Source organism: Streptomyces lavendulae subsp. lavendulae, assembly GCF_002803845.1.
Lineage (GTDB): Bacteria > Actinomycetota > Actinomycetes > Streptomycetales > Streptomycetaceae > Streptomyces > Streptomyces lavendulae.
Map to the genome: position 1 here is coordinate 7,996,822 of NZ_CP024985.1, position 110,823 is coordinate 8,107,644.

General features: G+C 72.8%; 105 protein-coding genes, 1 tRNA gene and 11 pseudogenes (2 of these 117 cut by a window edge). 57 read left to right on the top strand and 60 right to left on the bottom strand.

What is annotated here, in order from left to right:
- Positions 1-2,706, bottom strand: partial view of a HEAT repeat domain-containing protein gene (locus SLAV_RS35875; protein WP_030242071.1) — the 5' portion only. It extends 2,016 nt beyond the left edge of the window; only the first 2,706 of its 4,722 coding nucleotides appear in the window; it begins with the start codon at positions 2,704-2,706; the stop codon falls past the left edge of the window.
- Positions 2,707-2,715: 9 nt separating this feature from the next.
- Complete coding sequence (locus tag SLAV_RS41230) at positions 2,716-3,336, bottom strand: hypothetical protein (RefSeq protein ID WP_030242074.1); 621 nt, start codon at positions 3,334-3,336, stop codon at positions 2,716-2,718.
- A gap of 165 nt (positions 3,337-3,501) precedes the next feature.
- Here SLAV_RS41230 and SLAV_RS41235 point away from each other — a divergent pair, with 165 nt between their 5' ends.
- Entirely contained in the window at positions 3,502-4,002 is a 501-nt protein-coding gene (locus tag SLAV_RS41235) for a peptidase inhibitor family I36 protein (RefSeq protein WP_030242076.1), read from the top strand.
- A gap of 42 nt (positions 4,003-4,044) precedes the next feature.
- Here SLAV_RS41235 and SLAV_RS35890 read toward each other — a convergent pair whose 3' ends face one another.
- Positions 4,045-4,479, bottom strand: a complete 435-nt coding sequence (locus tag SLAV_RS35890) for a hypothetical protein (RefSeq protein WP_030242077.1) — start codon at positions 4,477-4,479, stop codon at positions 4,045-4,047.
- Between the two features lie 205 nt (positions 4,480-4,684).
- On the bottom strand, positions 4,685-5,584 hold the full coding sequence (locus SLAV_RS35895) for an NAD-dependent protein deacetylase (RefSeq protein ID WP_030242079.1): 900 nt from the start codon (positions 5,582-5,584) through the stop codon (positions 4,685-4,687).
- Positions 5,585-6,026: 442 nt separating this feature from the next.
- Between SLAV_RS35895 and SLAV_RS35900 the strand changes: the two genes are divergently transcribed.
- The 3 genes from SLAV_RS35900 (at position 6,027) to SLAV_RS35910 (ending at position 8,170) form a co-directional block, all read left to right on the top strand.
- Positions 6,027-6,431, top strand: coding sequence for an aggregation-promoting factor C-terminal-like domain-containing protein (locus SLAV_RS35900; RefSeq protein ID WP_100661137.1), 405 nt, complete (start codon positions 6,027-6,029; stop codon positions 6,429-6,431).
- Between the two features lie 174 nt (positions 6,432-6,605).
- Positions 6,606-7,673 carry a helix-turn-helix transcriptional regulator gene (locus SLAV_RS35905; RefSeq protein ID WP_030237080.1) on the top strand — a complete coding sequence of 356 codons (1,068 nt, stop codon included), beginning with the start codon at positions 6,606-6,608 and terminating at the stop codon, positions 7,671-7,673.
- Between the two features lie 107 nt (positions 7,674-7,780).
- Entirely contained in the window at positions 7,781-8,170 is a 390-nt protein-coding gene (locus SLAV_RS35910) for a hypothetical protein (protein WP_100661138.1), read from the top strand.
- A 103-nt stretch (positions 8,171-8,273) separates the two neighbouring features.
- Here the strand turns inward: SLAV_RS35910 and SLAV_RS35915 are convergent, their stop codons facing one another.
- From SLAV_RS35915 to SLAV_RS35935, 5 genes are all read right to left on the bottom strand, one after another.
- Positions 8,274-9,314, bottom strand: a complete 1,041-nt coding sequence (locus SLAV_RS35915; RefSeq protein WP_100661139.1) for a vWA domain-containing protein — start codon at positions 9,312-9,314, stop codon at positions 8,274-8,276.
- A 96-nt stretch (positions 9,315-9,410) separates the two neighbouring features.
- A complete protein-coding gene (locus SLAV_RS35920; RefSeq protein WP_335341812.1) occupies positions 9,411-10,790 on the bottom strand; it encodes an enoyl-[acyl-carrier-protein] reductase FabV in 1,380 nt (459 codons plus the stop codon).
- Between the two features lie 84 nt (positions 10,791-10,874).
- A complete protein-coding gene (locus tag SLAV_RS35925) occupies positions 10,875-12,128 on the bottom strand; it encodes an NAD(P)/FAD-dependent oxidoreductase (RefSeq protein ID WP_030237087.1) in 1,254 nt (417 codons plus the stop codon).
- A 49-nt stretch (positions 12,129-12,177) separates the two neighbouring features.
- A complete protein-coding gene (locus tag SLAV_RS35930) occupies positions 12,178-12,630 on the bottom strand; it encodes a UBP-type zinc finger domain-containing protein (RefSeq protein WP_063760351.1) in 453 nt (150 codons plus the stop codon).
- Positions 12,627-14,744: an MMPL family transporter gene (locus tag SLAV_RS35935; RefSeq protein ID WP_199922216.1), complete on the bottom strand. Its 2,118-nt coding sequence runs from the start codon at positions 14,742-14,744 to the stop codon at positions 12,627-12,629. Before SLAV_RS35935 ends, SLAV_RS35930 begins: the two co-directional genes overlap by 4 nt.
- 64 nt (positions 14,745-14,808) lie before the next feature.
- Between SLAV_RS35935 and SLAV_RS35940 the strand changes: the two genes are divergently transcribed.
- Positions 14,809-15,327, top strand: a complete 519-nt coding sequence (locus SLAV_RS35940; RefSeq protein WP_078950558.1) for a MarR family winged helix-turn-helix transcriptional regulator — start codon at positions 14,809-14,811, stop codon at positions 15,325-15,327.
- 176 nt (positions 15,328-15,503) lie between these two features.
- On the top strand, positions 15,504-15,992 hold the full coding sequence (locus SLAV_RS35945) for a hypothetical protein (protein ID WP_051841286.1): 489 nt from the start codon (positions 15,504-15,506) through the stop codon (positions 15,990-15,992).
- Between the two features lie 36 nt (positions 15,993-16,028).
- Here SLAV_RS35945 and SLAV_RS35950 read toward each other — a convergent pair whose 3' ends face one another.
- The gene (locus SLAV_RS35950) at positions 16,029-17,318 is read right to left on the bottom strand and encodes a ClC family H(+)/Cl(-) exchange transporter (protein ID WP_051841287.1); all 1,290 of its coding nucleotides are present in this window, start codon (positions 17,316-17,318) and stop codon (positions 16,029-16,031) included.
- A gap of 229 nt (positions 17,319-17,547) precedes the next feature.
- On the opposite strand from SLAV_RS35950, the gene SLAV_RS35955 reads away from it, so the two are divergent.
- The 4 genes from SLAV_RS35955 to SLAV_RS35970 all read left to right on the top strand — a co-directional run bounded on the left by SLAV_RS35955 (position 17,548) and on the right by SLAV_RS35970 (position 21,764).
- Positions 17,548-18,648, top strand: a complete 1,101-nt coding sequence (locus tag SLAV_RS35955; protein WP_030237100.1) for an LLM class flavin-dependent oxidoreductase — start codon at positions 17,548-17,550, stop codon at positions 18,646-18,648.
- Positions 18,645-19,307 carry a CE1759 family FMN reductase gene (locus tag SLAV_RS35960; protein WP_030237102.1) on the top strand — a complete coding sequence of 221 codons (663 nt, stop codon included), beginning with the start codon at positions 18,645-18,647 and terminating at the stop codon, positions 19,305-19,307. The genes SLAV_RS35955 and SLAV_RS35960 overlap by 4 nt, the downstream gene beginning before the upstream one ends.
- Positions 19,308-19,468: 161 nt before the next feature.
- Positions 19,469-20,008: an EF-hand domain-containing protein gene (locus tag SLAV_RS35965; RefSeq protein ID WP_030237105.1), complete on the top strand. Its 540-nt coding sequence runs from the start codon at positions 19,469-19,471 to the stop codon at positions 20,006-20,008.
- A gap of 154 nt (positions 20,009-20,162) precedes the next feature.
- The gene (locus SLAV_RS35970) at positions 20,163-21,764 is read left to right on the top strand and encodes an NAD(P)/FAD-dependent oxidoreductase (protein ID WP_051841288.1); all 1,602 of its coding nucleotides are present in this window, start codon (positions 20,163-20,165) and stop codon (positions 21,762-21,764) included.
- 61 nt (positions 21,765-21,825) lie between these two features.
- On the opposite strand, the gene SLAV_RS35975 is transcribed toward SLAV_RS35970, so the two are convergent.
- The 8 genes from SLAV_RS35975 to SLAV_RS36010 form a co-directional block, all read right to left on the bottom strand.
- A complete protein-coding gene (locus tag SLAV_RS35975) occupies positions 21,826-23,328 on the bottom strand; it encodes an alpha/beta fold hydrolase (protein ID WP_234333804.1) in 1,503 nt (500 codons plus the stop codon).
- A 26-nt stretch (positions 23,329-23,354) separates the two neighbouring features.
- Positions 23,355-24,704, bottom strand: a complete 1,350-nt coding sequence (locus SLAV_RS35980) for a carotenoid oxygenase family protein (RefSeq protein ID WP_100661140.1) — start codon at positions 24,702-24,704, stop codon at positions 23,355-23,357.
- Positions 24,705-24,761: 57 nt separating this feature from the next.
- Complete coding sequence (locus SLAV_RS35985) at positions 24,762-25,238, bottom strand: SRPBCC family protein (RefSeq protein ID WP_100661141.1); 477 nt, start codon at positions 25,236-25,238, stop codon at positions 24,762-24,764.
- Positions 25,239-25,306: 68 nt separating this feature from the next.
- A complete protein-coding gene (locus tag SLAV_RS35990) occupies positions 25,307-26,800 on the bottom strand; it encodes an MFS transporter (RefSeq protein ID WP_100661142.1) in 1,494 nt (497 codons plus the stop codon).
- Positions 26,801-26,935: 135 nt separating this feature from the next.
- Positions 26,936-28,954 carry an AAA family ATPase gene (locus SLAV_RS35995; RefSeq protein ID WP_100661143.1) on the bottom strand — a complete coding sequence of 673 codons (2,019 nt, stop codon included), beginning with the start codon at positions 28,952-28,954 and terminating at the stop codon, positions 26,936-26,938.
- 178 nt (positions 28,955-29,132) lie between these two features.
- Positions 29,133-29,525 carry a nuclear transport factor 2 family protein gene (locus SLAV_RS36000; protein ID WP_100661144.1) on the bottom strand — a complete coding sequence of 131 codons (393 nt, stop codon included), beginning with the start codon at positions 29,523-29,525 and terminating at the stop codon, positions 29,133-29,135.
- Between the two features lie 76 nt (positions 29,526-29,601).
- Positions 29,602-30,825, bottom strand: a complete 1,224-nt coding sequence (locus SLAV_RS36005) for a cytochrome P450, cyclodipeptide synthase-associated (protein ID WP_100661145.1) — start codon at positions 30,823-30,825, stop codon at positions 29,602-29,604.
- A gap of 191 nt (positions 30,826-31,016) precedes the next feature.
- Positions 31,017-31,706: a hypothetical protein gene (locus SLAV_RS36010; RefSeq protein ID WP_100661146.1), complete on the bottom strand. Its 690-nt coding sequence runs from the start codon at positions 31,704-31,706 to the stop codon at positions 31,017-31,019.
- Positions 31,707-32,122: 416 nt separating this feature from the next.
- On the opposite strand from SLAV_RS36010, the gene SLAV_RS36015 reads away from it, so the two are divergent.
- Both SLAV_RS36015 and SLAV_RS36020 read left to right on the top strand, forming a co-directional pair.
- Positions 32,123-32,560, top strand: coding sequence for an SSI family serine proteinase inhibitor (locus SLAV_RS36015; protein WP_244225259.1), 438 nt, complete (start codon positions 32,123-32,125; stop codon positions 32,558-32,560).
- 170 nt (positions 32,561-32,730) lie between these two features.
- Positions 32,731-33,237, top strand: coding sequence for a DUF4232 domain-containing protein (locus SLAV_RS36020; protein ID WP_100661147.1), 507 nt, complete (start codon positions 32,731-32,733; stop codon positions 33,235-33,237).
- 43 nt (positions 33,238-33,280) lie between these two features.
- Here the strand turns inward: SLAV_RS36020 and SLAV_RS36025 are convergent, their stop codons facing one another.
- From SLAV_RS36025 to SLAV_RS36045, 7 genes and pseudogenes are all read right to left on the bottom strand, one after another.
- Positions 33,281-34,372, bottom strand: a complete 1,092-nt coding sequence (locus SLAV_RS36025; protein ID WP_100661148.1) for a PP2C family protein-serine/threonine phosphatase — start codon at positions 34,370-34,372, stop codon at positions 33,281-33,283.
- Between the two features lie 167 nt (positions 34,373-34,539).
- Complete coding sequence (locus tag SLAV_RS43715) at positions 34,540-35,055, bottom strand: NADase-type glycan-binding domain-containing protein (RefSeq protein ID WP_425276227.1); 516 nt, start codon at positions 35,053-35,055, stop codon at positions 34,540-34,542.
- Positions 35,056-35,130: 75 nt separating this feature from the next.
- The gene (locus tag SLAV_RS43720) at positions 35,131-35,487 is read right to left on the bottom strand and encodes a hypothetical protein (protein WP_425276228.1); all 357 of its coding nucleotides are present in this window, start codon (positions 35,485-35,487) and stop codon (positions 35,131-35,133) included.
- Between the two features lie 601 nt (positions 35,488-36,088).
- Positions 36,089-36,656, bottom strand: a pseudogene (locus SLAV_RS36035) (phage tail protein); the annotation flags it as partial.
- Positions 36,657-36,666: 10 nt separating this feature from the next.
- A pseudogene (locus SLAV_RS36040) lies at positions 36,667-37,795 on the bottom strand (putative baseplate assembly protein); the annotation flags it as partial.
- Positions 37,787-37,972 (bottom strand): annotated as a pseudogene (locus SLAV_RS41875) (Pvc16 family protein); the annotation flags it as partial. The pseudogenes SLAV_RS36040 and SLAV_RS41875, both read right to left, overlap by 9 nt.
- 164 nt (positions 37,973-38,136) lie before the next feature.
- Positions 38,137-38,799 (bottom strand): helix-turn-helix transcriptional regulator, encoded by a 663-nt coding sequence (locus SLAV_RS36045; RefSeq protein WP_100661149.1) that lies wholly within the window; start codon positions 38,797-38,799, stop codon positions 38,137-38,139.
- 323 nt (positions 38,800-39,122) lie between these two features.
- Between SLAV_RS36045 and SLAV_RS43725 the strand changes: the two are divergent.
- The 4 genes and pseudogenes from SLAV_RS43725 to SLAV_RS36065 form a co-directional block, all read left to right on the top strand.
- Positions 39,123-39,482: pseudogene (locus tag SLAV_RS43725) on the top strand (ATP-binding protein); the annotation flags it as partial.
- Positions 39,483-39,543: 61 nt separating this feature from the next.
- Positions 39,544-40,985 (top strand): annotated as a pseudogene (locus SLAV_RS36055) (LuxR C-terminal-related transcriptional regulator); the annotation flags it as partial.
- A gap of 79 nt (positions 40,986-41,064) precedes the next feature.
- Positions 41,065-41,826 (top strand): alpha/beta fold hydrolase, encoded by a 762-nt coding sequence (locus tag SLAV_RS36060; RefSeq protein ID WP_244225260.1) that lies wholly within the window; start codon positions 41,065-41,067, stop codon positions 41,824-41,826.
- A gap of 284 nt (positions 41,827-42,110) precedes the next feature.
- The gene (locus SLAV_RS36065; RefSeq protein WP_100661151.1) at positions 42,111-43,190 is read left to right on the top strand and encodes a sodium:calcium antiporter; all 1,080 of its coding nucleotides are present in this window, start codon (positions 42,111-42,113) and stop codon (positions 43,188-43,190) included.
- A 20-nt stretch (positions 43,191-43,210) separates the two neighbouring features.
- Here SLAV_RS36065 and SLAV_RS36070 read toward each other — a convergent pair whose 3' ends face one another.
- Entirely contained in the window at positions 43,211-44,413 is a 1,203-nt protein-coding gene (locus SLAV_RS36070; protein WP_244225261.1) for an MFS transporter, read from the bottom strand.
- A gap of 47 nt (positions 44,414-44,460) precedes the next feature.
- Between SLAV_RS36070 and pdxR the strand changes: the two genes are divergently transcribed.
- Together pdxR and SLAV_RS43280 are read left to right on the top strand one after the other, a co-directional pair.
- Positions 44,461-45,882 (top strand): MocR-like pyridoxine biosynthesis transcription factor PdxR, encoded by a 1,422-nt coding sequence (gene pdxR, locus SLAV_RS36075; protein WP_100661152.1) that lies wholly within the window; start codon positions 44,461-44,463, stop codon positions 45,880-45,882.
- Positions 45,883-45,935: 53 nt separating this feature from the next.
- Entirely contained in the window at positions 45,936-46,070 is a 135-nt protein-coding gene (locus tag SLAV_RS43280) for a hypothetical protein (RefSeq protein WP_256462233.1), read from the top strand.
- Between the two features lie 44 nt (positions 46,071-46,114).
- On the opposite strand, the gene SLAV_RS36085 is transcribed toward SLAV_RS43280, so the two are convergent.
- From SLAV_RS36085 to SLAV_RS36095, 3 genes are all read right to left on the bottom strand, one after another.
- The gene (locus SLAV_RS36085; protein WP_244225262.1) at positions 46,115-48,457 is read right to left on the bottom strand and encodes a M9 family metallopeptidase; all 2,343 of its coding nucleotides are present in this window, start codon (positions 48,455-48,457) and stop codon (positions 46,115-46,117) included.
- 211 nt (positions 48,458-48,668) lie between these two features.
- Positions 48,669-49,478, bottom strand: coding sequence for a peptidoglycan-binding protein (locus tag SLAV_RS41880; RefSeq protein WP_244225263.1), 810 nt, complete (start codon positions 49,476-49,478; stop codon positions 48,669-48,671).
- A 289-nt stretch (positions 49,479-49,767) separates the two neighbouring features.
- Entirely contained in the window at positions 49,768-50,142 is a 375-nt protein-coding gene (locus SLAV_RS36095; protein ID WP_100661155.1) for a hypothetical protein, read from the bottom strand.
- 369 nt (positions 50,143-50,511) lie between these two features.
- Here SLAV_RS36095 and SLAV_RS41240 point away from each other — a divergent pair.
- Positions 50,512-50,602: transfer RNA gene (locus tag SLAV_RS41240), tRNA-Asp, on the top strand.
- 112 nt (positions 50,603-50,714) lie between these two features.
- Here SLAV_RS41240 and SLAV_RS36100 read toward each other — a convergent pair.
- The 4 genes from SLAV_RS36100 to SLAV_RS36115 all read right to left on the bottom strand — a co-directional run bounded on the left by SLAV_RS36100 (position 50,715) and on the right by SLAV_RS36115 (position 53,595).
- Entirely contained in the window at positions 50,715-50,927 is a 213-nt protein-coding gene (locus SLAV_RS36100; protein ID WP_100661156.1) for a hypothetical protein, read from the bottom strand.
- The gene (locus tag SLAV_RS36105; protein WP_100661157.1) at positions 50,924-51,331 is read right to left on the bottom strand and encodes a hypothetical protein; all 408 of its coding nucleotides are present in this window, start codon (positions 51,329-51,331) and stop codon (positions 50,924-50,926) included. Before SLAV_RS36105 ends, SLAV_RS36100 begins: the two co-directional genes overlap by 4 nt.
- Before the next feature lie 114 nt (positions 51,332-51,445).
- Positions 51,446-52,897, bottom strand: a complete 1,452-nt coding sequence (locus SLAV_RS36110) for a sensor histidine kinase (protein WP_100661158.1) — start codon at positions 52,895-52,897, stop codon at positions 51,446-51,448.
- Positions 52,894-53,595 (bottom strand): response regulator transcription factor, encoded by a 702-nt coding sequence (locus SLAV_RS36115; RefSeq protein WP_100661159.1) that lies wholly within the window; start codon positions 53,593-53,595, stop codon positions 52,894-52,896. Before SLAV_RS36115 ends, SLAV_RS36110 begins: the two co-directional genes overlap by 4 nt.
- 270 nt (positions 53,596-53,865) lie before the next feature.
- On the opposite strand from SLAV_RS36115, the pseudogene SLAV_RS41245 reads away from it, so the two are divergent.
- Both SLAV_RS41245 and SLAV_RS36120 read left to right on the top strand, forming a co-directional pair.
- Positions 53,866-53,956 (top strand): annotated as a pseudogene (locus SLAV_RS41245).
- 89 nt (positions 53,957-54,045) lie between these two features.
- Positions 54,046-55,044, top strand: a complete 999-nt coding sequence (locus tag SLAV_RS36120) for a hypothetical protein (protein ID WP_244225264.1) — start codon at positions 54,046-54,048, stop codon at positions 55,042-55,044.
- Between the two features lie 51 nt (positions 55,045-55,095).
- On the opposite strand, the gene SLAV_RS36125 is transcribed toward SLAV_RS36120, so the two are convergent.
- Positions 55,096-55,731 (bottom strand): TetR/AcrR family transcriptional regulator, encoded by a 636-nt coding sequence (locus SLAV_RS36125; RefSeq protein WP_100661160.1) that lies wholly within the window; start codon positions 55,729-55,731, stop codon positions 55,096-55,098.
- 92 nt (positions 55,732-55,823) lie between these two features.
- On the opposite strand from SLAV_RS36125, the gene SLAV_RS36130 reads away from it, so the two are divergent.
- The gene (locus SLAV_RS36130; protein ID WP_100661161.1) at positions 55,824-57,332 is read left to right on the top strand and encodes an FAD-dependent monooxygenase; all 1,509 of its coding nucleotides are present in this window, start codon (positions 55,824-55,826) and stop codon (positions 57,330-57,332) included.
- A gap of 30 nt (positions 57,333-57,362) precedes the next feature.
- Here SLAV_RS36130 and SLAV_RS36135 read toward each other — a convergent pair whose 3' ends face one another.
- On the bottom strand, positions 57,363-58,376 hold the full coding sequence (locus SLAV_RS36135; protein ID WP_208754742.1) for a polysaccharide deacetylase family protein: 1,014 nt from the start codon (positions 58,374-58,376) through the stop codon (positions 57,363-57,365).
- A gap of 116 nt (positions 58,377-58,492) precedes the next feature.
- Between SLAV_RS36135 and SLAV_RS36140 the strand changes: the two genes are divergently transcribed.
- Complete coding sequence (locus tag SLAV_RS36140; protein ID WP_244225265.1) at positions 58,493-60,217, top strand: putative glycoside hydrolase; 1,725 nt, start codon at positions 58,493-58,495, stop codon at positions 60,215-60,217.
- A 65-nt stretch (positions 60,218-60,282) separates the two neighbouring features.
- Here SLAV_RS36140 and SLAV_RS36145 read toward each other — a convergent pair whose 3' ends face one another.
- On the bottom strand, positions 60,283-61,071 hold the full coding sequence (locus SLAV_RS36145; protein WP_100661162.1) for an SDR family NAD(P)-dependent oxidoreductase: 789 nt from the start codon (positions 61,069-61,071) through the stop codon (positions 60,283-60,285).
- A gap of 93 nt (positions 61,072-61,164) precedes the next feature.
- On the opposite strand from SLAV_RS36145, the gene SLAV_RS36150 reads away from it, so the two are divergent.
- The 6 genes from SLAV_RS36150 (at position 61,165) to SLAV_RS36180 (ending at position 66,039) form a co-directional block, all read left to right on the top strand.
- Positions 61,165-61,782 (top strand): TetR/AcrR family transcriptional regulator, encoded by a 618-nt coding sequence (locus SLAV_RS36150; RefSeq protein WP_100661163.1) that lies wholly within the window; start codon positions 61,165-61,167, stop codon positions 61,780-61,782.
- Between the two features lie 20 nt (positions 61,783-61,802).
- Positions 61,803-62,216 carry a VOC family protein gene (locus SLAV_RS36155; protein ID WP_100661164.1) on the top strand — a complete coding sequence of 138 codons (414 nt, stop codon included), beginning with the start codon at positions 61,803-61,805 and terminating at the stop codon, positions 62,214-62,216.
- Positions 62,217-62,525: 309 nt separating this feature from the next.
- On the top strand, positions 62,526-63,113 hold the full coding sequence (locus SLAV_RS36160; protein WP_100661165.1) for a hypothetical protein: 588 nt from the start codon (positions 62,526-62,528) through the stop codon (positions 63,111-63,113).
- A gap of 184 nt (positions 63,114-63,297) precedes the next feature.
- The gene (locus tag SLAV_RS36165) at positions 63,298-64,410 is read left to right on the top strand and encodes a Vgb family protein (RefSeq protein ID WP_208754743.1); all 1,113 of its coding nucleotides are present in this window, start codon (positions 63,298-63,300) and stop codon (positions 64,408-64,410) included.
- Between the two features lie 140 nt (positions 64,411-64,550).
- Complete coding sequence (locus tag SLAV_RS36175; protein ID WP_100661166.1) at positions 64,551-65,348, top strand: ATP-grasp domain-containing protein; 798 nt, start codon at positions 64,551-64,553, stop codon at positions 65,346-65,348.
- A 58-nt stretch (positions 65,349-65,406) separates the two neighbouring features.
- Positions 65,407-66,039 carry a hypothetical protein gene (locus SLAV_RS36180; RefSeq protein ID WP_100661167.1) on the top strand — a complete coding sequence of 211 codons (633 nt, stop codon included), beginning with the start codon at positions 65,407-65,409 and terminating at the stop codon, positions 66,037-66,039.
- A gap of 33 nt (positions 66,040-66,072) precedes the next feature.
- On the opposite strand, the gene SLAV_RS36185 is transcribed toward SLAV_RS36180, so the two are convergent.
- Together SLAV_RS36185 and SLAV_RS36190 are read right to left on the bottom strand one after the other, a co-directional pair.
- The gene (locus SLAV_RS36185; RefSeq protein WP_100661168.1) at positions 66,073-66,720 is read right to left on the bottom strand and encodes a response regulator transcription factor; all 648 of its coding nucleotides are present in this window, start codon (positions 66,718-66,720) and stop codon (positions 66,073-66,075) included.
- On the bottom strand, positions 66,711-67,964 hold the full coding sequence (locus tag SLAV_RS36190) for a sensor histidine kinase (RefSeq protein WP_208754744.1): 1,254 nt from the start codon (positions 67,962-67,964) through the stop codon (positions 66,711-66,713). Before SLAV_RS36190 ends, SLAV_RS36185 begins: the two co-directional genes overlap by 10 nt.
- 149 nt (positions 67,965-68,113) lie before the next feature.
- Between SLAV_RS36190 and SLAV_RS36195 the strand changes: the two genes are divergently transcribed.
- Both SLAV_RS36195 and SLAV_RS36200 read left to right on the top strand, forming a co-directional pair.
- The gene (locus tag SLAV_RS36195; RefSeq protein WP_244225266.1) at positions 68,114-68,596 is read left to right on the top strand and encodes a hypothetical protein; all 483 of its coding nucleotides are present in this window, start codon (positions 68,114-68,116) and stop codon (positions 68,594-68,596) included.
- A gap of 51 nt (positions 68,597-68,647) precedes the next feature.
- Complete coding sequence (locus SLAV_RS36200; protein ID WP_208754745.1) at positions 68,648-69,622, top strand: SDR family oxidoreductase; 975 nt, start codon at positions 68,648-68,650, stop codon at positions 69,620-69,622.
- On the opposite strand, the gene SLAV_RS36205 is transcribed toward SLAV_RS36200, so the two are convergent.
- Complete coding sequence (locus SLAV_RS36205; RefSeq protein ID WP_100661170.1) at positions 69,613-70,647, bottom strand: helix-turn-helix transcriptional regulator; 1,035 nt, start codon at positions 70,645-70,647, stop codon at positions 69,613-69,615. The two genes, SLAV_RS36200 and SLAV_RS36205, sit on opposite strands and share 10 nt — an antisense overlap.
- Positions 70,648-70,691: 44 nt before the next feature.
- On the opposite strand from SLAV_RS36205, the gene SLAV_RS36210 reads away from it, so the two are divergent.
- The 7 genes and pseudogenes from SLAV_RS36210 to SLAV_RS36240 all read left to right on the top strand — a co-directional run bounded on the left by SLAV_RS36210 (position 70,692) and on the right by SLAV_RS36240 (position 77,796).
- Positions 70,692-71,075, top strand: coding sequence for a DinB family protein (locus SLAV_RS36210; protein WP_100661171.1), 384 nt, complete (start codon positions 70,692-70,694; stop codon positions 71,073-71,075).
- Positions 71,076-71,212: 137 nt separating this feature from the next.
- Positions 71,213-72,004, top strand: coding sequence for a bestrophin-like domain (locus tag SLAV_RS36215; RefSeq protein ID WP_100661172.1), 792 nt, complete (start codon positions 71,213-71,215; stop codon positions 72,002-72,004).
- 175 nt (positions 72,005-72,179) lie between these two features.
- A complete protein-coding gene (locus SLAV_RS36220) occupies positions 72,180-72,824 on the top strand; it encodes a GAP family protein (RefSeq protein WP_100661173.1) in 645 nt (214 codons plus the stop codon).
- Between the two features lie 95 nt (positions 72,825-72,919).
- Entirely contained in the window at positions 72,920-73,795 is an 876-nt protein-coding gene (locus SLAV_RS36225; protein WP_100661174.1) for a MerR family transcriptional regulator, read from the top strand.
- A complete protein-coding gene (locus SLAV_RS36230) occupies positions 73,758-74,969 on the top strand; it encodes a glycosyltransferase (protein ID WP_100661175.1) in 1,212 nt (403 codons plus the stop codon). The genes SLAV_RS36225 and SLAV_RS36230 overlap by 38 nt, the downstream gene beginning before the upstream one ends.
- A gap of 58 nt (positions 74,970-75,027) precedes the next feature.
- Positions 75,028-75,486: pseudogene (locus SLAV_RS36235) on the top strand (SDR family NAD(P)-dependent oxidoreductase); the annotation flags it as partial.
- 237 nt (positions 75,487-75,723) lie between these two features.
- The gene (locus tag SLAV_RS36240) at positions 75,724-77,796 is read left to right on the top strand and encodes a transglycosylase domain-containing protein (protein WP_100661177.1); all 2,073 of its coding nucleotides are present in this window, start codon (positions 75,724-75,726) and stop codon (positions 77,794-77,796) included.
- Between the two features lie 144 nt (positions 77,797-77,940).
- Here the strand turns inward: SLAV_RS36240 and SLAV_RS36245 are convergent, their stop codons facing one another.
- On the bottom strand, positions 77,941-78,699 hold the full coding sequence (locus tag SLAV_RS36245) for a hypothetical protein (protein WP_100661178.1): 759 nt from the start codon (positions 78,697-78,699) through the stop codon (positions 77,941-77,943).
- Between the two features lie 474 nt (positions 78,700-79,173).
- Between SLAV_RS36245 and SLAV_RS43730 the strand changes: the two are divergent.
- Positions 79,174-80,138, top strand: a pseudogene (locus SLAV_RS43730) (hypothetical protein).
- A 7-nt stretch (positions 80,139-80,145) separates the two neighbouring features.
- On the opposite strand, the gene SLAV_RS36260 reads toward SLAV_RS43730, so the two are convergent.
- From SLAV_RS36260 to SLAV_RS36270, 3 genes are read right to left on the bottom strand one after another with little or no spacing between them, the layout of a single operon-like run.
- Positions 80,146-80,565 (bottom strand): arsenate reductase ArsC, encoded by a 420-nt coding sequence (locus SLAV_RS36260; RefSeq protein ID WP_100661180.1) that lies wholly within the window; start codon positions 80,563-80,565, stop codon positions 80,146-80,148.
- Complete coding sequence (locus SLAV_RS36265; RefSeq protein WP_100661181.1) at positions 80,562-81,311, bottom strand: aquaporin; 750 nt, start codon at positions 81,309-81,311, stop codon at positions 80,562-80,564. Before SLAV_RS36265 ends, SLAV_RS36260 begins: the two co-directional genes overlap by 4 nt.
- Complete coding sequence (locus SLAV_RS36270; RefSeq protein WP_100661182.1) at positions 81,308-81,688, bottom strand: ArsR/SmtB family transcription factor; 381 nt, start codon at positions 81,686-81,688, stop codon at positions 81,308-81,310. Before SLAV_RS36270 ends, SLAV_RS36265 begins: the two co-directional genes overlap by 4 nt.
- A gap of 90 nt (positions 81,689-81,778) precedes the next feature.
- Between SLAV_RS36270 and SLAV_RS36275 the strand changes: the two genes are divergently transcribed.
- Positions 81,779-82,231, top strand: a complete 453-nt coding sequence (locus tag SLAV_RS36275) for an ArsI/CadI family heavy metal resistance metalloenzyme (RefSeq protein ID WP_100661183.1) — start codon at positions 81,779-81,781, stop codon at positions 82,229-82,231.
- Positions 82,232-82,346: 115 nt separating this feature from the next.
- Complete coding sequence (locus tag SLAV_RS36280; RefSeq protein WP_100661184.1) at positions 82,347-82,964, top strand: DJ-1/PfpI family protein; 618 nt, start codon at positions 82,347-82,349, stop codon at positions 82,962-82,964.
- A gap of 19 nt (positions 82,965-82,983) precedes the next feature.
- Here SLAV_RS36280 and SLAV_RS36285 read toward each other — a convergent pair whose 3' ends face one another.
- Positions 82,984-83,409 (bottom strand): secondary thiamine-phosphate synthase enzyme YjbQ, encoded by a 426-nt coding sequence (locus SLAV_RS36285; protein ID WP_100661357.1) that lies wholly within the window; start codon positions 83,407-83,409, stop codon positions 82,984-82,986.
- A gap of 29 nt (positions 83,410-83,438) precedes the next feature.
- Complete coding sequence (locus SLAV_RS36290; protein ID WP_100661185.1) at positions 83,439-84,041, bottom strand: TIGR03086 family metal-binding protein; 603 nt, start codon at positions 84,039-84,041, stop codon at positions 83,439-83,441.
- Positions 84,042-84,268: 227 nt separating this feature from the next.
- Between SLAV_RS36290 and SLAV_RS36295 the strand changes: the two genes are divergently transcribed.
- A complete protein-coding gene (locus SLAV_RS36295; protein ID WP_244225268.1) occupies positions 84,269-84,838 on the top strand; it encodes a hypothetical protein in 570 nt (189 codons plus the stop codon).
- Between the two features lie 143 nt (positions 84,839-84,981).
- Here the strand turns inward: SLAV_RS36295 and SLAV_RS36300 are convergent, their stop codons facing one another.
- The 3 genes from SLAV_RS36300 to SLAV_RS36310 all read right to left on the bottom strand — a co-directional run bounded on the left by SLAV_RS36300 (position 84,982) and on the right by SLAV_RS36310 (position 87,272).
- Positions 84,982-86,268 (bottom strand): MFS transporter, encoded by a 1,287-nt coding sequence (locus SLAV_RS36300; RefSeq protein ID WP_100661186.1) that lies wholly within the window; start codon positions 86,266-86,268, stop codon positions 84,982-84,984.
- Positions 86,265-86,804 (bottom strand): ArsR/SmtB family transcription factor, encoded by a 540-nt coding sequence (locus SLAV_RS36305; protein ID WP_100661187.1) that lies wholly within the window; start codon positions 86,802-86,804, stop codon positions 86,265-86,267. Before SLAV_RS36305 ends, SLAV_RS36300 begins: the two co-directional genes overlap by 4 nt.
- Positions 86,805-87,011: 207 nt before the next feature.
- Complete coding sequence (locus tag SLAV_RS36310; RefSeq protein ID WP_100661188.1) at positions 87,012-87,272, bottom strand: hypothetical protein; 261 nt, start codon at positions 87,270-87,272, stop codon at positions 87,012-87,014.
- A 400-nt stretch (positions 87,273-87,672) separates the two neighbouring features.
- Here SLAV_RS36310 and SLAV_RS36315 point away from each other — a divergent pair, with 400 nt between their 5' ends.
- Positions 87,673-88,518, top strand: coding sequence for a HEAT repeat domain-containing protein (locus tag SLAV_RS36315; RefSeq protein ID WP_159038069.1), 846 nt, complete (start codon positions 87,673-87,675; stop codon positions 88,516-88,518).
- Positions 88,519-88,531: 13 nt separating this feature from the next.
- On the opposite strand, the gene SLAV_RS36320 is transcribed toward SLAV_RS36315, so the two are convergent.
- On the bottom strand, positions 88,532-89,263 hold the full coding sequence (locus SLAV_RS36320; RefSeq protein ID WP_100661359.1) for an SDR family NAD(P)-dependent oxidoreductase: 732 nt from the start codon (positions 89,261-89,263) through the stop codon (positions 88,532-88,534).
- Between the two features lie 95 nt (positions 89,264-89,358).
- Between SLAV_RS36320 and SLAV_RS36325 the strand changes: the two genes are divergently transcribed.
- From SLAV_RS36325 to SLAV_RS42760, 3 genes and pseudogenes are all read left to right on the top strand, one after another.
- Positions 89,359-90,210: a LysR family transcriptional regulator gene (locus SLAV_RS36325; protein WP_100661190.1), complete on the top strand. Its 852-nt coding sequence runs from the start codon at positions 89,359-89,361 to the stop codon at positions 90,208-90,210.
- Between the two features lie 75 nt (positions 90,211-90,285).
- A pseudogene (locus SLAV_RS36330) lies at positions 90,286-90,546 on the top strand (IS110 family transposase); the annotation flags it as partial.
- A gap of 115 nt (positions 90,547-90,661) precedes the next feature.
- Positions 90,662-90,881 (top strand): annotated as a pseudogene (locus SLAV_RS42760) (ankyrin repeat domain-containing protein); the annotation flags it as partial.
- A gap of 180 nt (positions 90,882-91,061) precedes the next feature.
- Here the strand turns inward: SLAV_RS42760 and SLAV_RS36340 are convergent.
- Positions 91,062-91,361, bottom strand: a complete 300-nt coding sequence (locus SLAV_RS36340; protein WP_100661191.1) for a hypothetical protein — start codon at positions 91,359-91,361, stop codon at positions 91,062-91,064.
- A 140-nt stretch (positions 91,362-91,501) separates the two neighbouring features.
- Here SLAV_RS36340 and SLAV_RS41255 point away from each other — a divergent pair, with 140 nt between their 5' ends.
- Positions 91,502-92,284, top strand: coding sequence for a hypothetical protein (locus tag SLAV_RS41255; RefSeq protein WP_159038071.1), 783 nt, complete (start codon positions 91,502-91,504; stop codon positions 92,282-92,284).
- 93 nt (positions 92,285-92,377) lie between these two features.
- On the opposite strand, the gene SLAV_RS36355 is transcribed toward SLAV_RS41255, so the two are convergent.
- Entirely contained in the window at positions 92,378-92,860 is a 483-nt protein-coding gene (locus SLAV_RS36355; RefSeq protein ID WP_100661193.1) for a winged helix-turn-helix domain-containing protein, read from the bottom strand.
- A gap of 181 nt (positions 92,861-93,041) precedes the next feature.
- Here SLAV_RS36355 and SLAV_RS36360 point away from each other — a divergent pair, with 181 nt between their 5' ends.
- The 3 genes from SLAV_RS36360 to SLAV_RS36370 all read left to right on the top strand — a co-directional run bounded on the left by SLAV_RS36360 (position 93,042) and on the right by SLAV_RS36370 (position 94,553).
- Entirely contained in the window at positions 93,042-93,221 is a 180-nt protein-coding gene (locus tag SLAV_RS36360) for a hypothetical protein (RefSeq protein WP_030238174.1), read from the top strand.
- Positions 93,222-93,722: 501 nt separating this feature from the next.
- Positions 93,723-94,190 carry a hypothetical protein gene (locus SLAV_RS36365; RefSeq protein ID WP_030238173.1) on the top strand — a complete coding sequence of 156 codons (468 nt, stop codon included), beginning with the start codon at positions 93,723-93,725 and terminating at the stop codon, positions 94,188-94,190.
- 54 nt (positions 94,191-94,244) lie between these two features.
- On the top strand, positions 94,245-94,553 hold the full coding sequence (locus SLAV_RS36370; protein WP_234333827.1) for a hypothetical protein: 309 nt from the start codon (positions 94,245-94,247) through the stop codon (positions 94,551-94,553).
- A gap of 90 nt (positions 94,554-94,643) precedes the next feature.
- Here SLAV_RS36370 and SLAV_RS36375 read toward each other — a convergent pair.
- Positions 94,644-95,638, bottom strand: a pseudogene (locus SLAV_RS36375) (IS256 family transposase); the annotation flags it as partial.
- Here SLAV_RS36375 and SLAV_RS36380 point away from each other — a divergent pair.
- Entirely contained in the window at positions 95,631-96,290 is a 660-nt protein-coding gene (locus tag SLAV_RS36380; RefSeq protein ID WP_051841333.1) for a DEAD/DEAH box helicase family protein, read from the top strand. The pseudogene SLAV_RS36375 and the gene SLAV_RS36380 sit on opposite strands and share 8 nt — an antisense overlap.
- A 267-nt stretch (positions 96,291-96,557) precedes the next feature.
- Here the strand turns inward: SLAV_RS36380 and SLAV_RS36385 are convergent, their stop codons facing one another.
- The 3 genes from SLAV_RS36385 to SLAV_RS36395 all read right to left on the bottom strand — a co-directional run bounded on the left by SLAV_RS36385 (position 96,558) and on the right by SLAV_RS36395 (position 100,232).
- Positions 96,558-97,196, bottom strand: a complete 639-nt coding sequence (locus SLAV_RS36385) for a hypothetical protein (RefSeq protein WP_100661194.1) — start codon at positions 97,194-97,196, stop codon at positions 96,558-96,560.
- A 111-nt stretch (positions 97,197-97,307) separates the two neighbouring features.
- On the bottom strand, positions 97,308-98,015 hold the full coding sequence (locus SLAV_RS36390) for an SDR family oxidoreductase (RefSeq protein ID WP_030238152.1): 708 nt from the start codon (positions 98,013-98,015) through the stop codon (positions 97,308-97,310).
- Between the two features lie 144 nt (positions 98,016-98,159).
- Positions 98,160-100,232 carry a HelD family protein gene (locus SLAV_RS36395; RefSeq protein ID WP_244225299.1) on the bottom strand — a complete coding sequence of 691 codons (2,073 nt, stop codon included), beginning with the start codon at positions 100,230-100,232 and terminating at the stop codon, positions 98,160-98,162.
- 209 nt (positions 100,233-100,441) lie between these two features.
- Between SLAV_RS36395 and SLAV_RS36400 the strand changes: the two genes are divergently transcribed.
- Both SLAV_RS36400 and SLAV_RS36405 read left to right on the top strand, forming a co-directional pair.
- Entirely contained in the window at positions 100,442-101,143 is a 702-nt protein-coding gene (locus SLAV_RS36400) for a helix-turn-helix transcriptional regulator (protein ID WP_030238148.1), read from the top strand.
- 32 nt (positions 101,144-101,175) lie between these two features.
- Complete coding sequence (locus SLAV_RS36405) at positions 101,176-101,715, top strand: DUF3291 domain-containing protein (RefSeq protein ID WP_030238145.1); 540 nt, start codon at positions 101,176-101,178, stop codon at positions 101,713-101,715.
- Positions 101,716-101,746: 31 nt separating this feature from the next.
- Here the strand turns inward: SLAV_RS36405 and SLAV_RS36410 are convergent, their stop codons facing one another.
- The 4 genes from SLAV_RS36410 to SLAV_RS36430 all read right to left on the bottom strand — a co-directional run bounded on the left by SLAV_RS36410 (position 101,747) and on the right by SLAV_RS36430 (position 107,348).
- Entirely contained in the window at positions 101,747-102,787 is a 1,041-nt protein-coding gene (locus SLAV_RS36410) for a glycoside hydrolase family 26 protein (RefSeq protein ID WP_106979786.1), read from the bottom strand.
- 175 nt (positions 102,788-102,962) lie between these two features.
- Positions 102,963-103,415, bottom strand: a complete 453-nt coding sequence (locus tag SLAV_RS36415; protein ID WP_051841332.1) for a sensor histidine kinase — start codon at positions 103,413-103,415, stop codon at positions 102,963-102,965.
- 85 nt (positions 103,416-103,500) lie between these two features.
- The gene (locus SLAV_RS36420; protein ID WP_234333826.1) at positions 103,501-105,837 is read right to left on the bottom strand and encodes an ADP-ribosyltransferase domain-containing protein; all 2,337 of its coding nucleotides are present in this window, start codon (positions 105,835-105,837) and stop codon (positions 103,501-103,503) included.
- A 95-nt stretch (positions 105,838-105,932) separates the two neighbouring features.
- A complete protein-coding gene (locus SLAV_RS36430) occupies positions 105,933-107,348 on the bottom strand; it encodes a glycosyltransferase 87 family protein (protein WP_100661195.1) in 1,416 nt (471 codons plus the stop codon).
- Between the two features lie 114 nt (positions 107,349-107,462).
- Here SLAV_RS36430 and SLAV_RS36435 point away from each other — a divergent pair, with 114 nt between their 5' ends.
- From SLAV_RS36435 to SLAV_RS36450, 4 genes are all read left to right on the top strand, one after another.
- On the top strand, positions 107,463-108,605 hold the full coding sequence (locus SLAV_RS36435; protein ID WP_051841330.1) for a molybdopterin-dependent oxidoreductase: 1,143 nt from the start codon (positions 107,463-107,465) through the stop codon (positions 108,603-108,605).
- Positions 108,605-109,009 (top strand): hypothetical protein, encoded by a 405-nt coding sequence (locus SLAV_RS36440; protein WP_051841329.1) that lies wholly within the window; start codon positions 108,605-108,607, stop codon positions 109,007-109,009. The genes SLAV_RS36435 and SLAV_RS36440 overlap by 1 nt, the downstream gene beginning before the upstream one ends.
- Before the next feature lie 68 nt (positions 109,010-109,077).
- Positions 109,078-109,662, top strand: coding sequence for a TetR/AcrR family transcriptional regulator (locus tag SLAV_RS36445; protein WP_030238130.1), 585 nt, complete (start codon positions 109,078-109,080; stop codon positions 109,660-109,662).
- 85 nt (positions 109,663-109,747) lie between these two features.
- The gene (locus SLAV_RS36450; protein ID WP_030238128.1) at positions 109,748-110,728 is read left to right on the top strand and encodes a zinc-binding dehydrogenase; all 981 of its coding nucleotides are present in this window, start codon (positions 109,748-109,750) and stop codon (positions 110,726-110,728) included.
- Between the two features lie 28 nt (positions 110,729-110,756).
- On the opposite strand, the gene SLAV_RS36455 is transcribed toward SLAV_RS36450, so the two are convergent.
- A protein-coding gene (locus SLAV_RS36455; protein ID WP_030238125.1) for a glycosyltransferase family 2 protein crosses the window boundary here: on the bottom strand, positions 110,757-110,823 show its final stretch. 647 nt of this gene lie beyond the right edge of the window; 67 of the gene's 714 nt are visible here — the last part of the coding sequence; its start codon lies off the right edge, out of view — the gene reads right to left on this strand; its stop codon occupies positions 110,757-110,759.

Sequence of the window (110,823 nt, forward strand, 5' to 3'; positions counted from 1 at the left end):
CGCCCCGGTGTCGGCCATCGGCGGCGGTGGCGCCGCCGCGGTGATCCCGTGGCGGGCCATGGCCGTCGACAGGTCCCCGGCCGACCCGGAGGCGAGGGAGATCCGGCCGCTCGCCAGCAGGGCGAGGAGGGTCGGCGCGACCCGTGACGACTGGCCGTCCAGCGCGAGGACCGAGCGCGCCGACAGCGTGCGGTCGAGGGCCTCCAGCAGCAGTTCGCGGGTGCGGGCGTCCTCGCCGTGTTCGGCGGCGGCGAGGACGGTCGCCGGGTAGGCGTCGCCGAGGATGCCGCGCAGGGCCTCGACGAGCGTGCCGCGCAGGCCCGGATTGTCGTGGCGCCCGAGCCAGTGGAGCAGCGCCGGTACGGCCAGGGGCGTGCCCGCGGCGACCAGGACCTGGGCGGCGGTCTTCTTGACGTTCATGTTCGGATGGCCGAGGCAGCGGGCGATCGCGGTCGCGGCCCAGCGGGCCCGCGCGTGACCGAGCGCCAGCAGCGCCTGCCGTACCGTCTGGACGTCCTGGGCCGCCGTCAGTGCTATCAGGGTCGCCGACAGCGCCTGCGCGTCGTCCCCCGTGGCGTCGCGGGCGAGCAACGCGATCACGTGCTTGCGTACGTGCCGGTCGCGGTGGCGCAGCAGGCGGTGCACCCGCGCACGGGTGCCCGCGTAGGGGGCACGGAGCAGGAGTTCGAGCAGGATCGCCTGCTCGCCGGCCGCCAGTCCGGGCCGGTCCAGCAGGTCCAGTGTCATGGTCGCGGCGAGCGCGTTCCCGGCTTCCGCCGCGGTGGTCGCGTCGAGCAGGCAGGAGGGGCGGATCCGTCCCCGCTGGTGGAGGCGACGGCCCAGGCCGTACACGGCCTCCAGGACCTCCTGGGGCACCACGGGCTCCCCGGCCGGACGGCCGCCGTCCGAACGCGGGGTGCCCGCGCCCGGATCGGGGGACGCCGCCAGCTCGGCCACGACGCGCAGGAGCAGGTCGGCCATGACCGGCAGCGTGCCCGCGCCGCCGTGGGCGGCCAGCCTGCACAGCGCGGCCACCGGCTGGTTCCGGTCCAGGTGGGAGCTGAGGAGGGCCAGTTCCCGTTCGTCCGGGCCGCCCAGGTCCACGGCGATACGAGGAGGCAGGCCGGCGGGATCGAGACGGACGAGGAGGGCGCGCCGCTGTGCCGGATCCTCGGTCAGGTGCCACAGCACTTCGAGGGCGCGGTCGCGCACGGCGCGCAGATGCGGTGCGATCACGCCCGCGCCCGCGCTTCGTTCGCGGTCCGATGCCGGGGCGGCCGGGGCGGCCGGGTCGGATGCCGGGGCCGGGGCCGGGGCTTCGGCGAGACCGAGTCCCCGCCTCAGTACGGCCGTCGTCCGGGGCCCGCCGACGGCCTCCAGGGCGGCCAAGGCCGCCGCGGGCACCGACGGCAGGAGGGCGATCACGGCTTCTTCGGCCTCCGCGTGCCGCAACGCCCGGATCGCGTCGAGGAAGGGACCGGGGTCGGGAGCCGAGGGAAGCAGGCGCGCGATCGCGTCCCCGATCGGAAGTTCCTCCGCCCCCTGGCCGGCCAGGGCGACCAGCAGCGCGATCCGCCGCGGCCAGCCCGGATCGTCGGCGGGTGCGTCCACCAGGACGCGGAACACCTCCAGCCGGCAGGTGAACAGGACCGTCGCCACCTCGTGGGGCGCGATCGTGTGATCGGCCATGGCCAGACCGAGGACGGACGGCACGTGGACGGTGTCGGCGAAGTGCCCGCGCCGGTGGAGCCCGCGCAGGCACGCCATCGCGGGCCCGCCGAACAGCAACGGGTCCCGGGCGGCGACGGCGGTCAACGCGCCGATGTCACCGCGGTCCGCCAGGTCACCGAGCAGTTCCATCCCGCGCCTGCGGAGCCCCGGCGGCAGATCCGGGTCCTCGACGACCCGCCACAGCAGACCGGCGTGCCGGTGACGGGCCGCGGCCGTGAGCGCGGCGTCGGCCGCCGCGGGCCGTGCGGCCACCGAAGCGGCCGCGAGGAAGGGAGACAGGAGCCCGGCGGGCAAGGGGGCCAACGCGGCCCACGGCTCGCCGAGTTCCTCCAGTGAGGCGGCGGCGACGTCCGCGCCGACGGAGCCGAGGAGGCCGGTCAGATGGCCGCGCACCAGTACGGGGGCCAGCAGACCGGCGTGCAGCCCCTGCCGGGCCAGTCGCAGCGCGGCGGCCTGCAGCACCGGGTCGCCGCTGTCCGCCAGCTCGTCCACGAGCTGCTCGGGGCGGTGCGCGTCGGTGAGGGTCGTCTCCCGCACGGCCTGGTACAGCAGTTCGCCCGCAGGCTCCTTCCGGACCACCGTCGGCTCGGTCAGCAGCTCGGCGCGCAGCCACGCGATCCGCACCCGCGCCGGCAGCCCGGCCCCACGCCACGCGGGCACGAGGGGCTCCCGGAGATACGGCCCCAGTCGCGCGTGGAGCCCCGCCAGCACGAGCGCCGCCTCCGGCGGGCCCTCCACGGACGCCGGCAGCAGCTCCGCGAGCTCGGCCATGGCAGCCCCGTCGCCCGCCCGGACCGACGCGACGCGCTCGGCCAGCAGGATCAGCCCCAGATGCCGCACGCGGGGATCCCCGTGCCGGACCAGGGGCCCGAAGAGGGACGGCGGGCAGAGCCGCGCGTCGACGTGGCCGGACAACCAGCGGACGTCGGCCCGGCGCACCGCGTCACGGAAGGATTCGTCTGCGGGCGTGATCACCGTCGGATGCTAGCCGGGACGCTCCCGGCACCACCAACGGGATTGCGCCGGGACCGCCGTGCACTGCTCCACCGCCCGCTTCCGCAGCACGGCCACGTCCCCCGCGTCCGGATCGCCCATCAGCACGAACAGCTCCGGCCGTTCGCGCGTCCCCGCCACCTGCCACACCGACTCGGCGTCCTCGCATCCGGGAACGCTCACGGCCACGCCCGTCCGGTCGCCCGGAGCCGCCTCCACGGGTTTCCACGTCCCGCGCCCCGAACAGCGGCGCACGACGTCGAAGCCGTCGTGGACCGGCAGCTCCCGCGCCGTCACCTCGCCCCGCGCGCCGAGTTCCAGACGGACGCCGTCCCCCGTCCACGTACCGACGTACGAGGCCTCCACAAGGACCGGCGGCCGGTACGCGGGCGCCGTGGCGCCGGAGAGGAAAGCGGCGATCAGCGCGACCCCGATCGGCCCCAGCGCCCACAGCCGCACCCTGGCCCTCGGCACCCGCCGCATCCGCGCGAGGACCGCCACCGCGACGGGCAGTACCCCGGCGGCCGCGATCCAGCCGAGCGCGGCGGCGTACGGAGTCCCGGCGAGCAGGCGCACGGGCAGGGCGTACCCGCCCGCGAGCAGACCCACCACCGGAAGCGCCCACCAGGGCGTAAGGGTCCTCCCCGCCCCGGCCGACCCCGCCCGCGGCGAGCTTCCCCGCCCGGCGCGGGCGGGGTCGGCCGGGGTGGGGGCCGACGTGCGGTCTCGCCGGAGGGGAGGTGCGATGGAAGCGGGCGGCGAATCCGGGGCCGCCCGGTGGACGACCGGAGCGCGGTGGTGATCCTCGTGGGTGCGCTGGGCGGAGCCGTGAGCAGACGCAGCCGCCCGGGGTCGGGGAGGCGGACGGGCAGGGCCCGCGCGCCGGTCGGCGCCGCGTGCCTCGTCCTCGTCCTTGCCCTCGGGGCCCGCGCCGCGACCGACGGCTCCGAAGCCCCCGGTGCGCACTGTTCGCCGGGCTGGGTGTGCGGATGGACCGGTCCCGGGTACACGGGCGTGGTCAGCCTGGTGGCCACGGACATGCCGCGCTATCCCGAGACGACCGCCTACGTGGGGTTCAACGACGGGGCGTCGGTGTGGAACGGTGCCGGCACCCGCAAGGCCGACGGCGCGCTGCGGGGCCGGTGCGTCACCGTCTACGACAAGCCCGGCTACACGGGCAAGAGCCTGACCGTCCTCTCCGGACGCGGTATCGCGCAACTTCCGGCGGCCTTCGGACACATCCACTCCGGCCGGTTCCACGACTGCCGGGTGTCCTGAGCCCCGCCCCGCGGGCGACCGCGTCGGCCGGGTGCCCGGAACTCAGGGCAGGCCGCGCCACCGCCGCGACCGGGAGATGAGCAGCACGGGCAGTCCCACGATCCACACCAGCCCGCCGATGAGGATCACGCCGCTCCAGAAGGCCGATCCCCGGCCGGCTCCCGGGGCCACCCGGGCCATGAGGAAGAACGGGCCGAGGGTCAGGGCGGGACCGGCCACCCACCAGATCAGGTAGGTGGCCAGGACGTCCCGTACGCGTACCGTCGACCGCCCCAGGACGCGATAGGCGGTCGTCGACGTACTGCCTCCCACGGCGCCCGGCGCGTACTCCGTCGGCCCCACCACCAGCCGGTACCGCCGGAGCGGTACGACCGGCATGTAGCTGATCACGAACCACTCGGTGGCGTGATGGCTGCCGTCGGGCCGGCGGTGGCTGAACCCCAGGTACTTCGTTCCGATGCCGTTCCACGTGGACACGCCGCATCCCCCTCGCCAGGACCGTGCCACGCGTTCCCGGGCGGGCCCGCGGCCGACACGTCCCCACGGTAGGGGCGCGGCCGCGGCGTGGCAGGAATTCGGCCGACCCGGCCGAGGAACGGAGCGGGTTTGACCGACAGGCGTTCGGCCTTGGTCGTGGTGTTCGGGTCGCCGCGGTAAAGAACCGGCGGCCGCCGCGCCCGGCTCAGGACGCCGACGGGCCGTCGAGGGGGATGTCCAGCAGGTCGGCCACGGAGGTGAGGGCGGCGCCCAACGGGAGGGCGACCCGGGTGAGGGCGTGCCGGTCTCCCCGCGTCGGGTCCCGGTTGACGATCAGCACCGGCTTCCCGGCTTCGGCGGCCTGGCGGACGAACCGGAGACCCGACATCACCGTCAGTGAGGAACCCAGGACCAGGATCGAGGTCGCCTCACGCACGAGGGCACGGCAGTGCTCGACCCGCGACGGCGGCACGGACTCGCCGAAGAACACGACGTCGGGCTTGAGGACGCCGCCGCACGCCGCGCAGGGCACCACCCGGAAGTCCCCCACCTGTTCGTCGGTGAGGTCGGCGTCACCGTCCGGGTTCATCGCGGCGGCCACGGGCTCGAAGCCGGCATTGGCCTCCTCCAGCCGTCCGGCGAGTTCCCGGCGCGAGCCGGAGGAGCCACAGGACAGGCAGACGACCCGGCCCAGGCTCCCGTGGAGTTCCACCACACCCTCGCTGCCGGCCGCCTGGTGCAGACCGTCGACGTTCTGGGTGATCACCCCCGAGAGCAGGCCCTGCCGTCCGAACGCCGCCACGGCCCGGTGCCCGGAGTTCGGCCGGGCGCGGCCGAACGTCCGCCAGCCGAGGTGACTGCGCGCCCAGTACCGCCGCCGGGCCTGGTCCGAGCCGGTGAACGCCTGGTACGTCATCGGGGTGTGCCGACGCAGGCTCCCGTCCTCGCTCCGGTAGTCGGGGATGCCCGACTCCGTGGACAGGCCCGCCCCGCTGAGCACCAGCACACCGGCCGCCCGCAGGGCGGCGGCGACCGGCGTCGGATCCTCGGTGCCGGGCGGCGCGTCCTCGGCGGGTGTCCAGCTCAGCGTGGGGCGCATGCGCATGCCGCCCAGGGTACGGAAGGGGCACCGCCCCGGCACAGGCCGGCGCCGAACCGCCCCGCGGTGCCCCGGAGGGCAACCGACACGGGTACGGGCGGTCACGTCGGGTGAGGTCCGGGGGTCCGTGTGGTGACTCGGCCCATAGGGCCCACGTCACACACGATCCGGGGTAGTAGAGGTCCACGGGGTCGGTGTCGCCGCCCCAGACCGGCTCCGGCCTGCACGGATCCTCCCCGCCGCGCCCGGACCCCCGGGTGTCCCGCTGCGAGGGTGGCTAGTAGGCGGGGTCTTTGCCAGGCGGTCGGGGCGTCGGTAGAACTGGATGAGTCGCCGGGCGGCACGGGTGCTTCACCCGCCGCCCTGGATCCCCTCCTTTGCGTGAGTGGTTCACGCACGTCTTCGGCGTGCCCGCGACGGTCCTTGTCCCCTTCGGAAGGTTCCCTCCGTGTCCAACGCCGTCATCCGCCGCATCGCCGCTTCGAAGAAGACCCTCGCGGGTACCGTCCTCGCCCTGGGTGTCGCCGGCTCGATGCTGGCCACGGTTCCCGCGCAGGCCGCCCCGATGAACGCCAAGGCGATCGCCCAGCAGATGATCAAGGACCCGGCGCAGTTCGCGGCCTTCGACAAGATCGTCTCCCACGAGAGCGGCTGGGACTTCACCGCCACCAACGCCTCCTCGGGCGCCTACGGCCTGGTCCAGGCCCTGCCGGCCTCGAAGATGGCCTCGGCCGGCTCCGACTGGAAGTCCAACCCGGCCACCCAGATCAAGTGGGGCCTGGACTACATGAACTCCCGCTACGGCAGCCCCGTCGGCGCCTGGAACTTCTGGCAGAACAACCACTGGTACTAAACCACCCGTGGACCGCGCACAGCGCACCGAAGACACACGCACACACAAACGCATACGCAGACGAAAACGCCCGGCCGGGACCAACCCGCCGGGCGTTTTCGCATGCCCGGAGCCCGTTCCGCCAGGCTCGCCGGGGCGGGCGGCCGAAGGCTCGCGCCGGGATAATGGGAGCTTGTGGCCCTCACGTTCTTCGACGCGGGACGGCTGGCGCGTGATCTGTACGCCGCCGCGCGCCACGACGCGGGCACCGGCGGGCGGGGGGCCGGGATATCCCGGGTACTCGCCCCCCTGCTGCCCCACGACGGGCTCAGCCTGGTGGCCACCGATCCGGCGACGGGGCTCGGCCTCGGGAGCTTCAGCTTCTGGCACGAGTACGCCCCCTCACTCGTCACCGACCTCGTGATGCACCGCTACCGGGGCGGCGACCCCTGCCGCCCCGCCGCGCTCGCCGGGCTGGCCACCCCGGCCACCGTCGTGGGCCCGCCCGGCGAGGGCCCCGCGGACCCGCGGGTGCGCGAGATCCTCACCGCGAACGGGGCGGGCTCCGAGTTGCGGCTCCTCCTGCGGGACCGGCACGGGGTATGGGGCTCGCTCGGGCTGCTGCGCTGCGCCGGTGCCTGCCCGTTCGACCGGGACGACCTCCAGCGGGCGGCCCGCATCGGCCCGGCACTCGTCACCGCCCTGCGCCGTTACGTGACCGAGGGCCCCCTCTTCCCCGTGGCCCCCGCGCTTCCCGCCGGGGTGGTGACGGTGGGCCCCGACCACACGATCAGCGCCGTCAGCCCACAGGCGCGGGAGTGGCTGGACCGCCTGTCCTCACCGAGCGGGCACGCCTTCCCGGAGTGGATCCCCGACGCGTTCCTCGTCGCGCTCTCCCTCGCCGCACGCTCCCGCGCGCATGACGCCGACGCCTGGGTTCCGGTGGTGTGTGTGCCTCCCGTCGTCTGCGGACGGTGGATGACCTTCCAGGGCCAGCCGCTCGACGCGGACGCCGACGGCGATGTCGCCCTGGTCCTCCAGGGGGCGGCCGGCGACCTCGTGATGCCGTCCTTCTGCGCCTGGTACGGGATCACCCCGCGCGAGCGCGCCACCCTCCGCGAACTGCGCACGGGCGCAGCCGTCAAACAGATCGCCCGGCGCCTCGACCTGTCTCCGTACACGGTCAACGACCACCTCAAGGCCCTGTTCCGCAAGACGGGCGCCGACGGACGCGACGAACTCATCGCCGCGCTGACCCGCTGAACCCTCCACCGCAAGCCTGTCCATCCCCCACTTCAGGGGGTCGCGGCGGCGCCGGTCCGGCCCACGATGAGAAGGGAAACCCCCCACCTCATCGAAGGGAAACGGACATGACGCACACCAATCTCCGTGAGCCCGCGACCGGCAACGCGGCCGCCGGCGGCAACGGCAAGGCCGCGTCCGACAAGGCGATCGCGCCCAGCGGGGGCGGCAGTCGGGGCGAGGCCCGGGCGGACTGGCAGCCGATCGGCTACTACTACAACCTTCGCGGCCACGGTGTCTTCGAACAGCTCCTGCAAGCGCCCGGCGTAACGGCGTACACCGGTGTGTTCGCCACCGTCGCGGAGGTGTACCCGCCCAGCGACAAGCCGTTCATGGGAGGCGCGGTCATGACCGTGCACAACGTGGTGCCGCTCGACGGGGAACGCGTGGAGATCCGCGTGGACACCGGCTGGCCGGACGACCTTCCCGTCAGGGTCCAACTCCTGTACTGGGCCTGACCCCGGCAGGACCGCCCCGCGGAACCGATCACGATGCCGTCACGGCTCGGACGGGCACGACCTGCCCGTCCGAGCCGTGACGGCCGCAGGGCGCCGCCGGGCATCAGCCCATGAGCAGGAGCCGGGTCTGCGGTACGAGCTTCCGGTTCACGCTGGTGCTCTGTACGAAAATCGTGAACTCGTCGTTGTGGTCCGGCTTGACGCGGACCTCCGTGCCGGGCAGGCCCAGCAGGGCGCGGGCCTCGGGTCCGGTGTAGACCCGGTCGGTCTTCTTCTCCAGCACCGCGATCTGCTTGCGCGCCTGGATCTTCTCCGACTTGCTGAGCTGGTAGAAGGCCCCACCGGTGCGGTACGTGTGTCCGCACTCGACGACCCACTCCCGGATCGCCGCGTCACGGTCCACCGGGAGCAGCCGGTACTGACCCGGGTCCACCGGGGTGAGGCCGGCCGCCTTGATGGTGTCCTTGTTGACGGCCTCCGCGCCCACCGAGAACACGGCCCGCGATCCCCGGATGCCCTTGGTGCGGCCGACCATGAACTTCTCGGTGGCGTCCCGGATGACCTGCCCGGCCTCCTCCAGGCCCTGCGTGCTGGTGGCGTCCCAGATGGCGATGTTCTCCTTCGGGAAGCCGTACTGCATGGCCTCCCGCTTACCCATCTGGTCGGGCACGAGGACGGCCAGGGTCCAGTTGTCCTCCTGCTGCGCGATCATCTCGGCCACGGCCCCCACCAGCGCGCGCGGATCGCTGCCGGGCGCGTCCGGGCAGCGGTGGCTGGCGTTCTCCTGACCGTCGGTCAGCACGAACGTCAGGAAGCTGTGGTCGCCGTACAGCTGGGCCGTCTGGGCCAGTTCGCGCTGCGACTTCAGGGCGGCCGCCAGCAGGGCCGTCATTCCCCCCACCCGGTACAGCTGCTTCAGGGACGGCATCCGCAGCACGTCCTTGTCGTAGATGACGCACTGCACGGTGTCGGCGAACACGTACACCGTGACGCGGGTTTCCTGGTCCAGCTCCTGCGACCGGCGGGCCAGGTAGGCGATCTGCTGGTCGGCCACCTCGATGACCTTGCCGCGCATGTGTGACATGGACGAGCTGGCGTCCAGCACGAGGGCGACGTGATTGATGTAGTTCTGGTTTCCGGACATGTCCGCTCCCCCTGGTCGCGTTTCGATGTCCTCACCTTCGCACCCGCCACTGACAATCGACCGTGGCTCCCGGATCGCGCCGGACGCCCCTCGGTGCTACCGCGGGGGCCAGGGGACGTCGGTCTCTACCGGCCGGTCGTAGGCGACGCCGTCGAGGCCCCAGCCGTACAACTCCCGTACCTGCGCCATGAACCAGTCGGCCCCGGGCCGGGATTCCGCGAGGCCCCGTTCGGGGTCGGCCCAGAGCGCGCGGACGCGCTCCTGCACCCGCTCGTCGAGTTCCCAGCCGTCGAGGCGGATCCGGCCCTGCCCGTCGAGGACGAGCGGGGCGTCGCCTTCGAGCTGGTCCCACAGATCGGCGGCCTGCTCCGCGGTGGTGCGGAACCCGTCCTCGCCGAGGACGGTGCGCAGGAAGGCGGTGTACAGGGCGATGGAGGGGATGGCACTGGAGGCCTGGGTGACCGCGGCGCCGGCCACGACGGTGAAGGCGCGGCCGTCCTTCTCCTTCAGAAGGGGGGAGGCGTTCAGGTCGCGGGCGGTCCGCTCCAGATGCTCCTTGGCCGCGCCGATGGTGCCCTGCCGGTACACGGGCGCGGTGACCTCGGAACCGACGTAGGTCAGGGCGGCGGTGGTGAACTTCTCGGCGAGCAGGCCCCGGTCGGCCAGCGCGTCGACCCACAGGTTCCAGTCGTCGCCGCCCATCACGGCCTCGGTCGCGCGGGTCTCCTCGTCGGTGGCGGGTTCGATCCGGGCCCGTGCGACCCGTGGTTCCGGGCCGGAGAAGTCCAGCGCGGGTGCCTCGTACGCGCCGCCGAGCGGCTTGATCACGGAGTGGTGGACGGTGCCGGTCGCCGGGTCGGTGCGCCGCGGGGCCGCGAGGCTGTAGACGAGGTGGTCGACCGGCCCGTAGTGCTCCGCCAGAAGGTCGCAGATCCGGTTCTTGGCCTCGGTGGAGAAGGCGTCGGCGTTCACGAACCGGATGTCGTGCCCGCCGTCGGCGGCGAGTTCGGCGGCGGCCGCGGTGCGGTACCAGCCGGCGGTCGCGGTGCGGCGCCCGTTGTCGGGCGTCTCGAAGGCGACGCCGATGCCGCGGATGCCGTGCCGGCGCAGTCCCGTGAGGAGGGTGGCGAGTCCGTAGCCGGCGGAGTGCCCGAGGATGAGCGCGACCGGGCGGCGGCCGGCGGCGCGCGCCGGGATGGCGTCCCAGGTGCGGCGCACGCTCCGCGCGGCGCCCTCCGGGTGGGAATTGACGAGCAGGAGTCCGCGCTGCTTGGGCTCGATCTGGCGAAGGCTCACGAAGGATCCGTTTCGTCCGGGGCGGGGGACGAGGAGCCTGCGCGGGTCCGCGACCGTGCGCGGGCGGGCGCTCCCCTCGTCCGGGATGAGGACGGGCGGCCGTGCCGCGGGGCCGGTCACCGGCCGGGCCGTCGGACCGGGGTCCTGCTCCGGCCGCCCGTCGTCGACGAGCGTATCCACCGTCCGGACGGGTGTTCATGACAGAGCGTCACACGGAAATGCCGCCGCTCCTTGTCGTGTCCGGCATTGACATCGCGACCTTGATCATCGGCTGCCGAGGTCGGCCAGGACCTCGCGGGCGGCTCTGGCCCCGGAGGCCAGCGCGCCCTGGAGGGAACCGGTGGCCCGGTGGTCGCCGCAGACGTACCGGCCGGGGCCGAAGCGGGTCGTCCTGGTCAGGAGCAGTGGCGGGGGCATGGCGGGCAGCGCGTCCCGGACGGTGCAGCGGTGCACCGACTCCCAGGCATCGGTGTCGGTGTCGTACGCCTCCGCGAGCGCGGCCCGGACCGCCGCCTCCTCCGCGGCGCCGGGAGCGCCGAGGACGGAAGTGGAGATCAGGGCCCGGCCGTCGGCCGCGTAGCCGGAGTGGACCTCGCTGAGCACACAGGTGTTGAGGAACCGGCGCCGGGTGTCGACCAGCAGGGTCGGCTCGGGCAGGGGCGAGCGGGCGGCGGCGTGGTAGAGGGTGGTGACGGTGCGTCCGGCGGGGACGGTGAGTCCGGGCAGCAGCCCGGCCGCCGCCGACTGGCCGGTGGCGACGACGACCGCGTCGGCCCGGCGTCGCGTGCCGTCGGCCAGGACCACACCGTCCTCGGCGAGGCGGGCGACCGCGGTCCCACGGCTCAGCACACCGTCGGGGAGGCCCTCGGCGAGCTGGGCGGGCACCGCGCCGATCCCGTCGGCCGGCAGGCACAGGGTGCCCCGGAGCATGCTGCGCCACACGAAGTGGAGGAACCGGGAGGAGGTCTCCAGCTCGTCCTCCAGGAACACGCCGGACAGGAAGGGCCGGAAGAAGGACTCGACGAGATCGGCGGAGAATCCCGCGTCGGCCAGTGCGGTCAGGGTGGTCCGCTCGGGGCGCGCCCGCAGCCGGCGGGGAGGGAGGAGGGCGTCCCGTGCCGTCAGGACCCCGAGCGCGGCCAGGTCGCGGGCCGAGGCCAGCCGGCCCGGAAGCAGGTCGCGGCTCTCGCCGGGGCGCCGGGTGGGATCGGTGAACCGGCGCAGGCGCCCGCCGCCGGTGTGCACGAGCACGCCCGGGGTGAAGGGACGCAGGCGCAGCGGCCTGAGCGCGATGCGGCGTTTGACCTGCGGATAGGACGTGTTGAACACCTGGAATCCGCGGTCGAGGACGAAGCCGGAGACCCGGTCGGTGCGCATGCGCCCACCGACCGTTTCGGCCGCCTCCACCAGGCTGACGCCGACGCCCGAGGCGAGCAGGTCGGCGGTGCAGGCGAGTCCCGCAGCGCCCGCACCGACCACGACCACGTGCTTGCCGCGGCCCTGTCCGTCTCGCCCCATGTGCGATCACCCTCTCCTCGGCCTCCCGGTCCCCCTCGTGGGGGAGACGCTACGTCCCGTTCTCACCGGGGGCCGGTTCGCCACGGCGGGGCCCGTCACCGCCCTCACCCCTCTCCCCCCGCTTCGCCCGCGGCCGGGCCCCTGGATGCACCGGCCGGCCGCGGGCCGGTGGTGCCGGGACGAGGTAGAGGTGGTCGCGGTAGCACCAGGCCCAGTTCTCCCCGCTCCTGTACGACTCGGCGATCGGGTGGGACGAGGACTGCGCGTGCGCGTGGGCGTGGCGGCCGGGGGAACTGTCGCAGCAGCCCACCTCTCCGCAGGTCAGGCAGCGCAGCAGCCGGTGCCAGGTCGTTCCGAGCGCCAGACAGGCGGCGCAGCCCCGCTCCGCTCCGCGGTCGGTGGGCAGGAGGTCCTGGTCGAGGTGGGCGCAGGTGGTGCCGTCGGGCCGCCCGCCGTCGGGGGCGGTGGTCCAGCGGGGGGCCTGCCCGTGGGCAGCGGTCATGGTGTTCCTCCTCCGGGGTGCTGCCGGGTGGCGGTCGGGCGTCCGGGCCACCAGAAGCGGTTGCCGGTCAGCAGGACGAGTGCGGGTACCAGGACGGTACGGACGAGGAGGGTGTCGAGCAGCACCCCGATGCCGACGATGACGCCGATCTGGGTCAGGGTGATCAGCGGGAGGACCCCGAGGACCGCGAAGACGGAGGCCAGCAGGACGCCGGCGCTGGTGATCACACCGCCGGTGACGGTCAGGGCGCGCAGGACCGCAGTGCGGGTGGGGTGCCCGGAGAGGGTCTCCTCGCGGGCGCGGGCGATGAGGAAGATGTTGTAGTCGACGCCGAGGGCGACGAGGAACAGGAAGGACAGCAACGGGACGGTGCTGTCCAGCGCGGGGAAGCCGTAGACCGTGCCGAAGACGATCCGGCCCGCTCCCAGCGCGGCGAAGTAGGACCCGATGACGGTGGCCACCAGGAGGACGGGGGCCACCAGGGAGCGCAGCAGTGCGGCGAGGACGAGGAAGACGATGGCCAGGACGAGCGGGACGACCAGGCGCGTGTCGTGCGCGGTGGCCCGTTCCACGTCGTAGTTCCCGGCGGTGGTGCCGCCCACGAGCGCATCGGCCCCCGGAATTCCGGCGAGACGCGTGCGCAGCGCGCGGATGGTGTCGTCGGAGGACGGGGTGCCGGGTGCGGCGGCCGGCACCGCTTCGGCGCGGGCGTACCGGTCGGTGCGCTCCGTGGCGGTGACGTCCGCGATGCCGGGGGTGCGCCGCGCCGCCTCCAGGACCTCGTCGGCGGCGGCGGGGGAGGAGATCAGGGTGAGCGGCTCGCCCGCCCCGGCGGGCCGGACGGTGGCGAGCGTGCGCTGGCCGAGGACGGCCTCGGGGGTCTTGCGGAAGGAGTCCGCCTGGGCCAGGCCGGTGTGCAGGCCGAGGCCGCCGGAAGCGAGGGCCACGAGGGCCGCAGTCCCGGCCAGCGCGACGAGTGCGGGACGCCGGGAGACGGCGGTGCCGATGCGCGACCAGATGCCGCCGCGGTCGACGGCCCGGGGCTCGCCCCGCCGGGGTACCAGCGGCCAGAACAGCCGGCGTCCCGGCAGGACCAGCGCCGCGGGCAGCACCAGGAGGGCGAAGGCCATCGCGACGAGGATGCCGACGGCGCCGGCGAAACCCAGTCCTCGGTTGCCGCCGAGCTCGGCGGCCAGCAGGGTCAGCAGGCTCAGGACGACGGTGGTGCCGCTGGCGAGGACGGAGGGGGCGGTGCCGCGCCAGGCACGGGCCATGGCGGTGAAACGGTCGGCGGTGAGGTGGAGTTCGTCGCGGTAGCGGGAGACCAGCAGCAGTGCGTAGTTGGTTCCGGCTCCGAAGACGAGCACGGACAGGATCCCGGCGGACGAGGCGTCCACCTCGATGCCGGCGTGCGGGGCGAGGGCCCCCACCAGGCCCGCGGCGAACCGGTCGGCGGAGGCCACCACGAGCAGGGGGACCAGCCACAGTACGGGGCTGCGGTAGGTGATCAGGAGCAGGACCGCGACGACGGAGCCCGTGGCGATCAGCAGGGTGGTGTCGGCCCCCTCGAAGACGGCCGCGATGTCGGCCCGGAACGCGGGTCCACCGGTGACCTGGGCCCGCAGGGGGGCGTCGATGTCCTCGGAGGCGGTGGCGCGGATCTCCTCGATCCTCGCGGTGTTCTGCCGCTCGCCGGTGTCGGTGGCGAGCAGTACCGGGACCGTCGCGACCTTGTTCCCCGTCACCTCGGGGCGCGCCGCCCCGGGGACGAGGCCCAGGGCGCCGAGCCGCAGGGCCCGTCGGTCGATCTCCGCGCGCTGGGCGGCGGTCAGGGGAGCGCCGTCGGCGTTGCTGTAGACGACGACGGCGGGCGCCACCGCGCCGGACGGGAAGGTCTCGACGATCCCGGCGACCCGGGCCGACTGCGAGGAGGCGGGCAGTGCGCCGCCGCCCGAGTCCGTGGTGGCCGCCCCGGAAGGACCGAGGGCGAAGGCCGCCGCCAGGCCCGCGACGGTGAGCAGGAGGACGAGCCAGGCGTACGCCCGCGGGCTGCTGCGGGGGCCGGTGCCAGGGGCGGAACGGGTCGGCTGACGGTCGGGGACGGTTCGGGACACGGTGGCGCACCCTCGCTCAGTAGTTAAGTAACTTAGCTAATTTCACCGTGACAGACTTGACGCCATGACGCAACACCAGCCACGCGACGAGGCGGCCCACACGACTGCGGGGCGGCCCGGGGGGATGCCGGAGTCCGACGCCCTCGCGCAGGCGCTGCGCGAGGTGCTGACCTTGACGCAGCTCGCCCGCGGGGTGTTGGCGGAGCGCCTGGAGATGCCGCTGACGAACGTCGAGGCGGTGGAGCACGTGATGCTGGCCAAGGGGGCGGGAGAGCCGATCGGACCGGCCGAACTGGCACGCAGGCTCGGCGTGACCACCGCCGCCGGCACCCAGTCGGTCAACCGCCTCGTCTCCGAAGGGCACATGAGCCGGGCCCCGCACCCCCACGACGGGCGGCGCCAGGTCCTGGACGTCACCGACAGCGGCTTCCGGCACGTCATGGGCGAACTCGCGCCCCTGCTGGAGGTGCTGTTCGAGGCGTCCGACGGGCTCAGCGAGGCCGAACGGCAGGGAGCCCTGGCCTACCTGCGGAACGTGGCGCGTGCCTATCGGACCTACTTGGAGGCCCCGCGGTCCGGGTGAAGGGCCCGCCGACCCGGGCCCGACACCGGACTCGACCCCGGTGGTGGGCCGCGGGTCGGGAGGCGGCGCGCGGATGGCCGAAATTGATCAGGTGTCATGCACGCGTCTGATCCAATCGAGCCATGGCTGACACGGTTCGATCTCTGGGTCCATTGGTTCGGGTGGACGGGCGTTGGATGATCGGCGATCCCGGGCGGCCGGGCGGCGGCGCCTGGGTGGAGTTCCGCGAGGAAGGCATGTGCGCCCACGCGCGGGACTCCTCGACGGAGCTGATCCCCTGGTCGAGGATCATGCTCGGCATGGGCGTCGTCGTCGGCGGCAAGTTCCCGTCCAGAGGCGAACAGGTCACCCTGCTCGGCATGCTCGCCGGCCTGCGGGGCCCCTTGAAGGGGAGGCGGGGCGGCTATCTGCACATGACCGTGCGGCACCCGTACGAGGACCGCCAGATCTTCTTCGACCGCCATCCGCACTGGTATCCCGTCGCCGACGTGGTCTTCCTCGAAGCCCTGCTGTCCGGCCTGGTCGCCGAGGGCGAGATCCACCGGCTCGCGGACACGGCCTGGCTGGACCGCGCGATCGCCGGCCTACCACCGCTGAAGGTGATGACGACGGGGTCCGCGCTGCAGGAACTGGTGGCGCGGGCCACGGAACGGGGAGCGGGCTGAGCGATTCGGCGCGGGCGCCGCCGCGCTCCGGTCCCGTCAGGGACGTTGCAGCATCCTGTGGCGCAGGCTGTCGTAGATCGGCTCGCTCTCCAGGTGGTCGGCGGTGACCGTCGCCGCGAAGCACGCGAGGAGCAGCGGGAGCCACAGCGAGAGGGTGCCCGTCATCTCCGCGACCAGGACGATGCCGGTGACCGGTGCGCGGACGACTCCGGTGAACAGCGCGGCCATGCCCACCACGGCGAACGCGGCCGGCCCCGGCGCGGGGGAGGGCAGCACGGGCGCGGTGAGCGCGTGGACCAGCGTCCCCCACAGGGCGCCGAGGGCGAGGAGCGGGGCGAAGAGCCCGCCGGGGGTCGCGGCCGCGTAGCTCAGCGGGCCCGCGACGAACCGGACGGCGAGGTAGACCGCCAGTGCCGTCACGCCCGGGCCCGCCGCGCCCAGCAGACGCTCCGTCAGCACGTCCCCGCCGCCGGCCAGCAGCGGGTCCGCGGCCATCAGCGCGCCGACCACGGCGCCGATCGCGGCTGCCCGCAGTGGCGCCGGTACCCGCGTCATCCGGTCGCACAGCTCCAGCGTTCCGACGACCAGGTGGGCGTACGCGGCGCCGAGGGCCCCGGCGGTCGCGCCGAACAGCAGGAACGCCGGCAGCGTCCACAGCGGTGGGCTCGGCAGGTCCGGCATGGGGAAGGCGGGGGCGTCGCCCACGATCAGCCGGGTGCAGCTCACGGCGGTGACCGTCCCGAGCAGGGTCAACAGCACCAGACGGGGGCGGAACGAACGGGTCACCTCCTCGCAGACGAACAGCAGCCCGCTCAGCGGGGCCGAGAACGCGACGGCCAGGCCCGCCCCGCCGAGCGCGGTGTGCAGCATCCGGGCGTCCTCGGTCCCGAGCCTGCCGTGCCGGCCGGCCAGGACCCCGATGGCGGCGCCCATGTGGACGGTCGGGCCCTCCCGCCCCAGGACCAGGCCGGAGCCGATCGCGACGAGACCACCGGCGAACTTCGCGGGGAGCAGCCTCCAGGGGTGTGTGTCGCTCTCCTGCCGCCATACCGCTTCCACGTGCTGGATGCCGCTGCCGGCCGCGTACGGGACCCGCCGGGCGATGAGGTGGGCGACCAGCGCGCCCGACGCGGTCAGGGCGATCGGGACCAGCACTCCGGCCGCTCCGAGCCCGGCGGCGGCCGTCAGCAGCGTACGGCGGAGCGCGTCGGCCCGTTCCAGGCACCACCGGAAGCCGCCACCCACCAGCCCGACCAGGCATCCTGCCGCAGCCGTGACCGCGAAGGCGCGTACGTCCGCTCCGAGAGGCCGCCGAACCCCGGGCATGGGCCACCCTTCCTGCGAGTCCTGCGAGCCGCGCGGACCTGTCGGCCCAGTCTCCCCGCTCGGACGGCCCGCGGTGGCGCACCGCGCCGCGTCCGGCCCGCCCGCCACCCCGACCGGCCGAACCGGGCCTCCACGAAGGCGGCGGACTCGATGCCGGCCCCGGAATAGATCGTCCGCACCTCCTGTTAGCGGGTATAGTTGAATTGTCAACAACCTTGGAAGGGGAGCCATGCAGTTCGGGATCTTCACCGTCGGTGACGTCACGCCCGACCCGACGAACGGGCGCGTGCCCGGCGAGCACGAGCGGATCAAGGCGATGCTCGCCATCGCGCAGAAGGCCGAAGAGGTCGGTCTGGACGTCTTCGCCACCGGTGAGCACCACAACCCGCCCTTCGTCCCCTCCTCGCCGACCACGATGCTCGGCTACATCGCCGCGCGCACCGAGAACCTGATCCTCTCCACCTCGACGACCCTGATCACCACGAACGACCCGGTGAAGATCGCCGAGGACTTCGCGATGCTTCAGCACGTCGCGGACGGCCGCGTCGACCTGATGATGGGCCGCGGCAACACCGGACCGGTCTACCCCTGGTTCGGCAAGGACATCCGCGACGGCATCGACCTCGCCATCGAGAACTACGCGCTGCTGCGCCGCCTGTGGGACGAGGACACCGTCACCTGGAAGGGCAAGTTCCGCACCCCGCTCCAGTCCTTCACCTCCACCCCCCGCCCGCTGGACGGAGTGGCCCCCTTCGTGTGGCACGGCTCCATCCGCTCGCCCGAGATCGCCGAGCAGGCCGCCTACTACGGCGACGGCTTCTTCCACAACAACATCTTCTGGCCCCCCTCCCACACCCGGCAGATGATCGAGCTCTACCGCCAGCGCTACGCCCACTACGGCCACGGCACCCCCGAGCAGGCCATCGTCGGACTCGGCGGCCAGGTGTTCATGCGGGCGAACTCCCAGGACGCGGTGCGCGAGTTCCGCCCCTACTTCGACAACGCCCCGGTCTACGGCCACGGCCCCTCCCTGGAGGAGTTCACCTCCCAGACCCCGCTGACCGTCGGCTCGCCGCAGCAGGTCATCGAGCGGACCCTCTCCTTCCGGGAGTACGCGGGCGACTACCAGCGCCAGCTGTTCCTCATCGACCACGCGGGCCTGCCCCTGAAGACCGTCCTGGAGCAGCTCGACCTGCTCGGCGAGGAGGTCGTGCCGGTGCTGCGCAAGGAGTTCGCGAACCTGCGTCCCGCCGGGGTGCCGGACGCGCCCACGCACCGGGCCCGCGTGACCGCGGCCCGGGAGAACGCGGAGGAGGGGACGCGGGCATGAAGATCGTCGTCGTATCGGCGGGGCTGAGCTCACCCTCCTCGACCCGCCTGCTCGCCGACCGCCTCGCGGCCGCGACGCTCCGGCACGTGGACGCCGAACCCCAGGTGATCGAAGTGCGGGAGCTGGCCACGGAGATCGCCCAGCACCTCGTCACCGGGTTCCCGCCCGCCCGCCTGGCCGCCGCGCTCGACGCGGTGGCCTCCGCCGATGGCCTGATCGCCGTGACCCCGGTGTTCGCGGCCTCGTACAGCGGCCTGTTCAAATCGTTCTTCGACCTCATCGACAAGGACGCGCTCACCGGCAAACCCGTCCTCGTCGGCGCGACCGGCGGGACGGCCCGGCACTCCCTGGTCACCGAACACGCCCTGCGCCCGCTCTTCACCCACCTGCGCGCACTCGTCGTGCCGACCGCCGTCTACGCGGCCTCCGAGGACTGGGGCCAGGAGGGTCTGGCACGGCGGATCGACCGCGCCGGCACCGAGCTGGCACGCTTCGCGGCGCCCGCCCCCGCGCCGACCGCCCCGGACGTGGACACCGCCACCGCGATCGCACCCCGTTCGTCCACGGGGGCGATCACATCGGTGGACCCGGCGGACGGCTTCGCTCCGGTGCCCTTCGAACAGCGGTTGGCCGCGCTGCGGGCCGGACTCACCGCATGACCTCACCACGTGACCGCCGGGCGGCCGCCCGGCGGCGGGCCGTGTCACCCGGAACGCGCAGTCACCCCTCCTTCGCCTGCGGGAGGGGCGCGGCGTGTGGTTTCCTGGGCCCCGCCACGCAGCGTCACGAGATGACTGCATGAAGTGAAGGGGATGGTGTCGTGAGCGTTCTGGACATCAAGCTGGACCGGTCGTTCGATGTCTTCGACTCGGACCGGGACGGGCGGCTCGTCAAGTCGGACGTCATCGGTCTCTCGGACCGGCTCGCCGAATCGCACGGCCTCGCCCCGGACGCCCTGGCCGCACTGCGGGAGTCGCTGGCGGACCTCTGGGACACCGTCTTCCAGGCGATGGACAAGAACGACGACGGAGGGGTGGACCGGCAGGAGTTCCGGGCCGCCTTCCGGGCGCGGATCGTCACGGACCGGAACAGGATCTGGGAGCGCATCAGGACGATGAGCAACGCCTGGACCGAGCTCGCCGACCGCGACCGCGACGGCATGGTGAGCCGTGACGAGTACACCTCGCTGCTCCACGGCATGTTCCGCCTGCCCCGCGAGACCTTCGACGAGGCCTTCGACCGGCTGGACGTCGACGGGGACGGGCAGTTGAGCCGTGACGAGATCAGCTCCGCCATGAAGGAGTACTACACGAGCGAGAACCACGCGGCCCGCGGGAACCAGTTCTTCGGCCGCCTCTGAGGGGTCCGCAGGGGGGTGCCCGCGCACCCCCCTGACGCCCGCCCGCGGGGACGTTCCGGCAGCTCCGGAGCCCGCGGGCCGATTCCCATCGCCTCCCCGCTCGTTGAACGCAAGAGGAACCCGATCTCCCAAGACCTATCTGGAGGACCTCTTGATGGCCGCCGAAGCCGCACTGCCGGTGATCGTTCTCTCCGACTCCGATCCGCTCCGCCGCCACGAGACGGCCGAGCTGGTGCAGAGCTGGTACCGGACCTCGTTCCGCGTGCTGCAGGTCGGGAGCCCGGCGGAGGTGGTCCGGGCGCTGAACTCGCTGGCCGAGCGGCAGGTGCCCGTCGCGGCCGTGCTCGCCGACGAAGCCCCCGAGCCCGGGGCGGCGCACCCCGGCGTGCGCTGGCTGTCGCTGACCGGGCTCTGCGACGCCGTGCCCGGCGCGCGCACCGCGCAGGCCGCGGGCGACGGGAACCCGGCCGAGCACCTCCGCGGCGCCCTCGACGACTCCCTGTGCACCTGGAACGCCGCCTTCCGCAGCGATCTGCCGACGGCCGAGGTGTCCGGCAGCCGCTTCTCGCCCGCGGCCTACGCGGTACGCGACTTCCTCGGCCGCAGCGACGTGATCTTCCGCTGGCTGCCCGACGAGGACGTACGGGACGCCCCCGTGCGCGTCCGCCTCGGCGACGGCACCGAGCTGGTGGACCCCTCGATCAGCGAGCTGGCCGAACGGCTCGGGCTCATCCGGCCGGCCGAACAGGACCACTACGACGTCGCGGTGATCGGCGGCGGCCCCGGAGGGCTCTCCGCCGCCGTGTACGCCGCCGCCGAGGGCATGAGCGTCGTCGTGATCGAGGACGACGCCCCCGGCGGGCAGGCGGGATCGACCTCACGGATCGAGAACTACCTCGGGTTCCCCGTGGGCCTCACGGGCGGCGACCTCGCCCAGCGGGCCCTGCAACAGGCCCGCAGGGCCCGCGTCGAGTGGCAGCCCACCCGGGTGGCCGGCCGGGTGACCCCGACCGGCACGGGCGACCACGCCGTCGAGTTCACCAAGGCGGGTACCGAGGAGAAGGCCTCGGTGACGGCGGCCGCGGTGGTCGTCGCCACGGGCGTGGACTGGAACCGCCTCACCGCCCCCGGCGTCGACCGCCTCCTCAACTCCGGCGTGTACTACGGGTCCTGCCTGTCCGACGCCCCCTCGACCGTCGGGGAGGACGTGTACATGGTGGGCGCGGGCAACTCCGCCGGACAGGCCGCCCTGTACTTCGCGCGCTACGCCCGCAGCGTCACCCTGGTGGTGCGGGGCACCGACCTCGGCGCCTCCATGTCGAGCTACCTGGTGCAGCGCATCGAGCGGACCCCGGGCCTGAAGGTCCTGCTGGGCACCGAGGTGGCCGAATGCCTCGGCGGGAACACCCTCACCGGGCTCCGGCTGCGCGAGCGCACGGGCGCCGAGCGGACGGTCTCCGCGCACTGCCTCTACGTGCTGATCGGCGGCCGCCCCTCGACCGACTGGCTCGACGGCACGCTCAGGCTGGACGACCGGGGCTACGTCCTGACCGGCAACGGCGGCGCCGGGCCGGAGGCACTGCCGATGGAGACCAGCCTGCCCGGAGTCTTCGCCGTGGGCGACGTCCGCTCCGGATCCGTGAAGCGGGTCGGTGCGGCCGTTGGCGAAGGCGCCGCGGTCGCCCAGTCCCTGGTCGAGTACCGGCGGCGCCACCCCGGGCGCTTCCAGGACGCGCGGGCGTCCTGCGGCTTCTGACCCCGGCCGGTCGGCCGGACGGCCCCGCGAGCAGGCAGCTCGCGGGGCCGTCGGGGTCCGCTCAGATGGTGCAGGTGGTGCCCGGGGCGGGCAGGGCGAGAGTGGTCAGGTAGAGGTTGGCGGCCTTCCTGGCGCACTTCGAGACCAGGAACATGCTGTAGTCATCGCCCTCCCGGGCCAGGACCACGCTGCCCGGCAGCTGGGCGGCCAGTGCCGGGCCCGCCTCGTACGGGGCCAGGGCCTGGTGCGTGGACTGAAGGACCAGCGCCGGCGGAGCGCCCGCGACCGGGGGTCCGGCCTTCACCGGTGCGGCCGGGACCGGCCAGCCGAGGCAGCCGGCGAGGGCCTTGTACGAGCGCACCGCCCCGCCCAGGTGCGGTGAGACCCGGGCCAGCTCCGCCCGCAGCCGCGACAGTTCGGCGAAGTCGCGCACCGGGCGCGCGTTGTCCAGGCACGCGGGCACCTGGACCTGGACCGGATCGAGGGTGTCGTCCGGGTCATGGGTGAACAGGCTCGCGTCGCCCTCCTGCGAGGCCTTGACGATCGCCCGGGCCAGCTCCGGCCAGGTGGGGTACGTCAGGGTCAGGAAGTCCTGCGTGGCCTCGCGGATGTCCTCGCCCGTCAGCGGCCGGTGGGCCGAGCTGCCGGTCCGCACCGGCTCACGGTCGGCCCGGGCGACGAGGGCGTCGTACTCGGCCGCCGCGTCCTTGCCGTGCAGCGCGCAGTCCGTGGAGGCGGCGCACCAGGCCGCGAAGCGGTTGAAGGCCGTCTCGGCGCTCGCCGCCTCCCGTACGGCACGTTCGAGGGGCGAGCCGGTGTCGTCCAGGGCGGTGTCCAGGAGCATCGTGCGCAGCCGGCCCGGGAACAGGGCGGCGTAGGTGCGCCCGAGGAGGGTGCTGTAGTGGATGCCGTACCAGTTCAGCCGCTGCTCGCCCAGCCCGGTGCGCACGGCCTCGAAGTCCCGTGCGGTGCTGGTCAGGTCGACGCGGGAGACCAGGGGGCCGTTGCGGCGCAGGCAGTCCTCGGCGAACGTCCGGTTGTGGGCGACGAGCGCGTCGAACGCGGCCTGGTCCTGCGGGAAGTGGCTGATCCCCGCGGGCTTGGGCTCCGCCCCGCAGACGATCGGCGTGCTGTGTCCCACGCCGCGCGGGTCCACGGCGACGAGGTCGAACTTCTGGGTCATGTCCTCGGCGAACCCGGGCAGTTCCGCCCGAATCGCCAGGCGCAGCTGCTCGATCGAGGAGCCGCCCGCGCCGTCGTTGAGCAGCAGGGTTCCCTGCCGGTGCGCCGTGTCGTCGGCCGGGCGGCGGACCACGGCGAGGGAGAGGCTGCCGGAGGCCGGGCGGGACCAGTCGACCGGCACCCGGACCGATCCGCACTGCATGCCCTTGAAGTCGGCGTCGGCGCAGGCGCGCCACACGATCGGGCCCGCGGCGTAGGCCTGCGGGCGGGTCGGCTGTCCGGGCTGGGCGAGCGCCGGGACGGCGGGGAGGACCAGCAGCGCGGAGAGCGCGGCGGCCGTCCAGCCCGCGTACCCGCGGCGTCTGGTCATTGTCGTCGTCATGTCGTTCCTTCTTCGGGGTGGTGTGCTCAGAGGTGGTCGGGGATCCAGGAGCCGTGGACGCCCGCGGGCACCCGGTGCGGCAGGTGGACGGCGGCGACCTGCTCCAGGCCCGAGGCGTCGAGGACCAGCAGCTGCGAGGCGTCCTGCTTGAGGTCGGAGACGACGGTCAGGAGGTAGCCGTCGTCCTCGCACGTGGCGTGCGCGGCGGGCACGAAGACGGCCTCGCTCGGCATCCGGGAATCGCCGACCTGGCGGATCCGGCGGGCGCCGGTGGTGCGGTCGTACTTGACCACCCCGTAGCCGCCGAAGCCCTTCTCGTCGGGGAAGGAGATGGCGTACTGGTAGCGGTTCTCGGAACCCAGGTAGGCCTCGTTGAGGGTGGGGAACTCCACCGGCAGGTCGTCGACGATCTGCTCGGCGACCGTGCCGTCGGCCGGGTCGATGACCCAGCGGCGGGTGTAGGAGCGCGAGGCGGGCTCGCTGCCGCGACCGGGCGCGCCGACCCACCAGTTCCAGGAGAGCCGGAAGCCCTCGCGGTCCACGGTGGGGCCTTCCAGGACGATGCGGCCCTGGCCGTCCTCGTAGGCGTTGGAGACGTGCAGCAGGCTGCCCGGTTCGATGGAGTACCAGCGCACGTGGCGGGCACCGTCCGCCCCGCGCGGCATCACGCCGATGCGGGCGGGCTGCCCGTCGCTCCAGGCGTAGGGGATGCCGGAGTGCTCGGCGGGATCGAAGGTGACGTTGCCCTCGATGAAGACCACGTGGCGGCGGGTGACGGCGAAGTCGTGCTTGAGGGAGGCCGTGGCCCCCGGGACCTCGGCGCTGTCGGTGATCTCGCCCTTGGCGTCGGCGACGTAGTAGGTCAGGAACGGAGGGAACGGAGAGGATCCGAAGAAGTGGAGCTCACCGGTCTGCGGGTCCTCCTTGGGGTGCGCGGTCATGGCGCTGCGCAGCCTGCCGCCGAAGTCGTACGCGCCGACGGTCTCCAGTTCGGGTGTGAGCTCGAAGGGGAGGTTGGCCTCGCACAGGGCCAGCAGGCGTCCGGCGTGTTCGATGACGTGGGTGCCGGCGGTGCTGGCGGTCAGGTCGGGGCCCTGTTCGGTCATGTAGGGGGCGCCGTCGAGGGCGGGGGTGTGCACCCAGCGGTTGCGGTACCACTCGGCGCGGCCCTCGCGCAGCCGGATCCCGTGGACCATGCCGCTGCCCTTGAACCAATGGGTGGGCGTGACGCCGGGCTTGGGGTTGTGCCCGTTGCGGATCAGCCGGCCGGTCAGCTCGGGCGGCAGAGCGCCCTCGACGGTGAGCTCGGTGGCGGTGACCTCGTCGGCGACGGGGGTGTAGTGGCCGGTCAGGTACGGCTTGGTGGTGGTGTTCATGACGGGGACGGACCTCTTCCGGTGGAGGGAGTGGACGGGATGATCGGGGCGGGGGGCTCAGGCGGCCTGTGCCCGCTGCTCGGCCCGGTCGGTGAACTCGGGCGGCTCGGCACGGGCCTTGAGGCGGGAGAGCCAGTTGTCGAGCGAGTCGTGGAGGGCCTTGCGGAGTTCGTCTGCCGCGGCGTCGACCGGGGCCCCGCTCCAGGACTCCTCGGTGCGGACGACGACGCGGTCGCCGCCCTGCTCGAAGGTCCACACGTGGATGCCGTCGATGCCCGCGGCCGGGCCGCCCCAGACGATGCGCCGGCCGTGGACCAGCTCGTGCACGGTGGAGGTGATGGCCAGGCCGTGCGTGCGCCAGCTGAAGGAGCCGCCGGGCAGGAGCGGGCCGTCGAGCCCGGCCTCCTCGATGTCGGTGTTCCAGTCGGGCCAGCCGGCGATGTCGGTGTGCAGCTCCCACACCGTCGCGAGCGGGGCGTGGATGCCGATGCCCAGACGGACGATGACGGGAGCGGTCTCGTCGATGGTGACCATGGCGGTGCTTCCTGTCTGCGTGAGGGGGGTTGAGTGGGTGTGGGGTGGCGGCCGGCTGATCCAGCGGTTCAGCCGGACGCGGGAGGGCGGGCGGCGTGGGGGCCGCGAGCGGGGTGGACGGGGTCGCCCGGGGTGCGGGAGGAGGGCGCGGCCGCCGTACGGGCCGGGGCGCGGCGGGTGAGGAGCGGAGCGAGCACCGCCGCGGCCACCAGGACCGCGGCCGAGACCGTGAAGGCGGTCCGGTAGCCCGCGGTGAGCCCTTCCGCGACGGGCAGGTGCGGTGACGCGTGGGCGGTGACGGAGCCGGCCAGTGTGGTCAGGGCGGCCAGACCGATCGCGCCACCGACCTGCCGGGTGGTGTTCACCAGCCCGCCGGCCAGGCCCGCGTCCTGCGCCGGTACGCCGTCCACGGCCAGCGCGGTGAGCTGGACGAAGGCGGCGCCGAGCCCCAGGCCGATCAGCAGGCTCGGGCCGAGGACGCCGGTGAGGTAGCTGCCGTCGGCACCGATCCGCGACAGCCACAGCAGCCCGGCGGCCTCCGTGAGCAGCGCCGAGGTGAGGGCCGCCGGGGCGCCGAAGCGCCGTGACAGCCGCGGGACGAGCGCGGAGCCGAGCATGTTGGCCGCGGCGAAAGGAAGTTGCCCGGCGCCGGTGGCCAAGGGGCCCTCACCGAGCACCTGTTGCTGGTAGAGCGGCAGGAAGAAGAACAGGGCGATCCATACCGAGCCCAGCAGCGCCATCAGCAGGTTGCCCGCGGCGACCCGCCCGGTGACGAACAGCCGCGGCGGCACCAGCGCGTGCGGCCGGCGGACCTCGACCACGGCGAAGGCCACGAGCAGCACGGCGGCCGCCCCGAGGGCTCCCAGGACCCACGGGCCGCTCCAGCCCGCGCCGCGCGCCGTCGTCAGCCCCCAGACCAGGCAGGTCAGGGCCAGGGTCACCGTGGCCGTGCCCAGCAGGTCGAACCGTCCGCCCGTCCCGCCGGCCCCGCGTGGCACGTACGCCACCACGGCGGCGAGCACCAGTGCCGAGCCGAGCGCGACCGCGTGGAAGATCCAGGGCCAGCCCCACGCCTGGGTGAGCACACCGCCCAGCAGCACGCCGCCCGCCCCGCCCGCACCCGAGACGGCCCCCCACACCGCCAGCGCCCTGCCGCGCCCGGCGCCGGAGGGGGCCCCGTCCAGGGCCAGGGCCAGCGCGGCCGGGGCGATGGCGGCGGCGCCCAGGCCCTGGAGGGCGCGGGCCGTGATCAGTGCGGAGGGGGAGGCGGCCAGGCCCGCCGCCAGCGAGGCCGCCGCGAACAGCCCGAGCCCGGCGACCAGTACCCGGCGGCGGCCCAGGAGGTCGGCGACCCGCCCGCCGGCCAGCAGCAGGGCACCGAACGCCAGACCGTAGGCGTTGACCACCCAGGTGGTCGCGCCGTCCGAGAGCCCGGCCCCGGCACGGATCTGCGGGAGGGCCACGTTGACGATCGAGGTGGCGAGCATGACGGTGAACTGGGCCGCGGCGAGTGCCGCGAGCACCGCCCCCGGCCGGGACGTCTGTCTGCGTGCTGCGTTCATGGCGCACAGACTCGGGCCGGAGGCTGTCCACTATCCAGGCCGGACGGGCACCTCCACTGTCCACTCCTGTCCGCACCTGTCCGCCCCGGCCGTCACGCGGTCGTCACGCGGTCGTCGCCGCGGCCGGCGGACCGGTCACCCGGACCCGTGCACCTCCCGCTGCCACAAGGCCTCGCACAACAGGTCCAGGCCCTGCCGCAGGTGCCGGCGGTAGGTCCCGTACGGGAGCCCGAGGCGGCGGGCGGCCGCCTCCTGGGTGGGGGCGCCGGAGAAGTGCCCCGCCGTCAGGGCCTCGCGGGCCCGCACCCCGCGCGGGTCGCGGGCCAGGTCGTCGACGGCGTGGCGCAGCAGCGCGCGCAGCTCGTCGACGGGCTCCTCGAAGTCGGCCGCGAGCCGGGTGCGCAGCAGCGCGCAGGCCGCGAAGGCGCCCGTATCGCGCCAGTGCGCCAGCGCCTCCCGTACGGCCTGGTCGAACGCGGCGCGCGAAAGGGGCGACGGGCCCGCGCCGGCGGGGGGCGGCACTTCGGTGGCCGATATGAACCGCTGGAGCCACGCCTCGACGGGCTCCTGACGCCAGTCGACGCCGAACAGCCCGTACGTGTGGGCTCCGACGCGCGGGCGCGCCCCGGTGTCGGTGAGGGTGCCCTTGACGCGTGCGGCCCAGGTCTCGGCGTCCCGGTAGACGGCGAACCCGTAGGCACGGCCCTTGGCCCGGGCGGACTCCGCCTGCGCCCGCGAACTGCTCAGGTCGATGACGCGCGAGGGGACCTGGTAGCGCTCGGGGTAGACGGAGAAGCGGCTGACGCCGATGTGCGCGCCGGCGGCGACCGGGGCCGTCGCCTCGGTGTACGCCCATGCCGCGGCGACGACCGGGTCGGTGGCCAGGTCCTGCGGGTCGGGCGGGGAGGAGAGGGCCAGCCGCGCGGTGAAGGCCACGGTCCGGCCCGTGCTGACGAGGCGGTAGACGCTGAACGCCCGCGGCTGGCGCTCGGCCCAGTAGCGGACCAGCTCCGCGGAGGCGGCCCCCTCGGTCTCCTCGGCCATGCGCAGCACGACGTCGAGGTCGTCGGGGTGCAGGGGGCGTTCGTGCACCTCGTCCTCGCGGGACCAGGTGCGCAGCCGGGCCAGGGTCGCGCCCTCCCGGAAGAGGTGGAACAGCTCGTCGGTGACGGTCCACACCCGGTCCTCGGGCGCCTCGCGCAACAGGCGCAGGTACTCGTCCGCCAGGCGCCGGCGGATCGTCTCGAAGGCGTTCGGCGCCCGCCAGCGCAGGTCGGCGGCGAGCGTCTCGCGCGCGGCGTCGTGGGGGTAGAGCCCCTGGCGGGTGGATTCCATGAACGGGAGGTCCCGCAGCCAGGAGAACAGCAGATGGGCGTCGTGCCGGTCGTCCTCCCCGGGCAGCACGGCGGCGAGCAGTTCCTCGGACGTCGAGCGCGCCTGCGCCGCCACCTCCAGGGCGCGGCGGTGGGCGGCCGTGGGCACCTCGCCGATCAGGCCCGTCAGCAGGGTGCGCAGGACGTCCGCCGAGGGGGCCCATATCTCCTCCCGGCCGCAGCCCGCCGATCCCGCCGCTGCGGCGAGGGACAGCGCCAGCGGGTTGCCGCCGGCGAAGCGCATGACGCGCTCGCGCAGTTCGGGCCGGATCCGTGCGGCGGTCAGCAGGTGGCGGGCCTGGTCGTCGGAGAAGGGTTCCAGCTCGGTGACGTGCAGGAGCCGGGACCAGGCGGGGTCGGCGGTCCACTGGGGCTGCGGGGCCCGCCGCCCGGCCAGTACGACCAGGGTGTCGTCCGCGGCGCGGGGCAGGAAGTGCTGCCACAGCCAGCTCTCCAGCCACTGGCAGTGCTCGAAGGAGTCGACGAACAGGACGGTGCCGGGAACGTCCAGGAAGGGCCCGGCGGCACGCTCGAAGTCGGCCGGGTCCCGGTCGGCGAACCGGCCGTCGAGTTCGACGAGCAGCCGGCCCGCCGCACGGGCGTGGTCCGCCAGGCGACGCAGCAGCGTCGACTTCCCGATGCCGCCGGGCCCGTACACGTAGAACGCGAACGGTGCCTGCGGATCACCGGCCAGGGCCTCCTCGAAACGCCCGAGCTGTTCGTCCCGGCCGATGAAGGCCTGTACGCGCGCTCTGCTGAGTCTTTCCCCCACGGACACCATGGAGTCTCCCACCCCCTCGTCACCGCACCGGAGGGGTTCGGCACCGCCGTCCGGTTCCGACCGGCAGGGGCCACCGCGAGGGCTGGTCAGACCCGCTGGGCCGTGGCCGCCGCTGCTTCGTCAGAGATCGTAGGCGCAAGGGGATCCGGCAGGAACCAGTGATCGGTAAAGGCTCCCCTCACCTGATGGTGGCGAGGTTGCCGTCGTCGGGGTGGCCGTCGACGAGGAGGGTGGTCTCCTCGACGCGCTGGAAACGGCCGTCGGGGGCCATCCGTGCGAAGAGGTAGACCTCGGTGCGGGAGGTACGGCCGTTGTCCCGCAGGACGGTGACGGTGTGCCGGTCGGCGTAGTGCGCTCCGTCGCGCAGTTCCTCGTGGACCTCGATGTGCCCGCCGCGGACCACGGAGCGCAGTCGGGTCATGTGCTCGACGAAGCCGGCCCGGTCGCTCCACACGCCGTTGGTGCGCTGGCGGTAGTCGGCGGTGAAGTGCCGGTCGATCGCTTCGGCGAGGTCGAGGCCCGGGGTGAACAACAGGTCGTTGATGGCGCGGGTGATGTCGGTCGGGGGCATCGTCGGTCTTCGCTCGCTTCGTTCGGGGAGGGTGCGGGAGATACGGGTACGGGATTACGGGAACGGGCGGGGGCCGTCAGCCGCCGCGGGGGGTGAAGTCCAGGGGCAGGGCTACGGGGCCCCGGGTGTACAGGCCGGTCTCCCGGTAGCGGAAACCGGGGCTGAACCGGACCCGGTCGAGCAACGGCAGCAGCAGGGCGGCGACGGTTTCGATCTCGGCGCGGGTGAAGGCCGCTCCGACGCACTGGTGGAGTCCGCTGCCGAAGGACAGGTGCTGGGCGGCCGCGGTGAAGGAGCGGGCGGTGGCCAGGTCCGGGCGGTGGATGTCGAACGTGTCCGGGGCGGTGAAGGCGTCGGGGTCGCGGTTCGCCGCGCCGATCATGCAGAAGACGGTGGCGCCCGCGGGGACGGTGACTCCGGCGAACTCGGCGTCCCGCTCCGCCCGGCGGGGGATGAGCTGGACCGGCGGGGTGTGGCGCAGGGTCTCGGCTATCGCGGCGGGCAGCAGGCCCGGGTCGCGGCGGACCTGCGCCAGCTGTCCGGGGTGGTCGATCAGGTGCTTGAAGAGCAGGGCGAGCGTCTTGTCGGCGGGTTCGGTGGCGGCCGCGAGGACGTTGATGACGAGGGCGGTGACCTCGCGGTCGCTCATGGCGACGCCGTCGAACTCGGCGGTGCACAGCTTCGATATCAGGTCCTCGCCCGGGTGGCGGCGCCGCCGCGCGATCACGGGGCGCAGGTAGGCCTCCAGCCGCTCGGCGCAGTCCAGGCAGTGCCGGCGCCGCTCGGGCGTCAGGGTCAGGGCGGTGATGAACTCCGCGACCCCGCCGTGCCAGTCGGCCAGCTGCCGCCAGTCCCCGCGGTCCAGCCCGAGCACGTCGAGCGTGACCTGCACGGCGAAGGGTCTGCCGAAGTCGTTGACCAGGTCCATGCGGCCCCGCGGGAGGAAGGGGGCCAGGAGTTCGGCGGCATTGGTGTGGACGGCGCGCACCTGGTCGCGGAGGGCGGACCCGGTAAAACTCCGGATGACTATCTTCCGCTTCGCCGTGTGCTCGGCGCCCGTCATCTGGGCGAGCACGGGCCCGCGCATCACGGGCTCCGCGCGTACCTGCAACGTCTCGGTGCTGAAGGCCTCGTGGTCCGTCAGCACCCGCTTCACGTCCCGGTGGCGGGAGAGGAAGTAGCCGTCGACCGCGGGCTCGTAGTGCACCGGGGTCCGTTCCCTGAGCCGGGCGAAGTGGCGGTACGGGTCGGCGGCGAAGTCCTCGGACAGGACGCTGATGCGGTCGTTGACCACGGGCATGGAGGGGACCTCTCAGGGTGCGGCATCGCGCGCGGCGCGTGGGGGGATGCCTGTGCCGGGAGGTCCTGAGCCGGAGGTGCCGCCCCACCCCTCCCCAATTGTTGGCCATAGGTTAACAACCCTTGTCCGGAGGGTCATTGGCGACCGGACACCGGCGCAGGGGCGGGGGAGGGGGGCGTGAGCGGCCCGGGTCAGCCCGGCAGTGACGGTCCCACCGTGATGGGCCGTGCGGGGTCGGTCGTGTTCCGCACGGTGTACTCCGCGGTGATGGTGGCGGAGGTGACCGAGGTCGCGCAGAAGAAGGAGCCTTCCAGTTTCACCGGGATCGGTGCTCGCTCCAGGAGGACCGCGGGACCGCCCTCCTGGCGCCAGCGGCCTTCGGCGGTGGCCGGGCCATTGGGGGCGGCCGTCGCCGTGCAGGCCAGGAGCCCGCTGGTCCTGAGCACGAAGCCGCCGGAGGGGATGGACAGGCGGGCGGTGCCGGGGGTGCCGTACTGCAGCTGCACCTGCCAGGGACCGGCCGCCTCGTTCGTCTCCACCGCGACGCGCAGGCCCGGTGCGTCCGTGGTGCAGTCCTTGAACGTGGGGGGCGCGATGCGGACCGCGACCGGCCCCGCGGGGTTGGCCGCGGCGGGCCCGTCGGGAATCGTGTTGCGGCTGCCGGTGCCGGGCAGCGAGGAGGAGGCGGCACAGGTGACGACGATGGGCCCGGCTTCGAACACCACCGGTCCGGCGGCGACCGCCGAGAAGCGGTGCCCGGCGGGGGAGAGGGAGGTGCCGGGCACACCCGCCGCCGCCCCGGGCGTGGCGGCGGCGAGCATCAGGGTGGCGCCGGACAGGAGCAGTAACGAGCTGCGGCGAGAATTCTTGTGAATGATCATGGCTGAACCATAAGAATTTCCGTTGGGTCGCCGAAGGGCCGAAGGTCCTCCTGTCTGTGACCGATTACCGGATGGCTGAATCTTCGATTCCGGTGGCGGGGTGGCACCTCAGCGTGTTGATTCGGCCACTCTGGGCAGTCGTTCGGTGGATCCCGCGCCACCCCCACCAGGGCGAGGGGCGCGGGAGGGCGGGCCGCGGCGGGCGTGGCCCCGCACCGCCTCACGGCGTGGACCTGCGGCGCGCCCCCGACTCCCCCACACACGCCGCCCCGATGTTCGGCATCCGAACGAGGGTGTCCGCAAATCGCTCACCGGTGTGCGGCGGACCTTCAGATCTGGCAGGCTCGCCCCCAGTTGATCGCCACATGGGGGATGTGGTGCGATCATTGGCCTTCGAATCGAAAGCGAGTCCTCTCGTGCGTTACCGCTTAGCCACCGTCTCCGCCGCCGCCCTCCTCTGCCTCGCCGGCACCGCGGGTCTGGCGGAGGCCGCACCCGCGAGCCCGTCCGCCCCGTCCTCCCCGTCCGCCATGGTCTTCACCATCGCCCGGGCGGACGGCGCCGCCACCGGTGCCACCGTCGTGCGCGCGGCGGTCCTCAGCTGCGGCTACACCGCCGAGGGCACCCACCCCACCCCCAGGGCCGCGTGCGACGCCCTCAACGCCACCGGCGGGGACCTCGGCCGCCTGCTGGCCAACCCGAACACGGCCCGGCCCTGTCCGAGGCAGTACGACCCCGTCACCATCACCGCGGACGGCGTCTGGCGCGGCGGCCGCATCGCATGGAAGCACGTCTTCCCCAACGCGTGCGAGATGTCCACGACCTTGAACGGCAACCCGCTCTTCGCCTTCTGACGCCACGGAGCCGCCTGCCGGGACCCGCAGGGGCGGGTGCTTTCCCGGCAAGTGCGGCTTTGTCGGCGTTTCGGGACATTGGGGCGCGGGAGCCCGGGGCAGGTATCCCGGCGACCGGTGGTTCCCCGGGGAGGCCCGCGGACCGGTCCGAAAGCCAGGGAGAGTCCAGCATGCGCACCAGCCGCACGACCGTCACCGCCATCGTCACCGCCGCCGCCCTGACGGCCGTCGTGAGCGGGGGCGCCGCGCGGGCCGCGACGGCGGGCACGGCCGCCGCCCCGTCGGCCTGCCGGCCGGCCAACCACCTCGCGAAGATCACACGGGACCAGGCGAGCGCCGGACACGTCCACTTCCGGGTCACGCTGACCGCGCCCAGGGGGTACGCGGCGTGCCGCCTCGCCGGTTCCCCGACCGGGGTGGCCTTCGCGCTGCACGGCACACCGCTCGGCATCACGGCCGGCCGGTACGGGGACCAGGGCGCACCGGTGACCTTCGGTCCGGGGCGGCCCGTCCACTTCGACATCCAGGTGCCGAACAACGGTCACGGCGTCCCGGCGGACGAGGCGTCGTTCACGCTCAGGGCTCCCGGCGGCGAGATCCCGGGCACCTCCGTCGCCGAAGGCCGCCTCGAAGTGACCGCCGGTACCGTCATCGGCCCGGTCCGGCCCGGGTCCTGACAACGGGTCCGGCGCCCCGTCGTCGCTCCTGCGCCCCGGTGCGTCAGGGCTCGTCCAGACGTACGGCCAGGGCGGCGATGTCGTCGTCGAGGCGGCCCCTGCTGTAGCGCAGGAGGTCGTTGTGAAGGGTCGTCAGCAGTTCGCGCGGCGGTGTCGGGGGCTGTCGGCCCATCCACACCGCCAGCGGGAAGAACTCGCCGTCGCGGGCGCGGGTCTCGGCGATCCCGTCGGTGTAGAGGAGCAGCAGTTCACCGGGGGTGAAGTCGAAGGTGTCGACGCTGTAGTGATCGCCGATCAGCTCCGCGAGGCTGAGCAGCGGCGAGGGGGTGACGGACTCCAGGACGCGGACCTTCCCGCGGTCCAGGAGCAGCGGCGGCGGGTGGCCGCAGTTGAGGATGTCGATCCGTGCGCCCTCGTGCGGGATCTGGACGAGGAGGGCGGTGGCGAAACGCTCCATCGGCCCCTCGGGGGGAAAGGCGGAGTTGTAGCGGGTGCTGCTGGCGTCCATCCTGCGTGCGATGTCGACCATGTCGGTCTCGTCGTAGGCCGCCTCCCGGAAGGCGTTGACGATCGCCGCGGCCGCCCCCACCGCGGGCAGTCCCTTGCCCCGCACGTCACCGATGAGCAGCCGGACCCCGTACGGCGTGTCGACCACCTCGTAGAAGTCCCCGCCGATGCGGGCCTCCGCCGCGGCCGCGAGGTACAGCGACTCGATCTCGACGTTCCCGAGGCGGCTGGGCAGGGGGCTGAGCACCACCTGCTGCGCCGCCTCGGCGACGAGCCGTACCTGGAAGAGGGTGCGCTCGCGCTGGAGCCGCAGATGGCTCCCGTACGCGGCGGCGAAGGTCACCGCGATGATCCCCGCGGCCGTCCACCACGTTCCCAGGTCGGGGAAGACGAGGCTGAGGCCGATCATCAGCAGCAGGCAGACGGTCCCGAGCAGAACGGTGGGGAGGACCGGCCACATGGCGGCGGCCAGCGCCGGCGCCGCGGGCAGGAGCCGGCTGAAGGCCATCTCCGGCGGAGTGGCGTAGGCCAGGCTGGCGATCACGACGGTCAGAATGACCGGCGACAGCCGCACAAGCCACCCCCGGCCGTAGCGCCGACGGAGCCCCGGCCGTCCAGACTCGATCACACTTCCCAGAGTATCCGCGCGATGAGGGCGCAGCACTCCGGCGAACGGGGCCGGACGGCACCTGAAATCGAATATGTGGACTAATTCGTGGGTCCGGTCCACAGCTCCCGCACCGGGCCGTGGCATCCCCCCGGGGCCCGTCGGCCGCCCGGATTCCGGCGGAGCGGTCAGGAACGGTTGGCGTTCGACGGGCCGAAGAACTCGATCTCCGCAAGGGCGACCTGCTTGTCGGCGGACGCCGCGTGCGAGGACTCGACGGTGAAGCGCACCTTCGTGACCTCGCCGACACGGAACGGGCGCCGCTGGCCGCCCGCCCCCTGATCCAGGGTCAGCCGGCGCGTGGTGACCTTGCCGTCCCTACCGGTGATCGTCGCCGTGACGTGGTGCGGCAGGGCGGACTCGCCGATCTTGTCGGCCTTCGCGGACACGCCCGGGGTGATGATCACGTCCGGCAGCCGGGTCGGCTCGCTGAAGTCCGCTTCGATCCACTCGCCTTGGCCCGACTGGGAGACGCCGGGCCCCCACCAGGTGTTGCTGCGCTTGTCGAAGGCGAGCTTCGGCTCGTGGTCGGGATAGGAGCGGGAGGCCGCGATCCGGTCCGGGGCGACCGGGGCGCGCTGGGCGAAGTGGTCCAGGGCGGCCCGGACGCCGTCGGGCAGGTACACGAAGCCGAGGACCGCCACGGTGACGACGACGGCGAGGGTGATCCAGGTGCCGATCCGGTCGAAGACGCGGCGCAGCCGGGGGTGGTCGCCCGCTTACGGAGTCTCGCGGCGCCGCCCGCCGAAGAGCCGGCGCCACCACGGGGTCCGTCCCGGCGCGGCGGCCCCGCCGGTCTCGGCCAGCGGCATCGCGCAGCGCACGCAGTAGTGGCGCTCGGGACGGTTGGACGTCGAACACCACCGGCACGGCGGGCCGCCCTCGATGCCGGGCTGCTCGCCCGGGGCGCGCACCGCGGGCCGGTCGGCGTCCGGCCGTCCGGGCAGGACGGGCCCGGCGGCCGCCGGGGCAGGGTGCGGCGCGTCCGGGTCCGCCACGGGCACCAGGAGGGAGCGCGCACGGTCGGACAGGGTGTCGCCCAGCGCGTGCGGGGCGGGGGCGGCGGCCACGGGCACGGTGGGCGCGGCCTCCCGCGGCGACGGGCCGCCCTGGGCCGGGGCGTGCGGGGCCGGGCGGTCCTGGGCCGGGGGTGCGGGGCCGGGGCGTGCGGGGCCGGGCGGTCCTGGGCCGGGGCGTACGGCGGCCCTCCGGAGCGGCCCCGGAGGGCCGCCGGTCGCCGTCGCCGTCGCCGTCGGCCCGGGGCGGACCGGCCGGGCCGGAGCCCTCCGGTCCGCCGGGCGGCGCCGCCCGCCCCGGGCGGTCCGGATCCCCGGCGTGCCCGGGCGGCCCCGGGACCGCGGAGGCTTCCGCAGCCCCCGCGCCCGCGGCCATTCCCCTACCGCCGGGAAACTCGCGCGTTCCCGCGGAGGCCTCCGCACCCCCGGCGCCCGCCGGGCCCCGCCCCGCCCGCGGATCCGCCGCCGGTCCCCGCGAACCGTCGGGGGCTGCCGTCACGGCGGGCCCGGCGGCGCGGTCGGTGCCGTCCTGCGGGCCCGCGCCCTCCCGGCGCGCTCGGGCGGCGGACCGGTGTCCGGGCCGCCGTCGGCCGTCCGGGCGTCCGGCGCGGTGTCGTGCGGGGTCAGGGACGCGTCCGCGGCGGGCCCGTGCGGGTGCGGGGCGTACCGGCGGGCCGGGTGGGGCCGTCACTTCGACCGTGTAGGGCATGTGGGCGGGGCGGGCGGCGGCCACGAGGGAGTCCAGCCGGTGGGCGTCGGCCGCAGTCGGGTCGGGCGCCGCACGGTGACGTGCAGGCGGGGGCGCGGGGCGCCCGGGAAGGGGCCGAGCGGGCGGGCGTTCCAGTCGGCGCCGCCGCTCTCGGTGATGTCGGGTACGACGCCGAACGCCAGCCGTACCGCCTCCGCGAGGCCGCGGCGGGTGCCGCGGATCCGATGCAGCGCGGCGGCGGCGGCCACCCCGCCCGCAGCCGGGCCTCCGGCTCGCTGCCGTCGGTCTCGGCGCCCACCCAGGTACCGAGCCACGCCGCGAAGTCGGCCGGGGTCAGTGCCGGGTCGAAATAGGTGTCCAGGCAGTCCAGGACGTTCAGGATCGGCGCGAGGACCTCGTCCAGACCGCCGACGAACCGCTGCGCCAGGTCGTCGTCGGCGAAGACGGCCGGGAGCATCGTGCCCAGCGGGAGCGAGGAGCCCAGGCCGTCGACGGAGCCGCGGTGGGCGGCGGCCGTCATGCGCCGTCCCCGATCGGCCGCGCTTGCCGGTGAGGGGGTCGGCCGGGTGCAGGCGACCTGGTCGACCAGTTCCACACCCGGGACCCGCTGCAGGACCGCGAACACCTCGCCGCTCTGGACGGGCCGGCCGAAGGGCCCCCCTCGGCCGTCCGCGCCTCCGGTCAGCGGATCGAGGTGGCGGTAGAGCGCGTCGTGCGCCTGGCGGCGCACCCGGTCGGTGTCGACGCCACGGAAGGCGTGCACCGTGGCGACGACGGTGACGCCCTGGCAGTACGGCGGACCGACGGCCGGCCGGGTGCCGATGAGACGGCGCTCGTCGAGGTGGCGGGTGATCCGGCCCAGCAGGGCGTCGCCGGGCACGAGCTGCTCGAAGCGCAGCCGCCCGCCCGGGTCGGGGACGGCCTGGGGGACGACGAGGACGCGGACCGCGTAGGCGCCGTGCTCGCCCTCCTCGCCCTCCAGGCAGGCGATGCGCGCGGTCTCGGGAGCGGCGCGGCGCGCGAGCTCCTCGTAGTCGCGCAGGGTGACGGCACGGTCCTGGGCGCGGAGCGTGATCGGAGCCCGCAGCTTGGCCTCCTCGACCGTCTCCCCGTCGACGCCGCCGCGCGCCGCCTCCCGGTTGACGACCTCCGAGACGTACGGGATGGACGTGCGCAGCACCTGGACGGCACCGCGCGCCACGTTGCCGCCGCGGCCGCCGCCGGTGCGGTAGCGGCGGGCGCGGACGACGGCGCCCTTGGGGGCGACCGCCCCGTACTGGCGCAGCGACCCGTCCGGTTCGCGGACGGCCGGGCCGAAGGCGATCTCGCCGGTGGCCGCGTCCAGGGTGACATGGGGGCGCCGGGCCGGGAGGCGGCGAAGTGCGGGACCACCTGCCAGTCCTCCCACCCGTCGTCGTCGGCGACGACGGGGGCGTGGGCGAGCCGCAGCCGCTGGCCGGGCAGTCCGGTGGTCTCCCCGAGGGCCTCGTCGTGGACGGTCTCGGCGTGCACGGCACGGGTGGTGCCGCCGATCGTGTAGGCCTCGACGGAGCGGATGGTCGGCGAGGTGGTGTAGAGGGGCTGGCCCGGAAGCGGATCGGTGACCCGGCAGCGGACCCATCCGGCCTCGTGGCCGCCGTTCCACGAGAGCACGTGGCCGCGCTGACGCCGGGCCACGTCCTCCCGGATGTCGTACAGGTAGGTGTTGACCACGGGGGCGTTGCGCCGGGCCGCCCAGTCACGGGTCGGTGCCTCGAAGGACACCTCGATCCCCGAACCCGTCAACACCCCGCCGCTCAGCAGGCCCTTGAGTACCTCGTCCACCTCGTGGATCACGCCTGCGCTCCCGCTCTGCCCGCATGGCCGATTCCGTCCGGCCCGTCGTCCGCCGCCGATCGTCCCCCGGGCGCCCGCCGGGCCGCAGGGGCACGGGGGACGGCCGCCGGGCAGTCCGCCCTGCCCGTGCGGACACCCCGGGCCGCATCCGACTGCCCGGACGGTCAGATGTAGCCTTCCGGAAGGGCAAAAGCCACGGCGTGCGCGCGATTGCGCAGGTGGAGACCGGTGGTGAGGCCGTGCATGACGTTCTTTACGGTCCGTTCGGAGTACGACAGCTTGCCCGCGATCTCACCGGTGTCGAGGCCCTCGGAGACCAGGCGCAGGACGTCCACCTCACGGGGGGTGAGCCCGAGGGCCGGCGGTCCGCTCCGGCCCGCCGTGCCCCGGTGCAGCGCTCCCACCTGCTGGATGAGCCGGCCCAGCAGATCGGCGGGCAGGTCGCCGTCCCCGCGGGACGCCGCCAGTACCGCCTGCACCAGCCGCTCGGCGGTGGCCTCGTGGCGCCAGACGATCGCGGCGACACCGCACTCCACCACGTCCAGCAACTCGTTCTCCCGCATCGAGGCCACCACGAGCACGGCGCGCGCTCCCTCGCTGCGCACGATCCGGCGCAGCCGGGTCAGGGCCGCCTCGTCGAGCGCGGCCTCCACGAGCAGGGCCACCGTGCCCGGACCGGACTCCTCGCGCAGCTCGATCTCCGGGTGTCTGCGCAACTGGCCGACCGCGCCCTCGCGGCTGATCGGGTCGGCGGCGGACACCGCCACGGGGACGCGGCGGTGCGTGGAGCCGGCGTTCGGGCCCGTGCCCGGTAAGGAGGTGGTCATGGTCCGGGGTGAGTTGAGCAACCGTTTCCCCTGTTCAGCGGCCGCCGCGCAACGCGGGCCGGTAGCGGATGAGCACCCTCAACACTTCTGCGGGCGCCGCCGGGACCGCAATCGTGGAGCACCACGAGGCGCACCACGAGACGGCGGCGGCGCGCACCACGAGGCCGACCGCCTGCGCGCGTGTTTCCACTGGTCACGGCAGGTCCCGTCGGCACCGGGGCAGGTCCGGACGCCGGTAGTGAGGTGCGCCGCTTCTCACCACCGCCGCACGGATTCCGGCGTCTGACCCGGCGGGAAGCAACCATTCACCACGGGAGGCACTGATGAGCGGCCCGCTCCGAGAGCGTGACGGAGTCCGGGAGCTGCTCGCGGCCGGGACGGAGCGGGCCCGCGCCGGTTCCGGCGGCGCGGTGCTGCTCCAGGGAGCGACCGGTACGGGCCGGACCTCCGTGCTGGAGGACGCCGTACGGGACGCCGCCGGGCGAGGCCTGCGGGTGCTGCGGGTACGGTGCTTGCCGGAGGACACCGGGGTGCCGTTCGCCGCGGTGCTGCAACTGCTGCGTCCCGTACCGGATTTCACCGACCTCGCACCCGACCCGGACGACCGGGGGAGCGCCGCCCGGCTGTGGCGGCTGCTGTACGCGTACGCGGCGGAGGGCCCGCTCCTGCTGGCGGTCGACGACGTCCACCTGGCCGACGCCCCGTCACGCCGCCGGCTGCGCGAGGCGGTGCGCCGCATCGACCGATTACCGGGTGCGCGCGGCCGTCGCCCTCGGGACCGCCCTGGTCGGCCGCGGCGAGGTCACGACGGCGCCGGAGGTGCTGCGGCGCACGGAAGGCAGCCTGGACGGACATCCGGGACTCACCCGCACCGTGCAGACCGCCACCGTCCTGCTGTCCGACGCCGACCTCGCCACCCGCCAGGAGACCTACCCCAGGCTCTCCGAGAGCGGCCGGCACGCGCCGGAACTCGTCGGCACCGCGAGCCGGGCCCTCCTGGTGCGGTACGAGGCGACGGCCGGACTGCTCTCGGCCGGCGAGGCCATGACCCGCGTACGGGCCCTGCTCGCCGAGCCCTCCGACCCGCTGGCCGAGCCGTTCCTGCTGGGAACGGCGGCGGCCGTCGCCGAGTGGGCCGACGAACTCGACGAGGCCGAGCGGCTGGTGGACCGCGGTCTGGCCGGTCAGCACCCGGCCCTGCTCCACCCCATGGAACACGCGCTGCTCAACACCCGTGCCGACATCGCCGCGGCCCGCGGTGACGTCGCCCGGCTGATCGCCGTGCGCGGAGACGGAGCGGCCATCGCGGCGCGCGCCCACAGCGGACCCTCCAACCGGGACGCCCACGTGCTGATGGCCCTGGTGCACACGGGGCGCTCCGAGGAGGCCGGACGGCTCGCCGAGGCCTTCGACCTGAGCCGGGCCCCGGAATCATGGGAGCTCAACCGCTTCCTCTACGCGCGGGGAGTGCAGCGCCTCGCCGCCGGAGACCCGGCGGGCGCGCTCCACGACTTCCTGGAGTGCGGCCGCCGGCAGACCGCCCGGGAGGTGCTCAGCCCGGTCGTCACCCCCTGGCGGACGGCGGTCGCCCGGTGCCGCCTCGCGCTCGGCGGTGGCCAGGAGGCCCTGGCACTGGCCACCGAGGAACTGCGGCTGGCCCGGGTGTGGAACACCCCGCGCACGGTGGGACGCGCGCTGCGCGTCCTCGGCACCGCGACCGGCGGCCGCCGCGGACTGCACCTCGCCGAGGAAGCGGTCGACACCCTCATGGACGCGCCCGCCGACGCCGGCATGGAACTGGTCGAGGCCCCCTCGCCCACGGCCGCCGGCTCCTCGCCGCCGGTGAACGCGGGCGCGCCCGTGAGCGCCTGCGCGAGGCGGCGGACCTGGCCGAACGCAAGGGCGGCCTGCGGCTGCTCGCCCTGACCGAGAAGGCCCTCCGGGAGGGCGGCTCCCGGGCCCCGACCACGGTGCGGACCGGCTCGGGGGCCCTGACCGCCAGCGAGCGCCGCATCGTGGAACCGGCCGCGGCCGGGCGGACGAACACCGAGATCGCCGGCCTGCTGCACCTGGCCCGCCGCACCGTGGAGACCCATCTGACGAGCGCCTACCGCAAACTGGGCATCCGCGGCAGGGCGGAACTCCCGGCGGCCCTGGAACGCCCCCGCTCCCCGGCCCTGACCTGACCTGACCTGACCTCACCTGTCGCCGGGCCGGGCGCTTCCGGTCGGAGGGCTGTCGGTGCCGACTCCTATGATCCACTTCATGCGCGAGTTCTTCATGGTGGGCGGGCGGAAGCTGTCGTATCTGGACTTCGGCGGTCCGGGGGAGCCGCTCCTGGCCCTGCACGGGCACTACAACGAGGCGTCGGCGTTCGCCCCGCTCGCGGGCGCGCTGGCACCGCGGTGGCGGGTGATCGCGCTCGACCAGCGCGGTCACGGAGAGTCCGACCGCGCCCCCGGTTACGAGCGCGACGACTACGTGGCCGATGTCCTTGCCCTCCACCGGCATCTGGGAGTCGGACCGGTGCCGGTACTGGGACACTCGCTGGGCGGGGTGAACGCCTACCAGTTCGCCGCCCGGCACCCCGACGAGGTCAGTGGGCTGATCGTGGAGGACATAGGTGCGGTCGTCGACTGCGACTGGTCCTTCACCACGCGCCTTCCCCGCACCGCACCGTCCCGCGGAGCGCTGTCCCGCGCCCTCGGCGCGGCGGCACCCTATCTGGAATGCTCGTTCAGGCAGAGCGACCGGGGCTGGGGCTTCTCCTTCGGGATCGAGGACACCGTCGCCTCCCAGAAGGCGCTGTGCGGTGACCACTGGGACGACTGGACCGCGCTGTCCTGCCCCGCCCTCCTCGTCCGCGGAACGCGGAGCGACGAGCTGACGGCCGGTCACGCCCGGGACATGGTCGCCCGCGGCGGCCGCCGGACCCGCCTCGTCGAGCTGCCGGCCGGTCACGTCGTGCACCACGATGCTCCGGAACGCTTCGCCGCCGAGGTCATGGCCTTCCTGTCCGGGCCCTGACCATCCCCGCACACGGGAGCCCGGCCCCTGCGGGGACGGGCTCCGTCACTGCATGTGGGTAGACTGGCCACTGCGAAGGGGAGTAGCCCCGCAATACCGGTCGTCGACACACTGGAACCCCCGGGTTCCCGGTGGCCGGGCCCGCACCCGATGGGATGCGGGCGGGCGAGACCTTCGGCCCATTGTCGACGACGTAAACGCGCGTCGGCGGGGTCGAAGCTGCCGCCGTTCCTCGCGCTGGTCGTCCTCGAATCCCGTCGGTGCGGGAAAGCCGGACGGTTCCTGTGATCCATTTCGTACTGCTCATCGTGTGCGCGGGGGCGATCTACCTCTCCTGCGAGTGGTTCGTCAACGCCGTGGAGTGGCTGGGCGAACGCCTCAAGGTCGGGAAGATGGCGGTCGGCACGATCCTGGCCGCCTTCGGTACCGCCCTGCCCGAATCCGTGGTGACGCTCGTCGCCGTGACCACCGGTGCCACCGACGAGGCCAAGCAGATCGGCGTCGGTGCCGCGATGGGCGGGCCGCTCGCCCTGGCCACCGTCGCCTACGGGGTGACCGGCGCGATGCTGCTCCTCAAGCGCCGCAGGGAACGCCTGGAGGCCGCGGCGCCGACGGGCGCGCCGGGGAGCGGGCCGGCGAGCGGGCCGGGGAGCGGGCCGGGCGACGAGACGGTCGGCAACGCGAAGGACATGGAACGGCTGGCCAAGGACCAGAAGTGGTTCCTGCCCATCTTCTTCCTGAAGGTCGCGCTCGGTCTGGTCGCCTTCGCGTTCAAGCCGGCCCTGGGCGTGCTGTTCTTCGCCGCGTACGCGGTCTACTTCTGGCGTGAGATCCGTAGCAGCCGCGCCGACGAGGACACGGATGACGAGGAGGAGGAACTGGAGCCGTTGAAGCTCCAGCCCAAGGCGGCTTCCCCGGCCACCTGGGCCGTGGCCGTCCAGACCCTGGCCACCCTCGTCGTGATCTTCATCGCCGCGCACTTCTTCGTGAAGCAGCTCGACGTCATCGGTCCGATGCTGGGCCTGTCGGCCACGGTCACCGCCCTGCTGCTCTCGCCGATCGCCACCGAGCTCCCCGAGATCATGAACGCGGTGATCTGGGTGCGTCAGGGCAAGACCAGGCTGGCCCTCGCCAACATCTCCGGCTCGATGATGATCCAGGCCACCGTTCCCAGCGGCATCGGCCTGATCTTCACCAACTGGCAGTTCGACGGCCCCCTCCTGTGGTCCGGGATCGTCACCATGGCGGCGATCACCTATCTGCTGCTGACCATGCGCGCCCACCGGCTGACTCCGGCCCGGCTGGCGGTGGCCGGCGCGTTCTACGTGGTCTTCGCCATCGGACTCGTCCCCCTCCTCAGCTGACCCCGCGGGGCCGCGTTCCCTCAGGGCCCGGTGGCCGCGGTGGTGCTCCGCGGCCGCCGGTCGCGGTGGGCCGGGACGACCGCGGTCAGCACCGCGACGCCGGTCAGGGCGAAGGCCCAGGGGTATCCGGTCGCCGCCGCGAGCCACCCGAAGGCCACGGCGCCGACGCCCATGCCGACGTCGTAGGCGATGTTCCACACCGCGCTGACGGTGCCGTACCCGGCGGTGGGGACCCGTGCGTACATCAGCGTCAGCGTGGCGTTCTGGAGGATGCCGAAGCCCGTGCCGAACACCCCCGCGGCGACGACCACGACGACCGGCTCGGCGGTCGCCACCATCAGCAACGTACCGGCGGCCGACAACAGCAGACCCGGCAGCACCAGGCCGGCGGATCCGCGCCGGTCACCCACCCGGCCGGCCACCCAGCGGCCGGCCGTGGCCGCCGCGGGCTGGACGAACAGCGCGACGGCGACCGAGCCCGTGGCCGCACCGCGCACGGCGAGCGGAAGGAAGGTGACGACGATCCCGGAGACCATGGCGGCGAACGCGAAGACCACGGCCGGGCGCCGCAGCCCGGCCGAACGCAGTCCTTCGCCGATGCCGATGCCGACGGCACGCCCCGACGCGCGGACCCGGTCCGGCAGACCGGGCACCGAGGCGAGCGCGGCGAGCGCGAACGCCCCGCCCGAAGCGAAGACGAGCCCGTACCCCGAGTGCGCGGCCAGCCACACCCCCAGCGGCAGCGCCACCAGCGCGGGCACCCCTCCGACGATGCCGACCAGGGCCAGGCCCTCGCCGCGCCGTTCGGCCGGTATGAGGGAAGCCGTCAGCGCACCGCCGGCGACGAGGGTGAACCCGTAGCCCAGTCCGCGCAGCAGACAGACCGCGACGATCCACCCCAGGTCCCGGGAGAGCGGCAGCGCCAGGGCCGGTACGCCCAGCAGACCCAGGCCGACGGCCAGTACGGCACGGTAGCCGTAGCGGTCGACCAGGGCGGGCGTCGCGAACTCGCCCGCCACCGTCGCCAGCATCAGCGCCCCCGTGGCCAGCCCGGCAGCCCCGCCCCCGCCCGCGGGGGTGGCGTAGCCGGGGACGACCGACAGCAGGAGGTGGAAGGAGGCGGAGGCGCCCAGCACGGAGACGAAGCGCAGCAGCAACGGAGGTGTCAGCAGGGGCGGACGCACCGCGCGCGACGCGGCGGCGGCCTCGGGTGTTTCGGTCACGGCATGACGCTAAGTGGCCTGCTGGATCGCCGGTAAGCTCCAGTTCCATGCCGTTGGAGTGGTCCAGTTCCCCGCCCGAGCTGCTCCTGGTCGTCGACCGGGCAAGCGCCCTGCCGCTGCGCGCCCAGCTGGAACACGGGCTGCGGGACGCGATCCGCACCGGGCGCCTGGACGTCGGCGAACGGCTCCCGTCCTCGCGGGAACTCGCGCGGACGCTCGGTCTCTCGCGCGGCCTGGTCCAGGAGTGCTACGCCCAGCTCCGGTCCGAGGGCTACCTGGTGACCCGCCCCGGCTCCGCCACCCGCGTGGCGGCGGGAGCAGCGGCGACGCCCGGTCTGCCGCGGCAGCGGAACGAGGCCCCGCACCTGGTGGCGGACTTCCGCTGGGGCGTACCGGACTTGGGCACCTTTCCGGTCCGCGACTGGCTGTGGGCCACCCGGGAGGCCGCCCGCGCCATGCCGAACTCCGCGCTCGACTACGGCGACCCGCGCGGCAGCGCCGTCCTGCGCGAGGTCCTGGCCGGATACCTGCGCCGGGTGCGCGCCGCCGCGGTCGACCCCGGGCACATCCTCGTGTGCAACGGCTACGCCCAGGGCCTCGGGCTCGCCCTGGGCGTACTGGCCGACGCCGGCGTGCGGACCGTGGCCTTCGAGGACCCGGGCTCACCCGCAACCATCGGCGCGGCGGCCTCGGCAGCCGGAATGCGCGCCGTCCCCGTACCGGTGGACGAGCGCGGGATCGACGTGGACGGGCTCGCCGCGACCGGCGCCCGCGCCGTCGTCGTCACCCCCGCCCACCAGTGGCCCACCGGCGTCGCCCTCGCCCCGGAGCGCCGGCTGGCACTGATCGAGTGGGCCCGCGGGCACGACGCGATCATCATCGAGGACGACTACGACGCGGAATTCCGGTACGACCGCGAACCCGTCGGCGCGCTCCAGGGCGTGGCCCCCGACCGGGTCGTCTCCCTCGGTACCGTCAGCAAGTCCCTCGCGCCCGCCCTGCGGATCGGCTGGATGCTCTGTCCACCCGGTCTGGTCGAGCCGCTGACCGCCCGCAAGTACCGGAACGACCGCGGCACCCCCACCCTCGACCAGCTCGCCCTCGCCGGCCTGATCCAGTCCGGACGTTTCGACCGCCACCTGCGCCGGATGCGCGCCACCTACGCGTCCCGCCGCACCGCCCTGGTCGCCGTCCTGGCCGAACACGCCCCCGAGGTGGCGGTCACCGGCCTCGCGGCCGGCTTCCACGCCGTCGCCCACCTGCCCGTCGGCGTGGACGAGGGCCAGGTCGTCGCCGCCCGTACCCGGTCCGTCGGCCTGTACGGGATGAGCGCCTGCCGCGCATCCCGTACCGACGAGCCGGCGCGACTCGTCCTCGGCTTCGGCAACGTCGGGGTACGGGCCATCGCGGACGGCATCGCGGCCGTCCCCGACCTGCTCACCGGCCGACCGCGGGACACGCGCCGGTGAGCGCGGCGGACGCCAACCGCCCGGGCGGTGGCGCGAACGGAGGCAACTCGCCCATGGACCTGCGACCGGAGCTGTCGCCCCCGCCGGTGGGCCGGCAGCGGCTGGACGAGCTGTGCGCCGAGGTGGAACGCACAGCCGGCCTGCTGGAAACCGGCTCGGAGGCGGCGGACGGGGCGATCGCGCTCTGAGGACACTCGTCCGCCGGGGCCCGGACGGGCCCCGGCGGGCCGGCTCACTTGGACTGCGTGGAGACGCTCACACCGCTGAAGTCCTGCGCGGCGGCGAGGCTGAAGTAGACCCACCCGGCAGGCGGGTTGTCGATCGTCAGGGTCTCGCCGTTGCCCGCGTTGGTGGACTTGGCCTGGTAGTTGCTAGTGGTGGCCCAGGTGCTGCCGCCGTAGTAGAGGTCGGCGTTGCCGGTGCCGCCGCTGCTGGTGATGGTCAGCTGCTTGACGCCGGCGGGCAGGTACACGAAGTGGTAGCTGTAGTTGCCGGTGGTGGCCGCGAGGTTGTCCCGGCGGCAGTTCTTGTCGAACTGGCGGGGGTCGCCGATGGTGCACAGCGGGATGGACCGGGTCTCCGGCAGCGGGCCGCAGTCGGCGGTCGCGCAGGTGGTCGACAGCCAGGTGGCGAAGCCGGCGTCGTAGCCGGTGCCGATGGTCTGCTTCAGGAAGGTGCGGGCACCGTTCCAGTCACCGGCGCGGTACTTGCCGAGCACGGTCTCGACGTCGGCGGGGTGCGCCTGGAGCATGTAGCGGACCGCGAGGAAGCCCCAGCGGTAGACCCGGTTCGAGTTGACGTCGGGGTCCGCGTCCTGGCTGTAGACGGTGTCGAACAGGTCGCTCAGCTTGTACGTGTTCTTGGCCGCCTCGGCGATCGCGTCGGCGTTGCGCACGCCCCGGTAGCCGTACGAGATGTTCTCGGCTATGCCCTCGACCCACCAGATGGTCGGCGTGGTCAGGCTCGCGTCGAAGTCGCCGGCCATGTTGTAGCGGCCGTCGAGGTAGTGGGTGTACTCGTGGTTGAGGTTCCAGATCTGGAACTCCGGACGCAGCCAGCTGGCCTCGTGGGCGATGAAGCGGGCCTGGTTGCCGGGGGCGGCCGGGTTGCCCTCCTCGTACATGCCGCCGTTGTCGACGTCGATGTTGTAGATGGCCCAGGCGTACAGCGAGTACTGGGTGTAGTCGTCGAAGACGACGACCTCCAGGTTGGTGTTCACGTCACCGGGGATCGCGCCCTTGTCGCCGATGACCCGGTGGAAGTACGCGTCCTGGTTGACCAGGCTGGTGCAGGTGCCGTCCAGCTGGCCGGGGGACATGTCCTGGGCGCGGATCTTCAGGCCCGGGGTGCACGTGCGCTGGATCGGCAGGACCAGCGGGAGCACGCGGTCGCCCAGGTCGCAGATGGCGTAGGCCGCGCAGTTGCCCTTGTCGTACTGGCGCGTGTACCAGCCCAGGTTCATCGTGATCGGCGCGGTGGGGCCGACGTTCGGGTAACGGTTGATCAGGTCCTTCAGCAGCGGCCGGACCCGGTCCTTGAGCTCGGGGACGTCGAGGGCGTAGCCGAGGTAGCGGCCGACGTTGCTGACGACGTCCAGGCGGTTCAGCTCGGCGCCGTTGCGGGTGATGAAGCCGGCCCAGGTGTCGAGGATGGCGGGGTCGGCCTTGAGGGCGGCGCGCCAGCCGCGGGCGTCGTTCTTCGCCTTGAAGCCGTTCTCGACGACCCACTCGACGTGCTGCATCGCGAGGTTCATCTGGCCGGGCCACGTGCCGGTGTAGCTGCCGAGCATCCACTTGACGACGCCGGCGTACCGGCCGGCGGTGTGGGTGCTGTCGATCAGCGTGACGACCTCGTTGAGGATCTCGCCGTTGGCGTCGGTGACGTCCTTGCTGCGCGGGGAGGCGAAGAAGGCGTCCAGCGCGCCGCGCGCCGAGCCGTCCAGAGCCGTGCCGTAGTCGCCGACGACGTCCGCGTGGTTGTCCTGCACGTAGTAGCCGGCGCGCAGGAACAGCACCAGCTGCCCGATGGCGGCGCTGTTGTTGCCCGCGTAGCCGGCGGAGGCGTCGCGCAGCGCGTCCGCGACGGTCACCATCTGGGCCTCGCGGAAGGCCTTCCGCGCGTTGTCCCCGGTGAGGCCGAACAGCGGGTACGTACAGTCGATGCGGGGGAGGGCCTTGAGCTGCTGGACCAGCGCGCCGCCCGTGGCGTTGATCACGCCGGAGAGGTCGCCGCACTCGTCCGCGGCGGCGGCCGAGGACCGCGGGCCGGTCTTGTCGGTCTTGGCGGCCTTGTCCGGCGTGACGGTGGGGGCGGGGGCCGGGGCGGTCTCCTCGGCGCTGTCCTGCGAGGAGATGCGCAGGCGCGAGCCGTTGCGGAGCGCGTCGGGCGACTTGGGGACCGGGATCGACCGCGGCGCCGAGGCCGCGGCTCCGCGTGCGTTCGTACCGGCCGGGGCCGTGGCGCCGGCGGAAGCGGCCTGGCTCGGCGGTGTGAACAGGCCGAGCGCAATGAAGACGGCGGCGCCGAGCGCGGGAAGTCTGCGCGCGCCGGTCTTCGATATGCGGAAGGGATGCATCTGTGGGGGCCTCCGGGGCCGTTGTGCCGCGCGCTGGGGACACGGGCAGTCGATGTGTGACATGTAAAATTTCACATGTCGCATCGCGCCGGAAGTCTTTTGGCCAGATTCTCGGCCACCGAAACTGAAACGTTGTCAACTTCCGCCCCAGCCCCAGCCCCTGCCCTCTCCCCTGACCCGCCCCGCCCCCTCCCTCGCGTCAGGCCTCGCGTCAGGCCTCGGTCTTCGGGACCTTCAGCTTGACCCAGGACGTGGGGCCCGGGATGCCGTCGGCGTCGGAGCCGGTGTAGCCGAGTTGGCGCTGCCAGGCCCGGTAGGAGTTGACGTCGCCCGAGCCCCAGACATCGGCGTTGGCCGAGCTCCGGTAGCGGTCGCAGCCGACGTCGACCAGCCGCTCGTGCATGGCGGCGATGATCGGGCTTTGGCGGCCGGCGGTGAAGAATCCGGCGCCCGGGAAGGATTCGAAGGCGGTCGTGGGGGGTGTCCATCGCCACGAGGCGACGGCGGGACCGCCGCGGGGGTCGGCGGGGTCGGCGGTGGGCGGGCACTGCCCGTCGGGGTAGCGGGGGGCGAAGTAGCCGGTGACGTAGCTGCTGCGGCGCGGATTGGAGTGCGACCAGACGCCGTTGCCCTGGCCGTGGTCGACGGAGCCGGCCTGGATGCTGTTGCCGCCCTTGGTGTAGACGGTGTCGGCGTCGAAGCCGGTGACGATCTCGGTGTGGGCGCCGTTGCCGAAGTTGACCCAGGCGCCGACGGAGGGGTAGTCGGACCACTGGCCGTGGGCCCTGGCCCAGGTGGTGAAGGCGGTCACGTTGTCGACCTTGGGCACGATCCCGTCGAGACCGGCCTCGTGGTACATGCACCAGTCGAAGATCACGCACCAGGCGACGCCGTCCTCGCCGAACTCCTCCCCCCAGCGGGTGTAGTTGTCCCAGCCGTCGTGACTGTTCCAGCCCTCGTAGATCTGCTCGGGGACGGTCATGAGGTGGTCGGTGAGCTGCTGCCACTGGGGTGTGCTCATGGGGATGCCTCCGGGGCGGGTTCGGTCGTCCGCAGTGAGGTAAGCGGAGTCGTCAGTTTTCATGAGGATCCCCGGGAGTTGACGTCCCGATACCGTCCTGAGCTGTCGAAACGATTCAGCTGGATATCGGGGTGCCTGTCGTTCCGGAATCCGATGCGGGCGGCCGGCGGATCGGGGGCCGGAAGAATTGTTGAACGCGTTCAGTTCGGCTGGCAGAATGGATCCACGTCGTCGGCCGGGGCGGACACCCTCGTTTCGTCGCGGCGCGAGCAGGGGTGGTGGCCGTGGATCAAAAACGGTCGTACGGCCGGGTGCTGGTGGTCTCGGCGCTCGTGGGCTGCCTGGAGGTCGCGCTCGCCGTCGTGGTGGTCTTCCTGTACGTCCGGACGCAGCCCCCGCCGGACACCCCGGTCGATATCTCCGCCCTGGCGGCCGGGCTCCTCTCGTTCGGCACGCTCATCGGCGTGATCGCGTTCCTCCTGTCCGTGGTCTTCGTACTGCCCGCCGTGGCACTGGCCGATCTGATCGCCCGTCGGACGGGCGGGCGCGAGGCGTGGTGGGTGCCGCCGGTGGTGGCGGCCCTGGTGGCTCCGCCGATCGTGGCCGTCGCGGCGTACGACCACGTGCAGGCGCGGAGCGCGCTCGTCTTCCGGGCGGTGGCCACCGCCGTGCTCTCGCCGGGCGGCCTGGTCGCCCGGCTCCGGCGCCGGGGGCTGGTCGGGAAAGTGGCCCTGTGGGGTCCGGCGGTGGTGGTGGGAACGGGTCTCCTCGGCACCCTCGGGTTCGCCGTGGGCCTGCTCCCCGCCTACGAGCCGCCGGCGATCGGTCCGACGGCCATGGCCGGCACCTGGGTCGACCACACGAGCGGGACGCTGGTCTTCACCTCCGACGGCCGGGTCACCGCCTCCGGGGTCGGCGGCGGCGCGGCCGACGGGGTGTGCCGTCGGCGCCCGCCGGGCGTGTCAGCGCGGGGTCAGGGGCCGTGGTGCACTCTGGTTGTCGTGACCGGGCGGGTGACCGGGCCGGTCACGAGGGAGAGGTGCCCGGAGTGGTTGATCGGGGACCGGTCATCGGCCGTTCGGGTCCTGTCGGGATCCACGCAGGTTCGAATCCTGCCCTCTCCGCCGTACGCGGGCCCCGGGCAGGGGCCCGAAGGCGCCACCGCACGACGACGGCCCGCCCGGTGTTCCCGGGCGGGCCGTCGTCGTGCGGTGGGCGCAGTACGCACGGGCCGGGTCAGTTGTTCTGCGTGGCGTCCGTATCCGCCTGCGCGGCCGCGCTGTCGGCGGCGTCCAGCTTCGCCTGCATGTCCGCCGCCTGGCCGTCGGCACCCGCCGACTGCTCCGCCTTCGGATGGGCGGCCGTGCCGCCCCCGCAGCCGGTCAGCAGCAGCACGGCCCCGGCGGCGAGGGCGGTGAGTGCGGCCGCGCCGCGCCGGGCGGACCTCACTTGGACCCCTGCGCGGAGCACCAGGTGGAGACGCCCTTCAGGTCCTCCTGGCGCTTCTGCAGGGTCGGCAGCAGGTTCTTGCGGAACGTCAGGCGGTCGTTGAGGTAGGTCTGGATCTCGGTGTGACCCGCCTTCTTCGCCTCGGTGACGCGCTGCTCCAGCCGGGCGATCGAGCCCGCGACGGTGGCGTCGCCGTTCAGCCGGGTGACGGCGGCGTTGACCCGGGACTCGGTCTTCGGAAGACGCTTGCAGATCGCCTTGGCGCCGTCGCCCTTCGGCGCGGACTTCGCCGACGCGGCGGGGCTCGGCGAGGTGCTGTCGGCCTGTGCGGGCCCGGCGGACAGCAGAGCACCGGCGAGAGCGACGGCGCCGATCGCGGCGGCGGTCCTACGGTTCGCGAGCATGGTGGTATCCCCTTCGGTGCGACGGGCCGACGCGTGGGCGCCCCGGCCGAGCAGGACGCTAGGGAGCGTTTTTGTGGTTTCCTTGTGACCGCCTGGCCGGCCGCACCACGGCCCTCAGTCGCCCCGGGAGATCCAGTCGCGCCGCGCGGGCAGCCGTACGGTCGGTTCGTCCTCCGAGACCAGCGGGAGCCGTACCTCGATGCGGGCGCCCGTCCCGCCGGGTACCTCGCCGAGGGTGACCGTGCCCCGGTGCAGTGCGGCCTGCTGGGCCACCAGGGTGAGCCCGAGGCCGGAACCCGGGCTGCCGGGCCGGCGGTGGAACCGGCCGAAGACGGCCTCGCGTTCGGCGGGCGGCACACCGGGCCCCTCGTCGTCCACCGTGAGCAGCGCGAAACCGCCCTGCGCGCGCAGCCGGACGGTGACCCGGGGCGGTTCGCCCGGCAGGTGCCCGTGCACCACCGCGTTGCGCAGCAGATTGGCCAGCATGATCTTCAGACCGGAGTCCCATCCGAAGATCCGCAGCTCCGCCGGCAGGTCCACGTCCAGCACCAGCCCCGCCCCACCGTCCCGGCGAGCCGCCTCGGTGGCGGCCGCGTCCACCAGCTCGCACAGGTCGAGCGGGGCGAAGGCGGAGACCTCCACGAGGTCACCGAGCGCGAGCATCCGCAGCGCGCCGAGCAGTTCGAGCAGCCGGGCGTGGTCGCTCCGCAGGTCGCTCACCACCTCGGCCCGTTCACCGGGGGAGAGGTCGGGGTGGGCGGCGAGCACGTCCAGGTCCGTCTGCATGCTCATCAGTGGCGTACGCAGCTCGTGCGAGGCCGCGGAGGAGAAGGACCGGGCGGTCTCCAGGGCCTGCGCGGTCCGTGCCGCCTGCTCGTCGTAGCGGGTGAGGAGCTGGCCGATGGCCGCGGACAGTTCGTCCACCTCGGCGATGTTCGCGGGGGTACCGGCGAAGGCGGCGGCCCCCGCCGCCGGGTCGAGCCCGGCGGCCCGCCGGCTCAGCCGCCGTACGGACGCGGTGGCGCGTCCCGCCAGGCCGTACGCGAGGAGCCCGGACACCGGAGCGGCCAGCAGCGCCACGAGCAGCACCCGCCGCCGTACGGCGGCCACCTGCGGGTCGGTGCTCGAAGCCGCCGTGTAGATCCACAGGTTTCCGGCCGCGCCGCCGGTGACCGGCACGCTCAGCACCCGCCAGGCATGGCCCTTGGCGCGGACCGTGACCGGGCCCTGTGGGGTCCGGTCGGGCAGCCGGACCGCCGCGTCGGGCTGCGGACCGCCTTCCAGGACGGTCGCACCGTTCGCGCCGCGCACCCGGATCCCCGCGTCGAGGACGTCACCGAGCACCTTGCGGTGCTGGTTCTGCTCCGCCTTCGGCCGCCCGTTGCGGTCGGCGGCCAGCAGGGCCCGTACGTCGGGCAGGACGGCCGAGGCCCGGTCCTGGAGCCGTGCGTCCTGCTGCTGGCGCAGGTCGCGGCTGACGAGCCCGAGCACCAGCAGACCCGCCGCGAGCACCAGCAACGGCATGACCACGGTGACCGAGAGCGCGATCCGGGTGGAGAGTTTCACGATCGGCTCCCCGCGTCGGGCGCGCGCAGCACGAAGCCGACGCCGCGCACCGTGTGGATCAGCCGGGGGCGTCCGCCCTCTTCCAGCTTCCGGCGCAGGTAGCTGACGAAGGTGTCGACCGCGTCGGTGCGCACCTCGAAGTCGTAGCCCCACACCCGGTCCAGCAACTGGTCCCGGGTCAGCACGATGCCCGCGTTGCGCACCAGGGCGGCGAGCAGCTCGAACTCCCGCCGGGTGAGGTGGACCTCGGCCCCGCCGTGGCGCACCTGCCGGGTCGCCTGGTCCATCTCCAGCGGCCCTGCGCGCAGCACGTCCCGCTCGCCGCGCGCCGGGCTGCGCCGCAGCAGGGCGTGCAGGCGCAGCACCAGCTCCTCCAGTGCGAAGGGCTTGACGAGGTAGTCGTCGGCGCCGGCCTGGAGCCCGGCGACCCGGTCGGCCAGCTCGTCCAGGGCCGACAGCATCAGGACGGGGGTTTCGTCGCCCCGGGCGCGCAGGGTCCGGCACACCTCCGTGCCGGTCAGCCCGGGCATGGACACGTCCAGGACGAGCACGTCGGGGTGGCGCGCGTCCACCCGGGCGAGGGCGCCGGGCCCGTCCTCGGCGAGGACCACGGTGAATCCGCTCAGCCGCAGCCCGCGCTCCAGCGAACGCCGGATGGCGGCGTCGTCGTCCGCCACGAGCACCACTGCCGTGTTCATGCTGCCTCCCGCGCCGCCCTGCCCGAACCGGGCCCGACCCTCTCACAGCCGTCCGCGCCGCCCGGACGCGGGCCCCCGTGCACCACCACCGCGGAGGGCACGCCGTCCACGAGGGCCGTCGCCAGGCGGGCCACGGCCTCCCGGCGCGGCAGGCGGTGCCGGGCGCGGAACCCGCGCCGGGCCCGGACCGGGCGGTGCGTCAGTGTGGGGTCAGGGGCTCTCGTGCAGTCTGGTTGTCGTGACCGGGCGGGTGACCGGGCCGGTCACGAGGGAGAGGTGCCCGGAGTGGTTGATCGGGGGCCGGCCACTGGTCGTTCGGGTCCTGTCGGGATCCACGCAGGTTCGAATCCTGCCCTCTCCGCTGTGCGTTCGCTGCGCCCGGCCCCTCCGCGCCGCCGACTACGATGCGTGGCATCGGCGGGGCAGGGCGGCGGGGCGGAGGGGTGGCGCGTGAGCGGGTACGGCGCGGGCGGGTACGGGGATCCGGCGGGCGGCGCGGCCGGGCCGGCGCCGACGGGACGGCCCGGCCAGGGCGCCTCGCCGAACCCGCAGGGGTACCCGTACGCGGTCCGGCAGGCGGGATCCCCGTACGCGCCGCCGGTTCCGCCGCAGGGGCATCCGTACAACCCGTACGACCAGAGCCCGTACGACCCGGGCCGGTACAACCCCTACGCCCCGTACGTGCCGCCGCCCGTCGAGCCCTCCCGGGGCAGGAAGATCATGCGGGCGGTCCTCAATCCGCTGTACGCCGCTCAGCGGACCTTCCGTCCGTCGCGTACCGGGATCGCGCACGATCCGCAGGTGCGCCGGCTCCAGCTCTGGCGGACCGTACTGGGGCTGGCCGCCTGGGTGGGTCTGACGCTCGCCTACAAGGCCGTCGTCGGCGCCGCCGAGGTCAAGGCGCTGGCGGACGACCGTCTCGACCAGAGCTGGTCCAGCGTCCTGGTCCTCGTCTGCACCTTCCCCGTCGTCGTGGGCGTCTTCGTGGCCGCCGCGAGGGGCGGGCTGCGGCGCGTGTACCTGCGACGGGCCCTGCGCCCGCTCGGCGCGGTACTGGCCGTCATGGCGTCCATGGGCACCTCGGCGCTCGCGATGGCCCCGGAACTGGCGGGTCTGCGCGACGCCGTGGGGCTGCCCGGAAAGATCGTCATCGGGGTGCTGTGCCTGTGGTCGATCGGGTTCGCGCTCTACGGCATCGGCCTCTCCCTGGTTCACGTCTTCCGTACCGCCGACATCCACGAGGTGCTGCCGCCGGTCCTCGCGGGCGTCCTGGTGTGGGAGACGGCGCTGCTGGACGTGGTCACGGGTGCCTATACCCAGGTCCCGGCGGGCGTCCGGGCGGTCTTCGTCCTCGGCGCGCCCGTCACCGTCACGGCCCTGTCCTGGTGGGAGTTGCGCCGCCTGCGCCGCCACCACGGGCTGACGGTGCGCGGAGCACTCGGGCGCTGACGGCCCCGCGGCGCCCGTACGACGCCGCGCCCTGTCCCCCCTGGCCCGGCGTCAGCCGGGAAGGGCGTCGGCCAGGCCCGCGCCGAGGAGCAGGAAGGCCCGGTCGGCGGCGGCGACGGCCTCGGGGTACACCTCGTCCGCAGGGTGGCCCGCCTGCATCCGGGCGCTGTTGCGGTCGGCCAGGACGCGCAGGACGGTGACGATCTGCACCGCGGCGAGCCGCGCGGTGAGCTCGTCGGCCCCGGCCTCCTCCAGTGCCCCGGCGAGGGCGTCGATGCTGCGGCCCGCGTACCGGAGCAGCCGCTCGCTGAGGCTCGCCGTCGTGCTGAGCAGCCGGGCGAAGGCCACGGCGTCCGGGTCGGAGGTGAGTCCGGTGACCGGGTCCCGCCGGGCCAGGGCGTCGAGTTCGTGAGCGTGCAGGGCGGCCAGCGGGCTCGTACCGGCCGGGCGGGCGCGGACCACGCGGGCCGATTCGTCCTCGTGGTCGGCGAACTGCTGCAGGACCAGGTCTTCCTTGGTCGGGAAGTAGGTGAACAGCGTGCGCTTGGAGACCTCGGCCGCTTCGGCGATCTCCACGATCGACACGTCGTCGAAGCCGCGGCTCAGGAACAGTCGCAGCGCCGCTTCGAAGATCGTCTGCCGGGTGCGCTGCTTCTTGCGTTCCCGCAGTCCGAGTTGCTCAGTCATGCGCCCACGATAGAGCAATGGGGGTACCGAGGAGAAATTTGCACCTGGTATAGTTATCTACCAAGTGAAGTGATCGTCCTGTGGAGGCATCCATGAACGTGCAGGTCACCGGTGTCATCGTCGTCGGGGCCGGCGGCGCCGGACTCACCCTCGCCACCGAGCTCGCCCTCGTCGGAGTGCCCGCGGTCGTGCTGGACCGGCTGCCCGGCCGCAACCTCCAGTCCCGCGCCGGGGCGATCCAGCCCCGGACCGCCGAGATGCTCGCGCTGCGTGGTCTGCTGGACGACGCCCTCGGGCGGTCCATCGACTACCGGCTCGTCGGGGGCCACTTCGCGGGACTGCCCGTCCCGCTGGACTACGCGGCGTGGGACACCCGCTATCCGCACCCGGTCCTGCTCCCGCAGGACCAGCTGGAGGCGGTGCTCGAAGACCGGCTCACCGAGCTGGGCGGTCAGGTGCTCAGGGAGCACCGGCTGACCGGCATGCAGCAGGACGCCGACGGAGTCACGGTCACCGCGACCGCGCCGGGCGGGGAGCTGTCGCTGCGGGGCCGCTACCTCGTCGCGTGCGACGGCGCCCACAGCAGCGTGCGCAAGATCATCGGAGCCGATTTCCCCGGTGAGGCCGCCACCGTCCGCATGGGCACCGCCGATCTGCTGCTCACCGGGGACGTGGACGACAGCTCCTCCGGACACATCAGCTCGCGGATCCACACTTCGCCCCAGGGCCACTTCGCCATGATCACGCCGCTGGCGAACGGTCTCCACAAGCTCATCTTCAGCGGCCCGCAGACGATGCTGGCCGAGCGCGACGCGCCGGTGACGCCCGCGGAGGTCCGCGAGGTGCTGCGCGCCACCCACGGCGGGGCGCTCGACGTCGCCGAGATCCGCTACTCCTCCCGCTTCAGCAACGCCAGCAGGCAGCTGGAGCACTACCGCCACGGCCGCGTGTTCTTCGCGGGCGACTCCGCCCACATCCACTCCCCGGCCGGGGGCCAGGGGCTCAACCTCGGCGTCCAGGACGCGTTCAACCTCGGCTGGAAGCTCGCCGCCGTCCTGCGGGGAGATGCCGGCGAGGAATTGCTGGACACCTACCAGAGCGAGCGGCACCCCGTCGCCGCGCGGGTCCTCGCCCTCACCCGGGCCCAGGGGGTGATCATGGGGCCGCAGCGCGACGGTGGGCTGGGCGAGCTGCGCGACGTGCTCACCGACCTGCTCCGCCTGCCCGAGGCCAACCGGTACATGGCCGGGGTGATGGCCGGGCTCGACCTCTGCCTCCCGTCCCCCGACGCCGAGGCCCATCCGCTGCTGGGCCTGCGGATGCCCGACCTCGACCTCCTCCTCGACGACGGCGAGCGGATCCGGTTCAGCGACCTGACGCGCTCCGGCCGCGGCGTCCTGCTCGACCTCGGCGACACCCCCCTCGCCGCCGCGGCTCCCTGGAGCGACCGGGTCACCCACGTGCGCGCCCGGGTGGAAGCCGCCGGGACCGGCGCCGAGGCCGTGCTCGTCCGGCCCGACGGCTACGTCTGCTGGGCCGGAGGAGCCGGTCTCACCGAGACGCTCACCCGCTGGTTCGGCCCCGTCCGGACTCGTGGCTGACGGGCTCGCGGGGGAGTCCGGGTGATCGGCTCAGTACGGCAGGGCCCGCTTCGCGAAGGCAGGCGACAGCTCGTTCTGCGCGGCGCGCGGGAAGGCGACGGTGTCGGGGTTCCCGTCCGAGACGTACCTGCTCTTTCCGGCGGCGAGCTTGTCCAGCCAGCGCGAAGAACCGAACTCGGCGTCCTCGTCCTTCGGTCCCGCCGAGCGGATCCGGGGGATGGCGCCGGGCGTGAAGGCCTTCGCGAAGGGCGAGACCGACGGGTTGGCCCCCACGAGGTACACCCCGTCGTAGCGGTAGCCCGTTCCCCGGGCGGCCACCGCGGCCGGCTCGGGCATGGCACCGAAGGGCAGGGCGAGCGAGGTGACGCGGGTCCCGGGTGCGGCCTTCTCGATCGCCTGCTGGCCCGCCGAGATCGCCCGCGCGGCGCCCGCCTGGTCCAGGGAGCGCAGGTTCTCGTGCCGGTCGGTGTGGTTGGCCACCTCGTACCCGTGCGCCTTCAGCCAGGTCAGGGCCTTGGCGGAGCCCGTGGCCGAGAAGGCGTCCGCGTTGACGAAAAAGGTCGCCACCGGCTTGAACGCGGGGTACTTCTTGGCCGTCTCCGCCAGGATGGCGACGGCGGTGTCGGGCGCCGGGCTGCCGTCCGCGCCAAGCCGCACCTGACTGTTGGTCGAGTCGTCGAACGTGAGGACCACCGGGTGGGCGCCGGCCGGGATGTCGATGCGGCCCGTCTGGAAGTCCCGCGCGGTCACCGGCACGTAGTCCTCCCGTGCGAGGCGCTCCAGTTCGGCCCGGAAATCGGCCGGGGTGCGGTCGTAGACGCCGGCCGGCCTGTCGACGAGCTGGTGGTACATCAGCACCGGCACCTGGCCGAGTTCGTTGGCACCGACCTCCGCCGGGCCCTTCGCTGCGACGGGGGCGACCGCCGCCTGCGAGGCGGTCGTGCGAGGGTGCCCGCTGGTGGGTGACGGCCCCGTGGAACAGCCGGTGGCGAGCAGGGCGGCGGCGCCCGCCAGGGCGCCGAGCGGGACGAGGGGGTGGCGCATCAGGAGCCTTTCCACGGTGAGGTGTCGCGCCATACCTACCGGCGAGCGGAGCCCCGATACCGCACTGTCCCCTGCATGGCGTAGCCGCCACGCCGCAGACGATCCGGGCCGTTCGTGTGAAATATCGGCCGAACCAGTCGACCGGCGCACGCAGCGGCAATGAATGGAGGCAGCATCCGGCCCGCACCCACACCCCCGGCACGAAGGACGTCATGATGCCCCGCACCCGCATACCGAGCTCCGGCTCCTCCCGTCTTCTCCGCCGCCCGGCCCGTCGCGGCGCCCTCATAGCGACGACCGGGGCGCTCGCTCTCGCCGGCGCGGGCGTCGGTGCCTGGACGTTCCTCGCGCCGGGTCCGGGCATCCAGGGCGTGAGCGACGGCGCCGTCCTCGACGCACGCGCGGCCGCAGGGGTCAGCGCCTACCTCGCCGCGGGTACGCCCGGCGGCGGGAACAAGCCGCACGCCACCCTGGACGGAGCGGCGGTCCCCCTCACCGCCGAAGGCGCCCGCCTGAAGCTCGCCCTCCCGAAGCTCAAGGAGGGCCGGCACACCCTGGTGGTGTCGGGCGGCAGCGGCCTCCCCTTCGCTTCGTACCGCAAGGTCGTGGGCTTCAGCGTGGACACCACCCCGCCGGAGCTGAAGGTGGCCGACCCGGAGATCAAGAACGCCGCCGCCCCCGTGACCATCACCGGCAACGCCTCCGGCGACGCCCGCGTGAGCGTCAACGGCAAGAAGGTCCCCGTCGACGGGGCCGGCGCCTTCAAGGCCACGGTGCCCAAGGGCACGCCCGTCGTCACGGTCACGGCGGTGGACCGCGCCGGGAACACCACCACCAAGGACGTGTCGGCCCGGGGGCGCCGCCCCATGATCCGCGCCGCGCACATCACCGCCATCGGCTGGGGCGACGACGGGCTCCGCGGCGGCATCCTCGCCCTGGTCCGCAGCGGCAAGCTCAACGCCGTCGAGCTGGACGTCAAGGACGAGGACGGCGAGGTCGGGTACGCCTCCCAGGTCCCGCTGGCCCGCAGGATCGGCGCGGCCAAGGGCTACTACGACGCCCACAAGGCGATCGCCGAGCTCCACGCCGCCGGCGCCCAGGTCATCGGCCGCATCGTGGCCTTCCGCGACCCCAAGCTCGCCGCGGCCGCCTGGAAGTCCGGCGACCAGGACCAGCTCGTACTGACCCCGTCGGGACAGCCCTACGACGGCGGCCACTACGGCGCCCTGTCCTTCACGAACTTCGCCAACCCCACGGTCCGCAAGTACAACCAGGACCTCGCCCTCGAAGCGGCCCGGCTCGGCTTCGACGACATCCTCTACGACTACGTGCGCCGGCCCGACGGCCCGCTGTCGCACATGCGCTTCCCGGGCATCGGCACCGCCACGCCCGAGCAGTCCATCACCTCGTTCGTCGCCGACACCCGCACCGCGCTGCGTCCCCAGGCCAAGTACCTCGGCGTCTCCGTCTTCGGCATCGCCGCGACCCGGCCCACCGAGATCGCCCAGGACATCGGCGCCCTGGTCAAGGTGACCGACTACGTCGCGCCGATGGTCTACCCGTCCCACTGGGCGCCGGGGGAGTACGGCGTCGCACAGCCCGACACCTCCCCGTACGCGATCGTGCAGCGCTCGCTCGCCGACTTCGCCCGTCAGGCGAAGGGCACGCAGACCGAAATCGTCCCGTGGCTGCAGGACTTCTCGATGGGCAGCACCTACGGGCCGGCCGAGGTGGCCGCACAGATCAAGGCGGCCGAAGCCAACAAGATGGAATCCTTCATCCTGTGGAACGCCGGCGCCCGCTACCAGGGCGCGGCACTCCAGCAGATCGCCAAGCACTGACGGGGCCCGGCCGGCGGCCGGGCAGGAGGCGGGTCCCCGGTACCGGGGGCCCGCCGCAGCGCGTTTCAGGCCTTGAGGATCCGTCCCGACACCGCCAGGGTGACGCGCCGCGGCGACAGGGCGGAGGCGAGGGCGGACACGCGGTTGGCGAGACCGGCGACGATGCTGGGCGGGGTCTTGCCGCGCTCCAGCGCGCGCCGCGTGGCGGTCACGACCTGCTCGGGGGTCGCCATCCGGCCGACGGCCGCGTCACGGCTGCCGACGACGTCGAAGAACTCGGTGCTGACCGGCCCTGGAGACACGGCGAGCACGCGCAGCGGGGAGGAGCGGGTCTCGTAGCCGACGGCCTCGGTGAAGCTCAGGACGAAGGCCTTGGTGGCGCCGTAGACCGCCATCGCCGGGGTCGGCTGGTACGCCGCCGCGCTCGCGACGGTGACCAGCGCGCCCCGGCCGTCGGCCACGAGATCGGGCAGGAACGCCCGGGTGAGTTCGGTGACGGCCACGACGTTCAGCTGGATCATCTCGTTGATCCGGGAGACGTCCTGGCGGAGGAAGGGGCCGTGGCTGCCGAAGCCGGCGTTGTTGACGAGGGTGTGGACCGTGATCCCGCGGGCGTCGAGCTCCGCGCGCAGTGAGGCGGCGGCGCCGGGTCGGGCGAGGTCGGCGGCGACGACGTGGGCCGTGACGCCGTAGCGCTTCTCCAGATCCGCCGCGAGCCCTTCGAGCCGGTCGAGGCGGCGGGCCACGAGTACGAGGTCCGCTCCGCGTTCGGCCCACTGGCGGGCGAACTCGACACCGAGGCCGGCACTTGCCCCGGTGATCAGGGCCACTGTTCCCTGGTATGTCATAGGCATGGTCGGCTGCTCCGTTTCCACGTGTTGATGGTCTCGAATGTAGGCGGCGCCACCATTGTAGTCAACGACAACATCTGGAGAGGGGAGCCCGCCTTGACCGAGGGGCCCTACCACCACGGCAACCTCAGGGCCGCTCTGCTGGAGCGCGCGGAGGCCGTCCTCACCGAGTCGGGCGTGGACGGCCTGTCCCTCCGCGCCCTGGCCCGCGACCTCGGCGTGAGCCACGCCGCGCCGTCCCGCCACTTCCGCGACCGGCAGGCACTGCTGGACGCCCTCGCGGTCAGCGGCTTCACCCGGCTGAACGCGCGCCTGCGGACCGCCGCGGAAGCGCCCGGACCGGTGCCGGCGCGCCTGGCCGGCCTGGGGCGGGCGTACGTGGAATTCGCGGTCACCCAGGCACCTCTGCTGGCCCTCATGTTCAGCGCCAAGCACGCCGACGACTCCAGCGCCGAACTCAGGGAACTCGGGCACCACAGCCTCGACACGGCCGCCGCGCTCATCGCGCAGGCGCAGGAGGAGGGTGCCGTCCGCGCGGGCGACCCGGCGCGCCTCGCCCAGGTCGCCTTCTCCACGGTGCACGGCCTGGCCACACTGGCCCTGGGCTCCCTGCTCGACGACACCCCCCTGGCGGAGGCGACCGATCTGGCCCTGGACGTACTGCTGACCGGCCTGCGCCACCCCGACCGCCAGGGTCCCTCCCGGCTCATTTGATCTTGTGACAAGATCACGGGATGCTGCGACTCACCGATTTCATTGTCGATTGCCCGGACACCATGAAGCTGGCCGCCTTCTACTCCGAGGTGACGGGCAGCCCGGTCAAGGAGGGCAGTAACGAGCACTGGGCCGGCATCCAGTTCGGCCAGATCGAACTGGCCTTCATCCAGGTGGAGGACTACCGCGCCCCGCAGTGGCCCGACAGCGAGCACCCCAAGCAATTCCACCTCGACTTCGAGGTCGACGACGTCGAGGCCGAAGAGCGCCGCGTCCTGGCCCTCGGCGCGACCCTGCAGCGGGACTGCATCGGCCCCGAAGGCTACGGCTTCCGCGTCTACACCGACCCCATTGGCCACCCCTTCTGCCTCTGCCGCAACAAGGGTGTCATCTGGACCGATCAGGGCCCCACCTGGCCGAAGCGCGACCAGTAGGCCGTGTTCCGAAGTGAGCTGAGCGGCGGGGTGTCCTGATCGGGAAGGAGCAAGGTCTCCGGCAAGGGCCCATCGACCTGGAAGAGCCCGACACCGGAGGCCTCGTGGCCACCCCGGCGGTGTGTTCCTGCCCCTGCGCCGCGGCGTCACCTCGCCCGCACCAGGGCGGCCGTCGCGGCCAGGTCCAGCCCGTCGTCGGGAAGGTCGTCGGGGTACGGGAGAAGGCCCCGCCGCAGTTCGTGGCACGCCCACCCCGGCCGCACGCCGACGGCCGGCCGGTGTGTCGGTGCGGCTCTGTACCGTGCGGACATGGGCATCTACCTGGTCAGCATCGGCGCGGAGGAGTGGTTCGGTGAGGAAGAGGGAGGGTGGGGGAACGTCGCCTCGGCCTTGAACCGGGAGCTGAGGCGGCGTGGGCTGCCGCCCTACCTGTCCGTGCCCGAGGAAGCCGGATTCGTCCGCGGTTCCGGGCAGTCCTTCGAGGAGAAACTCGTCCCCTCCATGGACGGGTTCGGCGCACTGTGCGAGGCGCACCTCTCGCCCGGGGAGGCGGAAACCCTCTGCGGCTGGACGGTACTGGTGCCGGTGCCCCTCGACGAGGACATCCGGCTGCCCTTCGACGCCGGGTACGACGACGAGTCCCTGATCGCCGGCGCGCCCCGGGTACTGGCCCTCGCGGAGCGGCTGGCAGCGGCCATCGGCCTGCCGGCCGACATCCCGACGGCGTGCGACAACCTCGATCTGACCATGTGGTTCCTGGACGGGGCGGCCCAGGAACTGGCGGCCACCCGGCCAGGACCATGGAGCGAGGACCTGGGAACGGCCTTCTACGTCGCCCTGTACCTGCGCGCCGCCCAGCACTCGATCCGGCGCGGCTGCCCCCTCGTCTACTCCTGAACGGTGTCGCTTCCGGCCGACACGACCACGTCGCGGAGACATCGAGGAAGCCCGGGGCGGCGTCCCGCTACGGCAGCCGGGCGGTTGGCGGCCGACCCGCGCGTGCGTTGGGGCGGGCTCGGCACGGAAGCTGATATTCCGTCATGGAACGCCCACCTGCCGCCCACCGAGAGGGCCCCGGTCCATGCCGTACGCGCCGACGCTCCGACGACGCCTGAACAGGTTGCTCACCGCGTCCCTCGGCGCGCTGCTCGCCGTCGCCGCCACCACCGCCCCGGCCCGGGCGGACGTGGGCAACGTGACGGAGTACCCGGTCACGACCCCCGACAGCTTCCCCGCCGGCATCACGACGGGCCCGGACCGGGCCCTGTGGTTCACCGAGTCCGGGGTCAACCGGATCGGGCGCATCACGACCCGCGGCACCGTCACCGAATACCCGCTGCCGACCGCCGACAGCGTCCCCCAGAACATCACCCAGGGCCCCGACCGCGCCCTGTGGTTCACCGAAAACACCGCCGGCAGGATCGGCCGGATCACGACGAAGGGCCGGGTCACCGAGTTCCCGCTGCCCGGCCCGGGCCGCTTCCCCATCGGGATCGCGCTCGGCGCCGACCGCGCGCTGTGGTTCACCGAGCCGGGAACGAACGCCATCGGACGGATCACGGTCGACGGCACGGTGACCGAGTACGCCCTCCCCACGCCGGACAGCTTCCCGTACTACATCGCGGCCGCCCCCGACGGCTCCGTGTGGTTCACCGAGCTGCTCCCCGGCAAGATCGGCCGGATCAGCCCGTCCGGGCACATCACCGAGTTCCCGCTGTCCAGCGACTTCTCGTTCCCCAGCGGCATCGCGGCCGGACCCGGCGGAATGTGGTTCACCGCAAGCGGGCTGAACTCGGTCGGACGCATCACCCCGCGGGGCGACATCACGCTCTTCCCGCTGCCCGTCCCCGACAACCAGGTCTACGACATCACCCGCGGCCCGGACGGACACATGTGGTACGCCGTGCAGTCCGGCCGCATCGGCCGGATCAGCGGGAGCGGTGCCATCACCGAGTTCGAAGTCCCGGGAGGCGCGGACAAGCTGCCCTTCAACATCACGGCCGGCCCCGACCGGAACATCTGGTTCACCGAGCTGCTGGCCGGCGCCGTCGGCCGGGTCCAGGCCCGCCCGGGCCACGGGGCCCACACGGCCCACCCGGCACCTTCGGGGCGCCCCCGCCCCCTCCACCAGCCGCCCCCGGACCACCGCCCCCTCCACCTCGTGCCCGGTCGGACCGGCTGGCCGCTGCACTGATCGGCTCACGCCCGGCCCCCGCTCCGCGTACGGCGAGTCGAGCTTTCGGCGCCTCGTGCTCCCTGGACCGCCCGGACCGCCCGACGCACCGGCCCCGGGCGCCCGACGGGCCGACAGCCGGGTTCGTTAGGGTCAGGGGAATGGAAGCCCGCACCCCGCCCGTCCTCCTCCTGCCCGCACCCCGCACCTCGACCGCCGAGCTCATCGCCCGGGCGGCGGCCTGGCGTGGCTACGACGTGGCCGACCGGGTGGCGAGCGCCCAGGGGCGCCGGGTGTACTGGTACGGCGGCCCCCGTGCGGCCGCACGCCTTGCCGACCCGCTGGGGCTCGGGCTGCTCGAACCGGCCGACGACTGGCTGACGCACGTACCCCACCCCCTCCTGCGGCGCGAAATACGGCTCACCACCCTCGACGAGGCCCGCGCGCTGCGGAAACGGGCCTTCGTGAAGCCGCCCTCGGCCAAGATCGACCTGCTGCCCGCCGCCGTCCACGAGGACGGGACCAGCCTGCCCGGCGGACTCGACGGCTCCACACCGGTCCTGGTGAGCGGGGTGGTGGAGTTCGCCGCCGAGTACCGGCTGTTCGTCCTCGACGGCGAAGCCGTCACCGGCAGCCGCTACGCCGTCCACGGACACCTCGACCCCGCACCGCTGGACGCCGGCAGCCGCGCCTTCGGGCGTACGGTCCTCGACGCCACGGCCACCGGGCTGCCCAGCGCGGTGTGCCTGGACATCGGCCGGCTCGCGGACGGCGGCTGGGCGGTGGTCGAGGCCAACATGGCCTGGTTCGCCCACTGCTACGCCGCCGAACCGGACCGCGTCCTCGACACGGTGCTCCGCGCCGCCGGCCCCGTCGCCGAGGTCACCGAGCGGGACCGGCCGTACCTGAGCGGCCCGTACCCCCTGAGGGGTGATTCGCCCCGGAAGGGAGCCGACTGACCGTCACAGACCGGTCACAGCCACCACACAGCCGGCCGGCCCCCGCCAGCATGGCCCGATGCGCACACATCACACCGCCGTCCTGCTCGCCGCGGTTGCTGCCCTCAGCACCCTCACCGCCTGCAACCCCCAGGCGAGCACCGACCCCAAGGCCGCCACCCCCGCCCCGGCCGCGCCCCGAACCACGTCACCCTCCGGCCCCGCGCCCGCCGCGAAGACCGCCACCCTGCCCGACCTCGTCGGCAAGGGCCTGCAGACCGCCCAGGACGAAGCACAGGCCGCCGGCTTCCACGCCCTCAAGTCCCACGACGCCCTCGGCCGTGACCGTCTCCAGGCCCTCGACAGGAACTGGAAGGTCTGCTCCCAGTCCCCGGCGCCGGGCAGCGCCGACACCGGTACCACCGTCGACTTCGGCGCCGTCAAGCTCGAAGAGACCTGTCCCGCCACCGACGCCCCGGCCCCGAAACCGGCCGGGAGCACCATGCCGGACTTCGTCGGCCAGGGCATGAAGGCCGTTCGCGCCGCCCTTCCCGGGAACGCGAGCATCACGGTGAAGGACGCGGTCCAGAGCCGCATGGTCCTCCAGGAGTCCAACTGGAAGGTCTGCACCCAGAACCCGGCCGCCGGGACCGCCCTCAACGGGCAGCCCGTCGCCTTCACCGTCGCCAAGACCGAAGAGACCTGCCCCTGACGAGGTGCGCGCCGACCCGGTGGAGCCGCTCCCTCAGGGCTTGTTGAGGTAGGTGAGGACGGCACGGACACGGCGGTTGGTGTCGTCGTCGTCCGTGACCCCGAGCTTGCCGAACAGGGAGGTCGTGTACTTGCTGATGGCGCCCTCGCTGAGGAAGAGGCGGCGCGCGATGGCGTGGTTGGACAGGCCTTCGGCCATCAGGCCCAGCACGGAGTACTCGCGTTCGGTGAGCCGTCCCAGCCCCCGGTCGGGGGCGCTGCCGGACAGCAGCTTCGCGATCACGGCCGGGTCCATGGCGGTGCCGCCCGCCGCCACGCGCTCCAGGGAGCCGATGAACTGGTCGGCGTCGAACACGCTCTCCTTGAGCAGGTATCCGACGCCGCCGGAGCCGTCGGCCAGCAGTTCGCGGGCGTACAGCTGCTCGACGTGCTGGGAGAGGATCAGCACCGGCAGGCCGGGGACCTCGGCGCGGGCGGCGAGGGCCGCGCGCAGGCCCTCGTCCGACTGGGTCGGGGGCATGCGGACGTCGATGACGGACACGTCCGGGCGGTGCGTCCGCAGGGCTTCGAGCGTCTCGGGCCCGGTGGCGGCCGTGGCCACCACCTCGTGCCCGAACGCCTCGATCAGGCGGACCATCCCTTCGCGCAGGAGGTACAGGTCTTCGGCTACGACTATTCGCATGGTACGGCCATCCTCACACGGGTCGGACCGCCCTGGGGACTGGTGATCGCGAGCGTGCCGTCGAAGACGGCCAGGCGGCGGCGCAGACCCGCGAGTCCGCCGCCGGGCCGTGCGTCGGCACCGCCCCGGCCGTCGTCCTCGACCTCCACGACGATGCCCGTGTCGTCCCGAACGAGGGAGACGTGCGCCCGGGCCGCCCCGGCGTGCTTGACCGCGTTGGTGAGGAGCTCGGCGACGCCGAAGTAGACGGCGGACTCGATGGGCGGGTCCAGGCGCAGCGGGCCGCCCGCGCGGACGGCCACGTCGAGCGGGACGTCCAGCGCGAGCGCGCGCACCGCGTCGACGAGGCCGCGTTCGCTGAGGACGGGCGGACTGATGCCCCGGATCAGCTCCCGGAGTTCGGTCAGCGAGGCGGCGGCCCCGGCCCGCGCCTCCCGCATCAGCGCCTTGGCCTGCTCGGGGTCACGGTCCATCAGCCGCTCGGCGGTGGCCAGGCAGAGCCCGAGCGCGACGAGGCGGGCCTGGGCGCCGTCGTGGAGGTCCCGCTCGATGCGGCGGATCTCGGCGGCCTGCGCGACGGTGGCGTCGGCGCGCTGGGAGGTCAGCTCGTCCACCCGCTCCGCCAGCGCCATCGCGGACGAGGGCCGCAGGAAGCGGACGGCCACCCGGTGGAGGGACCGCCAGGCGTACGGGGCGCACCCGACCGCCAGCGCCAGGGCGCCCGCCGCGACGGGACGCGCGACGGTCCCGGGCCGGGCGAGCCCGACGACGGCGACGGCCAGCGCGGCCAACGGGAGGGCGGACAACACCCCGGCGGTGAACGGGGCGATGACGGCGAACCGCAGGTCACGCCAGGTGGCGGGATCGCTCCACCACAGCCGCATCCGCTGGTCCATGACGGCGTCCCGGCGGCTGCGCTCGTAACTGAAGCCGTTCCACCAGTACCCGGTGGACAACTGCATCACCGGCCCGGCCTCCCGGTACCCGGCCGGGATGTCGGTACCGGTCCACCGCGCGACCAGGGACCGGACGGTCCGGCAGACGGTCCGCGCCAGGGCGAGCGTGCCCGCGCACACGATCACGGCGGGCCCGATCCACGACCACGGGTGCTCCGCCCCGCACCACACCCCCAACCCCACGGCGGCGGCCCACACCACGGGCACCAGCATGCAGACGGCGGCGCCGACACACGCCCGTCCGAACCCCACCCCGGCCCGCACCCACCACGAACCCACCCGTCCCACGATTCCCCCTCACTCTGTGTTCGACTCCCCTACTGTGCACCGCCCGGAGCCCCCGACGTCCCGGCCCGGCGGGGGAGTGGGGCTGGCCCCACCCCCCTGTGGGGCCAGGCCGATACCGCCCCGTACGGCTGCTCCGTAGCGTCGTGACCATGGAGACCAACGCGAACACCACGCCCACCGACGCGAACACCACGACCACCGACCCGGCCCTCCTCGCCACCCCGGCCCTCCTCGCCACCCCGGCCGCCCTGGCCGCCTTCGGCAGGACCCGGGCCGCCGTCAAGATCTACGGCGCGCTCACCGCCGCCGCCCTCCTCGCGGTCATCGCCGTCGCGAGCACAGGCCACATGGTGAACCCGTTCATGTGGATCCGCGCGATCCTGCTCCCCCTCATCGCGGTACTGCTCCACCGCCTGGCCCTCTCCGCCTCCCAGGGCTCCCGACGCGCCTTCGAGCGCCTGCGGGGGATCTCGGCCGTCTTCCCGGTCGCGATCGTCGGCGTCGACCTGATCCCGGGCGTCTGCCCGTGGTGGTACGCGGCGGTGCAGGCGCTCTGCGTACTGCCGGTCATCGGCATCGCCCTGACGACGCGCGGTACGACCCTGCGGGCGGCGTTCCCGAAAACGCGCTGAGCCGTGAAAAAGGTGACGTGTTCTGTCACCTTTGGCGTGGACGATGGTGACATGGACAAGGACACCGACACCCAGCACCCCGATGCCCGCCACCCCGACCACAAGCCCCCGCTCGCCGGCCGGATCGCCCTCGTCGCCGGGGCCACCCGCGGCGCCGGACGCGCCCTCGCCGTCGAACTCGGCCGCGCGGGCGCCACGGTCTACGTCACCGGCCGCACCACCCGCGAGCACGTCAGCGAGGTCGGCCGGGCCACGGAGACCATCGAGGAGACCGCGGAGCTCGTCACCGCGGCCGGCGGCACCGGCATCGCGGTGCCCACCGATCACCTCGACGAGGATCAGGTACGGACCCTCGTCGGCCGGATCGACCGTGACCAGGGGAGACTCGACATCCTGGTCAACGACCTCTGGGGCGGCGAGCGCCTGACCGCCGATTCCGTCTTCGGCAAGAAGAGCTGGGAGACGCCCCTCGCCGACGGACTGCGCATCCTGGAACTCGGGGTCCGCTCGCACGTGATCACCGCAGCGCTCGCCCTTCCGCTCCTGGTCCGCTCGGACGCGCCGCTGCACGTGGAGGTCACCGACGGAACGGCACGCTCCAACCGCCGCTACCGCGAGAACCTCTACTACGACCTCGCGAAGAACGCGCCGATCCGGATCGCCTTCGGGCTCGGCGAGGAGCTGGCGGAGTACGGGGGCACGGCGGTCGCCGTCACGCCGGGCTTCCTGCGCTCGGAACAGATGCTCACCTACTTCGGGGTGACGGAGGAGAACTGGCGCGACGCCGTCGCGCGGGAACCGCACTTCGCCATCGCCGAGTCGCCGTACTACCTCGCCCGCGGCCTCGCCGCCCTCGCCGCCGACCCGGACCGGGCGGCCCGCTGGAACGGCAGGTCCGCCTCCAGCGCGGACCTCGCCCAGGCCTACGGCGTACGGGACGTGGACGGCAGCCGGCCGGACGCCTGGGCCTACTTCGAGGACGTCGTGTACGGCGGCAAGGACGCTTCGCCGGACGACTACCGCTGATCCTCCGGCTCCGCGCCGTACAGGGCGGCGAGGGCCTGCGCGTGCTCCCGGAAGCGTGAGCGCAGGCCCTGCGGGGCCAGCACCTCCACCTCGGCGCCGAGACCGGTCAGCTGGGCGAAGGCGACCTCGTCCGACTCCACCGGCAGGTCGAGCGTGACCCGCCCGGCGGCGTCCGGCGCCGACGCGGACGCCATCGCCCGGTCCACGCCCGCCGGATCCGCCACGGCGGGCAGGCGGCCCAGACCCCGCTCCGTCAGACGCACGGTGACGGTCGCGCGCAGCAGCGCCCGGGCGAACCCGGCGGCGTGGTCCCGCCAGTGCGCGGCCAGGTCGAAGGACGGTTCGCGGACGAACGGTTCACCGGCGCCGGGAGCCGGGGACAGCGCGGTGATCCGGTCGACGCGGTAGGTGCGCCAGGCGCCGTCCCGGCCCGGCCCCTCACCCGGGACACGGCCGACGACGTACCACACCCCCGCCTTCAGGACGAGCCCGTACGGTTCCAACAGGCGGGTCACCCCGCGGGGCGCCGCGCCGTCCCGGCCGGGCCGTGCGTACCCCAGCCCGACCGTGAGGTCGGACCACACGGCGCGCGCCAGTTCCGGCAGCAGCTCCGGTGCCGACGGCTCGCGGAACCAGGCCGGGGCGTCGAGGTGGAAGCGGCGCACCGACGACTCGGCCGCCGCCCGCAGCGACGGGAGCAACGTGGCCGACAGCTTCAGCCGGGCCGTGTCCGCCGGGCCCGACAGCCCGAGATCGCGCAGGGCCGTGGGCAGACCGGAGAGGTAGAGCGTCTCCGCCTCGGTGGGATGCAGCGTGGTCAGCCGCGTCCGGTGGCCCGGCGCCAGCCGGTAGCCGCCCGTACGACCGCGCTCCGACCGGACGGGCACGCCCGCCTCCTGCAGGGCCTGCGCGTCGCGGATCACCGTCCGCTCGGAGACGCCCAGCTCCCGGGCGAGGGCCGCGGCGGTCAGGCCGGGGGTCGACTGGACGAGGAGGGCCATACGGATCAGGCGGGCAGCACGCATGACCAAAGGATCGCGGACCGGGCGCCCCGGCACCCACCGGGTGGATGCGGACCGACCCTGTCTGCAAGGGGGTGCCCTCTGGGTCGGCCGGCGCACCCCGGTCCCGGAACAGGGCGGAGGGTGCCACGGGGAGAGGCGCGATCATCCTGTCCCAGGACATCCAGCTGCTGGAGCGGGCCCTGGCCCACACCGGGCACACGACCACCTCGGCGGACGCCGGCCCGGCGAGGTCTTGGGACCTCGCCACCGCCACAGGCCAGGACCGCACCGGCGCCCCCCACGCCGTCGAGGCCGTGCTGCACACCCGGTACGGCAACTACCCCGACGCCGTACTGCCCGGGACCGGCATGTTCGGCCCGGCCAGGAGCGTCCCGGCAGACGCCCCCGCCTCCGATCGGCTCGCCGCCTGCTTCGGCCGCACCGTCTGACCGGGGTACGGACTCCTGAACCCGGCGAGTGGCCTCACTCGGTGGTGTGAACCGTCCCCGCGCATGCCCGTGGTACCCGTGGCGGCTCTCGAAACCGCGGAATCCGGGGTGGTGCGTCAGACCTAGACTCCACGCCCATGTCGCTATGGCTGCTCAACCACTTCAGCACCGTCACGCTGTCCGTCGTCGCCGTCGGGGGAACCGTCCTGCTGGCGGTGGCCGGCAGCGTGCTGCTGCGCCGCAGGCACCCGACACTGGCCCAGGGAGAGCACAACGACATGGTCGGCGTGACGCTGGGGATGTTCGGCGCCATCTACGGGATCATCCTCGCGTTCGTGATCGTCACCCTGTGGACGCAGTTGGAGGACACCCAGACCATCGTCGCCTCCGAGGCCACCAACGCGGCGCTCATCACCCGGGACGCCGGCGCGTTCCCGCAACCGGTGCGCGCCCGACTCGACGCGGCCGTGAGCGGCTACGTCCACGCCGTCGTCGAGGACCAGTGGCCCCGGATGCGCGCGGGGAACCCCAGCTACGGGGCCACGGAATCCCATCTCCAGGACGCGTTCCGAGCCCTCCAGACGTACGACCCGCACGGCCAGGCGGAGCAGGTCTTCTACGAGCAGGCCGTCGACCACCTCAACGACATCGCCTCCCAACGCCGTGCCCGCCTCACCATGGCGCGCCGGGAACTGCCCCCGCTGCTCCAGGCCCTGGCCTTCGGCGGTGCACTGGTCCTGATCCCGCTCACGTTCCTCTACGGTCTGCGCAAGCTGCGGGTCCAGGTCCTGTTCGTCGCCTCCGTCGCCGGACTCGTCGGCTTCAGCCTGCTGCTGGTCTTCGTCCTGGACCGCCCCTTCTCCGGGGACCTCAGCGTCAGCCCCGCCCCGTACCGCGAAGGAGCACTCGCCCAGTACTGGAACCACTGAAGGAGCGGCCCGAGGCCACCGGGGACACCGGCGTGGCTCGCTTGACCCGTCGGGTCGGGGACTGCAAAGTCGGACGGGCACCGAGCGGGTGCCGGCACCCCCGCCCACCGGGCACGCGTGCACCTCGCCCGCCCGGGAGACCGGGCGGCCCTGACCTCCGGGAGCGGTCGTGCCGATGGTCGTCGACCTGATCGTGATCGCCACGGCCATCACCCTCGGCCCCCTGCACAACAGCGGCTTCATCCTGCTGCTCGCGTCGCGCCGGGGTGTCCGCAAGGGCCTCGTCTTCCTGCTGTCCTGGCTGGCCAACCTTGTGGCCGTCGTCGCCTGCGTCGTGCTCCTGACCGGCGGGACGCCGCCCCTCCACCACAGCACGCCGTCGACCGCCGCGGTCGCCGGCAAGCTGGCGATCGGCGTCGGCCTGGTGCTGTTCGGCGGCTACCGGCTCCGGCGGCCGCCCCGCCCGCACCGGCCACCGAGCTGGACCGCCCGCGTGGACAACGCCTCGCTGGGCACCGCCGCCGCACTCGCCTGGCTGCTCCAGCCGTGGGCCCTGGTCGGCGCCGGCGCGGCCACGGTCGTCGACGCCGACCTCTCCTCCCTCTCCGACTGGCTCGCCCTGACCGGCTACTGCCTGCTGGCCACCCTCAGCCTGCTGGTCATGGAGCTCTACACCGTCTGGGCGCCGGGCGTCGCCCAGGCCCGGCTGCACGCCCTGCGGACCTGGCTTGAGCACCACCAGGACCAGCTGATCGTCACCATCGCCCTGCTGGCCGGAATCTGGCTGACCGCCAGCAGCATCTTCACACTGGTCTCCTGACGACCCACCGGTGCCGCCCCCTTCCCCACCACCCCCGCGGTTGACCCTCCCCCTACGTCAGGCTTCAGGCTGTGAGCCAACGAAAGGGCAGGTCCATGAGCTACACCGTCGGTCAGGTCTCGGCCTTCGCCGGGGTCACCGTACGCACGCTGCACCACTACGACCGGACGGGACTCCTCTCGCCCGGCGACCGCAGCCGGACCGGGTACCGCCGCTACGACGACGCCGACCTTGCGCGGCTCCAGCAGATCCTCTTCTACCGCGAACTGGGCTTCGCCCTCGACGAGATCGCCGAGATCCTCGCCGACCCGCAGGCGAACGCACTGGACCACCTGCGGACGCGGCAGCGGCGGCTGGCCGAGGAGATCGCCCGCCTCCAGCGGCTCGCCGAGGTGGCCGAGCGGGCGGTCGAGGTCCAGCAGACCGGGGTGTCCCTGACGCCCGAGGAACGCTTCGAGGTCTTCGGCGAGATCGCCTTCGACCTCAGCTACGCCACCGAAGCACAGTTGAAGTGGAGCCACTCCGACGGGCACCGGGAGGCGATGGCCCGTGCGGCGGCCCACACCAAGGAGGACTGGCGCCGGCTGATGGGCGAGGCGGCCGACTGGCGTGCGGAGCTGCTCGCCGCCTTCGACGACGGCGAACCGGCCGACGGCGAACGGGCGATGGACATCGCCGAGGCGCACCGGCTCCACGTGAGCCGCTGGTTCACGCCGTGCCCGCCGGACATGCACCGGCGCATCGCCGACGACTTCGCCGCCGACCCGCGCGCCTTCGCCCTCGTCGTGCCGCCCTCGCAGCAGCGACCGGGTCTGGCCGGCCACCTGCACGAGGCGGTCCACGCGAACGCCTCGCGCCGCGCCGGTGGCCGGCCCCGGCCCTTGCCCCAGCCCCTGCCCCTTTCGAACGACACCCCACACATGAGGAAGACCCATGAGGATCCTGATAGCCACGGCCGGCTCGCGCGGTGACGTCGCCCCCTACACCGGCCTCGGCGTCGCACTGAGCCGTGCCGGACACGAGGTCGCGCTGGCCGCCACGGGGACCTTCGAGCCCCTGGCCACGGAAGCCGGACTGGAGTTCCGGCCCCTGCCCGCGGACCACCGGGCGCACGGGAGCGCCCGCGGCAAGCGCGAACTGCTACGGGCGGCCGCCGCGTTCGTCACCGACCTGGGGGAGGGGTTCGCCGGTGCGGTGGACCGGGGCACCGACGTGCTCCTGCTGTCGGCCACCACCGCGCCGCTCGGCTGGCACGTCGCGGAGGCCGCCGGGACGCCGAGCATGGGCGTGTACCTCCAGCCCACCACCCCGACGGGCGACTTCCCCCCGACCGTGACGGGAACCCGCTCGCTGGGCCGGCTCGGCAACCGCGCGGCCGGGCGGTTCGCCCTGCACATGGCCGACCGGGTCTTCGAACCGGCCGTGGCAAGGCTGCGAGCCCGCCTGGACCTGCCGCCGCTGACCGCCGCACGCATGCGCCGACGCCAGGCACAGGCCAGGTGGCCCGTTCTGCACGGCTTCAGTACGGCACTGCTGCCACGCCCCTCCGACTGGGCGGCCGGCCTGGCGGTGACCGGTCCCTGGTGGCCGTACGTCGGCGCGGACCGGCGGCTGCCCGCGGAACTGGAGGACTTCCTGGCGGCGGGACCGCCGCCGGTGCTCGTCGGCTTCGGCAGCATGGCCGCGGGGGAGGGCGAACGGCTCGGCGAGATCGCCGTACGCGCACTGCGGCGCGCGGGGCTGCGCGGCGTACTCCAGTCGGGCAGTGCCGGGCTCGCCGCCGACGCGGACGACGTCCTGACGGTCGGCGACCTCCCGCACGCCCTGCTGTTCCCCAGGCTGGCGGCCGTCGTTCACCACGCCGGAGCCGGTACGGCGGCGGCGGCGCTGCGCGCCGGGGTGCCGTCGGTCACGGTGCCGGTGACCGCGGACCAGCCGTTCTGGGCCGGACGGCTCGCGGCGGTGGGCGCCGCCCCGGTCCCGATACCGTTCCGCTCCCTGACCGCCGAGGGCCTCGGCGACGCGCTCGCGAAGGTGGTCCGGGAGCCTTCGTACGCGGCCGCCGCCGCAGCCGCGGCGCGCCACATCGCGGTGGAGGACGGCGAGGCCGCCCTGGTGTCGGCCGTGGGACGGCTGATCGGGTGATCCGGACCGGCGCCCCTCACCCGTCCGCGGGGCGGCGCCGGACACGGGAGCCCGTCGGTTGACCCGGACCGGCCGGACCGTCGTCGTCACCGGTGCCTCCAGCGGTCTCGGCGCCGTCACCGCCAGGGAGCTGGCGAGGGCCGGGGCACACGTGGTCCTCGCCGTCCGCGACACGGCGCGGGGCGAACGCCTCGCGGCCACCCTGACCGGCAGCGTCGAGGTCCGTCCCCTCGACCTGGCCGACCTGTCCTCCGTCCGGGCCTTCGCCGCCGGCTGGGACCGTCCTCTCGACGTCCTCGTCAACAACGCCGGAGTCATGGCGATCCCCGAGGCCCGTACGGCCGACGGCTTCGAGATGCAGCTCGGCACCAACCACCTCGGGCCCTTCGCCCTGACGAACCTGCTGCTCCCGTACCTCACCGACCGCGTCGTCACCGTGGCCTCGAACGCCCACCGCGGGCCGGGCGTGGACATCGACTTCGACGACATCAACTCCCAGCGCGCGTACCGGCCCCGACGGCCGCGGCGAGCTGCGCGGTCACCCCGGCCCCGCCCGGCGCAGCCCCCACGCCGAGGACGACCTGAGGGCCTCCAGGCTGTGGGACCGCTCCGAACGGCTCACCGGGGTCCGCTTCCGGCGTGTATGAATATTTCGTGAACGGCCCAACCGTGAACCCGGTTTGATCATCTTCTCGGCCGAGTCCGACACCGCCCCCGAGGTGACGGCTCGCGATCGAGGAGGTCCGCACCCCCCATGAGGCTGCCCCGCAAACACCGCGCGGACGGCACCGGTAGTACGGATGACACCGGAAGCCCCCAGCAGACGGAAGGCCGCAAGCGCGCACGGCGCCCTGCGGGCCGGGCGAAGAGCCGCAGGAGAGCCGCCCGCAAGGCGCGCCGCCGCCTCATCGACTTCCCCAGACGCGGCAGACGGGGCTGGCGGCGCTGGACACCCTCCTGGAAACTGACCTCCGGCTTCTTCCTGCTCTTCGTCGCCGCCCTCGCCGGCCTCTTCACCGCCGTCTACATACAGGTCGAGATCCCGGACGCACACGACTCCGCGCGCCGGCAGGCCACCGTCTACTACTGGGCGGACGGCAGCCGGATGGTGAGCGTCGGCGATGTGAACCGGCAGGACGTGAAGCTCGCCGAGGTGCCCGAATCCGTCCAGCGGGCCGTCATCGCGGCGGAGAACGCGGACTTCTACAGCGACTCGGGCGTCTCGCTGACGGGCATCGGCCGCGCCGCCGTCAACATCGTCAAGGGCGAGGAGACCCAGGGAGGTTCGACGCTCACCCAGCAGTACGTGAAGAACACCTACCTGAGCCAGGACCAGACCGTCGAGCGAAAGATCAAGGAGCTCTTCCTCTCCCTGAAGGTCAGCAACCGGCGGCCCAAGGCGGAGATCCTTGAGGGGTACCTCAACACGTCCTGGTTCGGCCGCGACGCGTACGGCGTCCAGGCGGCCTCGTACGCGTACTACGGCATCCCCGCCAAGGAGCTGAACCCCGGTCAGGGCGCCCTGCTGGCCGCGGTCCTCAAAGGCGCGGAGAGCTTCGACCCCTCCCTGAGCGCCGAGAACCGCCAACGGGCCGAGGACCGCTGGAGCTGGATCCTGGACCGTCAGGTCGCCACGGGGTCGATGAGCGCCGAGGAACGCGCGAAGTACACCCGCTTCCCCGAGCCGAAGTCCCCCGTCAAGCCGACCAGCCAGGCCGGGCAGATCGGCTACCTCGTCGACATCGCCAACAAGTACCTCAAGAGCCGCACCGGGATCACGGGCAAGGAGCTGGCCGGCGGCGGTTACGCCGTCCACACCACCTTCGAGAAGGACAAGGTGCTCGCGCTGACCAAGGCCGTCGAGCAGGTGAGCGCGGAACGACTGGACCCGAAGAAGCGTGCGGAGGACCAGTTCGTGCAGGTCGGCGCCGCCTCGATACGGCCCAAGGACGGTGCGGTCGTCGCGGTCTACGGCGGCTCCGACGCCATCGAGCACTTCACCAACAACGCCGACACCTCGGGGGTGCCGGCGGCTTCGGCGTTCAAACCCTTCGTGTACGCCGCCGCCGTGGAGAAGGAACTCGAAGGGAAGGAACGTTCCGCCGAGGTCGCGGCCCCGGAGCCCGCGAAGCCCACGCCGAGCGGGTCCGCACCGGCCGGTCCGACGACGGCCTCCGTCAGCCTCCACGGGGCGCTGGTGAACTCCGACCACACGCCGTTCGTGGAGAGCGGCAAGAAGATCGGGTTGACGAAGATCAAGGATCTCGCGGTCGCGTCGGGACTGCGCGAGGAGAGCATGGCCAAGCTGGAGCCGACCTTCTCCATCGGCACCTCCACCCCCAGCGCCGTCCGGCTGGCCAGCGCCTACACCACCTTCGTCAACCAGGGCCGGGCCACCGAGCCCTGCTCGGTGACCAAGGTCGAGCGGAACGGCGTCGCGGTGGACGGCCTGGGCCGGCCCAAACCGCGTCGGGCGATGAGCTCCGAGGCGGCCGCGACGGTCAGCGCGGCGCTGCGGCAGGTGAGCTGGAGCACCGTCGGACCGCCGCAGGGGCAGCGGAACCAGCTTCCGTCCTGGGCGGGCAAGACCGGTCCGAACGACCGCATGAACTCCGCCTGGTTCATCGGTGCGACGCAGGAACTGAGCACCTCGGTCGCGATGTTCCGCACGAAGCCGGACGTCCCGCAACTCCTGCCCATGCAGGGCGTGGGAGGCCCCGACTCCGACCGGGGCAGCGCCTTCCCGCCCCTGATCTGGAAGGCCTACAACGAGGCGACGGCGCCTACATCGCAGCCTCCGTCGCCGGGCCCGCGGGACCACCCCTGACGGTCCCGCAGCGGGGGACGCCCGCGGGTACCGGCCGGGGGCGCGACCGACGCGATTGCGCCCCCGACGGATCCCCCCGAGCTCACCCGGCCGCACCACCACGCGCAGCGTGCCGGAGCGAGAAGGGCAAGGCCGCCGGGTGATTCAGGCTGATTCCTCCCGCATGGAGGAGAGGACCCTGCCCAGCGTGTCGCCCTGATGCCGGGACGGGCTGTCGGAGAAGGCGGCCTGGGCCCGGTCGAGGTCGTCGAGCCTTAAGGGGCGGGGCACTTGGGGGACCAGTCGAATGACCAGGGGGCGGACCTCCGCCTGATCGTACGCGGCGAGCTTGTGGTGTCCGTCGAGGAGGTAGCCCACCCGGCTTTCGGCTGTGGGGAAGAGCGCGACCAGTGCCGGAAGGTCGCCCCCGGCGCGGATGCTGTCGCGGTAGCGGCGCACCGCCCCGTGGTCGCGTGGCGGCCAGGCGTCGGTGGTCACCAGCGCGAGCTCCTCGTCGGCGTACCAGCTCCGGACCTGGAGGGCGCGCGGGTGGACCACGCGCAGGTGGTGCGGAGCGAGCGCGGCCGTCATCACGTACCGCCCGGGGGGCAGCAGTGACAGCAGCGGGCGCAGGGATTCCGGATCCGGTGGCTCGGCTTGGCCGGTGCGCGGATCCGGGACGAGGCCGGGGGCGCCGAGCCACTCGATGAGGTACTTGACGTCGGAGAGCCCGGGGCTGCCCGTGCCCGCGCGGGCCGCCAGCCACCCCATGCTCCCGCAGCCGTCGTTGGCTTCCGGGAACTCCGGATCGCCCGCGAGCAGAAGCAGGCTGCCGCTCTCGCCCCCGGTCACCTCGATGACCCCGTGTCCGTCGGTCACGTCGAACGACACGGAGCGGGCGAGCCGACGCGACTGTCTGATCATCGGCCGATCCTATGGGCGACCGCCCAGGTCGCAGTGGAGGTCGGCACCGCGCCGCACCACATTCCCCCCAGCGCCTGGTCGACGACGATCCGTGGCACCGGCCCGAGACAGTCCGCAGCCCGGCACCCAGCGCTGCCGCCGCGCCCGCTCCAGCCAGGTGGTGACCTCACGCCGGAACGCCGGGTCCTTGTAGACGTCCTCCCTGGCGAGCCACTCCAACTCGCGCAGGACCCCCGGGGAACGGGCGGGGTCGCGTACCGCGTACACGCCGACACCCGATGCGTAGGTGTCCGCCAAGAGCCGGACGCTGTCGTCCTGGGCCGAGGGCGGGACCGCGCCGGGCAGCACCTCGATCCCGGCTCTCAGCAGTGGCCTGAGTACCTTGCGGTGACTCTCCTGCCGGCCCGGACCTCTTCCCCCCTTCCCGCGTCGGCCCGCTCGCCGGGTGTCCGAGCCGGGCGTTAGCCTCGGCCCATGATCCCCGCTCGGCCCCTGAAGGCCATCACCCGTCACCGCGACGGACTGATCCACGCCTACACGATCGAATCCGGTGCGCTCGGGATGCTGGAGCCCGCCGCGGTGTTCCGGCCGCCGGGCGGCGACGAGGTGGTCGCGTCGGCGGTCCGGCCCGATCTGGAGCGGGTCGTGTACACGACGCTGAACGGCGTCGTCTGCCTCACCCGCGCCGGTGACCCGGTGTGGGCGTCGGACTTCGAGCCGCACTCCGACGTCGCCACGGCCACCGCCCCGGTTGCGCGCTGTCCCTGGACGGCCGGACCGCGTGGGTCTACCGGCCGGACGCGATGGCGGGACGCGGGGGCGGGGACCGGTGGGTGGTGTACGACGTGGACACCGGGGCGGTCCTCGCCCGCCGGGAGCTGGAGACGGTGGGGCACGCCGCCGGCCACCACGTGCACCCCGTGGACGGCAGCGTCTACCTCGATGTCGGGGAGGGGCAGGACGGCTCCGTCATCTTCCGGGGTACGACCGGGGCCGACGGTGAGGTGGAGTTCGTGGCGTACCCGTGGTGGGACCGCTGCCTGATCGACCTCGCGCCGGGCGGGGAGCAGTTCATGACCGTCGACCACGGTCAGGCGGACGTGGCCTTCCACCGCCACCCCGACGGCGACGTCCTCTTCACCCTCCCCGTCGAGGCCTTCGGGTACGACCCGGCGGAGACCTTCGTGGAATGGAGCGGCGGCTACCTGACCCCGGACACCGCCGTCGTGGTCCTGGGCGGTGAGGACGAGGAGGAGTGGTTCCGGTACCACCTGGTCGACGTGCACACGGGCACGGTCGGCGGTGAGATCGCTGTGGAGGTGACCAGCCCCTACGAATTCGTGCCCCTGGGCGACGGCTCCTGGCTCACCGGAGGCCCCGTGCGCCGTTCCCGGGCCACCGCCGGTACGGACCCGGACCCGGCGATCCCCCGCGGCTGAGCAGAGGTCACGCCGATGCCTCGATGCCGAGCTCGGCGAGCAGCCCGCGGATGCGCCGCTCGATCTCGTCCCGGATCGGGCGGACGGCCGCGACGCCTTGTCCCGCGGGGTCGGTCAGGGTCCAGTCCAGGTACCGCTTGCCGGGGAAGTAGGGGCAGGCGTCGCCGCAGCCCATCGTGATCACGACGTCGGAGGACCGGACCGCCTCCACCGTCAGCACCTTCGGGATCTCGGCGGAGATGTCGATGCCCGCCTCGGCCATGGCCTCGACGACGGCCGGGTTCACGGTGTCGGCGGGAGCGGAGCCGGCGGAGCGGACCTGGACCCGGTCCCCGCCGAGGTGCGTGAGGAAGGCGGCGCCCATCTGGGAGCGGCCGGCGTTGTGGACGCACACGAACAGCACGGACGGGACGGTGGGGGTGCTCATGAGATCGACGCGCTTTCTACGGAGGGACGGGCGGCGGGGACGGGCGTGCCCGCCGGGGTGGGGGCCGGCCGGCCGAAGCAGGCGGCGACGAGCCCCAGGCCGAGGACGCCGCCGAGGAGTTGGGCGGTGATGAACGGCAGGAGGGAGGCGGGGGCGATTCCGGCGAAGGTGTCGGTGAACGTACGGCCGATGGTGACGGCGGGGTTGGCGAAGGAGGTGGAGGAGGTGAACCAGTACGCCGCCCCGATGTAGGAGGCGACGAGGACCGGCGCCTGGTGCGCGCGTCCGACCCGGGCCAGTCCGAAGACGAGCCAGACCAGCCCTGCGGTGGCCACCACCTCGCCCAGCCACAGGTGCCCGCCCCACCGGTCATGGGAGGAGAGGGCCGTGACCGGCCGCGCGAACATCGCGTCGGCGAGTACCGCGCCGCCGATCGCCCCGGCGACCTGCGCCGGCACGTACGCGGCGACCTCGCGCAGGGGGAGCCCGTCACCGCCGCGGCGCCCTGTGAACCAGGAGGCCAGCGTGACGACCGGGTTGAAGTGCGCCCCGGAGACCGGCCCGAGGAAGGCGATCAGTACGCCGAGGCCGAAGACGGTGGCCAGGGAGTTGGCCAGCAGCTGCACCCCGACGTCCCGGGTCAGCCCGGTGGCCTGGATGCCGGATCCCACCACCACCGCGACCAGGGCCGCGGTTCCGGCCGCCTCGACCGCCACGCGCCGGGCCAGGGGCGCCGAGGCGCTCACGCGCCGGCCTTCGCGGGCGCGGCGGGGATCTGGAGCAGGGCGGACAGCTGGGCCAGGGCCTGGGGGATCACCCAGTAGTACACCCACGTTCCGCGCCGCTCGGAGCCGACCAGCCCGGCCTCGCGCAGCACCTTCAGGTGGTGGGAGATCGTCGGCTGGGAGACGTCGAACGGGCCGGTCAGATCGCACACGCAGGCCTCGCCCCCCTCGTACGAGGCGATCAGCGACAGCAGTCGCAACCGGATGGGGTCCGACAGCGCCTTGAACATCCGCGACAGCCCGACCGCCGCCTCCTCGCCCAGGGGCTCGCGGACCATCGGCGCGCAGCACGCCGCGTCTTCCTGCCCGAGCACCGGCAGACCAGCTTGTTTCGACATGTCTCTATGTTGACAGCCATCTAATCCGGCGGCAAGCTCTTCTGTATCGACGAATGTCGAAACAGCAATCCCCCGGAAGGGGAGACCGTCATGTCCCGTGTCCAGCTCGCCCTGCGCGTCGCCGACCTGCAGGGCTCGATCGCCTTCTACTCCAAGCTCTTCAACACCACCCCGGCCAAGCTCCGGCCCGGCTACGCCAACTTCGCCATCGCCGAGCCGCCGCTCAAGCTCGTCCTGATCGAGGGCGAGGCGGACGAGCCCACCCGCCTCGACCACCTCGGCGTCGAGGTCGCCACCACCGAGGACGTCACCGCCGCCACGACCCGCCTCAAGCAAGCGGGGCTCGCCACCTTCGAGGAGAACGACACCTCCTGCTGCTACGCCCTCCAGGACAAGGTCTGGGTGACCGGTCCCGGCGAGGAGCCGTGGGAGGTCTACGTCGTCAAGGCCGACGCGGGCACGCTCGGCAGGACCGGCGGAAGTGCCCCTCAGGCCTGCTGCGGCACCTCGGGCGAACACCCCGGCGTCCGGGACGGCGCTTGACGACGGCCGGACCGTTTGACGGACGGACGGACCACTCGCCGCCGATTGGCCCTCGACCCGGAACCTCGCGCCGGGGAGGATCAAGATCCGACACCGGATGTGAGGGAGCGCAGTGATGCAGGTAGCCGTGGTCACTTTCGACGGGTTCAACGAGCTCGACAGCTTCATCGCCTCCGCGTTGATCAACCGGTGCCGCAAGGACGGCCTGGAAGCCTTCATCACGACCCCGACGCCGGTGGTCACCTCGATGAGCGGCGTCGAGGTGACGGGGCAGCGCCCGATGGAGTTCGTGACGGAAGCCGACGTCGTGCTGATCGGCAGCGGGGTGAAGACGCGGGACGTGGTCGCCGACGACCGGCTGATCTCCAGACTGGTCCTGGATCCCTCGCGACAGCTGATCGGCGCGCAGTGCTCCGGCGCCCTGGTGCTGGCCCGGCTCGGGTTCCTGGGCACCATGCCGGCCTGCACGGACACGACGAGCCGGCCCTTCGTCGAAGCCTGCGGCGTCACCGTGCTCGACGCGCCGTTCCACACGGAGGGGAACATCGCCACGGCGGGCGGTTGCCTGGCGTCCCAGTACCTCGCCGCATGGGTGATCGCCCGCACGCTCGGGGAGGACGCCGCGCGCGACGTCATCGACTACGTGGCTCCCGTCGGCGAGAAGCAGGAGACCGTCGAACGCGCCCTGCGCGCCCTGCGCGCCGTCCGCACGGGCGAAACCGTACTGCGCTGACACGCCGCGAGCGACGTGGTCAGCAGCCGAGGAAGGACAGCCGGACCTCGCGGTGGGGATTGTCCCGGTTGGTGTCCACCAGGGTGACGGACTGCCAGGTACCCAGCCGCAGCGCACCGTCGATCACGGGGAGCGTCACATGGGGCGGGACGAACGCGGGCAGCACGTGGTCGCGCCCGTGGCCGGTCGAGCCGTGCCGGTGCTGCCAGCGGTCGTCGGCGGGCAGCAACGACCGCAGGGCGGCCAGGAGGTCGTGGTCGCTGCCCGCTCCCGTCTCGATGACGGCGAGACCGGCCGTCGCGTGCGGAGTGAAGACGTTGAGCAGTCCGCTCCGGCCCCGTGCCACTTCACCCAGGAAGGAGACGCACGCGGCGGTCAGGTCGTGGACGGTCTCCCGGTCCCCTGTCGTCACGTCCACCGTGCGTGAAACGAAGGTATCGGCCATGGCTCCGTCCTCGCCGCTCGTCCCGTTCATCACAGGGAGGCCGGCGGCGTCCAGCCCGGATCGCGCCCGCTCAGTCCCACCGCCCGGTCCAGCAGCGGAGCGTCGTCCGGTACGGGCACCACGGCCCCGAAGATGCCCCCGCCCCGGCTCTCGTCCTGCGCGGCGGCCAGCAGGAACGCGTGCGAGGTACGCAGCGCGGCCTGATCGGGCGCGTACTCCTGGCCGGTGGCCCTGGCCAGGTCCCAACCGTGGATCACCAGTTCGTCGACGGCCACCGCACCCGCGATGTCACCGGGCAGGTCCACACCGCCCGCGCGGGTCATGCCGGCCCAGGCGGCCGGATCCCGCCAGGCCTCGGCCAGTTCGTCGAGGACCCGGGGCAGTTCCGTGCGCCAGGACGCAGGCAGGGAGGGCGCGGCCGCGCCCGGAGCCGTGTCCGTCGTGGAGCCCAGGTCCTTGCGGGCAGCGTCCCGGAAGGCGACGGCGAGGCCCGCGAGGTGGCCCAGCAGGTCACCGACCGCGTAGGCGGGGCAGGGCGTCCGGCCTCCGAGCCCGGCGTCCGGGACGCCCGCCACGAGACGGGCCACGATCCCGGCCTGCGGTCCGAGGTCGAGAGTCGTCGTATCGGTCATCTGCCGCTCCTCCGGGACGATGGGTCTGCAGGGTAGAACGGCGGCGAAGCCCGTACCCGGCACAACCCGGTCCGAAGATTCACCCGGGCGGACCGAAGCCCCCGCCTCGGCGGCCGGCCCCGCCGCCCGGTCGTCGCCTCCGTGGCGAGCCCGGACGGCCGAACACCCACCGAAGAAGCGTGAGCAACCACGGGCACCTTCCGCACATCACGAACGTTGCGAAGGTTGTGATCGAACTCAAGCGCGTCTTCGCCATCCTCACCGCATCCCTCGTCGGCGCCGCGGCCCTCACCTCCCCGAGTGCCGCCGCCGATCGTGCCCCGTCCGAGCCCACCCGCGCGGGTTCCGGCGCCGAGAGAAGCCTGGCTGCGCCCGCCACGGCAACGGTCACGGAAGGGCAGGTCAAGGAGGTCGCACCCGGGGGCGTGATCACCTACCCGAGCGTCACCAGCTGCCTCACCGTGACCGTACGGTTGGCGGACGGCGGTCTCGTCGGTGCTCACGCCAGCCTCTTCCAGGTGCCCGGCGAACTGCGATCCGATGAGATCCTGGCCGCGGTCAAGGACCGCGTCGGCAACCGCCCCGTGAGCGCCGTCCAGGTCAAGGGGGCCGTCGGCGCATGGCATCCGAGCTACTTTGTGAAGGCGATCGAGAGTTACGGCGAAGGGGAGCAGGTGCCGGTCTCGTCGGGCCCGGACCTCGATGGGCTCGCCCGGACGGTCTCGCTGGGCCTCGACGTGCCCCGCGCACTCGTCACGGCCGAGGACATACCCGACGGGGACCAGATCGTCAGCTGACGGCAGGCCGCCTGCTGCACCGTGGAACCGGCCCTCGGTGACGAGGAGTTCGCGCCGGCTCGTCGAGGCCGAATACGGCATCCGGTTCTCGGACTGGCGGGGCGGCGACCCCGGCGGACTGCGCTCCCATGTCGCCGGGCCGACTAAACGGCACGCGCCTCAACCGTGTGCCGGGATTCAGCGGGATCGGGATCACCGGCGGGGGCGGCGGCCCGCAGCGCCGCCTCGACCCGGCGGTTGCTGGTCATGGTCGCCGTGACGGCGGTCATGGCCAGGAGGAGGCCGGCGGCGGCGTACAGCGGGGTGCGTACGTCGTAGCTGCTGGCCAGCCAACCGCCCAGGAAGGCGCCGAACGGGGCGGCGCACATGGCGAGCATGCGGGAGGTGGAGGCGACCCGCCCCATCAGATGGGCGGGGACGATCGTCTGCCGGAGGGAGGGGCCGAGCACCATCGTGGCGCCCATGCCCGCTCCGCAGACGGCGAGCGCGAGGCCGGCGGCGTACGGGTTGGGTGCGGCGGCAAGGCCCAGGATGGCGAGCCCCTCGACCAGTGCCGTGCAGGTGAGCGCGGTTCCGGTGCCGAGCCGTCGGCCGAGGAAGGAGGCGATGCCGGCACCGAGCAGACCACCGGTGGCCTCCGCCGTGAGGAGCAGACCGAAGCCGAGGCCGTCCACGCCGAGACGATCGTGTGCGAAGAGGGCCAGTACGGTCTCCACGGCGAGGAAGGCGACGTTCCCGACCGCCGGACGCAGCGCGAGCCCGAGCAGCAACTGATCCCGGAACACGTACGAGGCGCCGGCCCGTGCCTGCCGCAGCAGGGACTCACCGGCCTGCGGTACGGGCCGGGGTGCGGCGGGCAGCGACCGTACGAGCAGAGCGCACAGCGCGAACGACACCGCGTCGGCGAGCAGCGGAACCGCCCGCCCGAGCGCGAGCAGGACACTGCCCGCAGGCGGCCCGGCGAAGCCCGACGCGGCGGTCTGGCTGCCGCGCAGACGGGAGTTGGCACGCTCCAGTAGCGCCGGGTCGCGGCCGAGCAGATCCGGCAGATAGGCCGTGGCGGCCGTGTCGAAGAAGAGCCCGCCGAGGCCGAGGAGGAAGGAGACGGCCGCGAGCAGCGGAATGTTCAGCACGTCGAGCGCCGCCGCTGCCCCCGCTGTCGCGAGCAGCGCGCCACGCGCCACGTCCGTGACCCACATCGTGCGCCGACGGTCCCAGCGGTCCACCAGCGCACCGCCGAGCACCCCGAAGAGCAGCCACGGCAGCGTCCCGGCCGCCGCGACGACAGCGAGCGCCATGGGATCCCGCGTCAACGTCAACGCGAGCAGCGGCAGCGCGGCATGTGACACCCCGTCACCGAGCGAGGACACCGTCTGCGCGGTCCACAGCCGTCCGAACCCGGTCGGCAACCTCCGTACCTCTGACGTCACTTGGCGCTCCCTTCAGCCTGCTCGCCCGAGGCCGGGTGGAACAGCGCGAAGACGAGCGACGCGTCCGGCAGCGACGGATCGGACAGCGCCCGGAACTCGTCCGCCAGCGCCTCCAGCCGTGCCCCCAGGTCCGCGAACTGCTCCTCGGTGAGCCGCAGGTGCGCCATCCGCACGTGCCGCTCGCCATCCGCCGGCGCCGCCTCCAGGTCCGCCACCGCGTGCCGCATCAGCACGTCCGGGCCTCCCTCGCCCGGATCCGGCAGCACGATCCCCCGCGCGGCCATTGCGTAGTACCGCTCGGTGACCCCACGGACCTTCCGCGTCCGTACCACCTTCACCAGGCCGGCCCGTTCCAGCAGCCGTACGTGGTAACTGGAACTCCCCTTCGCAAGTCCCACACGCTCGGCGATCTGCGTGATCGTCGCGGGCTCGAAGCGGAGCACGGCCATGATCCGGTGACGCGTGAGATTGGAGACGGCGCGGATCTGCTCGTCAGTGGTGACGTGGAAGGTCTCTGGAAGATCATCGGTAGGCATGGCTCAATGGTCAACGCTTCTTGACCATTGGGCAAGAGGGTTTCCGCTCGGACTTCGGGAACGCGTCGGCTTCTGATGCCGGACACGCCGCATCACCGGCGGCACCTTCCGACGGCACAGCGGTGCGACCGAGGAGGGCGGTTGACGGCAGTGCGCCCCACGCACACGCCGCTCTGGAGGCAGGTGAAGGTGTGTTGTCGCGGGTGGCTACCCGAGCCAGACGATGTCCAGGACGGACAGGTGCCGGGTGAGTCGGTTGATCACGTAGACGACCGACAGCTGCCCGACGGAGGCGGCGCGGACGTCTTCGCCTTCCGGGTCGCCGGTGTTCCACTGGGGCCAGTCCCACGGGGACCGCACCGCGATGTCCAGGACGTCGCGGACCGTCTCCTTGGCGTGCCCGGGGAGCTCGGTGAGCACCTTCGCGGTCTGCGGGGACAGGCGCAGCGCCCATGGCCCACCGGTCACCGACGGGCGCCGAGGATGTCGTCCAGGTCGCTCACAAGCTCCTCCATACAGGTCGTCCCGCTACGGTAGCCGCCGCCGGGGTACGGGGGAGGGGGGTTCGGCCCTGTTCGGCAGCGGCGGCTCGGCCGCCTGAGCCGGTCCCGCCACACGTCGACCGCATCGGAGTCCGCGCCGGCCTGCTGACTGTGTGCCGCAGCTCCTCCACGCCGGCACCGCCCGGACCTCGGAGCCGGAGGCAAGGGCGAGTGGACCTGAGTGAGCCGGCCGCCCGAACGCCGTTGTCAGGGGTCTGTTGGACAATCCGTTCCGTGAGCCCGCACCACAGTGGGGAGACCCGCAGGGGCAGGCTCGGTGCGGACTGAGGGATCACGAGGAGGACGGATTGGAAGACCTACGGACAGTGGACGATCTCACCCTGCGCCTTGATGAGCTGGCGGCCGGACTCACGGATCCGGACTGCGACCTCGACGACCTGGCAGAAATCGAAGAGGAGCTCGTGGCCGCCCGGCGGCAGGAGCTGATTCCGTACCTGGAACGGCATCTCGCGGCAGCCGTGGAAGCGGGCGACTGGTACGCCCGTCATGTGCTCGCCCGGATTCTGGCCGAGACCGCCGGCCGCACGTCCCTGGAGGCCCTGTTGCGGGCCTACTCCCGCGATCTGGGGGACGACCAGGACTCGCTCTCGACGACGCTCCATGTACTCGCGCAGGAGGACCCGGCCGCCGCGCGCGAAATCCTCCTGCCCTGCGCCGTCGGCAACGATGAGGACCTCCGCAGGGCGGCGATCTGGCTGCTCGGCTTCGCCCCCGAACCCGCTGATCTCGACCTGCTTGCCCACGCCGCGCTGGACTCGGACGAAGGAATCCGCAGCGCGGTCGTGGGTACGCTCGGCAGTCACGGGGCAGAGCCGGCGGCCGTCGACCTGCTGTCGCACCTGCTGGACGATCCTTCCCCGCAAGTGCGCATCTCCGCCCTCAGCTCCCTGGGCTTCCTTCGGCAACCCAGAACCCTGCGGAAGATCCGCGCGCTCGCGAACGACGACAACCCACGTGTCCGTGCCCGGGTCGCGATCGCCTTGGGCAACTCCTCCGCCCTGGAGCCCACAGACCCCGCGACCTCGGCCGTGCTCGACCAGCTGGCAGCAGACGCCGACCCGTACGTGCGCGACCAGGCAGCCGAGGCCCGTCAGCGCAAGCTCCTCCACAGCGGACGCGCAGGAGCAACGGGCCCATGCCGGGCATGCTGAGGACCACGTCCGCTCACCAGGGCACCACGCCGGCATCGTCGAAGAACTGGCCGGTCGGGCCGTCGTCGGGCAGGGTAGCGAGTTTGATGGCGATCGCCGCGCCCTGTTCGGGGGTGCGCACGCCGCGGAAGCCGTTGAGGTCGGTCGCGACGTAGCCGGGGCAGCCCACGTTGATCAGGATGTTCGTACCGGCCAGCTCCCGGGCGTACTGGAGGGTGACGGCGTTCAGGAACGTCTTCGACGGCGCGTACGCCACGGCGATCGGACCCGCCGTCTGCTCAGCAGCGTTTCCTGACTGCCGGGTGAGGGAGCCGACACTGCTGGACATGTTCACGATCCGCGGTGAGGCAGAACGGCGTAGCAGCGGCATCATCGCGTTGGTGACGCGGATGACGCCGATCACGTTGGTCTCCACGACCGTCCGGATGGTGGCGGGATCGACCCGGGTGGGCTCCTGCGGCGCGCCGCCGGTGATGGCGGCGTTGTTGACGAGCACATCGAGGCGCCCGGCCTGTTCCTCGATCAGCCGTGCGGCGGCGGACGCGCTCGCGTCGTCCGTCACGTCCAGAGGCACGCCGAACGCCTCGACGCCGGCCGCGCGCAGTTTCTCCACCGCGGCCTCGCGGCGCTGATCGTCGCGGGCGCCGACGCCGACGCTCCAGCCGAGGGCGCCCAGGCCCGCGGCGATCTCGTAGCCGATTCCCTTGTTCGCGCCGGTGACCAGCGCAATCGTTCGTTCACTCATGGGGACCATGCTGCCCTCGCACCCGGGTGGAGGTCCAAGACCGAAAGGGTGTGCGGCGATACCGTCAGGGTATGGATCCGGAGTACCGTGGCCGGATGGAGACCCGGGAACTGCGCTACTTCGTCGCCGTCGCTGAAGAGCTGCACTTCGGGCGCGCCGCGCAGCGGCTCGGGATCGCACAACCGCCTCTGTCGCGGGCGATCCAGCAGCTCGAACGCCGGCTCGGGGCAGTACTGCTGGATCGGACCAGCCGCACCGTCACCCTGACCGAGGCCGGCTCGGTGCTGCTGGCCGAGGGCCGGGCCGCCCTCGGCGCGGTCGACGCCGCCGAGCGCCGGACCCGCCGCGCCGCCCTTTCCGCGACCGGCCGACCCGGCCTGATCCTGGTGACGAAGGCCAGCGCGTCCAGAGAACTGCTGGCGAAACTGCTCGACGCGTACGCCGCCGAACCCGGCGCGGTCCTCGTCGACGTCATCCTGTGCGGCCCGGGCGAACAGGAACGACTGCTGCGCGAGGGCCGGGCCGACGTGGCGCTGCTGCACCGTCCGTTCGACTCGACTGCCGGGTTCCACACCGAAGAACTCAGCACCGAGGGCCAGGTTGTGGTCCTGCCGGCCGGGCATCCGCTCACCGTCCGGGCCCACGTGCACATGGCCGACATCACCGGGTTGCCGGGCCTGCCCCTTCCGCGCTGGCCCGACCCTGACGGCACCTACCCGCCCGGCCCCGGCCCGCAGGTCCGCGACCACGCGCAGTTGTTGCAGCTCGTAGCGCTCGGCCGGGCCTGCGCGGTCTCACCGGAGTCGTGCCGAGTCCAACTGCCGGGTGACCTCGCCGCCGTGCCCGTGCTGGACGCGCCGAAAGTCACCACCGTGATCGCCTGGCCACCACACAGCCGGTCCAGAGCCGTCGCCGACCTGGTCCGGACTGCGACACGTCTCCAGTAGTTCCGGCATGCCTGGCCAGGTTCCACCTGTCCTGGCCCGGCTCATCAGGATCCCGCCGACAGATGCAGTGCTGGAATTCCTGGCCGAACCGTCCACTACGCCTCCCGTGGCTGCTACCGCGGGGCTGGCAAGACGGATGCGAAGGACGTCTACGTCATTGCCGACCAGGAACGGATGCGCCGGGATCTTCGGCCTCTGCAGGAGTGGGACGAGATCGCGGTGGCCCTGAAGATTCTGACCGCCCGCCGCTACGACTTGGCCGCTGACCGCACCCGCACCATCAACCGGATGCGTGCCCGGCTGCTGGAGTTTCCGGTACTGGAGCGAGCCTTCGACTACGCCGCGTCCAGGAGATCGTCTTGATTGGTGATCACCGGGAGACAGCTGCTGGTGAATGCCGTCAGCGTGACGGTTCAATGTCGGGGCGAGTAACCACTGGACACCTGCGCACCTGGCCGTTGAGCACGGGGACGCGGAAACCTTGGCCAGGCTGCTGGCCGATGGTGCGGATCCCAATGAGGTCTTCGGCCATATGACGCTGCTGACCCACGCCATCGATGCCGAAGGAGATGGAGCTCTCCAGACGGGCGATCCGTTGACCGTACACACCACAGCGGTGCTCCTGGCGTTCGGAGCCGACCCGGAACTGGCAGGCCCAGACGGCGACACCCGGCAAGCCCGTAGCCTTCACCGCGGGAAACAGAGGCCCGAGCACGGCCCACGCCTCATCAGAGAGCACGTCGCGCGACACAAGCACAAGGCTGCGCCCGACGACTTCGAAGACCCTCTGGCAGCACGCTCCGAGGCCGACCGAGACTCCTTGCCCGCGCGCACCAAGAAGCGTCTACTGGTCAGACGGGATCGGTGAACGAGATCGGCTTGCCGGTGGCGTGGGCATATGCGATCTCCCTGCTCGTGGACTCGCCGATATACCCGCCGGGGTTGACGACCAGAACCCGGTCAGCCAGGTCGATCTTGCGCAGGTGGAGAGCGTCCAGCGCGGTCTTCTGCTCGTTGGTGATCAACCTGTCTGATTCGCCCGGCGCGACGACGATGACACCTGCGAGGGTCAGATCACGGTTCGCCGCACGCATCTCGTCGACGAACCGGGTAGAGCCGCAGATGCAGACAATCTCAGGTCGGTCGGGCACGGCTCAGTCCTTCGGTCGAACGGGAAACCGTCAGGTGCACGTTGACATCACAGACAGGCGCACGAGCCAGTAGCTTACGCAGCGAGACGGACACCACGCGGCTGCACCGTCGCAGGCGGGAGGCGCAGCCCGTGCTGGGAATGGCGCTGCTCGACGGCGAAGTCCGAGGTACACCCGACTCACGATCACGCCAAAGAAACGACGTCCTACCCCCAACGGGCGGCTCGACGCAGATCGCCGGCGTCCGCCACTGGACTGGCCTCCAGCTCACCCGCACCACCCACACGCAGTCCATGACGGGCGGGGTCGTCCCGGTCGGCGTCATCGCCCCCGGAGAGCTGCCCTTCGCCCGGGGCACGGCCGCCGCCCCTGAACACGTGGCCATGGCCACCGGCTACGGCTGCGTCGTAAACGGCCCCGGACTGGCCGTCCCGTCTCCGTGGTCCAGCAAAGTCAGCTGGGCCCGATCCTCGTCGTCCGGCGCAGCGCGGGCTGAACCGGCCGACTGCGGATGTGGCTGGCCGGCGGTGGGGACGCACGCCGAGCGGGTCTTCGTGGAGTTCATCGCGGTGAACGCCGCCAGCACACGAGTCGAATGGCGGCTGTCGCTGGACGTTCCGGAGTGGGCGAAGGACGCGCCGTACCCGCTGAGCGCACGGGTCGCCGCGAGCTCGGGCCGCGTGGCGCTGCTGACGGTTGGGGCCTTCAAGCCCGCTGGCCGTACCACCTACGCCATCGACTTGGTGGACCACCGGGTGCTGTGGACACGCGACCTGCTCGAAGCGAAGAAGATCGTGAAGGGCGCCGTGGTGGGTATCACGAAGGACGCGATCGACAGTCGGTACGAAGCTGCTGCCGGACACGACCTGAACACCGGAGAACAGCGCTGGCGTGGGGAGGACAGCGACGGATCGTGGGGGTGAGGGCGCGACGGGCCCATGTTCCGCGGGACGGCGGCGTCATCGAGAAGCCTGCCTCGTCCTCGAAGACGATCCAGGCCCCGAGCGCCGCCGCAGTCATTCCACGCGCGGCCACGTGTCCTTCATCCAGCTGGCCACCGCGGCATCGTCCCGTTCGAGGGCGCGTCTGGCCGGAGCCTGCCGGCTCCAGCCTCCACGCCGCATGGTCTGGTAGACCGCCGCGATGCTCAGGCTCACACGCAACCGGCGGCGGATGACCGCCTGGATCCTGGCCAGTGTCCAGGTCTGGTCCGGCCAGCCATGAGCGATGGGGCCTTTGTCGAGCTCTGCTTCCAGCACTGCGAACTGTTCGGGGCCGATCTTCGGCCGGCACATCGGCCCGCTCGAACGCAGTGCCCGGCGGCCGCCCTCACGCCAGGTCCGGCGCCAGCGCTGCACCGACCGCTCACTGACCCGTAATCGCTTCGCGATCACCTGATTCGTCAGCCCTTCAGCGAACCAGCCTGCCGCCTCCAGGCGAAGAGCCTCCCGGAAAGCCTGACGCTCCGACGTCAGACCCCCACCCTGCGGATACCTCATACAACCGGCATACCGCGACGATCAGCAGCCGTCAGCCCCCGACACAACGTAAAAATCCTCAGTAAGCACCCTCGTCTGCTTCCGGAACTGGAAGGGGCTTTCGGTATGGGCCTTCGACACCTCCAACGGCGAGCTCCGGTGGACGCTGCCAAACAAGGCGGCCAACCGGATCGCGCCCAGGGTGACCGCCGTGTGGCACGGACGGATCTACGGCAGCACCGACAGCGGCCCGCTGGCACTGGACGCCCGCACAGGTGACGACCTGCCCGCGGCCCCCGGGATCGCGCCCTACGCGGTGAACGAGTACGTCGGCCTGGCGCTCAAGGGAACGGACGCAATGGCCTACCCGGCCGTCGAGTGACCCGGGCTGGCGATGGGCAGCCGCCCCGGAGGGCCGGGAACCGAACATGCGAGCTCACCAGTCCCGAGGCCGGGCTCGCCACAGGGCAGAGCGCATCGGGCTGGCGGGCCGCTGTTTTGATTCTGCCTGTTCCCGGCCGCAGCCCCGAGGGCACCACTACGGCACCGTCCTCATCGACTGCGAGAGCGGCCAGCCTCTCGACCTACTGCCGGGCCGCGACGCCTCCGCCCTGGCCGACTGGCTGCGCGAGCATCCGGCACCGAGATCATCTGCCGTGACCGGGCCGGATCCTATGCGACGGCGCGCGGACCGGTGCCCCGAACGCCTACGCGAACCGCCCCACAGGCGAGGGCGAGGCGCACGTCGCCTGATGCGGCACCAGAAACACCCCCGTTGACCGGGCCGCGTATCAGGTTCACGAGGGTGCAGCATCAGAACGTGTGATCGTGATCGATAGCATTACGTCGTGATGTGGCACTGGTCTGACATGGTGGGGGAGCTATGAGCGATGACGTCCTGTCGATCATTCCGAGTGATCCGCAGTGGCAGCCGGATCGTGATGTGGTTGATCGTGTCATCGCGCTGGTTGAGGACCTGGCTCCCGGAGTCGTCGACGGTGTGGATGTGGAGATCGACGCGACGTGGCATGACGTGGTGACCGCCGTCGACTGCGGGGACAACTTGGAGAGGATCGGTTGCCCCTTGTGCCAGGCGGCCATCGACACGGAGTGGTGGGGAGACCTCCTTGAGGCTCACTGCGACGACGGGTTCACCACGCTCGCGATCGAGGTCCCGTGCTGTGGCGGATCAACCACTCTGGACGTGCTGGATTACGATTGGCCGTGTGGTTTCGCCCGCTTTGAGATCGCCATCTGGAACCCTGAACGCCTCTGGTTCGGCGAGGGAGAGCTGACCGCGCTGGCGGACCTACTGGGCCATCCGGTGAAGCAGATCCGTGCCCACGTCTGAACCACTCACGTCAGGTGGGCCAGGGCACTCCTGTCCGCCGACGAGGCGGTCGGCGTGCGCTACCTCGACTACTCCTACTGGGTCGAACTGTCGGGTGGCAGCCGCCAGCCGACCTACGCTGCCGCACGCATCAACGCAGGGCTACGGGCGTTCGACGTGCCCAACGAACCGTTCATCGACGCGGCCCACGCGCTCAGCAGAGGCGAGCGATTTCCTCCGCCCATCCTCGTCGGCGAGAGACAGGACAACCTGGTCTGCCTTGAGGGCCACCTGCGCTTGACCGCCTACGTCCTCGTCGGCTTCCCGACCGACATCGAGTGCCTGATCGGCACCGCGCCGGCCATGGGACGCTGGGCCCGGTAGTCCAGCCGCACCAAGCTCTCGGTACCCCGAAGTAGCCCGACGGAGGACAGATCGGCTCAGCCATGGGTCCGGTGTGGCTCCTCCAGCCGTTCAAGCGGCCCGCTCCTCGCGTTCGACGAGGACGCCGCTCTCGAAGCGTGCGCCGGCGCGAACCAGGGGCACCAGATGGGCGCCGGTGATCGAACGCCACCGAGCCTGAGCTGACTCGACCAGCTTGAAAACCATCGCGAGCGCGGCCGCCGGGCTGCCCGCACCTCGCGTGACCTTGGTCCTGAGCTTGACCGTCGAGAAGGTCGACTCGACGGGGTTCGTGGTCCGCAGGTGACTCCAGTGCTCGGCAGGGAAGTCGTAGAACGCGAGCAGCTCCTCCCGATCGTCGGTGATCCTCGCGACGGCCTTGGGGAACTTGGCGCCGTAGGTCTTCGCAAAGGCGTCGACAGCCTTCTCGGCGTGGCCGCGGTCCTCGGCGTTGTAGATCTCCTGCATCGCCTTCGTCGCGCCCGGCTGCGCGGACTTCGGCGGGCAGCTGGTGACGTTGCGGGCCTTGTGGACCCAGCAGCGCTGGTGGCGGGCGGCGGGGAAGACCTCGGCGAGGGCCTTCCCAAGGCCCATGGCGCCGTCGCCGATGACCAGCTCGGGGTCGCGCATGCCGCGTCGGCGGCAGTCGCGCAGCAGGTCGGCCCACGACTCGGTCGACTCGCGCAGCCCCTCGGCCAGGGCGATCAGCTCCTTGGTGCCGTCCAGACGGATGCCGAGCAGGGCCCCAGGACGCACGAGTGCGCCTGTCCGAGCCGCACCTTGGGGTGCACCCCGTCGGCCCAGACGTAGACGAAGTCCCGGTCGGCCAGGTCACGGGCCTGGAAGGCGGCGTGGTCGTCGGCCCACTGCTTGGTCAGCCGGGTGACCGTGGCCGGCGACAGGCCCGCGGTGCCGCCGAGAAACTGCTCCAGCGCCGGCACGAACTCCCCAAAGGACAGTCCGTGCAGGTAGAGCAGCGGCAGCACCTCGGAGATTTGTGCGGAGCCCCGGAGACGTCGGGAAAGGTGTGGACCAGCGGTGATCTGCCACTCTGGGCGGATGCTGCTCAAACTGACGGGCTCCAGCTGCTCGGGGAAGACGACCATCGCCCTTGCCGTGGGCGAACGGCTCGGCGGGATCGTCGTGCACGACTTCGACGAACTCGGTGTTCCGGACGATGCGGACCGGATCTGGCGGAACCGCACGACCGAAATGTGGTTGTGCCGTGCGCTGGAGTACCAGCGGCGCGGACTCGACCTGCTCCTGACCGGACAATCCCCGCTCGGTGAAGTCCTGGCCGCTCCTTCGGCACCGCTACTGGAGGGAATCGCGGTGTGTCTGGTCGACGTGTCCGACCAGGTCAGGCGCCGCAGACTCACGGAACGCGATCCGGGCCGGTGGGACACACCGGCTGTCGAAGCCTTTCTCGGCTGGGCCGACTGGCATCGCAAGCACGCCCAGGACCCCGGGTACCGGCCCGACGTCATCACCGACGACAGCTGGTCCGACATGGTCTGGGACCGCTGGACCGACTGGCCCGCTAGTGACCGGCGATGGTCCACTCATCTGATCGACACCACGGACCGGTCCGTCGCGGACTCCACCGATCAGGTGGAGCTTTGGGTGGCCAACCAGCGCGAGGCCTTGCGGTCAGGCCACCTCGGGCTGTCACAGGGCTGGCCGGATCGGGCACTACCCGAAGGAAGCCCCAAGCCCTGACCCAGTTTCGCAACAGGCTTTGGATGGTGCGCAGGCCGGGACCTTGGACGTTGATCGGCCACGAACGTCGATGGGCCTTCGTCCGACGCCTCTTCCACGGGGACGACCTCGATATCGCCACCCACGTCGTCGGCCTTCCGCCCGCCTACTCGGCCTGAACATCACCTGTGCCGCCCGCTGGGCCACCCACGCAGCCGCTGCGAAACGACTGTCCAGGCAAGTTGAAGCGCCTCCCGGCAAAGCCGATGCCACACGGCTTCTCTCGCGTCAGTGCGGCGGACTGCCATCATGTTCGGATGGCCCACGAAGCGGTGTTCTTCCTAGCCCCCGACGACGCAGCCGCTGCCGCGACGCGCCTGCGGGGGCCAGGTGAGGCATTTGACTCAGTGGCCTGCCGTTTCGTTGACTACCCGCCTTCGAAGGCGGCTCGTGTCTGAAGCCGCTGCACGCCAGGACCTCGGTCCCGGTGGCGTTGAAGTACAGGGTGAAGAGCCAGGACCGGTCCGCGTACGCAGGGAAGGCTGTCCGTCGACGAAGGGGCTGTTTCGCACCGATGGCTGCAGCCAGCGTGCGGGGAGCGTAGGTGGGTGTCCAAGCCGCGTTGGTGACGTTGTGCCCGGCGGCGGCGGCGGCGGCGAGCTGCTGCCGAGCACTCGGTCCACGATGAAGACATGCGCGCTGTTCGCGTCTTGTCGGCAGGGTGGACATGGGCCCTCCCACCCTGGCCCAACGGGTCTGGTGCTGCTTGTTGGCCGGACTGAAGTCGCCGCTGACGGGGGCGGCGATCTTGTCGACGCCGGTCAGTGCGGTGAGGGTGGTCACCAGGGTGCTGCTGTCGGTGGTGGTGCCGTCGCCGAGCTGCCCGGCCCGGTTGTCGCCCCAGGACTTCAGCCTCTTCTCAGCCATGTGACGCCCTTTCCTGTCGGTGACGAGAGAACGGACCTCGAACGTGAGGCGCCCGTGGCACGACCTCTTGCGGGTCCCGGGGCCGGATGGGCTGGTGGCAGGCGGGGCCGTCTACCAGGCCAAGGGTTCCCCGTGCCGGAAGAAGCCGCCGGTAGGGCCGGAATCGGGCAGGGTGGCAGCCCACACGACACTGGCGGCGCCCCGCTCCACGGGTTCGCCGCCCGGGCCGCCCATGTCGGTGGCGATCCAGCCCGGGCAGACGGCGTTGACCAGGATCCGCTCGGCGAGCAGTTCATCGGCGAGCTTTCGGGTGAGGGCGTTGAGAGCCGCTTTCGAGACTCCGTAGGCCGGGGTTCCGCCGGACATGTGCTCCAGGGATCCGGACTCACTGGAAACGTTCACCAGGCGGGCGTGGGCTGAGCGGCGCAGCAGTGGGAGGAACGCCTGCGCGGTTCGCCAGGCGCCGAAGAGGTTGGTCTCCAGGGTGCGCCGGACCTCGCCGAGGTCGACGGAGACGGCGCGCCGGGCGGTGTCGTAGTTGATGGCGGCGTTGTTGACGAGGACATCGAGGCGCCCGAACTCTTCGTCCACGCTGCGGGCGAGGGCATCGACGCTGTCGGCGTCGGTCACGTCCAGCCGGTACGGCAGCAGCGTGCCGGACACTCCGGGCGCCAGGTCGGCGACGGCCTGTTCGGCGTCCTGCGCACGGCGGCCGCACAGCAAGACGGTGTGGCCGAGCGCGGCGAGCTGACGCGCGGTCTCCCGGCCGATTCCCCGGTTGGCCCCCGTGACCAGCGATACGGGTGCAGCGGTGTTCATGTTCTCTCCCCTACGCGGACGATCTGGATCCGATCAGCACGCTATGCCGTCGTCCTGCGTACACGGATCAGGCCCGAGGCGCAGACGGGCTGCGGCCTTGGACGTAGTTCTCACGTACCGTCGCGGACGCCGACCGCCTCGTCGTCACACGGGCTGGACGGTGATGGTGCACAGGCGCTTGGTGGCCCGGGTCAGGGCTACGTACAGGTCCCTCTCTCCGCCGGGGCGGGCCGCGATGATTTCTTCGGGGTGCATGACGACGACCCCGTCGAATTCCAGGCCGCGCGCTTCGGACGCCGGCACGATGCGTGCGTGGTGAGCGACGCCCCGGGCCGTCAGCTCGCTCACCCTGGTGTCCGCGCAGACCACTCCCAGAAGCTCGCCCGGGTGCGCGGCGCGCTGGGCGCGGAGTTCCTCGACGACGGCGGCGACCGAACCGTCCGGAGGTGTGGTCACGGTGCGGGGGCTCTCGCCGCTTCGCAGTGACCGCGTGGGCTTCTGGTCCGGGGCGATCCGCGTGAGCAGGTCCCGGACGCTCCCCAGGATCTCCTGCGTGGTGCGGTAGCTGACGGTCAGGTCGTGCTGTTTGAACCGCGGTCCGACGTGGGGGCCCAATGCTTCCTTCCAGTCGCGTGCCGTCGCGACCGGGCCCGCCTGGGCGAAGTCACCCACCAGCGTCATCGCCCTTGCCGGGCAGCGGCGGACGATCATCCGCCACTGCATGGCGGTCAGTTCCTGCGCCTCGTCGACCACGACGTGCCCGTACGTCCGCTCGGGCGGTCCGTCGACCAGGCTCGCCGCCTCGTCCAGCAACGGCACGTCGGCATCGGTCCACGGGTCGTCCGGACCGCGCAGCAGAAGGGACCGCTCCTGCGCGGTCAGGCGGGGCAGGTGCTCGGCGAGGGCGTCGGCGTCCGTCAGGAGTGCCTTCACGAGGTCGCCGGGCGTCAGGCGGGGCCACAACGCCTCGACCGCTCGGTCGACGGCGTCGTCGTCGAGGAGATCGGCTCGGATGGCGTCCAGGTCCAGCTCGTGGACCGGACCCGGGTCGGCCGCACCTTCGCCACGGCGCCGGGCGGCACCCGTGAACCGGTCGAGGTTGATGCCCGTCACCCTTTCGGTATCGGCGTCGATCTGCTCCAGGAGGTCGCCCATGTCCCGTTGCATCGCGTCGGTGACGGCGTCGACCAAGAGCTCTTTGAACACCTGACGCGCGGGATTGTGCCCCGGCATGGCCGCCACCGCGGCGTCGCGTGCGGTGGCGACTTCCTCGCCGGAGAGGTGGAGCAGTTCCTGTCCGACCCGCACGGTGAAGTCACCGGCGGGGGCTTGGTGGACGCGCAGCAGGCCGGCCAGGGCGTCGGCGAGGTCGGAGCCGCCCTTGAGGCGCGCCGTACCGAACGGGTCCACCGTGTCCGGGGACACTCCGGCCAGTTCCCGGCAGGTCGCCAGAACGACGTCGTTCTCTCCGAGCGAGGGAAGGACCTGGGAGATGTAGTCGAGGAACCGGGCGTTCGGGCCCACGACCAGGACACCCTCCTCTGCGGCGCGCGGGAACGCGTACAGGACGTAGGCCGCCCGGTGCAGGGCGACCACCGTCTTGCCGGTGCCGGGACCGCCCTGCACCACGGTCACCCCACGGTGGGCGGAACGGACGATCTCGTCCTGCTCGGCCTGCAGCGTCGCGACGGCCGCGTGCATCCTGCCCGTACGCCGTGCCGCCAGGGCCTCGGTCAACGGGCCGTCTCCCACGACGTCCTCGTCGGTCGCGGTGGTCCCGTCCAGCAGTTCGTCGCTCACCGAGACGACCGTGCGCTCTTCGAGGCGCAGGTGCCGGCGCCGCCGCAGGCCCATCGGGTGGACCGGTGTCGCCTCGTAGAAGGGCCGCGCCGCGTTCGCGCGCCAGTCCACGAGCAGGGGCAAATCATCCTCCTCCGTATGCAGTCCTATCCGACCGATGCGCAGGGCCGTGCCGTCCGTCCAGTCGATGCGCCCGAAGACCAGCCCCTTTTCGGCGTTCTCCAGGCGGCTGATTTCCTTGGTCAGACGCTCGGCGGTGATTTCCCTCTCGTAGGCCTCACCGGCGCTTTCCGCCGGGGTCTTCAATGCATTCGCTCGGTGTGCTCGCGCCTCGGAAATCCGCTCGGTGAGCAGCTCGTACAAGGAGGACACATAATCCCGCTCCGATTCAACCGCGAGCACAGCAGGATCATTCATTTCTGACAACAGGGGGCTCCTTCGATTCGATCCATACCGTACGGTCAAAGGCTCCTGAAGGTAAGTCTTGACTTACTTGGCGGGTCATGGCCCTACGGCTGAATCCATGACGGCTGACCGTATGGCGAATTTGCATTCCTGGTGCCCGTATGCCTTATGGGTGAGCCCGCCCTTCTATCTCCGACCTCCATCCTTCATAGAATGTCGACATGAAGGACATCGACGCGATCGCGGTGCTGCAGGATCCGGTGCGCCGCCGCCTCTACGAGTACGTGGCGGCGCAGGGCCGGGAAGTGGGCCGCAACGAGGCCGCCGAGGCGGCGGGGGTGGCGCGCACGCTCGCCGCGCACCACCTGGACAAGCTGACGGAGGCGGGGCTGCTGGAGAGTGGCAGCCGCCGGCTGACGGGCCGTTCGGGGCCGGGGGCCGGCCGTCCCGCCAAGGTGTACACGCGGTCGCCGGCCGAGCGGTCGGTGTCGCTGCCCGCCCGCGACTACCGCACCGCCGCCGAACTGCTGGCCGAAGCAGCCGAACAGGCCGGGCTGGACGCCGCGCTGTGCGCGGCCGCGCGCCGTCGGGGCGAGGCCCTGAGGGGGCCGGGTGCGGGGCCCTGCGGCAGCCTGCGGGAGGCCGTCGAGATGCTGGCCGCCCGCGGCTACGAACCGCACCTCGAAGGCGCCGGCGTCGCCGAGGAGCCGTCCGGGGACGCCCGGGCCGCGAGCGTCGTCCTCCGTATGCGCAACTGCCCGTTCCATGCCGTGGCCGAACGGTTCCCGCCCCTCGTCTGCGGTATGAACCTCGCGCTGCTGGAGGGGTTCCTCGGTACGGACGGTCCCGTCCGTGCGCGGATGGACGCCCGGCCGGGAGAGTGCTGCGTGGTGGTCCAGGATTCTAAAAGCAATGATCGTTGACATAGAAGAGAGGGGCATGCTGAGATGAGGCCATGACCGCATCCGCGCCTGCCGCCCACCTGGCCCAGCTCAACGTCGCCACGCTCCGCCACCCGCTCGACGACCCGCGCATCGCGCCGTTCGTCGAGCTGATCGATCCGGTCAATGCCTCTGCCGACGGCGCGCCCGGCTTCGTTTGGCGGCTCACGGAGGACGGCGAGGCCGACGCCACCGGCCTGCGTCCGGCGGGCGAGGACGTCATCGTGACCCTGTCGGTGTGGGAGACCCGGGAGGCTCTCTGGGAGTTCGTCTACCGCAGCGGGCACCTGGAGGCGATGCGGCGGCGCCGCGACTGGTTCGAACGGCACGTCGAGGCGCACCTGGTGCTCTGGTGGATCCCCGCCGGTCACCTGCCGACCATCGGCGAGGCGCTGGAGAGGCTGGCGGACCTGCGCGCCGACGGGCCCTCCCCGCACGCGTTCACCTTCGTCTCCTCCTACACCGCCGCCGAGGCCGCCGGGCACCCACGGCCCGCCTGCGTGCCCTCCGAAGCCAGGACCGCGAGCCCCGTCGAACCGGCCGTCGCCTCCTGACGCACGAACCCCGCCGCGCCGGCCACTCGCGTCACGGACGCCCCGTCCGCACCCCGCCGTCGAAGCCGAACGTCCGCTCCCGGCCACCTTCGGCGGACAGGAAGTCCCGGAACACCCGTGCGGAGCGCGGGTTGTGGGTGCACTGCCACACGCCGTGCGGGCAGTAGTCGGTGATGCTGTGGTAGAGCGGCCGGTGCTCCCGGATCCACTCCAGCATGCGCCCCATGTACTCGGGGTTGTCGCCGTTGCGGAACAGCCCCCACTCGGGGTACGAGATCGGCTTCCCGTGCGCCCGCGCGAAGTCGACCTGCTGCTGGAGGCCGTAGGGCTGGGTCACCTGCTCGTCGAAGCTGTCGCCGGGCGGCTGGTCGTAGCTGTCCATGCCGATGACGTCCACCACGTCGTCACCGGGGTAGCACTTGGTCCAGGCGATCGCGTCGACGCCGCGGTTGGGGGCGAAGTCGAAACGGAACCGCTGGCCCTCCACGGAACGCATGGCGGCCGTGATGCGTCGCCAGTACCTCTTCCAGTTCTCGGGGTCGGGCCGGCAGCGGTGGGTGTAGTCGAAGCCGTTCATCTCCCAGCCGAGCACGATCACCGTGTCCGGCACCCCGAGGGCGACCAGACGCCTGGCCAGCCGCCGGAAGTGGTGGTCGTACTCGCCGCGGGCGCCGGAGCGGATCAGCTCGGCGACCCGGGCGTCGGGGACGCCGCGCTCGTTGTGGTCCAGCATGGGCACGTTCAGCACGAACAACCGGTCGGCCCTCGCCCTGCGCCACCGCGCCCAGCTGCGCAGGGAATCGGGGGCGCCCTCGATGTTGGCCCACGTGTCGCCGGGCAGGTAGGTGTGGCCCGCGCGCAGCTCGGTGCCCCCTAGCCAGCGCGACAGCTCCTGCATCCTCTCGACGCCGGGCGTGCCGTAATGGAGGTAGGCGCCCACCGCGACCCCGTTCCCGCCGTCGCCGTCGGGCCTCGCGCGCGGCGGCGTCGTGAGGGCGACCCCGGTGACGAGCAGGCCGGCGGCGATCGCACTGGTGCAGGCGCCCGCCAGCCGGCGGCCTCGACGGGACATGGTGCCTCCACACGCGTCGGGAACCCTGTGTCTCTGGCACCGACATTAGGCATCACATCCGACGAGCGGCCCGTCCGCAGCCCCGAAGCTGGGCCATTCGCGCCGCCCCGCCGCCGCTCCCGGGCCGACCGGGTGAAAACCGCCCACCTGTTCCGGCCCGGGCGGGCCCCGTCGGCTACGGGCCGTGCGCCGCGCCGCCCAGGGGGAGCCGCGCGGGCAGGAGGTAGCCGCCGTCCGGGGTGGGCCCGTGGGAAAGGGCGCCGCCCAGCTGCTCGGCGCGTTCCCTCACCCCGATCGGTCCGTGCCGCGCACTCGGCAGCCCCAGGGCGGGGTGCCGGCCGACGGTGTTGGCGACCGTCACCTCGACGGCGGTCCCGCTCCGGTGGAAGGCCACCTCGACGGCCGAACCCGGTGCGTGCTTGCGCACGTTGGTCAGGGCCTCCCGGACGGTCCGGTAGGCGGCGCGCTGCACGGCGGGTCCCGCGTCGCGGGGGACCTGACCCGTCAGGGTGACGTCCAGTCCGCTGTCCGCCATCAGGCGGTCGAGCCCGTCCAGACCCGGCTGCGGGCCCCGCCCGGTGTCGGAGCCGGTATCGGGGCCGTCCGGGGCCCGCAGCACGCCCGCCATGTGGCGCAGCTCGTCCAGGGTGGCCGCGCTCAGGGTGCGGATGGTCCGGGCGGCCTCGGGCCCGGAGGCCCTCCGGGACGCTGGATCAGGACACCACGGGGGCGGCGTCCACCTCGGTCAGCCTGACCGTGCACAGCCCGCCGCGCTCGCTCTTCACGTCCGTCACCTTGAGCTGGGTGCCCGGCGTGAGGATGTACTCCTCCTCACCGGTGAAGGCGGAGAACTTCCTGATCCCGACTGCGTGGGCGGGCGTCACCTCGAAGAGCGTCCGCTTGCCGCGGCTGCCCAGGAAGGACCGGGCCACGTTCAGCTCGGAGGTGCACGAGGACACACCCCACCAGGTGATCGTCCGCCCCACCGGGTACTGCGCCCGAAGGTCCAGCGACACGCCGCGCCACAGCGGCTGCGTGTGCGCGGGCAGCCCCGACACCGCCGAGAACAGCAGCCGCAGGTAGGGGAGGTAGGGCGTGACCCGCGTGCGGTCGGGGGAGCGCAGGACCGCGTTGATCTCGCGGTAGAAGGCGGACTCGCAGGTGTAGAGGTAGAGCGCGGCGATCGCGTCGGCGGACAGGCCGCCCGGCGTCTCGTCCGCCCGCCGCTTGCCGAAGTCCCGTGAGCGTTCTATGTGCCCGGCGAGCCCGGACAGCGTCTTGGCGACCGGTGCGACGGCGTCCTGGAAGTCCATCAGCGGGGTGTCGAACACGCCGGTGATCGAGGGGAGGACCAGCCCCTCGTCCTTGACGCTGGTGAGCCGCTCCAGGTACAGCTGGTGCAGGTTCATGGTCGATTCGATGAAGGCGCCCATGCGCGCCGCGACACCCCCGTCGGTGCCGGCCTTCCCCTCGTTCCAGCCCTTGCTCGGCAGCCAGTCGATCACATCGGCGCCCAGCGAGGCGAGGGCCTCGTTCACCAGGGCGAAGTGGTCGCCCTCGCAGAAGATGTCGCCCTGCGCCGCCGGGTTCGCGTGGTCGATGTGGCGGACCTCGACGTCCGGGTACTTCTCCTGGAGCCGCAGGACCACCCGCTTCAGGTTGCGGGCGTGCGCCCCCCACCAGGCGAACACGATCCCACGGTCCTCCTCGGCGGCGTCCTGCTTGGCCTTGAGGATCTCCTCCACGATCCGTTCGGCGACGGGCCGCCAGAAGGCCGTGTGCTGATCGGTCCCCATCGCGCCGTCGCCGCTGGCGGTGAGCGAGGCGTTCAGCAACAGCACGCCCTGCGTGAGCATCGCCTGGAACCACTCCGGCGGCTGGACGGTGTCCCGCTCCTTCAGCAGCGCGCGGACGTCGGCGATGGGCGTCTTCTTGGCGATGCCGTACTTCCACATCGCCGCCGCCTTGATGATGCAGCGGATGCTGACGACCCGGCCGAACTGGCTGTCCTTCCAGTCGCTGAACGTGTTGTCGAACATGGCTATCCCGGTCGCGCTCTCCGGCCGCGGGTAGGGGTTCTGGCCGAAGGCGACGACCTTCCACTTGTGCGGCGGGTTGGGCTTGAGCGCCTGGAAGGTCAGCTCACGGACCGGCACGACCTCGGGGCTGCGTCCCTTTCCGATGAACCGGTCGGCGTCCGGCAACGCCTCGATGACGGGCTTCAGGAGCGGAAGCCAGGGCTCACCGCCACCTTCGAAGAGTTCGGTGAGGGCCAGGGGGTCGGTCGCGTCGGTCACGGGGGCGGCACTCTCGTTCGTGGTGGTCGGGGCGGGGACATGGCCGGCCGGATCCGCGGCGGGCGCGGCGACGGGCGCGGGTGCGGGCGCGACTGCCTTCGGCGCGACGATGCGCACGCGCTCCTCGACGGGGGCGTTCTCGATGTCGCCCAGCTGCGCGAGGATCGTGGCGCGCAACTCGTCGTCGTCCTCGAACCAGTGGTCGTGGAAGAGCGTGTAGCCGGTCCACATGAGGTTGGCGCACACCCTGGCCGGGACCCTGCCGGTCTGCGCACCCATCCCGACCAGCGCCACGGAGCGGATGCTGCCCGGCACCAGCCGGTTCTGCCGGTGCACGGCCTGGAACGCGGCGGCGCACGCCAGCGCCACGTTCAGCGTGGCACTCACGTTCTGCGAGGACGCCACCATGGTCGGCGTCGATATCAGGTACCGGGGGACGGTCGCCCCCGACGGGACGCAGACCGCGCTGCCCACCGGGAGGGCCCCGGAGAAGCGGTCACGGATCGCGCGCTGCACGCGCAGCTGGATACCGGATCCGAGGTGACGCTTGATGGCGGCGTCGACCCCGCCGTCCATCCGGCCCCGGGAGTTCGTCGGGGTGACCCAGGCGTCGACGTCCTCGTCGAGGATCGACCCCCTGCGGATCTCGATGCCGGGCGTGTCCGCGAACGCCGCCCGCCATGCCTCCACGACGCGCTCGTTCACGTCCGTCAGCACCACCCTCAGCGCGGGCTGAACACTGCTCTCGGTCATCGTCCACTCCTGTCGGGAAACGGTCCCTTGCAACACCCCGAACGTAACCCCCGCCACTGACAACGGCGCCCGCCGAAGTGGAGGGTGACCAGCCGTCATGACTCCGGAGCCGCGGTTGCCCCTGCCGCGCCCCGGCGCCGGACCCAGGTCATCACGAGCACGAGGGAAACCGCCGCCCCGTACGCGACGTTGCTCAGCCACGGCCGGAAGTCCAGCGTGGGGGCGAGGACGTAGACGGCGGCGCCCGCGAGGGGGATGCCGAGCCATTCCCAGCGTCCGTCCAGGGCGACGAGGGCGATCAGCAGCAGCGCGTACCAGGAGTAGCCGGGGGTGAGGAGGGCGAAGGACCAGCCGGTGACCAGGAGGGCGCCGCTCCAGGGGCGCCGCGGGTCCCCGTACCGCATCACGTACAGGGACACGGCCGCGACGACGGCGACCAGTACGGGGAAGGCCCAGGTGTCGGGCAGGACCAGGCGCAGGAGTGAGTAGCGGGATCCGGCCGAGGCGTCGTCGTAGCCCTCTTCCTCCACGTAGCCGCCGAGGTAGCCGAAGACCGAGCCGTGCGAGAGCAGGACGTACGGCAGGTAGGAGAGGACGACGAAGGCAGCGGCGGGCAGCAGTACGGCGGCCGCGTCGCGGACGCGCCGGACGCCGGACAGCGCCCCGGGGAGGACGACGGCCGGCATCAGCTTCGTGGCGACGGCGGCGCCGATCAGCACCCCGCCCGCGGCCCGCCGGGTCAGGGCCCGCGAGGCGACGAGGCCGAGCCCGGCGACCGCGAGGAGCACACCCAGGACGTCGACGTGCGCGTTGTTCACCGCTTCCAGGGGCACGGCCGGGCACCAGGCCCAGTACGCGGCCTTGCGGAGGTCGTCGCCACGCCGCCGCAGGATCAGCAGGAGGACGCCCGTGACGCCGAGGGAGATCAGGGCGGCGCCGATCTGGAGCGGCTTGTGCCGGGCACCGGAGGGGGAGAGGGCGTCGACGGCCAGGAAGTACGCCTCGGCGACGGGCGGGTAGATGGTGTGGACGGCGGGCCTGTTGATGCGCGTGCAGTGGGCCGTGCCGCCGGTGCGGGGGAGCGGGGCCAGGTCGGGGCCCTTGCAGGCGGCGCCGGAGGGGAAGAGCCAGGGGTCGCGCAGCCGGACGAGCGCCGGGTCCTGCGGGGTGTGGTCGTAGGGGGAGACGCCGGCGGACTGGACGCGGCCGTCCCAGGCGTAGCGGTAGGAGTCGGTGCTGGTCCGCGGCGGCCCCGGCAGTCCCGTCACCGTGACGGCCACGGCCCCCGCGGCGACCAGCCACGCGACGCGGCGGGCCGGGACCCGGCGCAGTGCGAGCAGGGCGACGGCGAAGAGCGCCCAGCAGGCCGCGTACCACCCGAAGAGCCCGACGGGATCGCTGAAGTAGCCCCCGTACCCGACGGTGCGGGCGAGGACCGTCGTGAGCGCGGCGAGGGCGAGGGCGGTGGTCACCAGCGCGGTACGAGGGGTGACGGCGGTAAGGGGTTTCACCTGGGGAATCGTTCCAGGGACCAGCCCCTGCGCGGACCGTGCCACAGGGGACGTCCGTGTTTCGTAAGGTGTTCCGCCGGCCCGCGAGGGCCTCGGCGGGGGTGTGATGGGGGCATGCGTTTCACCTTGCCCTCCCGGCCCCCCGTCACCTTCAAGGCGCGCCTGCACGATGCCCGTACCGCGACCGCCATAGGCCGCTGGCTGGGCCTGGCCATGGCCGTCTGCTTCGCGACCGGCGTACTCAGCCACTACCTCCAGCACCCGCCGGGATGGCTGGCCGACCGGCTGCCGAGCCGCCCGTACTGGGGCTACCGCCTCACCCAGGGGCTGCACGTGGCGTCCGGCATCGCCGCGGTCCCGCTGCTGCTCGCCAAACTGTGGGCGGTCTACCCGCGGTTGTTCGCCTGGCCCCCGGTGCGGTCGGCGCTCCACGCGCTGGAGCGGATCTCCGTCGCCGTGCTCGTCGCCGCCGGACTGTTCGAACTGTTCACCGGCCTGCTGAACACCTTTCAGTGGTACCCCTGGCCCTTCAACTTCGTTCCCGTGCACTACGCGGTCGCCTGGCTCCTGCTGGGCTCGTTGATCCTGCACGTCGCGGTGCAGTGGCCGAAGATCCGGGACCACTTCACCCTCCGCTCGCCGGGCACCCTGGCGCTGCCCGAGGCCGACGGGCCGGACCGCCGGCAGCTCCTCCTCGGAGTCACGGCCGCGGTCGGAGCGGTCACCCTCACCACGGTCGGACAGTCCGTCACCGCACTCGCACCGCTGGAACTCTTCGGCCCCCGCAGCCCCTCCCACGGGGTCCAGGGACTGCCCGTCAACCGCACCGCCACCGCCGCGGGAGTCACCGAGGCCTCGCTGGCCGACTGGCGGCTGACCGTGGACGGACCCCGTCCGTACACCCTCACGCTGGACGGGCTGCGCGCCATGCCCCAGCACGAGGTGACCCTGCCCATCGCCTGCGTCGAGGGCTGGAGCAAGTCCGCCCACTGGACGGGGGTACGGGTACGCGACCTCCTGGAACGTGCCGGCGGTGGCCCCGGTGCGCGGGCCCGGGTGGTTTCCGTGGAAGCGGCGGGCGCCTACCGGGTGATGGAGATGGGACGGCTCTACGCCCAGGACCCGCTCACCCTGCTGGCGCTGCGGCTGAACGGCGAGGTGCTGTCCCTGGACCACGGCTACCCGGCGCGGATCATCGCCCCGAACCGGCCGGGTGTCCTGCAGACCAAGTGGGTCGGCCGACTGGAGGTCGTGTGATGGGTTTCCGTTACGTGCTGGGTGGGTTCGGCGCGGCCTGCGCGGCCTGGGGAGGGTGGCTGCTCTTCTCGCAGCCCGAGCCGTGGCGGATCGCCGTGTGGCTCGGGGCAGCGGTGGTGGTGCACGACGGACTCGTCGCGCCGCTCGTGATGGCGCTCGCCGTCCTCGTCGCCTTGGCGGGTCTGCGCCTGCGCGGGGTGGTGCGCGCGGCGTTGGCCGTCGCGGGCTCCCTGACCGTGATCGCCCTTCCCCCGCTGCTGCGACCCGCGGGCGTGGCCAACCCCACGGTCCTGCCGCTCGACTACCCGCGCAACTGGCTGCTCGCCATGGCGGCCATCGCGCTGCTCACCGTGGCACACGTCGGCGCCCGTGCCGCGGCGCGGCGGGTGAGGCGTCGGCACTGATCGGGGCACCGCCGGGGAGAGCGGCCGGGCGCATTGTTTTTGAATGGTCGCTCATGTATTTTTCCCTCATGCCCAGACCGCGAGAGTTCGAGCCCGACGCCGTTCTGAACGTGGCCATGCTGCGCTTCTGGGAGCGCGGGTACCGGGCGGTGTCGGTGGAGGACCTGGTGAAGGCGACCGGCGTCAAACCGGGCAGTCTCTACAGTGCCTTCCCCGGCGGCAAGCGCGCACTGTTCCTGAAGTCGCTGGAGCGCTACTCGCGGCTGGTCGTCCCCGAGAAGCTGGGTGAGCTGGAGGCTTCGGACGCCTCACTGGCCGAGGTCCGCGGCTACTTCGACGGTCTGGTGCGCGACCTGCTCAGCCCCGAGGGCCGACAGGGCTGCCTGCTCGTCAACACGGCGATCGAGAACGCCGCCGAGGACGACGAGGCCGCGGCCGTCGTCCGGGGCCACCTGGCCCGGCTGGAGCGATGCATGACCCACGCGCTGGAGAACGCGGTCCGCAGGGGGCAGGTGCGCGCCTCGCTGGACTGCGCCGGCAGCGCCAAGCTGCTGGTCGCCACGTGTCAGGGACTCATGGTCGTCGGGAAGGCGAACCCGGACGGGGTGCTCCTGCGGGCGATCGTCGACAACGCCTTCGCCGCTCTCGCCTGACGGCGGGGGCGCACGGGCCACCGTTCGCGGTGGCCCTTTTCTTCGCACCGATAGTTGAATGACTGCTCAAGAATGGAGTCGTTACATGAAGGCCATCGTCATCTCCGCCCACGGCGGACCCGAGGTTCTCACCCTCACCGAACTGCCCGATCCCGTACCCGCCGAGGGCGAAGTGCTGATCCGCGTCGAGGCGTTCGGCCTCAACCACGCCGAGGCGTACATGCGCAGCGGCGCCTGGGGGAAGGTCGCCGCCGTCCCCGGGATCGAGTGCGCCGGCGTGGTGGAGGCCGACCCGTCCGGTGAACTCGCCGCCGGGACAAGGGTGGTGGCGATCCTCGGCGGCATGGGGCGGACCCGCAACGGAAGCTACGCGGAGCTGGTGACCGTACCGGCGGCCAACGTGGTGGCCGTCCGCTCGACGCTGGACTGGGCCGGTCTGGCGGCGGTTCCCGAGGTGTACGCGACGGCGTGGAGCGGCCTGTTCGGCAACCTGGACCTGCGGCCGGGCGAAACCGTCCTGGTGAGGGGAGCGACCTCCTCGCTCGGCCAGGCCGCCGTCAACCTGGCGGTCGACCACGGGGCGACCGTCCTCGCCACGACCCGGAACCCGCGCCGAACGCCCCTGCTGAAAGAGCTCGGAGCCACGGACGTGCTCATCGACGACGGCGCCCTCGCCGCCCAGGTCGCCCAGCGGGAAATCGGCGTCGACGCGGTCTTCGACGTCGTCGGCAACAGCGTCCTGCGCGACTCACTGGCCCTGGTGCGGCCGCGCGGCCGGGTGTGCCAGGTGGGCTTCCTCGGCGGATTCGAGCCGGTACGGGACTTCGACCCGATCGCCGATCTCCCCAGCGGCGTCCGGCTCGGCTTCTTCGGCAGCGCCTTCGTCCTGGGCACCCCCGCGTTCCCGCTCACCGATGTGCCGTTGGACGAGATCTACGCCAAGGTCGAGGCCGGGGTCCTGCGGGCCCGCCCCACCCGGGTCTTCCGGTTCGACGAGATCGTCGAGGCCCATCGGACCATGGAGTCCGGAGAGGCCCTCGGAAAGATGGTCGTCACCCTCGGCTGAAGGGCCTTGGCCGGGGAGAGGTGAGTGCTCATGCGGAGATCCCCTCGGCCGGGGTGGGGCGCACGGGCGGCTCGGCCAGGACCCTGCGCATGTCG

Coding starts and splice junctions, on each gene's coding strand:
- SLAV_RS36285 (WP_100661357.1), bottom strand. CDS start 83,409: ATGGCCGATACCTTCGTTTCACGCACGGTGGACGTGACGACAGGGGAC.
- SLAV_RS35925 (WP_030237087.1), bottom strand. CDS start 12,128: ATGGGGCGAGACGGACAGGGCCGCGGCAAGCACGTGGTCGTGGTCGGT.
- SLAV_RS36320 (WP_100661359.1), bottom strand. CDS start 89,263: ATGAGTGAACGAACGATTGCGCTGGTCACCGGCGCGAACAAGGGAATC.
- SLAV_RS41880 (WP_244225263.1), bottom strand. CDS start 49,478: ATGAGCACACCCCAGTGGCAGCAGCTCACCGACCACCTCATGACCGTC.
- SLAV_RS36420 (WP_234333826.1), bottom strand. CDS start 105,837: ATGACCGAGAGCAGTGTTCAGCCCGCGCTGAGGGTGGTGCTGACGGAC.
- SLAV_RS36225 (WP_100661174.1), top strand. CDS start 72,920: ATGAGCTACACCGTCGGTCAGGTCTCGGCCTTCGCCGGGGTCACCGTA.
- SLAV_RS36395 (WP_244225299.1), bottom strand. CDS start 100,232: ATGAATGATCCTGCTGTGCTCGCGGTTGAATCGGAGCGGGATTATGTG.
- SLAV_RS35980 (WP_100661140.1), bottom strand. CDS start 24,704: ATGAACACCACCACCAAGCCGTACCTGACCGGCCACTACACCCCCGTC.
- SLAV_RS35970 (WP_051841288.1), top strand. CDS start 20,163: ATGGCCGCCGAAGCCGCACTGCCGGTGATCGTTCTCTCCGACTCCGAT.
- SLAV_RS36130 (WP_100661161.1), top strand. CDS start 55,824: ATGAACGTGCAGGTCACCGGTGTCATCGTCGTCGGGGCCGGCGGCGCC.
- SLAV_RS36390 (WP_030238152.1), bottom strand. CDS start 98,015: ATGAACACCGCTGCACCCGTATCGCTGGTCACGGGGGCCAACCGGGGA.
- pdxR (WP_100661152.1), top strand. CDS start 44,461: ATGCCGTTGGAGTGGTCCAGTTCCCCGCCCGAGCTGCTCCTGGTCGTC.
- SLAV_RS36205 (WP_100661170.1), bottom strand. CDS start 70,647: ATGCGTGCTGCCCGCCTGATCCGTATGGCCCTCCTCGTCCAGTCGACC.
- SLAV_RS36195 (WP_244225266.1), top strand. CDS start 68,114: ATGGAGACCAACGCGAACACCACGCCCACCGACGCGAACACCACGACC.
- SLAV_RS36185 (WP_100661168.1), bottom strand. CDS start 66,720: ATGCGAATAGTCGTAGCCGAAGACCTGTACCTCCTGCGCGAAGGGATG.
- SLAV_RS36435 (WP_051841330.1), top strand. CDS start 107,463: ATGCGTTTCACCTTGCCCTCCCGGCCCCCCGTCACCTTCAAGGCGCGC.
- SLAV_RS36220 (WP_100661173.1), top strand. CDS start 72,180: ATGGTCGTCGACCTGATCGTGATCGCCACGGCCATCACCCTCGGCCCC.
- SLAV_RS36305 (WP_100661187.1), bottom strand. CDS start 86,804: ATGCCTACCGATGATCTTCCAGAGACCTTCCACGTCACCACTGACGAG.
- SLAV_RS36450 (WP_030238128.1), top strand. CDS start 109,748: ATGAAGGCCATCGTCATCTCCGCCCACGGCGGACCCGAGGTTCTCACC.
- SLAV_RS36405 (WP_030238145.1), top strand. CDS start 101,176: ATGACCGCATCCGCGCCTGCCGCCCACCTGGCCCAGCTCAACGTCGCC.
- SLAV_RS36290 (WP_100661185.1), bottom strand. CDS start 84,041: ATGACCGATACGACGACTCTCGACCTCGGACCGCAGGCCGGGATCGTG.
- SLAV_RS36165 (WP_208754743.1), top strand. CDS start 63,298: ATGCCGTACGCGCCGACGCTCCGACGACGCCTGAACAGGTTGCTCACC.
- SLAV_RS36400 (WP_030238148.1), top strand. CDS start 100,442: ATGAAGGACATCGACGCGATCGCGGTGCTGCAGGATCCGGTGCGCCGC.
- SLAV_RS35950 (WP_051841287.1), bottom strand. CDS start 17,318: ATGCCCGGGGTTCGGCGGCCTCTCGGAGCGGACGTACGCGCCTTCGCG.
- SLAV_RS36245 (WP_100661178.1), bottom strand. CDS start 78,699: ATGATCAGACAGTCGCGTCGGCTCGCCCGCTCCGTGTCGTTCGACGTG.
- SLAV_RS36155 (WP_100661164.1), top strand. CDS start 61,803: ATGCTGCGACTCACCGATTTCATTGTCGATTGCCCGGACACCATGAAG.
- SLAV_RS36145 (WP_100661162.1), bottom strand. CDS start 61,071: ATGCCTATGACATACCAGGGAACAGTGGCCCTGATCACCGGGGCAAGT.
- SLAV_RS36175 (WP_100661166.1), top strand. CDS start 64,551: ATGGAAGCCCGCACCCCGCCCGTCCTCCTCCTGCCCGCACCCCGCACC.
- SLAV_RS35940 (WP_078950558.1), top strand. CDS start 14,809: ATGACGCAACACCAGCCACGCGACGAGGCGGCCCACACGACTGCGGGG.
- SLAV_RS36005 (WP_100661145.1), bottom strand. CDS start 30,825: ATGCCCGTGGTCAACGACCGCATCAGCGTCCTGTCCGAGGACTTCGCC.
- SLAV_RS36060 (WP_244225260.1), top strand. CDS start 41,065: ATGCGCGAGTTCTTCATGGTGGGCGGGCGGAAGCTGTCGTATCTGGAC.
- SLAV_RS43280 (WP_256462233.1), top strand. CDS start 45,936: ATGGACCTGCGACCGGAGCTGTCGCCCCCGCCGGTGGGCCGGCAGCGG.
- SLAV_RS36020 (WP_100661147.1), top strand. CDS start 32,731: ATGCGCACCAGCCGCACGACCGTCACCGCCATCGTCACCGCCGCCGCC.
- SLAV_RS36365 (WP_030238173.1), top strand. CDS start 93,723: ATGAGCGATGACGTCCTGTCGATCATTCCGAGTGATCCGCAGTGGCAG.
- SLAV_RS36135 (WP_208754742.1), bottom strand. CDS start 58,376: ATGCGCCACCCCCTCGTCCCGCTCGGCGCCCTGGCGGGCGCCGCCGCC.
- SLAV_RS36000 (WP_100661144.1), bottom strand. CDS start 29,525: ATGCCCCCGACCGACATCACCCGCGCCATCAACGACCTGTTGTTCACC.
- SLAV_RS36010 (WP_100661146.1), bottom strand. CDS start 31,706: ATGATCATTCACAAGAATTCTCGCCGCAGCTCGTTACTGCTCCTGTCC.
- SLAV_RS36260 (WP_100661180.1), bottom strand. CDS start 80,565: ATGAGCACCCCCACCGTCCCGTCCGTGCTGTTCGTGTGCGTCCACAAC.
- SLAV_RS35975 (WP_234333804.1), bottom strand. CDS start 23,328: ATGACGACGACAATGACCAGACGCCGCGGGTACGCGGGCTGGACGGCC.
- SLAV_RS36280 (WP_100661184.1), top strand. CDS start 82,347: ATGCAGGTAGCCGTGGTCACTTTCGACGGGTTCAACGAGCTCGACAGC.
- SLAV_RS36180 (WP_100661167.1), top strand. CDS start 65,407: ATGCGCACACATCACACCGCCGTCCTGCTCGCCGCGGTTGCTGCCCTC.
- SLAV_RS36045 (WP_100661149.1), bottom strand. CDS start 38,799: ATGACCACCTCCTTACCGGGCACGGGCCCGAACGCCGGCTCCACGCAC.
- SLAV_RS36160 (WP_100661165.1), top strand. CDS start 62,526: ATGGGCATCTACCTGGTCAGCATCGGCGCGGAGGAGTGGTTCGGTGAG.
- SLAV_RS36415 (WP_051841332.1), bottom strand. CDS start 103,415: ATGGCGGGCGTGCTGCGGGCCCCGGACGGCCCCGATACCGGCTCCGAC.
- SLAV_RS36270 (WP_100661182.1), bottom strand. CDS start 81,688: ATGTCGAAACAAGCTGGTCTGCCGGTGCTCGGGCAGGAAGACGCGGCG.
- SLAV_RS36240 (WP_100661177.1), top strand. CDS start 75,724: ATGAGGCTGCCCCGCAAACACCGCGCGGACGGCACCGGTAGTACGGAT.
- SLAV_RS36325 (WP_100661190.1), top strand. CDS start 89,359: ATGGAGACCCGGGAACTGCGCTACTTCGTCGCCGTCGCTGAAGAGCTG.
- SLAV_RS35985 (WP_100661141.1), bottom strand. CDS start 25,238: ATGGTCACCATCGACGAGACCGCTCCCGTCATCGTCCGTCTGGGCATC.
- SLAV_RS35955 (WP_030237100.1), top strand. CDS start 17,548: ATGCAGTTCGGGATCTTCACCGTCGGTGACGTCACGCCCGACCCGACG.
- SLAV_RS36440 (WP_051841329.1), top strand. CDS start 108,605: ATGGGTTTCCGTTACGTGCTGGGTGGGTTCGGCGCGGCCTGCGCGGCC.
- SLAV_RS35960 (WP_030237102.1), top strand. CDS start 18,645: ATGAAGATCGTCGTCGTATCGGCGGGGCTGAGCTCACCCTCCTCGACC.
- SLAV_RS36275 (WP_100661183.1), top strand. CDS start 81,779: ATGTCCCGTGTCCAGCTCGCCCTGCGCGTCGCCGACCTGCAGGGCTCG.
- SLAV_RS36085 (WP_244225262.1), bottom strand. CDS start 48,457: ATGCATCCCTTCCGCATATCGAAGACCGGCGCGCGCAGACTTCCCGCG.
- SLAV_RS35990 (WP_100661142.1), bottom strand. CDS start 26,800: ATGAACGCAGCACGCAGACAGACGTCCCGGCCGGGGGCGGTGCTCGCG.
- SLAV_RS41255 (WP_159038071.1), top strand. CDS start 91,502: ATGGCGCTGCTCGACGGCGAAGTCCGAGGTACACCCGACTCACGATCA.
- SLAV_RS36355 (WP_100661193.1), bottom strand. CDS start 92,860: ATGAGGTATCCGCAGGGTGGGGGTCTGACGTCGGAGCGTCAGGCTTTC.
- SLAV_RS36125 (WP_100661160.1), bottom strand. CDS start 55,731: ATGACTGAGCAACTCGGACTGCGGGAACGCAAGAAGCAGCGCACCCGG.
- SLAV_RS36115 (WP_100661159.1), bottom strand. CDS start 53,595: ATGAACACGGCAGTGGTGCTCGTGGCGGACGACGACGCCGCCATCCGG.
- SLAV_RS36200 (WP_208754745.1), top strand. CDS start 68,648: ATGGACAAGGACACCGACACCCAGCACCCCGATGCCCGCCACCCCGAC.
- SLAV_RS35930 (WP_063760351.1), bottom strand. CDS start 12,630: ATGACCGCTGCCCACGGGCAGGCCCCCCGCTGGACCACCGCCCCCGAC.
- SLAV_RS36105 (WP_100661157.1), bottom strand. CDS start 51,331: ATGCTCGCGAACCGTAGGACCGCCGCCGCGATCGGCGCCGTCGCTCTC.
- SLAV_RS35945 (WP_051841286.1), top strand. CDS start 15,504: ATGATCGGCGATCCCGGGCGGCCGGGCGGCGGCGCCTGGGTGGAGTTC.
- SLAV_RS36215 (WP_100661172.1), top strand. CDS start 71,213: ATGTCGCTATGGCTGCTCAACCACTTCAGCACCGTCACGCTGTCCGTC.
- SLAV_RS36445 (WP_030238130.1), top strand. CDS start 109,078: ATGCCCAGACCGCGAGAGTTCGAGCCCGACGCCGTTCTGAACGTGGCC.
- SLAV_RS35910 (WP_100661138.1), top strand. CDS start 7,781: ATGACGCACACCAATCTCCGTGAGCCCGCGACCGGCAACGCGGCCGCC.
- SLAV_RS36385 (WP_100661194.1), bottom strand. CDS start 97,196: ATGGCTGAGAAGAGGCTGAAGTCCTGGGGCGACAACCGGGCCGGGCAG.
- SLAV_RS36380 (WP_051841333.1), top strand. CDS start 95,631: ATGCTGCTCAAACTGACGGGCTCCAGCTGCTCGGGGAAGACGACCATC.
- SLAV_RS36410 (WP_106979786.1), bottom strand. CDS start 102,787: ATGTCCCGTCGAGGCCGCCGGCTGGCGGGCGCCTGCACCAGTGCGATC.
- SLAV_RS36230 (WP_100661175.1), top strand. CDS start 73,758: ATGAGGATCCTGATAGCCACGGCCGGCTCGCGCGGTGACGTCGCCCCC.
- SLAV_RS35895 (WP_030242079.1), bottom strand. CDS start 5,584: ATGCGCATGCGCCCCACGCTGAGCTGGACACCCGCCGAGGACGCGCCG.
- SLAV_RS36210 (WP_100661171.1), top strand. CDS start 70,692: ATGCGGACCGACCCTGTCTGCAAGGGGGTGCCCTCTGGGTCGGCCGGC.
- SLAV_RS35915 (WP_100661139.1), bottom strand. CDS start 9,314: ATGTCCGGAAACCAGAACTACATCAATCACGTCGCCCTCGTGCTGGAC.
- SLAV_RS35995 (WP_100661143.1), bottom strand. CDS start 28,954: ATGGTGTCCGTGGGGGAAAGACTCAGCAGAGCGCGCGTACAGGCCTTC.